We start from the raw sequence: 91,549 nt of genomic DNA on the forward strand, positions 1-91,549 counted from the left end.
GACCACGACCTCGCCGAGGAACATCGCACCACCGACCATGTCGCGCCCGAAGCTGACGACCGCCGCGCCGATGTCAACCAATACGCTGACGACGCCGAAATGGCCGGGATGCGCCGGCACCTCGTGATCCCTGACCGCCACCTCGGCGAGCAAAATCCCGTGTTCGGGCCGGTCGCTGACGATGTCGACGGCCGCGCCCTTGGCCTCCTGCTGCAGTTTCAGCCGGTTGAGGACATAGGCGCCCATCGTATCGAGCCGCGTCACGGCCGAGAGATCGAGCCGGGACGACGCGCCCTTGGCGATGCGTCCGTCGATCTCCGCGATCAGCGCCTCGACCCGCGGCGCGCGGTCGGCGCTCCACGAGCCCGCGAGCGCGACGGCAAGCGTGCCGGCATCGTCGCGGAAGACGGCTTGCGGTTCGGCGGTATCGAGGCTCGCCATGGCTTTAAGTCAAACCCTTCGCCGGAGCGGTCTCGCGACCTGCCCGCAGCGCCCGTCCGGTCGATCTTGTTGTGCCCCTGCTGCCTGTATCGCCGGGCGGATTGCGCTTTGCAAGCAGGAGCAGAACGAGACCGACAAGCGCCAGCGGAACCATGGCGAGAAACGCCAGCGAACCATGGCGCTGGTAGAGATAGCCCGACAGAATCGTCATCGCGGCGCTGACCAGTGCGCGCAGCGCCACGAGCCTGCCCTGGGCGGCAGCGCGCCGCCCCTCGGGCGCCAATGCGGAGAGGACCGCCAGCGCGCCGAGATGAGCGCAACCGAAGGTCAGGCCATGCAGCAATTGCAGCAGCAGCGTGACGCCGAGCCCGGGATCGAGCGCCATGACGCCGAAGCGGATGATGGCGGCGACAGCACCCGCCGCGATCCAGGCGAAGCCGGCCGCGCCCCGCGCGACGATGCCGCCGGCGAACAGGAACAACCCCACCTCCGCCACGACGCTCACGGCCCAGAGGCCGCCGATGACGGTGTCGCTGAAACCGAGGCTGCGCCAGTGCAGCGAGCCGAAGGCGTAGAGCGCGGCATGCGTCGCGTTCACGCAGGCGATGGCGACCAGCGCCAGATGGAAGGCCGCACTGAAGCCAACCGGAGCGGGGCTCGCCTCTTGTGCCGGCCTGGCGCGCGCCGGCGGCGCGGGGGCAGCCAGCGCGGCAAGCGCCGCCAGGCCCGTGCTCGCCGCCAAAGCGAGCGGAATGATGCCGGCTCCAAGGCGGGCGATCAGGTAGCCGCCGAGCAGGTTCGCCGCGAAAAAACTGACCGACCCCCATAGCCTGACGCGGCCATAGTCGATCGCGGCGCCCGCCCTGATCTGCGCCGTCGTCAGCACATCGGCCAAAGGCACGACGCCGGAGATCGCGGCGGCGTTAAGCGCCATGGTCAGGCCGATCAGCCAGATGCCATGCGCCGGCAGCAAGGCGAGATAGAGCAGCGCCGCCAGCCCGTTGAGCGCGGCCAGCAGCAGAACCGGCGGCAGGCGGCTGTCGGCGAGCCCGGTGACCCATGACGTAGCGACGACGCGCATCAGGATCGGAATCGTCAGGACGACGCTGATGGCGACGTCGCCGAGCCCTCTGGAGGCAAGCCAGATCGGAAAGAATGGCACGTAGATGCCGACGCCGAGGAAATTCAGCGCATGCATCAGCGACAGTCGCGGCCCGACCCCACCCTGCGGAAGCAGCGCCATTTTCAAGCCCGATCGCATGGCGCCGGCAGCACTTCCTTAAGCAATACGGGAGCACGGTTGGAGATGGTGCATTTCGACTGACGAATGGCGATTCGGCCAGTCCTTCACGAGCAGGTTGGTCATGGTTGAGGCGCGTTCGCTGACGCCGCTGAGCGAAACCGACTATGAAGCCATCGCCGCCGCCGTCATGGAGACGGCGCGCGGGCGCTGGTTCATGGCCGAATTCGCCAAACGCAACCGCCAGGCCGATACAGCCCAGCTGCTCACCGCCATCGGCCGGATCGAGCGCGTCGTCGGCGTCGGTGCCCAGCCCGCGCCGCCCGAGCCCAGCCTGCGTGAGGCTGCCGCGCTGATCACCGATCTCAGGCTCGACCTCGAACGGATCAGCGGGCGCAGCCAGGAGCCGTCATCTGGCCTGGCGGCGCGCATCGAGAGCGCCTCCGGCAGCATCGCCGCCGCGGTCGAAAGCGTGCAGGAGGCGGCCTGGGGCCTGCGCGAGGCCGGCGCCGACGAGGCCCTCTGCGACATGCTCGACCGGCGCGCCACCGAGATCAACGCAGCGACCGCCAGCATCGACGGCACGGCCCAGCAGATCGGCAAGATCGCCGATACGATCGCGATGCTCGACAGCAGCCTGCGGGCGTTCTGCGAGGGCGCGCAGGGCGAAGGCGACGCCGAGCCGGTCCAGCCGGCGCACGGGCTCAGCCTGCGCGAAGCGGCGCCGCTCAGCGCCTATGACGACATCGAGATCATCGAGATCGACGAGATTCCGACTTCGGTCGTGTCTGCGCCGCGCAAGGTCTCCGCGCGGCCGACGAGCGAGTTCAAGCACCAGGTGAGCCCGCTCGTTCACGACGATGTTGATTTCGAATATATCGACGTACCCGGCGAGGCGCCGCCTCCCGCTCCCGCCGCCCCGCCCGCCACCTCGGAAGCCGATCTGCGCGACATCGACGCGCTGCGCGCCGACAGGAAGCTCGCCTACTTCGCCTAAACCGCTCCCGCGGCGACATAGCTCGCCATCTTGCCGGGGTTGAGCAGGCCGAGCGGATCGACCTCGTGCTTGAAGCCGAGTTGGTCGGCATCGGCACGCTTGTGGCGGCTGCCGGCCTCGAGCGAGACCACATGCGGATTGGCGATCATCACGCCCGCCTTCTCATGCAGGGCAATGATCTCGTTCAGGCGTTCGGGCGTCGAATAGCGCAGGATCGGCAAGGCGCTCGCGGTCATCCGCCCGCCGAAGCGGATGAATTCGTGATGCGCCAGAACTTCGTCGGGGAAACGCGCGATCATCTCAGCCGCGCTCTCGAGCAGCCGGTCATGCGGGAACATGCATTGCAGATAGGTGATCGAGCGGTCGCCCTTCAGCCATTGCAGCGTGGTGTGGTTCCACGTGTATTCGTAAAGCGGGACCGTGCCCGGCCCCTCCTCCGAGGGCGCCTCATAGGTCACCTCACCGCGCTGGCCGATGATCGCCTTGAACGGCCCGAGCGAGGCTTCGGCGATCATGCAGATCAGGATGCTCTTACCCTGCGGGCAATGCTGCTTCAGCGCGCCGAATGTCGCCGGGATCGGCCATGAGATCGGCGTGACCAGCTTCTTGACCACGCCGTCGGCGAGCGCGACCGCGTAGCCTGCCTGGAAGGCTTCCATGTAGTCGTCGAAGGCGACGATGACGTCGATCCAGGGCCAGGCCGGAGCCAGCGGCATTTCCAGCGCGGTGATGATGCCGGTCGTGCCATAGGCGCGATTGACCTTCTGGGCCGCGTCGTCGCGCAATTCGAGGATGCGCGGCTCCTCCTCCATCGTGACGATGCGCGCCGCCAGGATGTTGCCGGGCTCGCGCAGGCCGCCATAGGTGACCGAGCCGACGCCGCCCGAACCGCCGGCGACGAAGCCGCCGATCGTGGCCGAGCGCTTGGTCGAGGGGTGCATGCGCAGTTCGAAACCCGCCTCGCGCGTCGCCATGTCGATGTCGAGCAGGCGCGAGCCGGCGGCGACCCTGACCACGCCCGGCTTCTGCCAGGCGATACCGCTCAGCGCCGTGATGTCGAGCAGCACGCCGCCTTCGAGCGGCACGGCCTGGCCGTAATTGCCGGTGCCCGCCGCGCGGACCGTCAGCGGGATGCGCCGCTTCACGCAAGCCGCGGCGACCCGCACCACCTCGTCTTCATCGCGCGGGCAGGCGATGATGTCGGCGGATTTGTCGGCCAGCTCCGTGTTCAGGATCGGCGAATACCAGAAGAAGTCGCGCGAGCGCTTGCGCACCACCTGCGGCTCGTCGATCAGCGGGATGCCGTCGAGATCGGCCTTCAGCCCGGCAATGTCGTAGCGCGAGGGCTGCGGCGGCTTGTGCTTTCTTTCGATGTCCAAGCTCATATCGTACCCGTTGCAGCTGCGGGGCTTCAATTTTCCCGTTTCAACGCGCTCTCATGCCAGCGCCGCAGCAGGAGATGCGAGATCCAGCTCGTCGCGAGGAAGATCGCTATCCCCGACAGCGAGATCATGATCAGGGCGGCAAAAACGCGCGGGATCTTGAGCTGATAGCCCGCCTCCAGGATGCGGTAGGCCAGGCCAGACGAGCTGCCGCCCGTGCCGGCGACGAATTCGGCGACGACCGCCCCGATCAGCGCGAGCCCCCCCGAAATCTTCAGCCCGGCGAGGAAATAGGGCAAGGCAGCCGGCAATTTGAGATGGCGCAGCGTCTGCCAGCGCGTCGCACCATAGAGCTGGAACAGGTTGATCAGGTTGTGATCGGCCGAATTCAGCCCGAGGATGGTGTTCGACAGGATCGGGAAGAAGGCGACGATCCAGGCGCAGATCAAGAGCGAGAGGTTGATGTCTCCGGCCCAGATGATGATCAGCGGCGCGATCGCCACGATCGGCGTCACCTGCAGGATCACCGCATAGGGCAGGAGCGACATCTCCAGCCATTTCGACTGGGTGAACAGCACGGCGAGTGCAACACCGACGATGACGGCCGCCGCCAGCGCCATGAAGGTGATGCGCAGCGTGATCCAAAGCGAGCCCGAGAGCGTGCCCCAGTCGGCGATCAGCGTCTGGCCGACCAAGAGCGGCCCGGGCAGGACATAGGGCGGAATCTCCTTCCAGCGGACCAGGAACTCCCACAGGCCGAGCGCCAGGACACCGATGACGAGCGGCGCCAGGATGCGCGGCCAGGCGCTGGCGGGCAGGCCGAGGATGCGGGGCTCCGTCGCGAAGACAGGACGGGCTTCAGCGTCGGTGCCGTCATGGGCGGGGGGCGGCAGGGCTGTCTCGAAGGATGGCGCGCTCATGAGCCGATCGCCTCCTTGAGCTTGCCGGAGACGACACGGCAGAGATGGGCGTATTCCGGCGAGGTGCGGAAGAGATCGTCGCGCGGATAGGGCGCATCGACATCGAGATCGGCCATCACGCGGCCGGGACGCGCCGCCATCACCACGATGCGCTTGGAGAGATAGACCGACTCGAAGACCGAATGCGTGACGAAGACGGCGGTGAACTTCTCCTTCCACCAGAGTTCGAGCAGATCGTCATTGAGGCGGTGGCGGGTGATCTCGTCGAGCGCCGCGAAAGGCTCGTCCATCAGCAGGATCTTTGGCCGCAGCACGAGCCCGCGCGCGATCGAGACGCGCATCCTCATGCCGCCGGAGAGTTCGCGCGGATAGGATTTCTCAAAACCCTTGAGCCCGACCAGCGCCAGCATCTCGGCGGCGCGCCCTTGCGCCTCGCTTTTGCGGACACCCTTCAGCGTCAACGGCATCATGACGTTGGCGAGCGCGGTCGCCCAGGGCATCAAGGTCGGGTCCTGGAAGACGAAACCGAGATCGCGCTCAGGCTCGCCTGAAGCGTCATGGCTGGTCGTCGGCCATTCGATCGTGCCGGTCGAGGGCGCGCCCAGCCCGGCGATCATGCGCAGCAGGGTCGATTTCCCGCAGCCGGAGGGGCCGAGCAGGCTGACGAACTCGCCGGCGCCCAGATGCAGGTTGACGTCGCGCACGGCGAGCGTGCCGTTGGCGAACTGTTTCGAGACATGGCGCACGCAGACGAGCGGCTTGGCGTCGCTGCTGCGGACTGCGTGGGGTGTGCTCAGATAGGCTGTGTCCAAAGCCTGATGATCCGTTGATTGGCGCCCCGCTTTGTCATTCCGGGGCAAGCCATCGGCTTGAACCCGGAACCCACGACTGGGCGAGTGCTGTTCATTGTGCCCGACCGGGGCCTCACCCGGTCGTGGGTTCCAGGTTCAAGCCAATGGCTTGCCCCGGAATGACAAGCTACTACGCCTTGCCCACGCCCTTGTTCACGAACTCCAGGCTGTAGGCCTTCTTGATATCGACGCCGGCCGGGAAGACGCCCGCCTCCGTCATCGTCTTGTAGAAGCTGCCCCAGCGCGCATCGGTCATGGCGCCGATGCCCAGCGTCAGCGCGTCGCCGGAGAGCACGATGCCCTTCTCGTTCATGACCTTGACGGCGTAGTCGATCTTCTCCTGATCCATGTCGGGATTGTCCTTCAGGATCTGGGCGTTGGCGGCGGCCGCGCTCGGCCCGGCCTTCATATACTCGGCCCAGCCCTCCAGCGAGGCGGTGACGAAGCGCTGGACCAGGTCCTTCTTCTCCGCGACCATCTTCTGCGAGATGTTGATCGTGGTGTTGTAGTTCTCGAAGCCGGCATCGGCGATGAGATGCACCACCGGGTTCACGCCGCCCTTCTGGATGGCGAAGGGCTCGGACGACAGAAAGCCCTGCTGCGAGATGGTCTTGTCGGCCAGGAAGGGCGCCATGTTGAAGGTGTAGGGCCTGATCTGCTCGTCGGTGTAGCCGAACTTCGCCTTCAGAAAGGGCCAGTAGCTGGTGCGCCCGGCAGCGCCGACCAGGATCGGCTTGCCCTTCAGCGCAGCCAGCGAGTCATTGCCCTGGCCGGGATGCGAGATCAGGACCTGCGGGTCCTTCTGGAAGATCGAGGCGATGCAGAGGAATGGGATGTTCTCCTGGGCGTAGCGGATCGCCTCGAAGGAGTTCGACATGATCATGTCGACGCGGCCGCCGAGCAGGAGCTGCGAAGGGTTTTGCTGCGGCCCGCCGGGGCGGATATCGGCGTCGATGCCGTATTTCTTGTAGATGCCGTTGGTGACCGCGAGATAGAAGCCGCCATGCTCGGCCTGGGCGCGCCAATTGGTCTGGTAGGAGACCTTGTCGAGCGTCTGGGCGCTGACCTTGCTGCCGGGCACCGGCACCAGGACGGAGGCGGCCGAGCCGCCGATGAGGCCCAACGCCGCGCGCCGGTTGATGCGATACTTCATCATCATGCTGGAGACCTCCTGGATAAGGCTTTTGCGCAATTGCGCCGTGATCGCGGGCCAGCAACATACATGCCATGCAGCACCGCTGGCAGGAAATGCGGCATGACGCTCTTGCGCACAGAGAACGTGCAATTGCCCAGGCCGCAAGCAGAAACACCGCGCGACCCATGGATGCAGGCAGCAGGCTTCCCCAGCGGGCGGTTCCGGCTAGGCTGGCACAATGCGCTCCGAACATGCCGTCTCCGATACGCTGCTCGCGGTGCTCCGGCGGGCGCCCCTCGAAAACGTCGTTCTTCTGAAATTTCTGCTCGCCTCCCCGGAGGCCGCGAGCGTGCATCAGATCGTCAGAGGCGATGATGCGGCGACACTGCTGCTGCTCGACCACCGCTTCAGCGATTTCGATCGCGAGACCTATCCGGCAGCCAGAGCTTCGGCCCTCATCGCCAGCAGCCGCCCTGAACTCACGGAGGAACTGCTGGCTTTCGTGCCACGGCGAGAGACCCTGGTCTTCAAGCTGGCGAACGAGGCCGATCGTTTGATCGTCGCGGAGGAATTTCCCCTGGAACGGCGCACCGCCTTCCTGTCCTACACCGCAACAATCATGACCCCGCTCGATGCGGGGGCAGACATCGAGACGACCACCGCCGAGACGCCGTTCGAGATATTGGCGGCGCAAGGCCACAGCGCGGAGTGGCTGGGCCCTCTCATCGAGAGCGGACGCGCCTTCATCAGCGTGCTCAGGGACGGCCCCAGGCCGCTATCGGCCTGTTTTGCCTTCCAGATCGACGGCCGGGTCTGGGAGGTCGGAGGCGTCTACACGCAGCCGCAAGAGCGCGGCAAAGGCCTGGCCTATCGCGTCGTCCACACGGCGCTGGCCGAATTGCAGCGTCGCGGCCATCTTGCCCGCTATCAGGTTGCCGAAGAGAACACGGCTTCCATCCGGCTGGCAGAGTCCCTAGGCATGAGGCGCTACCTCACCCTGACCCACTACCTCAGCGCGCCGGACATGCCATGATCAGCCCTGCCATGACCAGCCCTGCCCTTGCCGCGCTTCGCGCTGAACTCGCCGATCTGACCATTTATGACGACGCGCCGAGCTTGCGCATGCATAGCCGCGACTTCTTCTGGTTCTCGCCGGTGCTGAAGCCCGATCTCGAGGGCAAGCAGGCCGAGCTGATCATCCTGCCGCGCGACAAGGCGGAGGTCGCCCGCATCGCCTCGGCCTGTGCGCGCCATCGCGTGCCGTTGACGGTGCGCGGTGGCGGCACCGGCAATTACGGCCAGGCTGTGCCGCTGGAAGGCGGCGTGGTGATGAACCTGACCCGGCTCAACCGTGTCGTCTCGACCACGCTCGGCGCCGGCCGCTTCGAGGCCGGAGCCAATCTGCTCGACATCGACAAGGCACTCTGGCCGCTCGGACAGGAGTTGCGCATGCATCCCTCGACGCGGGCGCAGGCGACACTGGGCGGCTTCGTCGCGGGCGGCGCGGCCGGCGCCGGTTCCTGCACATGGGGCCAGATCGACAATCTCGGCGCGGTGATCGCGCTCGAAGTCATGACGGTCGAGCCGGAACCGCGCCTGATCGAGTTGCGCGGCAAGGAGATCCTCAAGGTGATGCACGCCTATGGCGTCAACGGCATCATCACCGAGGTCGAAGTGCCGCTCGCACCGGCCCATGCCTGGGCCGAGCGGATCGCGACCTTCGACAGCTTGAAAGCCGCCGCCGCCTTCGGCCAGGCCTTCACCGAATGCGACGGCATCGCCAAGAAGCTCGTCAGCATCCACGCCCCCGCCATCGCGCCCTATCTCAAGCGCCTCGGGCCTTATCTCGGCGAGAACAAGGCCTTCGCCATCCTGATGGTGTCGGAGCCGCAGGGCGACGAGCTCGACCGGCTGATCGCCGAGATGGGCGGCACCGTGACCTTTTCGCGCGGGGCGGAGGCTGCAAGGGCTGCCGCCTTCGGCGAGCATCGGGAGAAAGGCGCGCCTGGCCCGCTCTACGAATACACCTGGAACCACACCACGCTGCACGCGCTCAAGCTCGATCCGACGATCACCTATCTGCAGCTTCGCTTTCCGCCCGGCCGCAATCTCGAGCTATTGGATTGGGCGGAAGAGCAGTTCCGCGACGATGTGATCTTCCACATCGAGTTCCAGCGCCGGCAGGGCAAGGTCTATCATTCCAGCCTGCCGCTGGTGCGCTTCAGCACGGCGGAGCGCCTGCACGAGATCATGCGCCAGGCCGAGGAGGCCGGCATCCAGGCCTCGAACCCGCATACATGGGTTTTGAACAATGCCGGCTGGAAACGCACCGACGCGCCGCAGCCGGAATTCAAGCGCCTCGCCGACCCCTATGGCCTGATGAATCCGGGCAAGCTGCTGGGCTGGGAAGCCAAAGCCTCGGAAGCGGCCAAAGCCTCGGAAGCGGCAGAGTGACAGCGCGGCTCAGCCGCAGATCACCTTGCGCAAATCCGTGAAGATGCGCCTGGCATAGTCCGCCGGGGGCTCGGCGCCGGCATGATCGAGCCAGAGATCGCTCGCGACCCGCAGCGCCCCGATCGTCACCATGGCGACGAGCCGCGCCGGCAACGGATCGCTACCTTGGGCCGTGCGCTCTTGGGCCGAGCGTTCGGTCAGGGCCGCTGCCAGCACACGTTCCAGCTTCTCGTATTTGACCTGATCATAGGCGCGCAGCGCCGGCGTCTCCTTCACCAGCCGGGAGAGGGCGATCGCCTCCTCGCGCTCATAGCCGCTGATGCTGGCGATCAGCGCCCGCTCCGCCGCCAGCAGCAGCGGCTCGCTTTGAGGGCGCTGCGCCAGCGCAGCCACAAGCCCATCGCCGAATGCATCCTTCCAGGCGAAGACGACCTCCTCCTTGGATGCGAAATAGTGGAAGAAGCTGCGGCGCGACATCTCGGCCGCTGCGGCGATGTCGTCCAGCGTCGTCGCCTCGAAGCCCTTCTCCAGGAACAGCGCCATGGCTGCTGCCGTCAGCCTTTCGCGGGTCTGGAGCTTCTTGCGCTCGCGCAGTCCTGGCTTGGGCGCGCTGGGCAAGGCCGCGTCGCGCGATTGATCAGGCATCGGAAAACTCTTTAATTTCATCTCTTGCAATTTTGCACTTGATGCAAATATTTGCATCCAAGTTAGCATCCGCCAGCGCTCCCGCCATCCCACGCCTGGAAAGAGCCATGAAAGACAACTGGACCACTGCCGATATCCCTTCGCAAGCCGGCAAGCTCGCCATCGTCACCGGCACCGGTGGCCTCGGCTATGAAGACGCGCTCGAACTTGCCCGCACTGGGGCAGAGGTCGTCCTCGCCGGGCGCAACACCAGTAAGGGCAGCGAGGCGGTGGCGCGGATCAAGGCCGCCGTCCCGGGCGCGGCCATCTCCTTCAGCCTGCTCGATCTCGCCGAGCTGTCCTCGGTCCAGGCTTTCGCGGCTTCCTTCGCCAGCAAGCACGACCGGCTCGACATCCTGATCAACAATGCCGCGGTAATGGCGCTGCCGAAGCGGGCGACCACGGCCGACGGTTTCGAGATGCAGATCGGCACCAATTTCCTCGGGCATTTCGCGCTGACGGCGCATCTGCTGCCGCTGCTGCGCAAAAGCACCGCGCCGCGCGTGATCCAATTGAGTAGCCTTGCGCATCGCCGCGGCACGATCAATTTCGACGACCTCCAGGGCGAGCGGCCCTATAGTGCCTGGAAGGCCTACAGCCAGTCCAAGCTCGCCATGCTGATCTTCGCGCTGGAGCTGCAGCGTCGCAGCGACGCGCAGGGCTGGGGCCTGACCAGCCTTGCGAGCCATCCCGGCTGGGCGACGACAGACCTGATCGCGAACGGCCCCGCCCAAAGCGGGCCGGCGCTGCTCTGGCAGCTGACGCGCCTGTTCGCTCCCCTGTTCAGCCAGTCCCCTGCCGCCGGCGCCCTGCCGACGCTCTATGCGGCGACCGCTTCCGACGCGGCCAAGGGCGGCTATTACGGTCCCAACGGCTTCTATGAAATGAGGGGCGCACCGTCGCATTCGAAGATGGTCGGGCAAGCGAATGATCCCGCTGTCGCGACGCGACTCTGGGACGCCGCCGAGCGGCTCACCGGCGTGAGTTTCGTCGAGCCTCTCGACGCCGCGACGACCGTCTGAGACCGAATTCCATCGCTGAAGCTAAGGGTCGATCCATGAAAGTCCTGATTTTCGGCGCGACCGGCATGGTCGGGCAAGGCGTGCTGCGCGAATGCCTGCTCGATCCCGACGTGAGCGAGGTCGTCACCATCGGCCGCAGCGCGACCGGGCAGAGCCATGCCAGGCTGCGCGAGATCGTTCACGCCGATCTGACTGATTACACCGCGATCGAATCGCAGATCACGGGCTTCGACGCCTGCTTCTTCTGCCTCGGCATCGCCTCGGCGGGGATGAGCGAGGCCGACTACCGTCGCATCACCTATGACATCGCGCTCGCCGCCGCCCGGACGCTGGTGCGGCTCAATCCGGCGATGGTGTTCGTCTATGTCTCGGGCGCCAGCACCGACAGCAGCGAAAAAGGCCGCTGGATGTGGGCGCGGGTGAAGGGCGCGACCGAAAACGCCATCATGCGCCTGCCTTTCAAGGCCTCCTACATGTTCCGCCCGGGCGCGATCCAGCCGCTGCACGGCATCCGCTCGAAGACCAGGCTCTATCGCGTGATCTACGACCTGACCGCGCCGCTGCTGCCCTTGCTGCAGCGCTGGCTGCCTGATTCCATCACCACGACCGAACAGATCGGCAAGGCGATGCTCAAGGTGGCAAGGGAGGGAGCGCCCAAGCCCATCCTCGAGAATGCCGACATCAACCGGCTTTGACGGTCCCTACGCGATCCCATGCGTTGAACGGATCGCCCTAGGCTTTGATCTCGCGTCGGCTCGCCCCGAAAACCGGTTCCCACTTTTCGGGCCGATGGCCCAGTGATCTTGCATCGGCTTGCCCCGAAAACCGGTTCCCACTTTTCGGGCCGATGGCCTAGGGTTACGCCCTCGATTGGCTGCAAGGACGAGACCATGACCGCGCGCTTCTGGGGCGAGCTGAAGACCACCGAATTCGAGGGGCTGTCCGCCGACGACACCGTCGCGGTGCTGCCGCTGGCGGCGATCGAGCAGCATGGACCGCATCTGCCTGTTTCAGTCGACACCACGATCATGAACGCGATGCTGACTGAAGCGATGCCGCTCGTCCCGGCCGGGCTCGACGTGCTGGTGCTGCCGACCATGGCGATCTGCAAATCGAACGAGCACCTGCATTCGCCGGGCACGCTGACCTTGTCCTGGGAAACCGCGACCAGCGCCTGGATCGAGATCGGCGAGAGCGTCAGGCGCGCTGGCATACGCAAGCTCGTCATCGTCACCTCGCATGGCGGCAATGTCGACCCGATGAAGGTGGTTGCGCGCGAATTGCGCGTGCGCCTCGGCATGCTCACCGTGACCACGGCCTGGCGCGCCTTCGGCCTGCCGCAGGGCCTCTTTGCCGATCTCGACGCCAACCACGGCATCCATGCCGGCGATATCGAGACCTCGCTGATGCTGCATTTCCGGCCAGACCTCGTCGATATGAGCAAGGCCGGGCGCTTCGAGCCATTGACGATCGCGATGGCGACGGAGGGCTATAGCTGGCTGCGGCCGACCGGGCTGCATGCCTTTGCCTGGATGGCGCAGGACGTTCACGCCTCGGGCGCAGCCGGCGACGCCAGCCTCGCCACGGCAGAGAAAGGCAAGGCGACGGCGGCGTTCCAGGCGAAGGGTTTTGCCGAGCTTCTGGCCGATGTCGCACGGTTTCCGCTGGCGAAGCTGCACAAGGCACAATAGCCAGCGTCATGCTCGGGCTCGACCCGAGCATCTCTTTCAGGAGGTTCTCAGGTCGCGCCGCAATGCGGCGACCCAGAATGACGAGCCACTGCTCAATCCGGATCGAGCAGGCGCGGCCCCGCCCCTTGCTCGGCCAGCCTGTCCCAGGGATTGTGCAAGGGGCACCCCTTCACCGAGAGACAGCCGCAGCCGATGCAGTCGGTCAGGTGGTCGCGCAACCGCGTCAGCCGGTCGATGCGCCGCTCCAGCTCCTCCTTCCACAGCGAGGACAGCTTCGCCCAGTCGGCGACTGTCGGCGTGCGCTCGGCCGGCAGCGCCTTGAAGGCCTCGCGGATCGTCCTCAGCGGCATGCCGGTGCGCTGCGCCACCTTGATGATCGAAACCCGCCGCAAGACCTCGCGCGGATAGCGCCGCTGGTTGCCGGCGCTGCGATTGCTGCGGATCAGGCCCTTCGCCTCATAGAAATGGATCGCGGAGACGGCGAGCCCGGTGCGGCGTGCGACCTCGCCGACACTCAATTCGTCCAGGGGAGATGCATGTCCGTTTGCCATTTGCGCTCTTGACCTAAACTATAGTTGAGGTTTTATACAGCAGGCTCCCGACACGCAAACCGGAGCACATCCCCATGCATCGCAGGCTCGAACCCAGGATCAAGCTGGCGCTGATCTATGGCAGCACCCGCGAAGGCCGCCTCTGCGACAAGGTCGCCGGCTGGGCCGCAGCGCAGATCGAAGGCGACGGCCCCTTCGAACTCGACATCATCGACCCGGCCACGCTCGGCCTGCCAGAGCGGCATCAGCGCGGCGAGCACGACGCCGTGCGGGCGCTCAAGCAGCGCATCGGCAATGCCGACGGCTTCGTCATCGCGACGCCGGAATATAATCGCGGCTATACCGCCGCGCTGAAGTTCCTGATCGATCTGGTCGGCGAAGAGTGGCGCGGCAAGCCGGTCGGCTTCGTCTCCTATGGCGGCGTCTCGGGTGGCCTGCGCGCTGTCGAGCAATTGCGCCTCGTCTTCGCCGAGCTCCACGCCATGACGATCCGCGACGGCGTCTGCTTCGCCAATGTCTGGAGCCGCTTCGACGCGTCGGGCAGGCTCTTGGATGCCGACCAGCCGGAGAAGGCGATGGCACTGATGCTGGCACAATTGCACTGGTGGGCAACAGCCCTGCGCAACGCCCGAAACAGCGTGCCTTACGGGCAATTCGCAGCCTGAAACCAACGCCGTCACTTCACGGATCTGTGGCCATAGCCGCACAAATTCGAACTGGTTGCCGGCAGGCGATGACGGGACAATGCCGTCATCGCCACAGGAACCAGGATCGACAATGCAGCTTCAGCTTCTCCGCAACGCCGCGCTCAAGCTCAGCTATGCCGGCAGGACGATCCTCGTCGATCCTGATCTTGGAGCGCGCCACAGCCGGCGCTCCATCGCCGGCCGTTCGAACAATCCCATGGTCGATCTGCCGCTGCCGATCGAGGACATCCTCGCCGGGGTCGACCTCGTCATCGTCTCGCATCTGCATGCCGACCATTTCGACGAGGTCGCCAAGGAGCGCCTGCCCAAGGACCTGCCGCTGATCTGCCGTGCCGGCGACGAGGAGACCATCGCCAAGGCCGGCTTCCGCGCGATCACGCCGCTGGACTGCTATCTCCGGCTCGGCCCGATCATCCTCAAATCGCATCCCGCCCAGCACGGGACCGGTGCGGTCGTCGAGACGATGGGGCCCGTGATGGGCTTCGGCCTGGAGGCGCCGGGCGAGCCTGCCTTCTACTGGTGCGGCGACAGCGTGCTCTACCCGCCCTTGCTCGACGCCGTGAAGGCGACCGACCCCGATATCATCGTGACGCATTCCTGCGGCGCGCTCTGGGACGGCACGCTGATCGTGATGGATGCCGGGCAGACGCTCGACCTCTGCGAGGCGGCGCCGCGCGCGACCGTGATCGCGACCCATATGGAAGCGCTCGACCACGCCACGGTCAGCCGCGCCGCCCTGCGGCAGGCCGCGCAGGCGCGCGGCATCGGCAGCGAGCGCCTGCTGATCCCGCAGGATGGCGAGACGATCGAACTGCGGGCCAGCGTCGCGGCTTAAGGCATGGTTCCGAGCGGTCCCGATGCCGGGCGAGCGAGCGGGGGCTACTCCCCCGCCTTCATCTGCCTGGCGTAGATGTCCTTATAGGTCTCGCGCAGCAGGTTCTTCTGGACCTTGCCCATGGTGTTGCGCGGCAGGTCGTCGACGATGAAGACCTGCTTGGGCAATTTGAACTTGGCTAGGCGCTGCTCCAACGTCTTGGCGATCGAGGCGGCGGTGATCGTCGCGCCGGGCTTGACCACCACGACGGCGGTGACGCCCTCGCCGAAATCGGGATGCGGGCAACCGATGACGGCGCTTTCGACGACGCCTTGCATCTCGTCGATCTCGGTCTCGACCTCCTTGGGATAGACATTGTAGCCGCCGGTGATGATCAGGTCCTTGCCGCGCCCGACGATGTGGACATAGCCGGCGGGGTCGATCTTGCCGAGATCGCCGGTGATGAAGAAGCCGTCCGCGCGGAACTCGGCCGCCGTCTTCTCCGGGTTGCGCCAATAGCCCTTGAAGACGTTGGGACCCTTGACCTCGATCATGCCGATCTCGTCGGCGCCCAGCACCTTGGCCGTCTCGGGGTCGGTGACGCGGGCCGAGACGCCCGGCAGCGGGAAGCCAACCGTGCCCGCCACCCGCTCGCCCTCATAGGGGTTGGAGGTGTTCATATTGGTCTCGGTCATGCCGTAGCGCTCGAGAATGGCGTGGCCGGTGCGCTCGCGCCATTCGCGGTGGGTCTCGGCGAGCAAGGGAGCCGAGCCGGAGACGAAGAGGCGCATATGGGCGGTCGCCGCCTTGGTCAGGCGCGCATCCTGCAGCAGCCGAACATAGAAGGTCGGCACGCCCATCATGCAGCTCGCCTGGGGCAGGTATTTGAAGACCTGGTCCGGATCGAATTTCGGCAGCAGGATCATCGCGCTGCCCGAGAACAGCACGACATTGGTGGCGACGAAGAGCCCATGCGTGTGGAAGATCGGCAGCGCGTGCAGCAGCACGTCGTCCTTGGTGAAGCGCCAGTAGTCGACCAGCGCCAGCGCGTTCGAGGCCAGATTGTCATGGCTCAGCATCGCGCCCTTGGAGCGCCCGGTCGTGCCCGAGGTGTAGAGGATCGCGGCGAGATCATCGGGCCCACGCGCGACATCGGCGAACTCGGTCGCAGCCGCGAGCGCCTTGTCGGAGAGCGTGCCGGCGGAGACATCGGCTGAGCGCCAGACGCCGAGCGTCTCCAGCTTCGCACCGGCCTTGTCGGCATAAGGCCTCAGGGCCCCGGCCTTGGCGGGATCACAGACGAAGACCGCAGGCTCGGCATCGCCGAGGAAATACTCGATCTCGGCCGGGGTATAGGCGGTGTTCAGCGGCAGGAAGATCGCGCCCGCGCGCACCGTGCCGAGATAGAGCATCAAGGCCTCGATGCTCTTCTCGACCTGCACCGCGACGCGGTCGCCGGGCTTCACGCCAAGCCCGACCAGCGCATTGGCGAAGCGGGAGGAGACCGCGACCATGTCGGCATAGCTGTAGCTGCGGCCGTCATCGAGCGTCGCAAAAGGCGCAGCCTGCGCGGGGATACGCGACCTGACGAGGTCGAACAGGTGGTTGCCCATGATTTCGGGTCCTTTCAGGCGTTTCCGGTCAGTCGGAATTCAGTTTGCGGCCGGCCGCAGCAGCTTGCGCACGCCCGAGGAGGCGACGACCGTGTTGCGGGTGGCGAAGGCTTCGTGGTTGGTCTCGATATCGCCGAGCTCATAGCGATAATTGACCATCACGCCATGGGCTTCGCGCAAGCCGCGCGCCGAGAGGTTGCCGCCGACATTGATGCGCTCCAGCCTGGCGCCATTGCCGAGATGGAAGCGCGCCACGGGATCGATGACCCGTCCCGAGGCCGTGCGGGCCCGCAGCAGATATTGCGCCGCCATCTGGCCGAGCAGCTTGTCGCGCCTTGCCTTGGCCGGATCGTCGAGCAGGCCCGTCTCGCTGGCCGGGCGCGCGAGCTCCGAGCGCTCCTCATTGCTCAGGTGGAAATCTCCGGGATCGGCAATGATGCCGTCGAGCCAGCGCGCGAAACCCGGCACCGGCGAGAGCGTGACGAAGGTGTCGAGCCCCGGCAATTCGCGCTTCAGGTCCTCGGCCACCTGCTTGATCAGGAAATTGCCGAAGGAGATGCCGCGCAACCCCTCCTGGCAGTTCGAGATCGAATAGAACACGGCCGTCGTCGCCGCCTGGGCGGACAGCACCTCGCGCTCGCCGCTCAGGAGCTCACCGATGCTGTGCGGAATCGCGCCGGTCAGGGCGACTTCGACGAAGATCAACGGCTCGTCGACGAGCTGCGGATGGAAGAAAGCGAAGCAGCGGCGGTCGGCCGGCTCCAGCCTGCGGCGCAGATCGTCCCAGCCCTGGATCTCGTGCACCGCCTCGTAGCGGATGATCTTTTCCAGGACATTGGCGGGGGAGCGCCAGTCGATCCGGCGCAGGACCAGGAAGCCGCGGTTGAACCAGGAGCCGAAGAGGTGGCGGAAATCGCTGTCGACGGCCTTGAGCTCGGGCTCGGCCTCCATCGCCTCGAACAGCGCCTCGCGCATCCGCACCAGAACATGCGTGCCGTCGGGAGCGAGGTTGAGCCGGCGCAGCAATTCCTGCCGGCGCGGTTCGGAGGCGAAATGCAGGGCGGCGATCGCAGCCGTGCTGGGCTCCTTGCGATAGGCCTCGATCGCCTTGCCCAATCGCTCCTGATCCGGCCCGAAACGCTCCTGGAGCATCATGAAGAAGGCCTGCCGGCCCTCCCGGTCGAGCCCTTCCCAGGCGTTCAGGACCGCCTGCGCCAACGCCATGCCCGAGGCTTCGCCACGCCCCGACAGCAGATCCTCGCAGAGCCGGTCGATCGGCCGGTTGCGCCCGGCAAAGCGTTCGAAGCCGATCAGCGCCCGGCCGCGATCCGCCACGCTGGTCAGAAGGTCTCCGAGAAACGCCATGTCCATGCGGACCTCCAGTTGAACGCCAGGCATCCTATACGAGTTTCGCCGGACCGGAACCGCGTGCGAGGGGCGCGGTCATGGCGCCGCCGCAACGAAATCGGACCGAAAACCTCAATCCAGCAAGGCCCAGGCCTTGAGGAAGAAGTCGGGCGTGCCGAAATTGCCGGATTTCAACGCTATCACGAGATCGGGACCGGCAACGACGCGCGTCCAGGGCACGCCCGGATCGATCTCGGGGCCGATCTCCAGCGTCCCGATGCCGAGCCCCTGGACGACGGCTCCGGAGGTCTCGCCACCGGCGACGAGCAGCTTGGAGACGCCGCCATTGGCGAGGAGTCGCGCCGTCTCGGCGAAGGCGTGCTCGACCGTCTCGCCCGCCTTGTCGCGACCGAGCTTGTCCTGGATCGCGGCGACCTCGGCCGGATCATCACTGGAATAGAGCAGGAAAGGCTTGTCCTGCGGCTGCGCCAGCGCCCAGGCGGCAAGCAGCGCCGCCGTCTGCGCGCCGGCGGTGAGCGCCAGCGGGTCGACCTTCAAAGCGGGGTAGCCCGCCGCGACCGCCGCCTTGATCTGCCCGCGCGTCGCCGTCGAGCAGCTGCCGGAGATGATGCCAGCGCGGCCCTTCGGCGCGCTCAGGCTCACAGGCGCGGCGCGCTGCCGCAGCAGCCCGGCCTCGCGGAAATTCTGCGGCAGGCCCATCGCGATGCCGGAGCCGCCGGTCAGCAGGACATGACCGGCGACGGCCTTGCCCAGCACCATCAGGTCGTCATTGGTCAGCGCATCGGTCACGACATAACGCGCGCCCTCCCCCGCCAGCGCAGCGAAACGCGCCTTCACAGCCTCAGCACCCGCCAGCACCGTGGCATAGCCGACATGGCCGACCAGGGCCTTGGTCTGCGCGCCCATCAACCGCATCAGGTTCGAATCGCGCATCGGCGTCAGCGGATGGTCCTTCATCGAGCTTTCATGCAGCGGCACCGCGCCGACGAAGAGATAACCCTGGTAGATCGAGCGGCCATTGGCGGGGAAGGCCGGGCAGATGATCGCCATCTCCGCGCCGAGCCGCCGCATCAGCGCATCCGCGACCGGGCCGATATTGCCCTGCGCCGTCGAATCGAAGGTCGAGCAGTATTTGAACAGGATCTGCTTCGCGCCGGCCGCCAGCAGCGCCTCGCAGGCGGCAAGCGAATCCGCCACCGCCTCAGCGACCGGGTTGGTGCGCGATTTCAGCGCCACGACGACCGCATCGGCATCGGGAAGCGATGCGCCGGCGCCAGATGCCCCGGTGCTTGGCGCGCCGATGACCTGGACGGTGCGCATGCCGGCGCGGTTCAGCATCAGCGCGACATCGGTCGCGCCCGTCATGTCGTCGGCGATCACACCCAGCAGCATCGGCTTCGTTCCATTCCCAGATCACAACATGGTAAGTCACAACATGGTGCGCTTCGCGCCATCCTTGCCGCGTTGTTACCAGAGATCGCGGCTCAGGCGACAGATGCGGGCGCATGGCGTGTCCTCGACATGGCAGGTTCCTTGGCCGTCAACTTGCATGCAAGGACGCGCTGCAAAAGCATGCAGGATTGCGGCACGGGCAACAGGATAGCCATCGACGCCGCGACGAAATTGCGCCAGCCTAGTACCGAGTGGAACGAAATCAGGCGCCGCTACCGTTCACCACAGACGCGATGCAACAGGTCATCAGAACCCGGCTCGCGACAGAACGGAAGAGAGCGCCATGAGACCGAACAAGACATAGACCGAACGAGACGAGAGGGGACCACCGCATGAAGCTCCTGACCACCTTGGCCTCGGCCGGCCTGCTGGCGCTGGCGGCGCTCCCTGTCGCGGCCCAAACGCCTTCGACCCTGCGCGTCGGGTTGCAGGAAGACCCCGACATGCTCGACCCGCACAAGGCGCGCACCTTCGTCGGCCGCATCGTCTTCAAGGGGCTCTGCGACAAGCTGCTCGACATCACGCCCGAGCTGAAGCTGGTGCCGAGGCTCGCGACCGAGTGGAGCTTCTCGGCGGACGGGCTGACGCTGACGATGAAGCTCAGGACCGACGCGAAATTCCATGACGGCGACGTCTTCAACGCGGAGGCCGCCAAGGCCAATCTCGAACGCGCCCGGACCCTGCCCGACTCGCTGCGCAAATCCGAGCTCGCCTCGGTCGACAGCATCGAGACGCCCGACGCCTCGACCATCGTGATGAAGCTCAAGCGCCCTGACGCGACGCTCCTGGCCCAGCTCACCGACCGCGCCGGCATGATGCTGGCGCCCAAGAGCCTGAGCGGCGACGTCGCCACCAAGCCGGTCTGTTCCGGCCCCTATAAATTCGTCGAACGCGTCCAGAACGACCGCATCGTGCTGGAGAAGTTCAAGGAGCATTGGGAGGCGGCGAATTACCATTTCGACCGCATCATCTATCGCTCGATCCCCGACACCACGGTGCGGCTGGCGAATCTGCGCGCCGGCGAACTGGATATCCTGGAGCGACTCGCGCCGACCGATGTGAAATCGGCACAAGCCGACAAATCGATCAAGGTCATGAGCGTCGCCAATCTCGGCTACCAGGGCATCACCATCAACACCAATAATGGCGACGGCGCCAAGCAACCGATGGGCATGGACAAGCGTGTGCGCCAGGCGCTCTCGCTCTCGATCGATCGCAAGGTACTAAACGATGCGGTGTTCGACGGCCTTTACGAACCGATGGTCCAGCCCTTCAACCCCGGCAACCCCTATCTCAGCACCGAATTCCCGGTGCCGGCCCGCGACGTCGCCAAAGCCAAGGCACTGCTCAAGGCAGCCGGGCACGAGAAGGTCTCCGTCGAGCTCTTCGTCACCAACAACCCGGTTCAGGCGCAGGTCGGGCAGGTCATCCAGGCGATGGCGCAGGAGGCCGGCATCGACGTGCAGGTCCGCTCGACCGAATTCGCCAGCCAGCTGCGCGATCAGCAGCAGGGCAAGTTCCAGATGAGCCTGATCGGCTGGTCTGGCCGGATCGACCCGGACGGAAATCTGCACCAGTTCGTCACGACCAAGGGCAACCAGAACGACGGCAAATACTCCAACGCCGAGGTGGACAAGGCCCTGGACGAAGCCCGGACGATCTACGACGTTGCCGGACGCAAGAAGCACTACGACGCGGCTCAGAAATTCCTGCAGGACGAGTTGCCGATCATCTATCTCTATAACGATAAGCGCTATTTCGCGCTGCGCGCGAACCTCCAAGGCTTCGTGATCAACCCCGACGGGATGATCCGCCTGTCGGGGCTGAAGCGCTCGTGAGGGCTTCTCCTGATCCAACAACCGCTGCGTCATTCCGGACGCAGCACAGCCGTCGACCTGCGGCCGTCCGGAATGACGACGCGCCTTTGGGGCAGCCATGCTCGCGCTGATCGGCCGCCGCGTCCTGATCGCGCTGCCGACGCTGTTCCTGGTCTCGCTGTTCGTGTTCGCGCTGCAGCGGGCGCTGCCGGGCGACCCCTTCCTCGTCATCGCCGGCGAGGAACGGGACCCGGAGGTGATCGCGAGACTGCGCCATCTCTACCGGCTCGACGATCCGGTCGTGGTGCAGTTCTTCGCCTGGCTCGGCCAGGTCGTGCAGGGCGATTTCGGCCGCTCGCTGCGCACTGGCGAACCGGTCCTCGGGCTGATCTGGCAAAAGCTCGGCGTCACCGTGCAGCTCGCCGTCGCCTCGATGATCGTCGCGGTCGGGATCGGCCTGCCGGCGGGCATCATCGCGGCGCGGCGCAAGGACACGCTGGCCGATTATGCGGCGAGCGCGGTCGCGCTGTTTGGCCTGTCGGTCCCGCATTTCTGGCTCGGGATCATGCTGATCCTGGTGGTCTCGGTCGAATTGAAATGGCTGCCGGCCTCGGGCTTCGAATCGATCTTCGTCGATCCGAAAGCCTCGATCGAGCGCCTGATCATGCCGGCCTTCGTGCTCGGCGGCGGGCTGGCCGCCTTCATCATGCGCCATACCCGCTCGGCGATGCTCGAAGTCCTGCGCTCCGACTATGTCCGCACCGCCCGCGCCAAGGGCCTCGACGAGGATACGGTGGTGAACCGGCATGCGCTGCGCAATGCGCTGGTGCCGATCATCACGCTCTCGACGCTGCTCTTCGGCGAATTGCTCGCCGGCGCGGTCCTGACCGAGCAGGTCTTCACCATCCCGGGCTTCGGCAAGCTGATCATCGACGCCGTGTTCAACCGCGACTATGGCGTGGTCCAGGGCGTCGTGCTTTGCACCGCGATCGGCTTCATCCTGATGAACCTCCTGGCCGATGTGCTTTATGTCCTCGTCAACCCGCGCCTGAGGAGCGGCTGATGGCGGATGTGATCCTCGAGACGGCAGCGCCTGCCGGCGTCAATGAGCCCGCTCCGCGTCCGCGCCGCAGCGCGCTCGCCAAGCTCCTGCGCAACCGCTCGGCGCTGATCGGCGGCGCGATCGTGCTCGTCTTCGTGCTGATGGCGCTGCTCGCCCCGCTCCTGCCGCTCGCCGACCCGCTGAAGTCCAACTTCCTCGCCATCCGCAAGCCGCCCTCGGAGCTCCACTGGTTCGGCACGGACGAGCTTGGCCGCGACCAGGTCTCGCGCCTGTTCTACGGGGCGCAGACCTCGCTGCTTGCCGGCATCGTCTCCGTCCTGATCGCGCTTGCCATCGGCATCCCCTTCGGCCTGCTCTCGGGCTGGTATGGCGGCTGGATCGACATCGCGATCTCGCGCGTGACCGAGGCGATGCTCGCCTGCCCCTTCCTGATCCTGGCGATCGCCTTTGCCGCAATCCTTGGCCCCTCGCTGACCAATGCGATGATCGCGATCGGCCTCTCGGCCGTGCCGATCTTCATCCGGCTGGTGCGCGGACAGGTGATGAGCGTGAAGGCGGAGGATTTCGTCGAAGGGGCGCGGGCCGTGGGCGCGCGCGACCTGCGCCTCATGTTCGTGCATGTGCTGCCCAACACGATGTCGCCCATCGTGGTGCAGTCGACATTGTTCATGGCGCAGGCGATCATCCTGGAAGCCTCGCTTTCCTTCCTCGGCCTCGGCCAGCAGCCGCCCTCGCCGTCCTGGGGCCAGATGCTCAACGTCGCCAAGAACTTCATGGAGCAGGCGCCCTGGATGTCGGTCGCGCCCGGCATCGCCATCTTCCTGGCCGTGCTCGGCTTCAACCTGCTCGGCGACGGCCTGCGCGACGCGCTCGATCCTAAAGAAAACTGACCTCCAAGGACTAGCCTCATGTTCACCACCCGCCCAGAAATCCTCGGCACCTTCGGTGTCGTCACCTCGACGCACTGGCTCGCCACCGCCTCGGGCATGGCGATGCTGGAAAAGGGCGGCAACGCGTTCGACGCCTGCGCGGCGGCGGCTTTCGTGCTGCAGGTGGTGGAGCCGCACCTCGTCGGCCCCGCCGGCGACATGCCGGCCGTGTTCTACTCGGCCGAAAAGAAGAAGGTCGAGGTTCTCTGCGCACAGGGGCCTGCTCCCGAGGCCGCGACGATCGAGGCTTTCAAGGCGCTCGGGCTCGACCTCATCCCGGGCTCAGGCCTGCTCTCGACCGTGGTGCCCGGCGCCTTCGGCGGCTGGATGACGCTGCTGCGCGACCATGGCCGCCTGACGCTGCGCGAGGTGCTCGAACCCGCGATCGGCTATTTCGAGAACGGCCACCCGATGCTGCCGCGCGTCTCGCACTCGATCGCGGAACTGACCGAGCTCTTCACCGGGGAATGGCCGACATCGGGCGCAGTCTATCTGCCCGGCGGCAATGTGCCCAAGGCCAAGGAGCTCTTCCGCAACCAGGCCGCCGCCGACACCTATAAGCGCCTCCTGAGCGAGGCCGAAGCCGCCGGCTCCGACCGGCAGGAGCAGATCCAGGCGGCCTATGACGCCTGGTACAAAGGCTTCGTCGCCGAGGCGATGGACAAGTTCTGCCGCACGACGGAGGCGATGGATTCGTCGGGCCGCCGCCATAAGGGCCTGCTCACTGCCGACGACATGGCGCGCTGGCAGCCGAGCTACGAGACACCGGCGAGCGTGACCTATCATGGCTGGGAGGTCTTCAAGATCGGCCCCTGGGGCCAGGGGCCCGTCTTCCTGCAGACGCTGAAGATCCTGGAGGGCCTCGATATCGCCGGGATGGGGCCGACGAGCCCGGAATTCGTCCACCATGTCACGGAGGCGATGAAGCTCGGCTTCGCCGACCGCGAGGCTTATTACGGCGACCCGGATTTCGTGAAGGTGCCGCTCGCGACGCTGCTCTCCGAGGATTATGCGAGCGGCCGGCGCAAGCTGATCGGCGAGCAGGCCTCGCATGAATTGCGGCCCGGCACGGTCCCCGGATACGAGGACCAGGTCGGGCGCATGCTTGCCGGCATCCGCATCGCCGGCCAGTCGGGCAAGGGCGGCGCCAGCGTCGGCGAGCCGACCATGGCCTCGATGGTCGCAGCCGGGCGGCGCGGCGACACGGTCCATATCGACGTCATCGACAAATGGGGCAACATGATCGCCGCGACGCCTTCGGGCGGCTGGCTGCAATCCTCACCAGTGATCCCTTCGCTCGGCTTCCCGCTGAATTCGCGGGCGCAGGCGTTCTGGCTGGAAGAAGGGTTGCCCGCCTCGCTCGCCCCATTCAAGCGGCCGCGCACGACGCTGACGCCGACGCTCGCCTTCGAGAATGGCGAACCGCGCCTCGTCTTCGGCACGCCGGGCGGCGACCAGCAGGAGCAGTGGCAGCTCGGCATGTTCCTGCGCCGGGTGCATCACGGCCTCAACCTGCAGGAGGCGATCGACCTGCCGCTGTTCCACACCCAGCACTTCCCCTCCTCCTTCTATCCGCGCGAGGCGCGGCCGGGGCATCTGATGGTCGAGGAGAGCATCGGCGAGGCGACGCTCGCCGACCTCGTCCGGCGTGGCCACGCCTTGGAGCGCGCCCCGGCCTGGACGGTCGGGCGCCTGACCGCCGCCGAGAAGAGCCGCAACGGCCTCTTGCGCGCGGCGGCCACCCCGCGTCTGATGCAAGCCTACGCTGCCGGACGCTGAAGGGGCTGCACGCATGACATGGTCCATCGTCGCCCGTGACGCCGCCACCGGCTCCTATGGCGTCGCCGTCTCGACCTGCGCCTTCGCCGTGGGTTCACGCGTGCCTTATGGCGGCGGACGCATCGGGGCGATCGCGACGCAAGCCTTCGTCAACCCGCTCTACGGGGTCGACGGCCTCCGGCTGCTGCAGGAGGGCCGCTCCGCCGTCGAGATCATCGCGACGCTGACGGCCGCCGATGACGGCCGCGCGCATCGCCAGCTCCATCTGATCGACCGCGAGGGCAAGATCGCCGCCCATACCGGCTCGGCCTGCATCGACTGGTGCGGGGCGGTGCATGGGCCGCAGATCTCCGTTGCCGGCAACATGCTGGCCGGGCCGCAAGTGATCGAGGAGACGCTGAAGGCCTATATCGCGGCGTCGGCGCTCGATTTCGACGAACGCCTGCTGGTCGCGCTCGAGGCCGGCGAGAAGGCCGGCGGCGACAAGCGCGGGCGGCAATCCTGCGCCATCCGCATCTGGGCGGGCGAGCCGATGCCGAGCTTCGACATCCGCGTCGACGACCATGCCGATCCGCTCGCCGAGTTGCGCCGGCTCTGGCGCATCGCGCATCAGCGCTATGTGCCCTTCCAGCAGGCATCGCCCTCGCGTGCCCGCCCGGCCGGCGTCACCGACCGCGTCGAGCTCGACCGGCTCTGCACCGACTATGCGGCAGCCTGGAACGCGCGGCATCCGGAAGGCTGACGCCGGCCGTGCCGACGCTCGATCGCGCTTTTCGCGCAAGGCTCCGGGGGGTGGTTTTGGCCTGAACCACACCGTCATTGCGAGGAGCAAAGCGACGAAGCAATCCAGGAGCGGCAGAGCTCGACGTCCCCCTGGATTGCTTCGCTGTGCTCGCAATGACGGCGTGGAAGGTACTGAAACCTAGATCACGTCGCCGCTGCGCCTGACGCAGTCGATGAAGCGTTCCAGCGCACCGGACGGCTTTTCCTCGCGATAGGCCAGATGCAGCGGCGCGGTCAGCCGGGGCAGGTCATCGAGACGGGCATAGGCGATGCCGTTCGTCTCGAGACGCGCCATCGATGCGGGAATGACCGAGACGCCCAGGCCGGCGGCGACGAGGCTCAGCGTCGACACCATCTGCGGGGCTTCCTGACCGATCCGCGGGCTGAACCCGGCGGCGCGGCAGGCGGCGATGATGCTGTCATAGAGGCCCGGGCCCGAGGGACGCCGATAGAGGATGAAGGTCTCTTCAGCCAGTTCGGCCAGAGCGATACGCCCCTCCAGCATCCCCCCGCGCGCGCGCCTTGCGAGGCGTTCTGCGATCGCGTGCTGGTCGGGCAGCGCGACCAGCATGTCCTCGGCCAGCAGCGGCTCGACCACAAGCCCGACCGGGCGCTCGACCGGCGAGCGGACGAAGGCCGCATCGAGCCGTTCGGAACGCAATTCCCCGATCAGATCGCTGGTATTGCCCTCGCGGAGCGCCAAGGTGACGCCCGGCGCGGTCTGGCGCAGCAAGCGCACCACCGACGCCACCAGCGGATGAAACGCGGCCGAGCTGGTGAAGCCGATGACGAGCTGACCCTGCTCGCCCCGCGCCGTACGCCGCGCGGCATCGAGCGCCAGGTCGACATCGGAGAGGACGAGCCTCGCCTTCTCCAGCAGCGTGCGCCCGGCATCGGTGAGTTCGACGCCGCGCGGCAGGCGTCGGAACAATTGCGCGCCGACTTCCCTCTCCAGCGCGCGGATCTGCTGGCTGAGCGGTGGCTGCTGGATCCCCAGGCGCGCCGCGGCCCGCGTCACATGGCCTTCCTCGGCGACCGCCACGAAATAGCGGAAATGGCGCAGTTCGATCATAGCCATATCCTGTAAGTATGGATCATGCGTATTTCATATATTAGACGCACGGTCCTTGAAAGCATATGGATGCGCTGGCCCTCCCGGTCCTCTCCGATGGACGGCCTGGAACAGACGATGAGCACGCCAGCCAGCCTCGCAGATCCCGAAATCGCCCACACGAAACCGACCGTCACCGAGCTTTTCAGCGGCTTTCTCTTCCTCGGCCTGATCGGTTTCGGCGGGGTCCTGCCGCTGGCCCGGACCATGGTCGTCGAGCAGCGCCGCTGGATGAGCGGCAAGGAGTTCACCGACCTGCTCGGCCTCTGCCAGTTCCTGCCGGGCGGGAACATCATCAATATGTCAGTGGCGATCGGCCTGAAATTTCGCGGCCAGCTTGGGGCGCTCGCCGCGCTGCTGGGCCTGATCGCGGCGCCCACGGCGATCGTGATCGGGCTCGGCATCCTCTACGACCACTACCAGGACGATCCACATATCCGCCATCTCTTCGCCGGGCTGGCGGCGGCCGCTGCCGGCCTGCTCGTCGCCATGGCCGTGAAGATAGCCCTGCCCTTGCGCCGCAAACCCGTCGGCATCGCGATCGCCCTGCTCTGCTTCCTCGCCATCGCGATCCTGCGCTTGCCGCTGCTTGCGACGATGCTGGTCCTGGCGCCGATCAGCGTGCTCGCCAGCTGGAAGCTCGACAAAGGGGAGAACACCCCATGAGTTCGGTCCTGATCGCGCTGGCGCTGATCTTCACGCAGCTTTCGCTGCTCGCCTTCGGCGGCGGCAACACCATCCTGCCGGAGATGCAAAGGCAGGTTGTCGAGATCCATCACTGGATGACGGCGCAGCAATTCGGGGCGATGTTCGCCCTCGCCCAGGCGGCGCCTGGGCCCAACATGATGATCGTGCCGCTGGTCGGCTGGCATGTCGCGAGCTGGCCCGGCGTCCTCGTCACCACGCTGGCGAAATTCGGCCCCTCATCCCTGCTGACGGGTATCGCCATGCAGCTCTGGGAGCGCTTCAAGGACCGGCCCTGGCGCCGCATCGTGCAGGCCGGGCTGGTGCCGATGACAGTCGGCCTCGTCACGGCGAGCGCAGCGGTCATCACCCAGGCCTCGGCCCATCAATGGATCCTGGCTGCGATCGTCGCCGCCTGCGCCATCGCCGCATTGACGACGCGCCTGCACCCGCTGCTGCTGCTCGCCTTCGGCGCCCTGGTCGGGCTCAGCGGCGTCGGACAGATCTGACCGGCTCTGCACCGACGATGCGGCAGCCTGGAACGCGCGGCATCCGGAAGATTGACAAGCGACCGCCACTCTGGCGCGATTGAACCGGCGGTCTCGGCCGGCACACCCAAGGCGCCGGGCATCGCATGGGGAAGGAACAGAGCAATGGCACCTGGCGAAAGCGACATGCTCGCCCGCAGGATCGCGAGCCTCGAAGCCCAGCTGCAGGCACTGCGGCAGGTGATCGACGTCAGCCCGTCCGGCCTGAAGATCCGGACAGACGGCTCGCTCAGCATCACGGCGGGAGGCGCGGTGCAGGTCACCTCAGGCGGCGCGACCACGATCAGCGCCAGCTCCTCTCTTTCGCTCAAGACCTCAGCCGCCCTCGATGTCAGGGCAGCCGCGGCGATCACCATCGCAGGCTCTCACGCCATCTCGCTGGCAGGCTACACACTGAGCGCGTCGCTGATGAAGGATGCCGATGTCAGCATCGGAAAGAAGTTCTCCATCACCGCCGGCGACCAAGTGGCGCTGAAGGCCGGCGACGCCGAGATCGACATGAAGAAGGATGGCTCGATCAGGATCCAAGGTAGGGACATCGACATCAAGGGCAGCGGCAAGATCGACGTCAAGGGCAGCGGCGATGTCGTGATCAAAGGCGCGAAGGTCCTGCAGAACTGAGGTTCAACAGGACCAGATGCACAAACGCCGCGATCAAGTAAGCTTGCGCCGCGCTCAGGTGAGCTTGCCGCGCGCCGCCACCGGCATTTCACCGATGAGCTTGTCGCCGCGCACGGTGATCAAGCGGTCGACCATGTTCACCACCACGCAGACATGGTTGGGGATGATGCGCACGACCTCGCCGACATTGGGCCGCTCATTGCTGGCCGCTAGGTCGAGGAAGCCGTGTTCCTCGGCGAATTTCGCGATCCTCGCCGCCGGATATTCCAGGATGTAGCCATGGCCGTCGAGGCCGCCTGTGTCGCTGGTCAGCGTCTTCGAGCCGGAATCGAGGATGCCGCGCTCAGGCCCGGCCCGGCTCACCACCGTGGCGTAGACTGAAAGCGCGCAATCCTCCAGCGTCGCCACCCCGGCGGCGACCTGCATGCGGTCGTTGAAGATCGAGGTGCCGGAGCGGTGCTCGGTCGCGCCCTTGAGCTTGCCGATATTGGGGATGTTGGGCGAGCCGCCGGTCGAGACGATGCCGGCCTCCAGCCCCGCCTCACGCAGGCCGGCATTGGCCGTGTCGAGGAAGATCTGCGTGCGCTCCCAGCCATCCTCGGGCGGGTACATCAGGAAACCCGCAAAGGTCAGGCCCTTGGAGCCCGCGATCAGCTTGGCGAGCTCCACGGCCTCGCCCGGCGTCTCGACGCCGGCGCGCTTGCGACCGGTGTCGCATTCGACCACCACTTCGAGATTGCGGCCGGCGATCTCGGCCGCCTTCGGCAGGCCGGCGATGGTGACCGGATTATCGGCCGCGACGATCATGCGGACGCGCCGCTGCAACGCGCCCAGCCGGCCGAGCTTCTCCTCGCCGAGGATGTTGTAGCTGATCATGATGTCGTCGATGCCGCCATCGGCCATGATCTCGGCTTCGCCGAGCTTCTGGCAGGTGATGCCGCGCGCCCCGGCCTCGACCTGGAGGCGGGCGAGCTCGGGCGATTTATGCGTCTTGATATGGGGGCGGTTGGCGACGCCCTTCGCATCGCAGACGGCCTGGAGCCGGGCGATATTGGCCTCGACCTTGTCGAGGTCGATGACGACGGCCGGCGTGCCGTAGACGCGGGCGATTTCCTCGGCCAGCGCGGTCATGGCAGCACCTTGATGATCACTTCGATCTCGACCGTCATATTGTTCGGCAGCGAGCCCATGCCCACGGCCGAGCGGGCATGGCGGCCGCGCTCGCCGAGCACCGCCACGAACAGGTCCGAGCAGCCATTGATGACCTTGGGCTGATCAGCAAAATCCGGCGCGCCGTTGACCATGCCGAGCAGCTTGATGACCTCGACCTTGTCGAGCGAGCCAGTCGCCTTCTTCATCGCCGCGAGCAGGCCGAGGCCGGTCTGCTTGGCGTGCTCATAGGCTTCCTCGATCGTGACGTCCTTGCCGACCTTGCCGGTCGGATAGGTGCCGTCCGCCCGCTTCGGGCCCTGGCCGGAGAGGTAGACGATGTCGCCGACCTGCTTGAAGCTGACATAGGTGGCGACCGGCGTCGGCACGTCGGGCAGCGTCAGTCCCAACTCCTTCAGCTTGTCTTCGGCACTCATTCTGGTTTCCCCTCGTCGGTCGCAAGATCGCGGACCATGTAGCGGGCCGCATCGTCGTAGCTCGCGAGCTTGCGATCAAGCGATGCGTCATGCGTCTCGCGAAAGCCGTGACGCCGCCAGAAGCCGGCCGAGCCGTTGACGGCGGCCAGCGCCAGGCTGGCGAAGCCCGCTCCGCGCGCAAGCTGTACCAGCTGCGCGACGATTTCATTGGCCGCGCCGCTGCCGCGCAGCTGCGGCAGCAGAGCGAGATCGTGGATGTAATAGGTGTCGGCCGAATCGGGCAGCGCGCCGAGCAGGCTGTTGAGCGCCGGAACCTGGCCGAGCAGCCAGGGATGGCTCACAACATAGCCGCCGACGCGACCGCTCTCCTCCAGGCAGAGGCAGCCCTGCGCGGAAAGTCCGAGGCGCTCGGCGAAGACAGCTTCGTCCTCGGGATAGCCGGGATGAACCTGCGCTGCGACCGCCAGGACGGAAGGCAGGTCGGCGGCCGTCATCACCCGCCAGCGTCGTGGGAACGGCTGGGTCACCCGACACCGAAGACGGACTCAGACCGGCGCAAGAACGGCCCTCGCGCTGAAAACGCATGCAGTCCGGCCGAAGGGCGCCTTCTCCTCGCAGAGAGGCAAATCAACCTTCGCCATTCGACTCTTGTGTCTTCCGCTCGCGCTCGCAGGCTCGCAGCGTGTCGAAAACCAGATATTCTTTTGGATTTTGAGCTTTCACCTCGGTGCATGTGCGGGCGCTTGCACCGGAGGAGGTATTCGATTGCGCGGTCAGATCACAACGATACCCGGTCGATTTGAAACTGGTCAGCAACGGCCCCGCCACCTTGACGCATTTCTGGCGACCAGGATTTGCATGCCAGTTGAACGCAAATTTCCCTTGCAGAACATCAAGGTCGTCCGCCCCGGCCGGGGAGGACAACAGAAACAGGGTCACGACAGCAAGGCCACTTCGATTCCTTAGCATCAGAATCCTCCGTCGGCTCCGAGAGACGTTACACCCATAGATCACGTCGCATTCGGACGGAACTGTCCGAATGTGAAAGAGCGCAATGCTCTGGAGCCGTTTTCGATCCAATTGGATCGTTCAACAGCTCCTGCGCTTTGTTTTAACGCGTTTTCTCCGCGCAAACGCTCTCGATGTGCCGCGACGAGAGCCCGCGCTCAGGCCGCGACTTTCTTGAACTTGTTCGTGCGCTTGGGGTGCCACCAGGCGCCCTTCAGCACCACGCCCTCGGAGACGATCTTCTTGTCGCCGGTCATGTGCTCGCCGGTGACGTCGGCATAGTCGAACTTGCCTTCCTTGACGGTCAGGATCGTCGCGTCGCCGAGCGAGCCGACCTTGAGCGAACCGTATTCGGGCCGCTTCAGCGCCATGGCCGCATTCACGGTCGAGGCGGCGATGACGTTGTTCAGGCTCATGCCCATGAGCAGGAACTTCGACATGGTGGTGACCTGGTCATAGGCCGGGCCGTCGATGCAGAGCTTGTGCACGTCCGAGGAGATCACATCCGGCTCAAAACCGTTGGCCAGCATGGCGCGCGTCGTCTTGAACGAGAACGAACCCTTGCCATGGCCGATGTCGAAGATGACGCCGCGCTTGCGGGCGGCCAGCACCTCAGGCTTGACCGTGCCCTGCGCCGTGCAGGGCGCGTTCGGGAAGGGGCGGAAGGCGTGGGTGAGCACATCGCCCGGCCGCAGCATGTTCACCACCTCCTCATAGGACGGAGGCGGATGGTCGATATGGCACATCAATGGCATGCCGACTTCGTTGGCGACCTGCAGCGCGATGTTGAGCGGCACCGTGCCCTGATCGCCCGAGGCGTGCAGGCCGACGCGAACCTTGATGCCGACGATCAGGTCGCGATTGGCGTCGGCGACCGCGACGGCGTCGATCGGGTTCATCAGGCGCAGATCGCCACTCTCGCCGACCATGACGCGGTGGTCGAAGCCGTAGATGCCGGCATGCGAGACGTGGAGATAGGCCAGGATGCGGGCCTGGCTCCTCTCGATGACATGCTTGCGGAAGCCGGGCCAGTTGCCGGGGCCAGCCGAGCCGGTGTCGACCGAGGTGGTGACGCCGGAGGCCCGGCAGAATTCGTCGGCGTCGATGCCGAGCGAGGTGCCGCCCCAATAGACATGGGTATGCAGATCGATCAGGCCCGGCGTGACGATGTAGCCGGAGACGTCGCGGACCTCCTTGGCGCCCTTCAGATCCTTGCCGAAGCCGGAGACCTTGCCGTCGGTGAAGGCGACATCGAGCACGCCGTCATGCTTCTGCGAGGGGTCGATGACACGACCGCCCTTGAGGATGAGATCATGGGTCATTTCAGTTGCAGGCCTTCACGTTCGACACAAAGGAGATAGAGCGCCGTCATCCAGGCTGGAGCGAAGCGGAGCACCGGAATCCATCGTCGGGCGCTGAGCCGCATAACGAATCTCGGAACGACCTTTCGGTCGCTCAGGATGACACGTTGGAAATCGTGCAGCCATCACACTGGCCCCACAGCACCCTTGCGCTCGACGATGAGCCCATAGGCCTGCGGTTCGCGATGCCTGGCGAAGTTGAAGGTTGAATTCTTGTAGCTCTTGCCGAGATCCATGTCGCAGCGGGCGATCACGAGTTCGTCGCCCTCGGTCACGGCCTGCGCCACGACCTCGCCGGTCGGCGCGATGATGCAGGAGCCGCCGATCTGGTCGACACCTGCCTCCAGCCCCGCCTTGGCGACGCCGACGACCCAGCTCGCGTTCTGGTAGGCGCCGGCCTGCATCACGAGCTGGTTGTGGAAGTTGCCGAGCCGATCATGGTCGGGGGCCGGCGGGTTGTGCTTGGGCGTGTTGTAGCCGAGCACGATCAGCTCGACATCCTGCAGGCCCATCGATCGATAGCTCTCGGGCCAGCGCCGATCATTGCAGATCATCATGCCGAGATTGGCATCCAGCGCGCGCCAGACCGGCCAGCCGAGATTGCCGGTCTCGAAATAGCGCTTCTCCAGATTCTGGAACGGCGCGTCGGGACGATGCTCGGGATGGCCGGGCAGATGGATCTTGCGGTACTTGCCGACGATCGCGCCGGTCTTGTCGACCAGGATCGCGGTGTTGAAGCGGCGCTTGCGGCCCTCCTCGAAGGCAAGCTCGCAATAGCCTAGATGGAAGCCTATGCCGAGGCGCTGGGCTTCGGCGAAGAGCGGCGCGGTCTCGTTGCCGGGCATCGCGCTCTCGAAATAGCTGTCGATCTCGTCCTCGTCCTCGATCCACCAATGCGGAAAGAAGGCGGTCAGCGCGGCCTCGGGATAAACCACGAGATCGGCGCCATGGCCCTTGGCCTGGCGCATCAGCTCGATCATGCGGGCAACGGCTGAAGCGCGGCTCTCGCCACGCTGGATCGGCCCGAGCTGGGCTGCGGCGACAGTCAGGATACGGGTCATGGCAGCAGAGTTTTCCGTCGGTCCATTTTGGCGGGCCTCAGCGATCGGGACGCCGCGAGAACGCATATTGCGCCGCGCGTGACGTAACGGTAGCCTCCGTTTGCTGCCGACCCGCGCGGCTCCAAACCGCCGCCTGGCGCTCGCGCGGCGGGAGGACCAGAGCCATGACCACGTTCAACGTCGTCAGATTCCGCGTCAAGCCGGGCCAGGACGAGGGGTTTCTCGCAGCTCATCGCGACGGCAAGGCGCAGTGGCCCGGGCTCGTCAACGGGCACATCATCAAAACCGGCGACCGCTCCTATTGCCTGATCGGCGAATGGGCCGATGCCGCGGCGATCAAGGCCGCGCGCCCCGAGATGATCGCGACGCTCAACAGCTTTCGCGACACATTGGAGGATCTCGGCGGCGGCCTTGGCGTCACCGATGCGGTGTCCGGGGACGAGGTGGTCGACCTCAACGCCTGACCGCGACGCGCGCTGTACTCGGGCGCAGGCTGCGCGAGGGTCGCGCAGCCGCGTCGCCGCGCGCCCTCGCCATGCGGGAATGGCCGGCCACGCCATCGGCGCATGTGTCGCGACCGTCGCGCGGCGCTCGGTCACAGGCTCTCCCCGGTCACAGGCTTTTGGCCAGCCGCGGGTCGAGGGAGTCGCGCAAGCCGTCGCCGAGCAGGTTGACCGCGAGAACGGTGATCGAGAGGAACAGCGCCGGGAAGAAGATGATATGCGGCCTGACCTGCCAGAGCGCCCTGCCCTCGGCCATGATGTTGCCCCAGGACGGGGTGGAGGGCGGCACGCCCGCGCCGATGAAGGACAGGATCGCCTCGACGATCATGGCGCTGGCGCAGATATAGGTCGCCTGCACCATCATCGGAGCGATGGTGTTGGGCAGGATGTGGCGGAAGATGATGCGCGGCACGCGCGCGCCCTGCGAGATCGCCGCCTCGACATAGGGCTGCTCGCGCAAGGAGAGCACGACGCTGCGCACCAGGCGGGCGACGCGCGGGATCTCGGCGATGGTGATGGCGATGATGACGTTCTGCACCGAGCCCCGCGTCAGCGCCATCAGCGCGATGGCGAGCAGGATCGGCGGGATCGACATCATGCCGTCGATGATGCGCATGACGATGCCGTCGGCCCAGCGCACGAAGCCGGCGAAGAGACCGACCGCCAGCCCGATGACGGAGGCCAGGAACGCCACGCTGAAGCCGACCAGCAGCGAGACCCGCGCGCCATAGGTGACGCGCGAATAGATGTCGCGCCCGAGCATGTCGGTGCCGAACCAGTAGAGCTCGGAGGGCACGCGCGTCCGGCGCGAGGTCGAGATCGCGGTCGGATCGACGGTCCACAGCAAGGGCGCGAAGATCGCGATCAGGATCATCATCAGCAGCAGGATGCCGCCGACCGTGACGGCAGGGTGCTTGCGCAGATAGGAGCGCTTCTTGGGCGACAAGATAGACTCGGGCGGCGAAACAGGTTCGCTGCCGGCGGGAGCCGCAAGCGGTGCGGCGATGGTGTTGGATTGAGCTGTCAATACCGTATCCTCGGATCGACCAGAGTGTAGATGAGGTCCACGAGCAGGTTCACCAGGACGTAGACGAAGGAGAAGATCAGCACGACGCCCTGGATCACCGGGTAGTCGCGACGCAGGATCGCATCCAGCGTCAGCCGCCCCAGCCCCGGAATGGCGAAGACGCTCTCGGTGACGACGGCGCCGCCGATCAGGAGCGCCACGCCGATGCCGATGATCGTGATCACCGGAACCGCCGCATTCTTGAGCGCGTGCACGAAGAGCACGTTGCGCTGCTCGACGCCCTTGGCGCTGGCGGTGCGGACGTAATCCTGCTGCAGCACTTCGAGCATGGTCGCCCGGGTGATGCGCGCGATCAGCGCGATATAGACGAAGCCGAGCGTGATCGAGGGCAGGATCAGGTTCTTGAACCAGGGCCAGATGCCCTGCGAGATCGGCGTGTAGCCCTGCACCGGCACCCAATCGAGCTTCAGCGCGAAGACATAGGCGAGCATGTAGCCGACGACGAAGACCGGCACCGAGAAGCCGAACACGGCAAAGCCGACGACGCAGCGGTCGATCCAGGTGCCGGCCTTCCAGGCCGCGATCACGCCCATCGGCACGGCGACGACGACCGCGAAGACCAGCGTCAGCAGCATCAGCGAGACCGTCGGCTCGATGCGCTGGGCGATGAGCTGCGTCACCGGCAGCGATGTGAAGATCGAGGTGCCGAGATCGCCCTGGAGCACATGGTAGAACCATTCGCCGAAGCGAATGAGATAGGGTCGGTCGAGACCCAGACTAGCCCGGATCTTCTCGACATCGGCCGGCGAGGCCTGGTCGCCGGCGATCACCGCGGCGGGGTCGCCCGGCGCGATGTAAAGCAGCGAGAAGACGAACAGGGCGACGAAACCCATCACGGGTATGGTCGTGATGATCCGTCTGACGATGAAAGCGAGCATTCTGGCGCTTAGCCTTGGTTATGGTCGATCAGAACTGTTTCAACGCGAACCGCCATTCCGGCGGCTCATGTCCAGGGGAGTGCCGGGGTCCCTCGGGGAGCTCCGGCACTCTGCGATAGATCCCGGCGCAGCTTCGCCGCTCGTCCGGGGTGGACCGGGGCAGCCACGAAAGCTGCCCCCCGCCATCAGGCCTTCGACACGCCCCAGAAGAAGGGCAGCGGCCCGCTGGTGACGCCGGAGAGATTCGACCGCCAGGCCTGGTAGCCGAGATAGAAGCCGGTCGGGGCGTAGACGACCTCCTCCATCGCTGCCTTGTTGAGCTTGGCGATGGCGGCCTTCTCCTCGGCCACGTCCTTGGCGTCGAACCAGTTGGTCACCTCGGTCTCGACAGCCGGGATATTGGGCCAGCCGAACCAGGCCTTGTCGCCATTGGCGCGGATGGCGGTGTAGGCGGCGGGATTGATGCAGTCGGCGCCGGCATGCCAGGTGTGGAACATGCTCCAGCCGCCCTGGCCGGGAGGCGTCTTCTGGGCGCGGCGAGCGCCGACGGTGCCCCAGTCGGTGGCGACGAAATCGACCTTCATGCCGATGCTCTTGAGCAGTTCGGCGGTGACGTCGCCCATCGACTTTGTGGCGGCCATGTCCTGCGCGACGACGCAGACCACGGGCTCGCCATTATAGCCGGATTCGGCCAGCAGCTTCTTGGCCGCGGCGACGTTGCGCTGCTTCAGGATGTCGCCACCCTCCTCAGTGTAGAGCGGCGTGCCGGGGGTGAAATAGCTCGGCAAGTTCTTCCAGAGCTTGTCGTCGTCGCCGACGATCGAGCGCATGTAGTCTTCCTGATTCAGCGCGGTCATCACCGCGCGGCGCACCTTCACATTGTTGAAGGGCGGGAAGAGATGGTTCATGCGGAAGGCGCCGATATTGCCGAGCGGATCGCCGATATCGACCTTGACGTTCTTGTTGGCCTTGAGCACCGGCACGAGGTCCGACAGCGGGGTCTCCCACCAGTCGACCTCGCCGTTCTGCAGCGCAGCCGAGGCCGTCGCCGGATCGGGGATGATCACCCATTCGATCCTGTCGACCAGGATCTTCTTGCCGCCGGCGAGCCAGTCGGCCGGCTCCGAGCGCGGCACGTAATCGGTGAACTTCTCGAACACCGCCTTGGCGCCGGGCACCCATTCATTGCGCACGAACTTCATCGGACCCGAACCGATATATTCGGTGATCTGCTGGAACGGATCGGTCTTGGCGATGCGCTCGGGCATGATGAAGGTGCAGGGCGCGTTGTTCTTGCCCAGCGCCAGCAGCATCTTCGGGTACGGCTTGCTGAGCGTCCACTTCCAGCTCATGTCGTCGACCGGAGCGAGCTCGACCTCGATCGCCTTGATCATCAGGCCCATCGGGTCGCGGGCCTGCCAGCGCTTCAGGCTCTGGACGACGTCCTTGGAGGTAACCGGCGCGCCGTCATGGAATTTGAGACCCGGGCGCAGCTTGAAGGTCCAGACCAGCCCGTCGGCGGAGACGGTCTCCGACTCGACCATCTGGCGCTGCGGCTGAAACTTCGAATCGATGCCATAGACCGTGTCCCAGACCAGGGCGGCCGCGTTGCGCACGACATATTGCGTGCCCCAGATGGGATCGAAATTGGCGAGGTTGGCCTGCGGCACGAAGCGCAGGGTCTTGGCTGCCGCGCTTTGCGCCAGGGCCGGCATGGCCAATCCACCGGAGGCGGCCAGGGCGCCCGTCCCCGCGGCGGTCTTCAAAAATGTCCTGCGGTCCATCACTCACTCTCCCCTGAAACGGCAACCTCTGCGCGGGCGACCTTGGCGCGAGTTTGGGCAGAAAACTTCTGCGCTGACAACACGCTTGACCGGCCCTTCTTGGCCGGCGGGCAGCTTGCAGACTTCGTGCCAAACGGGACTGAACCGCCGGAAGCGCACGGAATTCGGCAATCTCTGCCCGCCCCGCAGCGTTGCGAGCAGAAAATTGCGAAATAAGCGATTAAACCGATTTGATCGGCGCATCGACCCGCGCGAAAGGCCTTGCAAATTCGAATGCAGCCGCCGCGCGCAAAACCAGCGCATCCCGCCCGAAAGCGCCAACGATCTGCAGGCCCGCCGGCAAACCGGCTTTCGTCAGGCCGCAAGGCAGCGAAATCGCCGGTGCCTGCGTGATGTTGAAGGGGTAGGTGAACGGGGTCCAGCGCGTCCAGTCCTCGCCATAGCCGCCATGGGCGGGGGTGTTCCGCCCGACCTCGAAGGCCGGCAGCGGCAGCGTCGGCGTCAGCAGCAGGTCGAAGCGTGCATGAAATTGCGCCATGCGGTGCGCAAGCGCATTGCGCTGGCTGAGCAGCGCATCGACATAGGCCGTGCCTGACACCTTTTCACCGGCTTCCGCCACCGCGACGAGACCGGGATCCATTCGTTTGCGGTCGTCCGGGCCGGCATTGCGCAAGGCGAGCGCTGCGCCAGCCCCCCACAGCGTCATCAAGGTCTCGATCGGGTCGGCAAAGCCCGGATCGACCTCCTCGACCGTCGCGCCGAGTTCCTTGAACGCCATTGCTGCCGCTTTCGTGAGCGCCGCGATCTCGGGATCGACCGCGACATCGCCGCCAAGCTTCGGCGACCAGGCGAGGCGCAACCCCTTCACGCCGCCGGAGAGGCCGGCGACATAATCCAGCGGCTCGTCGAGCACCGCCGTCATGTCGCGGGCATCGGCGCGGCCGATCGCGTTCATGGCGAGCGCCGTGTCGGTCACGGTGCGGGTCAATGGACCGAGATGAGCGAGGAAGCCCATGGTCGAGACCGGAAAGGCCGGCACGCGGCCATAGGTGGGCTTCAGGCCGACCACGCCGGTGAAGGCGGCGGGGATGCGCACCGAGCCCGCGCCATCCGTACCGATATGGATGCAACCAAGATTGAGTGCGGCGCAGACGGCAGCGCCGGACGACGAGCCGCCGGGGCCCGTCCCGGTGCCCCAGGGATTGCGCGTGATCCCCGATTGCGGGGAATCGCCGACGCCCTTCCAGCCATATTCCGGCATCGTCGTCTTGCCGAGGAAGACGGTGCCCGCCTCGCGCAACCGGGCGGTGGCCGGCGCATCCTCGGGCCAGGGTGCGTCCGAGCCGACGGCCGAGCCGCGCCGCATCGGCCAGCCGGCGACGCCGATATTGTCCTTGATGGTGACGGGCACGCCGTCGAGCGGGCCGAGCGGCTCTTTCTTGAGGTAGCGCGCCTCGGCCGCCGCCGCCATGGCGAGCGTGACCTTGTCGTCGCGCACGGTGAAGGCGTTGACCTCAGGCTCGAAGCGCTCGATGCGCTCAAGCGCGTCCCTGGCGACCGCAACGGGCGAGAGCGCGCCGCTGGCATAGAGGGGCTGGAGTTCGGCGGCGGACAAAGAGGAGATCGAGGTCATGAGGCGGCCTGTCCTTCAAGTCATGAGCATTGGAACCTCCTCGTCATCCCGGGCGCTAGGCCCGGGATCCATCGTAGAGCCCCGGAGCCCTCCGATGGATCCCGGATCGGCGCCGCTACGCGGCTTGTCCGGGATGACGGAGAGGCTGAGAGATTGTTGTCATGGTGCTACGCATTCGCCGCGCGCCAGGCGGCGCTGAGCAGGACATTGGCGCCGGCGACCATGTCGTCGTCGGTGCTGAATTCGGCCGGGTTGTGCGAGAGCCCGCCGATCGAGGGGATGAACACCATGGCCGTCGGGCACAGGCGCGACATCATCTGCGCGTCATGCCCGGCGCCCGAGATCATGCGGCGGATCGGCAGACCGAATTCGGCCGCGCTCTCCTCGACGCTGGCGATCAGCTCCTCCGCGAAGGGCGTCGCCGGAAAGCGGGCAAGGTCGCGGAAGCTGATCGCGATACCGTCGCGCTCGGCAAGCTCCGCGCAGAACTTGCGCAGGGCAGCCTCGGCCTCTGCCAGCGGTGCGTCGAGCGGATTGCGCAGATCGAGCGACATCACCACGGTTTCGGGCACGACATTGACGTTGCCGGGCTGGACGCGGATGACGCCGGAATTGGCGAGCTGCCCGGGGATCGTCTTGGTCAACTCATTGGCGAAGATGTTGATCCGCGCCGCCGCGAGGCCTGGATCCTTGCGATAGGCCATCGGCGTCGTGCCGGCATGGCTCGGCCGGCCCTTCAGCGTCAGTTCGAGCCAGCAGATCCCCTGGATGCCGGTGACCGCGCCAAGCCCGCCGCCTTCGCTCTCGAGGACAGGCCCCTGCTCGATATGCATTTCGAGATAGGCATGGGCCTGGAGGAAGCCCGGCTGTTCCGGCCCCTCATAGCCGATGCGCTTGAGCTCGGCGCCGAGGCCGGCGCCCTCGGAATCGGTTTCCGCATGGGCCGCGGCAACGCTCATGCCGCCGGCCCAGACATAGGAGCCGAGCATGTCGGGGTGGAAGCGCGCGCCCTCCTCATTGGTGAAGGCGATCACGGCCATGTCGCGCTTGGGGGTGAGCCCGGCGTCGCGCAACGCCGCCAGTACCTCGACGCCGGCGATGACGCCGAGCGCACCGTCGAAACGCCCGCCAGTGCCGACCGTGTCGATATGCGAGCCCATGATAACGGCCGGCCCCTCCTGCTGCCCCTTCAGGATGCCGACGATGTTGCCGATCGCGTCGATCTTCACCTCGAGCCCGAGCGCCTGCATCTGCCCGACCAGCCAATCGCGGCCCTGCTTGTCCTCATCGGTCAAGGCGAGGCGCCGGCAGCCGCCCTCAGGCGTCGCGCCGATCATCGAGAGCGCCGTCAGGCGCGACACCAGCCGCGCACCATCGATCCGCAGGTTGCTGCTCATTCGTCTCAAGTCTCCGTGAAGGCCATCGCGCCGCTGCTCGCGGCCCAGGCTAGAGCAGGATACGAAAAGTGGGAACCGGTTTTTCGCATCGCTCCTGCTCTAACTCTTTGTTTTAACGCGCTTTCTTAACGCGAACCGGTGTCCACTTCGCTTGAAAACGCTATCGATGCAAGCCGCTCACCCGTTGAGCAAGCCGGGCCGGCGCCTGTCGACCCAGCCGGTCGCGTTCTCATAGGCCTGCGCGACCTGAAGCAGCAGCAATTCGGACTGGTTCGGCCCCCAGAGCTGCATGCCCATCGGCAGGCCCGCCGCGTTGAAGCCGACGGGCACGCTGAGCGCCGGACAGCCCGACATCGTCACCGGGATCACCACCTGCATCCAGCGGTGATAGGTGTCCATGGCGCGGCCGGCGACCTCTCTGGGCCATGGCGTCTCGACCGCGAAGGGGAAGACCTGGGCGCTGGGCAGGACCAGGATGTCGTAGCGTCCGAAGAGCCCATGGAGATGCTGGTACCAGCGCGAGCGGAGATTGGAGGCCTGCATCACATCGAAGGCGGAGACCTTGAGCCCCTGCTCGACCTCCCAACGCGCCTCGGGCTTGAGCAGATCGCGCCGGGCCGGATCGGCATAGACGGGGGCAAGGCCCGAGCCCGCTTGCCAGGCACGCAGCGTGAGCCATGCCTGCCAGATCGATTCCGGATCGAAGCCGAGCGCGACGTCCTCGACGATCGCGCCCATGCTTTCGAACGCCGCCAGGCCCTGCCGGCACAGGGAGAGAACGCCCTCCTCCATCGGCAGATGGCCGCCGAGATCCCCGAGCCAGCCGATCTTCAAGCCCGCGACGTCGCGCTCCAGCGGCCCGAGAAAGACCGCCGGATCCTCCCGCAAGGACATTGGCACGCGCGGATCATAGCCGGACTGAACCGCGAGCAGCGCAGCGAGATCGCGGACTTTACGCGCCATCGGCCCGGCGACGCCCAGTTGCGGAATGAAGACCTCATCCGTGCCCGACAGCACGCGGCCATAGCTCGGGCGCAGGCCCAGCACATTGTTGAAGGCAGCGGGATTGCGCAGCGAACCGGCATGGTCGCTGCCATCGGCCACAGGCAGCATGCGCAGCGCCAGCGCGACCGCAGCGCCGCCGCTGGAGCCTCCCGAGGTCTTGCTCTGGTCATAGGCGTTGCGCGTCGCCCCGAAGACCGGGTTGAAGGTCTGCGAGCCGAGCCCGAATTCGGGCGTGTTGGTCTTGCCGATGATGATGGAGCCGGCAGCCTTCATCCGCTCGACGAAGATCGCATCGGTCTGCGCGATGATGTCCTTGAACAGCGGCGAGCCCTGCGTCGTCGCGAAGCCCTTGGCGGCGGAGAGATCCTTGATCGCCTGCGGGAAGCCATGCATCCAGCCGCGCGAATGGCCGGCCGCGAGCTCGGCATCGAGCACCGCCGCCTCCTTCAGCAGATCGCCGCGCTCGCGCTGCGCCACGATCGCGTTGACGCGCGGGTTCAGCCATTCGATCTGGTCGAGGAACGCCGCCATGACCTCCACGCAGGAGAGCTTGCGCGCATGGATCGCCTGCGAAAGCGCAACCGCATCCAGCGCCACGATGTCGCCCGTCGCCGCACTGCTGACTGAATCTGGCATGCCTGGCCTGTCTCCTGCCGGGAAGAATCGGGCCGATGATGGCCGCAGCCCGCCCAGCCCACCAGCGGCGTTTCCGGACGGAGCCTGTGCGGAGGGCGCATCACGCGGGGCGGCCCGGCGTGCAGGCGGCTGTCCCCCAACGCCCAAGGCGGCTACAGCATCAGCCCGAATATCGTATTCGGGCTGATGCTGTAGCGCTTCGATCATGCATCGGCATGCCCCGAAAACCGGTTCCCACTTTTCGGGCCGATGCTCTAAAAGCGACGCCCCATGTCAGACCTCGCCATCCCGCTCCGCCAGACGGCCCCTTGGCTTACCGAGGCCAGGGCCATGCTGGCGCTGAGCTGGCCGCTGGTGCTGACCAATGTCGCGCAAAACGCGATGACGGCGACGGATGTGATGATGATGGGCCATCTCGGCCCCGACGCATTGGCCGCCGGCGCGCTCGGCTCCAATCTCTACATGGCCGTGCTGATCTTCGGCATCGGCGTCATGGCGGCCGTGTCGCCGATGATCTCGATCGAGCTCGGCCGCAACCGCCACGCCGTGCGCGAATTGCGCCGCACGGTGCGGCAGGGCTTCTGGGCTGCCGTGACGCTGGTCGGGCCGATGTGGCTGTTTCTCTGGCAGGCCGAGGCGATCCTGCGCGCAATGGGCCAGGACGCGGCGCTGGCGAAGGCTGCAGCCTCCTATGTGCGGACACTGCAATGGGGTCTGCTGCCATTCTTTCTCTTTCTCGTGCTGCGCGGCTTCGTCGCCTCCCTGCAACGCCCCTTCGCGGCCTTCGTCGTCGTCCTGCTCGCCGTCGGTTTCAACGCGCTGGCGAATTGGTGCCTGATGTTCGGCCGGCTCGGCTTTCCCGCGCTCGGCCTGCCGGGTTCGGGGCTGGCGACGACCTTGTCCTCGGTATCGATGGTGTTGGGCCTGGGCCTGGTCGTCAGCGTCGACCGGCGCTTCCGCCGCTACCGCCTGTTCGGCCGCTTCTGGGTGGCGGACTGGCCGCGGTTTTGGGCCTTCTGGCGGATGGGCCTGCCGATCGGCACGACGCTCGCCTTCGAGGTGGTGATCTTCAACGGCGCGGCCTTCCTGATGGGGCTGATCGGCCCGGCCTCGCTCGCGGCCCATGCGATCGCGATCCAGATCGCCTCACTGGCCTTCATGGTGCCGATGGGCATCGGCCAGGCGGCCACGGTCAGGGTCGGCCGGGCTTTCGGCGCCGGCGACAGGAACGGCGTCTCGCGGGCCGGCGCGACGGCGCTCGTGCTCGGCATCGGCTTCATGGCCCTGACCGCGCTCGTCATGCTGTTTGCGCCGCAGTGGCTCGTCGTTCCCTTCCTCGATGTCGAGAAGCCCGGCGCGGCCGAGGTCGCGGCGCTGGCAGCCTCCTTCCTGCTCTATGCCGCGATCTTCCAGATCGCCGACGGGGCGCAGGTCGTCGGCTCCTGCCTCCTCAGGGGGCTCGGCGACACGCGGGTGCCGATGCTCTTCGCCGGGCTCGGTTATTGGGCGATCGGATTGCCGCTTTCAGTCGTGCTCGGCTTCTTCACGCCGCTCGCCGGCATCGGCATCTGGATCGGGCTTGCGATCGCGCTCGCCATCGTCGCGGTCTTGATGCTCGGCCGCTGGCGGGCACGCGACAGACTTGGCCTCGTCACCGCCCTCTGATTGTACTGGGCCTGTTCGTGCTCGATCACGTCGCCTTCGGACGGAACCGTCCGAAGGCGAGAAACGTGATCGATACTAAAAGCTTAGAGCATTGCTCCCGCGAAAAACCGGTACCCACTTTTTCGCGCAATGCTCTATCATTGCTGCGTCGCAGGTTTCGCCTTTGGGGGGAGGCAGATCATGTTCAAGGACGACGACGTTCAACGCATCCGGGACAGTTTCGCCCATCTCCACCGCCGCAAGGCCGAGACCGGCGCGATATTCTACAACCGGCTCTTCGAGATCGCGCCCGAGGTCAGGCCCTTGTTCAAAGGCGACATCAAGGCGCAGGGCATCAAGCTGATGGAGACGCTGACGGTCGCCATCGCCACGCTCAACGACCGGGAGGGGCTCGCCATCCTGCTGCGCAAGCTCGGCCGCCAGCACAAGGGCTACGGCGTCAAGGACAGCCACTACGACAGTGTCAGAGAGGCGTTGATCTGGACGCTCCGGACCTCATTGGGCGACGAATTCACGCCGCGCGTCGAGCAGGCCTGGACGCAGCTCTACACTGATATCGCCAGCGTCATGATCGCTGCGAGCCACGCGGACTGAACGAGGAGGCGTCGGCCGTCATCGCCGGTCTCGCTCAAAATTCCTCCCACCCCGCATCATTAGCGCGGCTGTTAGCGACTTTCTTCACTGGGGCGGATCTGGCTGGAGCTTCCGCCCTGGTCTGTCCGAAGGCGGCTTCGGCGAGTTTGCGCAGGCGCGCGGGCTCCGAGCCATGACTGGCCGGTGAGGCGGTCGCGCCCTCAGGCCCCGTCCTGAAGGCGGCGACGAGGTCGTTGAGCTGGACGATGCGGCCCGAGAGCGAACCGGCCGAGGCCGCGCTCTGTTCGGCGAGCGCCGCATTGGCCTGCGTCATCTCGTCGAGATGGGCGACAGCCTGGCTCATCTCGTCGATGCCGTTGGCCTGCTCGCCCGAGGCCGCCGAGATCTCGGCGATGGTGGCCGCGACCTTTTGCGAGGCGGCCAGGATCTGGGTCAGGGCGTCGCCGGCCTGGCGGACCAGCGTGACGCCCGCGCCGACCTCCATGTTGGAGGACGAGATCAGCCCGGAGATGTCCTTGGCGGCAGCACCCGAGCGCTGCGCCAGGGTGCGCACCTCCGAGGCCACCACGGCAAAGCCCTTGCCGGCATCGCCGGCGCGCGCCGCTTCCACCGCCGCGTTCAGCGCCAGCAGATTGGTCTGGAAGGCGATGTCGTCGATCACCCGGATGATGTCGGAGATCTTCTGCGAGGCGCTCTCGATGCGCGCCATCGCAGCCACGGCCTCGGTCGCGATGGTGCCGCCGGTCTGCGCCGCCTGCATCGCCTCGGTCGCGATCGCGGCGGCGTTCTTCGAGGCCTGGGCCGAGGCTTTCACCGAGGCTGCGAGCTCCTCGGTCGTGGCGGCGGTCTCCTCCAGCGAACTCGCCTGCTCCTCGGTGCGCTTCGACAGGTCGTCGGCGCCCATGGTGATCTCGCGGGCGGCCAAGCCCACATCCGCAGAGGTCGTCTGGATCGTGCGCACCGTCGAGGACAGGCGATCCACCGTCTCGTTGATCGCGCCCTTGAGCTCGGCGAACTTGCCGCGATAGGCGGTCTCGATCCGGGAGGTCAGGTCGCCGCCCGCCACCGCCTGCAAAGCGGCCGCGAATTCGGATGTGGCGCTGTCGACCACGGCATTGATCTCGTTGATGCCGGCGACGAGCTTCTGCATCTGCTCGTCGGCATGCTCGATCTGCAGCCGCGCCGAGAAATCCCCCGACGCCGCAGCTGCGACCACATCGCCGACATCGGAGACCACAGCCTCCATCGACTGCGCCCGCGCCAGGCGAGCGGCGGCAGCCGCACGCTCCTGCTCCTGAAGCACCGCAACCTGCTCGGTGCTCTCGCGCAGCACTGAAACCGCACGCGCCATCGCGCCGATCTCGTCCTGGCGCACAACATGAGGCACATCGAGCTTGGTATCGCCAGCGGTCATGCGCTGCATGACGCCGCCCAGATCAATCAGCGGCCGCGTGATCGAGCGTTGCGCGAACAGCAATGCCGCGGCCAGCGACGCCAGCAGCGCAGCCAGCAGCACGGTCGGCAAGATCCATTGCACCTGCTTCGTGAAGGCATCGGCCTCCTGTCCCAGCGCATTGCCGACTGTCTCATTCTGCGTGCCGAAGGCGGCGAGAACGTCGTTCAGCGCCTTGCGGTTGGCACGGTTGAGCTCGTTGTTGCCCTGGGCATTCGCCGCCGTCGTCGAGACCTCTCGGCCAAGGCGGACGGTCTCCAAACGGAAGGTGATGAACTCGCCGATCGCCTTTTCGATCTGCGCCACGCGCGCGTCTGCGGAGGCAAGCCGCCTCAGACCGGCGGTCAGCCTGCGCAACTGCTCGACGCGGCTCTCGATGCCCTTGGCGTAAGGCTCGGCCTCCGCCGCGGTCTTCGACATGTAGATGCCGCGCGCCTCCATCACCACGCCGGTGACGATGCCATTGAGCCGCTCGGTCAGCAGCGCGATGTCGCCCTGCATGTTCGAGCGCTGGTTGAGGTCGTTGGCCCGCGACAAGGCGTAGAGGCTGAGCCCGGCCGAGGCGATGGCGCCGGCTGCGACGATCGCCAGCATCGCGACGATCTTGATGCGAATGGACTTCAAGGGCCCGGCCTCCCCGGCCTGTTATCCCGGTGAATCAAGGCGCATCTCTGGCGCATCAGACCCGGCCGGCTTGTTGTGGAACGGTTAGGCATCGGCATGGTCGCTGCCGCAATGCGTCCAGGAGATCCGAGCCATGCGCGACCCGCCGCCTCTGTGGCGGAAGCCGGAGCACCGATCGTCGCCGTGACGTTGCGACATCCTTGGATTCGCGGTGAAATCGCTAAACAAACGCTTAAAATCAGAGCTTTTCAGCCTGTTCGAAACCCAATGAAACAATCTGCAGCCAATAATTTCGCGCACTGATTGTACGCTTCTACGCACTACCCGTATAGAGTTCGTAATTGTTGCCAATTCGTCACAGCTTGTGTCTGCCACAATTTCGCCACGCACTGTTCACCCCACGGCCATCTCGCACACCTTGAAAGAAGCATCGGGGCATGGCGTGGAATTTGCGCGTCGCTCCTGGATCACGTCGCATTCGAACGGTTCCGTCCGAACGCGAGAAAACGTGATCGATTCTAAAAGTTTAGAGCATTGCTCACGCGAAAAACCGGTACCCACTTTTTCACGCAATGCTCTAGGTTTTCGTCGCCGCCCGCCAGATTCACCCATCGAGCCCCATCCATGTCCTTCGTGCCCTCCGCCTTCGCCAGTCTCCCCCTCAAGCGCCTCGCGGCGCTGCTGATGCCCCTTCTGCTCGCGGCCTGCGTGAGCACGCGGCAGGAGCCCTTCGAGGCGGCGCGGGCACCCGGCGTCAGTGCCGAATATCTCGCCATGTATGGCGACCAGCCCGATGAGACCTATCCGCTGCCGGCGACCGACGTCTCGGAGGTCGATCCGAAGTTCCTGCGCCACGAGGTCTCCTACCCGACCCGCGAAGCGCCCGGCACCATCGTCGTCGATACCGACAACCGCTTCCTCTATCTCGTCCGCGAGAACGGCCGCGCCATCCGCTACGGCATCGGCGTCGGCAAGCAGGGCATGTCCTGGCGCGGCCGCGCCACCGTCGGCCGCAAAGCCAGCTGGCCGCGCTGGACCCCGACGCCTGCGATGATCGCGCGCGATCCGGCGAAGAACGGCCCCTGGGCCGGCGGCATGCAGGCCGGCCTCGACAACCCGCTCGGCGCACGCGCGCTCTATCTCTACCAGGGCGACCGCGACACGATGTACCGCATCCACGGCACTTCGGAGCCCTGGTCGATCGGCCAGTCGGTCTCCAGCGGCTGCATCCGGATGTTCAACCAGGACATCATCGACCTGCACAGCCGGGTGCCGACCGGGACGACCGTCGTCGTGCTGAACCGCGGCACCTTGCTGAAGCCGGCCCCGGGCGAGGAGTTCGACGAGTTCACCCCCGACCTGATGTAAGGTCAGGGCCATGTCCGATCCGGCTGGATCGGACATGGCCGCAAGATTCTGTCTTGACGCGTTTTCTTCACGCGAACCGGTATCCACTTCGCTCGAAAACGCTTCTGCCCTGACGCGTTTTCTTCACGCGAACCGGTATCCACTTCGCTCGAAAACGCTTCTGCCCTGACGCGTTTTCTTCACGCGAACCGGCATCCACTTCGCTCGAAAACGCTTCTGCCCTGACGCGTTTTCTTCACGCGAACCGGCATCCACTTCGCTCGAAAACGCTTCTGCCCTGACGCGTTTTCTGCACGCGAACCGGTGTCCACTTCGCTCAAAAATGCTCCCGCCTTGATACCGTCACACGCACCCACCACCTCTTGAGGCGGCGGCGCGACCGCGCCGCCCAAAACGAGAGGAGATGACGATGACGCCGCAAGAACGCGACGTGATCGCCGGGATTTTCGACCGCCTGAAACAGGCGGCCAACCAGCCCCGCGACCCCGAGGCTGAGCGCTTCATCTCAGACCGCCTGCGCGAGCAGCCCTATGCGCCCTACGCCATGGCGCAGGCCGTCTATGTGCAGGAACAAGCGCTGACCAACCTGCAGGCGCAGGTCGAGGATCTGCAGGCGCAGATGCGCGACCTGCAGAACCGGCAGGCAGAGGCTCCGCCGCAATCCGGCGGGTTCCTTTCCGGCATCTTCGGCAGCGGAACGAAGCCCCCGGACGCGTCGCAGCGCCCTGGCTCCGTTCCCGCCTTTCCGCAGCGCGGAGCCGGGCAGCCTTCACCGGCCTGGAACAGTCCGCAGCCCAACGCGATGCAGGCAGCTCCGATGCAGCCTGGAATGCAGCCGCAGCAGCCCGGTCCCTGGGCCGGCCAGGCGGCGCAGCAACCTCCCGCTGCGCGTGGCGGCGGCTTCATGGCGAGCGCGCTGACGACCGCGGCCGGCGTCGCCGGCGGCATGGTGCTGGGCAATGTCCTGACCAACGCCTTCGGCGGTCACGGCGCGGGCGCAGGAGCGGCCAAGGCGTCCGATCTGAACTCGATCTCGGACAGCGCCAAGCTCAACCCGCCGACGCCCGACGCCTCCAAGGGCAACGATGCCGCCAGCACGCAAAATGCCGGCGACAATGCCAGCTACAATGACGGCTCGTCCGACCCGGCGAACTACCAGAACGCCAGCAACGACACGCCTGCCGATGAGGGCTATGACGACGGCTCCAGCTTCGCCGGGGACGACGACGATAGCTGGACCTGATCGCAAGAGCGGGATGCGAAAAAGTGGGAACCGGTTTTTCGCATTGATCCCGCTCTAACTCTTAAGATGAGAGACGGATTCAGATTTCAGATGGCATCACTTCGTGATTCCGTCTGAAATCATCCGGCTCTAGCGCCGCTGAAGAGCCGCGCCGACAAACACGAAGCCCGCCCGGCTCACACCGGGCGGGCTTCCGCTTTTTCCTAACCCTCGAAGGCTGCGTGCCTCAGATCACCAGCACCTTCGCGCCGACGCGGACGCGCTCGTAGAGATCCGTGACATCGTCATTGGTCATGCGGATGCAGCCCGAAGAGACCGCCTGGCCGATCGTATGCGGCTCGTTGGTGCCGTGGATGCGGTAGAGTGTGGAGCCGAGATACATGGCGCGCGCGCCCAGCGGGTTCTCAGGGCCACCCTGCATGAAGCGCGGCAGGTCGGGGCGGCGCTTCAGCATCTCGGCCGGCGGCGTCCAGCTCGGCCATTCCGCCTTGCGGCTGACCGTCTTCATGCCCGCCCAGGAGAAGCCGGGGCGGCCGACGCCGATGCCGTAGCGCAAGGCGCGCCCGCCCGGCTGGACCAGGAAGAGGAAGCGCTGCGGCGTATCGATGATGATCGTGCCCGCCTTGTGCGGACCGTCATAGGCGACCTCCTGCTTGCGGAAGCGCGGATCGATGACGCGCTCGATCGGGCGCTCCATCTCGGCGGGCTCGCCGAGCGCGGCCATGCGGCGGCCGGCCGCGCGCGGCTGGGCCGCAGGCTCGAAGGGGTCTGCCGGATAGGCCGACGACTGGGTACTGCGGCCATAGGTGGCGTAGGCGCCCGGGCGATTATAGACCGCCCCGCCCCGGCCCATCGGCGTCGGATCGCGGCCGGTCATCAGCATCTCGATGAAACCGCCGCCGTAATTGGCCCGCCCCGAGGAGGCGGTCGCCATCGGATCGCCCGGCAGCGGCTGGGCATAGTTCTGGGCGAGGGCCGGCCCGCCCAGCACAAGGGCGGTAAGCGGCAGGAGAAGGACTGGACGCATGACGCAACTCTCTCGACATCAACCTGCCGGAGAGCCTGCCGAGCGGCAGGAGAAGGAATGGTGAATCGTTGACTCTGCGGCGCACGGCAGGCGGTTAATTCCGTTAAATCAACGAATTAACCTTAGCGATCAGGCAAGGGACAGGGTGAACGAAGCGTTGCTCACCAGGTCACGCGCAGACCGAGATTGCCCTGCACCGAGCGCCGGTCCTTGCCGCCCAGCGCGCTGGTGTAGCCGGCCGCCGCGTAAAGGCTCACCGCCGACGACAATTTGGCGACGACGCCGCCGCCGATCTCGAGCGAGGTGCCGTCGAATTTGGTCGAGATGACATCGGCGGCGTCGAAGGTGACTTTGTCGGTCCGCTCGAAATTGTGCCAGAGATTGAGGTTGAGATAAGGCTGCCACTGCACGGAGCCGGCCTGGAACGCGCCCTGCAGGCGCGCCCCGATCCGACCGGTGACAGCGTCGCTGGCACTGAGGGCCAGGGTGGCGAAGCGGTCCTGCACTGTGCCCAGCGAGAGATGCTGCCAGATCAATTGCGCCTGCGGCTCCAGCGTCCAGCCCGCTCCGAGCCCGATCGGATAGCCGCCTTCCAGCGACGCTGTCACGGCAGTGCCGTCGAGTTTCCCGATAACGCCGCGATTGGAGCGCCCGTCGCCATCGACCCAGCTATGCATCAAGACCGCGTCCAGATACCAGCCGGAGGGGCCCAGATGCGTCCAGTAAGCGCCCAGACTGTTGGCGTCGAGAACGAGCTTGCCGACCGGGTTGCGCAGCTGGCCGAGGGCAAATCCGCGCACATCGCCATCGGCACGCCCATAGCCGTAGAACAGGCCGAACCTGTCGCGATGGCCGCTCGGCCGATCGATGCCGTAGAGGTCGAGCCCGGCCTGCAAGCCCCAGATCCGGCCATCGAACTCCGGATCGACCGTGCCGGACCAGCGCTGGTTCGTGCGCTCGCCGAAGACGCGGCCCCAGCCCGCCGGCATGCCGCCCTCGCCCGAGAGCAGCCCCTGCTCGCCCTGGCGCTTGTGGAAGGTGCCCAAAGTCGCCAGCCCGAGCTGGCGCACCATGGCGGGCATGGCGGCATAGATCGGAACCTCGACACGGTAGAGCGGCACCGGCGCTGAGCCTGCCGGAGGAGCCGGCGGAAGCGGCGGAGACCCCGATGCGGCAACTGGCGGCGGCTCGCCAGCGGCGGCTGCGACGACGGCATTTCGCAGATACCAGTTATTGGCGGTGCCAGGCGTCGTGCCGCCGTGGAACAGGACATATTCATAGGCGCCTGCCGCCACCGGCCTCGCCAGCGAGAAGGCACTGGTGCTCGTCGTGCCGCCATTGACCGCATCGACGACCAGGATGCCGCTGCCCGCCGTCAGGGCGCCGGGCCCGCCGACATTGCTGACCTGCAAAGCGGAGCTGCCGCTCGCGGTTCCGCCGTTGATCACGAGCTTGTCCGAGGGCGAGCCGTCACTGCCGAGGAAGGTGTTGAGGCCGAGCTGGCCGTTCTGGCCGACATAGTTGGAAACGACCAGCCTGTTCCCGATGCCGGTTCCACCGACCTGCGCGAGCCCCGCATTGGTCAAGGTGCCGGCGATGGTGAAATCGCCCTTCGCAGCGCCGGCGAAAGCGGCCACCGCATCCGCGACCGCGATCGTGCCGTTGTTCGTGACCGCGCCCGTGACCGTGCCATAGCCGCCCAGCGTCGCTCCCCCCGCCACCGTGACCGGACCACCGCCGGAGAGCGCTGCCAGCGGGCTGGCGGCATTGCCGACAGCCAGCGTGCCTGCGCTGACCGTGGTTCCACCGGTATAGCCGTTGTTTGCCGTCAGCACGGTCGTGCCCGTACCGAGCTGGGTGAGCGAGCCGGTGCCGGAGACGGTTCCGGGGAAGGTCACGATGTCCGAGCGATTGAAGGCCAATGTGCCGTTATTGACGACATCGCCGAGGATGCTGCCCGTGGTGCCGCCGATACCGAGCTGCAGCGTGCCCTGGGTGATGGTGGTGCCGCCGGTATAGCTGTTCGTATTGCTCAGGCTCAGCGTGCCGGCCTCGGTTTTCTCGAGCGCGCCCGTCCCCGAGATGATGCCCGCATAGGTTCCCGCATCCGGCTGAGTGAAGCGCACCAGGCCGTTATTGGTCACGGTCGGCGTCATGCTCTGGGCCCGGCCTTCGAGCGTGCCGGAAGGGTCGATGATCATCTGGCCGGCATAGGCCGAATTGTCGCCGGTGAGCCGCAAGGTGCCCTGCTGCACGGTCGCGACCTGAATGTCGGTGAGCGACCCGCTCAGGATCCAGGTCCCCGGATCGGTCTTGGTCAGGAACTCGAAGCCGGTGACGAGGCTGGCATTGAGCGAGGACAGGCCGGCCCCGCCAAGCGTGATCGTGTCGATGCCGTCGCCGCCCATGATGCGCTGCGTGGCCGGCAGATTCAGGTCGCGCAATGTCGCGCTGTCATTGCCCGGCCCCATATCGACGAAGCCGCCGATCGTGCCGCCCCCGGCCCAGGTGAAGGCATCGTCGCCGGTGCTCATCAGGATATTGCCGCTGATCGCGCCGCCCGTGATCGTGACGATATCGGTTCCGCCGCTGACGCTGATATTGCCGCCGATGGTCCCGCTGGAAATCGTGATGGTGTCATTGCCGAAGCCGGTCACCAGGTTGCCGATGATCGTGCCGCCCGACATGTCGAAGATGTTGTTGTCGAGCTTCATGTCGACGCGCCCGATGCTGCCGCCCGTCATGGTGGCGACGTCGCCATCCTCGAAGGCGCCGACGATCGTCCCACCGGACATGACGAAGATATCGCGCCCGTCGCCCTGCTGCAGCGATTGGACCTGCCCGCCGGTCATGATGAAGGTATCGATGCCGGAGCCTTGCTGGACCGCGCCGTTGACCGTGCCCGCATTGATCTCGAACCGGTCGGCACCCGGTCCCGTCGTCACGCCTCCGGAGATCAGTACGGTGCTGCCCGGTGAGAGGGTGATGTTGGAGATGCCGGCCGGGTCGGTGTTGGTGTAGCTCGCGATGGTGCCGCCAAGCAGCGTCACCGTCTTGGTTCCCGCGCCGCCGGTGATACCGCCGCTGAGGGTGCCGGCGTTGACGGTCAGGCTGTCGTCACCGGCCTGGAGATTGAGCGGCGCGACCGTCGGGTCGGGCGGCGTCGCGTCGCAGACGACGACATCATTGCCGGCGGAGGTCGGGCCGCAAGCGGCCCAGACGGTGTCGGTTGCCATGAAAAGGACGAGAGCGGAAGTTGTCGACAGAATCCGATCGTAGTGACGCCAGCCCATGGATCAGCCATCTCCCTAGCAATTATTCCGTCGTCCTCCGATCGTTCCATGGTCTCGCTCGCCCTGTTGCGGGTGCGCGGATCGAGCCCCCGGCACCTCGACGTGCCGTCATCAGATGTCGGGACCACGGGATGAAGGTCGACAGCTTATTGTTTCTCAATGTTACTGAGATTAGGGCCGCCGTCTAGTTTGATTCCAAAATTCGGCAAATGCCGCAAGGTTTCCTTGGAAATCAAGCCATTAGATTCGCCATCCCAAAGCGAAATCATCCTGATTTTTATCGCTCTGAATATAGCTTCGAAAAACAAATGCCTATTGTGACGAATGAATTACATAAAATTCACGCGATAATCGAAGAAGCCATTGAAATTAATCGCAATCTTCTCCGGATTACCGGCGCACAACGTCACGTTGCGCTGCGCGCTTCGCTCTCGCTTCAAGCGTCTAAGGGGCCTCTCAGCTGCGCCCGATTCGCCGGGCCGCCCACCAGAGCCGCGCCGTCGTGCGGCAGCGCGCGACGTCACAGGCAAGGATGAGCGCGCCATAGACCGCAACGCCAATGGAGATCTGCAAAGCTAGCTCGACCGGGGCGGAGAATTGCCGTCGCAGCGGCCAGATCACGGCCGCCATCACAGCTGCCGCCAGAACGACCAGGGCGCAATCGCGTAGCGGCGGTAGAACCGGCAGCACGCGCAGGGCCGCAGTCGCCATTACCACGAGCACGACGAGGAAGGCCGCCGTCTGGCCGAAGGCATAGGCGGCCGGCCCGAGCGTCGACGCCAGGCCGAGCCCGAGCGCGAGATTGACGCCAAGCCCGAGCAGCGCGGCGAGCGTCGCGATGCCGGTGCGCTTGCCGATCAGGAAGACCGGATAGAAGGCGGCCTGGAAGATCGTGATCGCGGCGAAGCCCGGGATCAGGATCGCCATATAGTTGGCGAAACGACCCTGGAAGCTCGGCGGCACGATCAGCCGGTCGAAGGCCGGCAGCACCATCCATAGCCCGACCGCGACCGGCAAGGCGACCATCAGCACGAGCAGGACGTTCCTCGCGATGCGCTTTTGCGCGGCGATCCGGCCACGCGTCTCGTCGAGGCGGATGATCTCGCGCAGCAGCACGATCTCGAGCGTCGCCCCCAGCGTCCCGAACAGGCGCAAGCCCATATCGGAAGCGAGCGAGAAATAGCCGGCCTCGGCATAGCCCTGCGCATCAGCGAGCAGCGAACGGTTGAGCAGCGGGATCAAGGAATAGATCGCATTGCCGGCGACGAGCGGCAGCGCGTAGACGAAGAAGCTCCAGGCGACATCCTTGCGCGCGGCGGCGAGCGACAGCGGCGCATCGGCAAGCGCGCGGCGTACCGCCAGGAGCGAGACCGCGGCGCTGAGCAGGCCGCCGAGCAGCACTACGGTCGGATCCTGCGTCAGCCAGGCTCCGCCGACCATCAGGATCAGCGCCATGATGTTCTTGACGATGATCAGCCGGGCATAGGCGGCATCGAGGAAGCGCGCCCGGGCGATCGCCCCGTGATAATCAAACAGCCCGGCGCCGATCCCGGCCAGCACAGCGGCTGCGAGCAGCATCGCGGGCAATTTGAAGTCGATGCCAACCGCAACGGCGACGACGAGCAGGCCGCAGAGCGAGACGCTGATGCCCGCGACCAGGAGGTCGAGCGTCGCGCGGATCTCGGGCTGGGTCTCGCGCGTCGTCAGCGAATAGAAACGCAGGGCCGATATCTTCAGCCAGTCGAGCAGCGCCGTATTGACCAGCACGATGATGGCCGCGCCTATGGCGTAACGGCCGAACTCGGCCGGGCCGAGGAAGAGGGCGATGAGCAGACCGAGGACGAAGTTCAGCCCGGCATTGATGACGAAGGGCAGCAGGACGGTCATGTCGTCTCGGTCTCGGCGCCAATGCGGCAGGGATCCTTCGACTCAGGCAAGCGCCGGAATCGTGCCGTCTCTTTGGCCTAGCGGGCCGGATGCGGTTTTCCAAGCGGAAGCAGCGCAGCGAGACCTCGAGTCCATCTGATGCCGAGCGAACCGCTGTTTTATCTCGTCGGCTGGGCGACGACGCTCGTCATCGCCATCGGCAAGAGCGCCTTCGGCGGCGGGCTCGCCATTCTCGGCATTCCGCTGCTGGCGATCGTCACCGAGCCGCTCGACGCGGCGATCATGGTCGCCATGCTGGTCTCGCTGATGGACATGATGGCGCTGCGCAGCTTCGGCGCCTCGACCTGGTCGAAGCCCGACCTCGTCTGGCTCCTGCCCGGCCTCGTCGTCGGGATCGGCATCGGCTATCTCGTCTTCGTCCGGATCGATCCGCGCATCGTCACGCTTCTGATCGGGCTGACGACGCTCGCCTTCACCGCGCAATGGTTCCTGAAGGGCCGGCTTGCGGCTCCGGGCTCGCGCCCGGTCTCGGGCAAGCTTGCCTTGCTGGCCGGTACAGCCTCGGGCTTCACCACCTTCGTCGCGCATGCGGGCGGACCGCCGGTCGCGATGTATCTGCTCGGGCGCGGCCTGCCCAAGAGCACGCTGGTGGGCACGACCATCGCGCTCTTCACGCTCGGCAACTGGCTGAAGCTGCCGCCCTATTTCGCGCTCGGGCTGAAGCATACCGAGGCCCTGTGGGGAGCTCTCGCGCTCGCGCCGGCCGTGCCGATCGGCATCTGGCTCGGGCATGTCGTGCATCGCAAGCTCGACCAGAAGACGCTGTTCATCTGGTGCTACGGCCTGCTCGCCGTCGCCGCCGCGAAGCTTTCGGTCGATGCGGCGCTCGCGCTGTTGCGCTGAGGGAATGCGGACTTGCGGAACCACACCCTATTCGTGCGGCCGCATAAGCCGTAAGCGATCGCCATGACCGCCCTGCTCCCGCCCATCCGCGACGCTCGCGATTCCGATTCCGAGCCGCTCGCCACCCTCATCGCCGCGAGCTTCGCGGAGTATCCGAACTGCTTTTTCGAATGGTCTGAATTCCCCGAACTGCGCGCGCCCGCCAGCCACTTCGCAGGGAAAGGCGGCCGGCTCTGGATCGCCGAGGCGCCCGGCGGCGGCATCGCCGGCTCGCTCGGCGTCACGCCCGTGCCCGAGCAGAACGCGGCGGAGATCACCAAGGTCTATGCCGACCCGGCCTTTCGCGGCTCCGGCCTGGCGCAGGCGTTGTTCGCTGAGGCGCTGCGCTTCGCCGAGGCCGGCAGCTATGGCGAGATGATGCTGTGGTCCGATACGCGCTTCGCGCGCGGCCACCGCTTCTATGAGAAGCTCGGCTTCGTGCGCTGGCCGGCGGCGCGCTATCTCGCCGACGTCTCCGAGACCTGGGAGTATCATTTCCGCAAGCGCCTGACCGGTGTCTCGACATGACGCTCCCGACGGCGCTCCGTGCCGTCCTCGGCATCGCGCTGCTCACCGCCATGGATGCGGTGGTCAAGGGGCAGATGCGCGCGCACCCCTTCTTCCCTGCATTGTTCATGCGCTTCGCCATGGGCAGCCTGTTCGCGCTCATCTTCGTCGCGATCGCCCGGCCGTCGCGCCCGACGCGGGCAAGCCTGATCGGCAATACGATCCGCGTTCCGGTCGTCGTGCTCACCGCCAGCAGCTTCTTCTATTCGCTCTCGCTCCTGCCGATGGCGGAGGCGCTGACACTCTCCTTCCTGGCCCCCGTCTTCGTCGCACTGCTGGGCGCCCTCCTGCTCAAGGAAAAGCTCAGCGGACGCGTCTTCCAGGCGCTCGGCTTCGGTCTCGCCGGGATGCTCATCATGGTCTGGCCGCGCCTGCAGGGCCATGTCAGCAACGCCGAGCTCGGTGTTGCGGCCGCCCTGTTCTCGGCCGTGGCCTATGCCTTCAATCTGGTCCTGCTCCGGCGCATCGCGCAGAAGGAGCATCCGGCGATCATCGTGCTGTTCCAGAATGGCGGACCGGCCTTGTGCCTCGCCATCCCCGCCGCGCTCGCCTTCGTGCCGATGAATTGGGCCGACATCGGGACCTATGCCCTGGCCGGCGCACTTGGCGTCGGCGGGCATCTGATGCTGGTTTCAGCCTATGCCTGCGCCGAGGCGTCACGTCTCGCGCCGCTCGAATACACCGCGCTGATCTGGGCGAGCCTGCTCGGCTACCTGATGTTCGCAGAGGTGCCGCTGTTCACGACCTTCGCCGGCGCCTTGCTGATCGTCGCCGGCGCGATCGCGGTCAGCCGGCGCTGACACCGACGGCCTCGACCTCAGGCAGCGGCGCAATAGGCCTCGATGCGATAGCCGTCCGGGTCGACCACGAAAGCCGCGTAGTAGTTGGGGCCATAGGACTCCCGCAGGCCGGGCCGGCCATTGTCCGCCCCGCCCTGCGCGATCGCCGCGGCATGGAACGCATCCACGCTCTGCCGCGTCGGTGCGACGAAGCAGAAATGCAGGTTCGAGCCCGGGTCGGGCGGCACCGGCGTCGCGACCGCGCCGAGCCAGAAGGCGACGGCGTCCCGGCCATAGCCCAATGAGGCCTCGTCCTCGCTGAGACAGCGATAGCCGAGCGCGCCGAGCGCGGCATCGTAGAAGCGCTTCGAGCGGGCGATCTCGTCAACGCCGATGGAAACATGATCGAGCATAGTCATCTCCTTTTTAGGGCGGATCAGGGAAGCGTACGGCGTGCCTGGACATCGGCTTGCAGCCTCCAGCTCACACCGTCATCGGGTGAAGATTCGCCAAGCCAGCGAAAGGAATCGCGCGCGATCTCGGTAAAGCGCCAGCGTATCGCGACGCCGTCCCCGGCCTTGCCGAGCTGGACGATGTCACTGCCTTCGGCGCGGCCGATCTGGCGTGCGTAGTATTGCTTCAGCGGGTCGCTCCAAAGGATGTGCCAAGCATCGAGCTCAGGGTCATAGACCCGCAGCGTCGTGCCATGGAAGAAACCGGGCAGGATCCAGACATCCTGGATCGCGCGTCCCTCCAGAACCCAGCCGAAGCCGATACTTCCCTTGGCTTCATGCCGGGCGCCATCATCGGCATGAATGATCGCGTCCATCGTCCAGGCACCGATGAGCCAGCCATAGAGCGCCAACCCGCCGACCCTGTCAGGCGCAGGCGCATCCGCGTGAAGCATGTCGAGGAAGGACGCTGACGCTGCTGCCATGTTCGGGCTCCCGCTGGGGGCATATCCCTCGATCTAGAGCCCCCGCCCCTCCCGGCGCTTGGGGAAAATTGCTAAACTGCGGCGATGACTGCGACCTCGCATCTTCTGGCCTCGGGCCCCGGTTGGCGCGTGCGGGACATCACCTGCACGGCCGGGCCTGCCGACCGCACCTTCGAGGAACAGCACGCGCATTGCTGCATCGCGGCGGTGATGAGCGGCAGCTTCAGCTACCGCTCCGCCCAGGGCGCCGCGCTGCTCGCGCCGGGCGCGCTCCTGCTCGGCAATCAGGGGGCCTGCTTCGAGTGCGGCCACGACCATGCGGCCGGCGACCGCTGCCTCGCCTTCCAGTTCGACCCGGCCTATCTGGAAGACATCCTTGCCGGCGTCCCGGGCGTGCGGCGGCTCGCTTTCTCGCGCGCCCATCTGCCGCCCTCGCCGGCGTTTGCGGGCCTGATAGCCGAGATGGCGACCAGCGACGGCGGCGCTGCCGCCTATGAGGAGCTCGCCGTCCGGCTGGCCGGTGCCGTGGCGGCAAGGCTCGCGGACGAGCCGCCCGCAACCGCCGCGCCGACAGCGCGTGACGCGCGCCGCATCACCCGGGTCCTGCGGTGCATCGAGGCGCGCTCCCAGGAGACGCTGAGCTTGACCCAGCTCGCCCGGGAGGCGGCGATGAGCCCGTATCACTTCCTGCGGACATTCAAGGCACTGATCGGCATGACGCCGCATCAGTTCCTGCTCAGGACGCGCCTGCACCGGTCCGCGCTCCTGCTGCGCGGCGCGGAGCATGGGGTCGCGCAGATCGCCTTCGATTGCGGCTTCGGCGATCTCTCGACCTTCAACCGCCACTTCCGCCTGGCGATGGGCAAAAGCCCCAGCGCCTATCGCGCGAGCCGGAACCGCGCCGCCTAGAGGCTGTCAGGGACTATGCGTCCTTTTCCAGGCCGCCCGCTCACAGCTTTCCGTCGACCAGCTCGCTCCTGGCGACGGCGACAACCTCGCGGGTCAGCTCCGCCAGATGATCGGCGGACAGGCGATTGACCTGCCAGAACAGCGGAATGTCGATCGGCGTATCGGGGATCAGCTCGATCAGGCGGCCCGAGCGCAAATGCTCGTCGACGAGCTGGATCGGATTCATGCCCCAGCCTATGCCCATCACGGCGCCATCGACGAAGCTTTGCGTCGCTGGCAGCCAATGGGTGGGATGCGCCAGCTTCCGCCCTGCGACCTGCTGGAGCCACTGGCTTTGCAGACGGTCCTTCTGGTTGAAGGTCAAGGCCGGCGCCAGGGCGAGCGTGTCTGGCGTGACGCCCTTTGGAAAATACCGCGCCATGAAATCGGGACTGGCCGTCGCGCGATAGCGCAGCGCGCCCAGGGCAACGCGCCGACAGCCCTGGACCGGCTTGCCCAGGCTCGTCACCGCGGCCACCACATGTCCGCGCTGCAGCCACTCGGCCGTATGGTCCTGGTCGTCCACGGCGAGGTTCAGCAGATGCTCGGAGCGCCGGGTGAAGTGCGAGACGGCCTTGAGGAACCAGGTCCCGAGGCTATCGGCATTGGTCGCGACATGCAGCGTGACCTTGTGGCGGGCAGCGCCGCTCCCGGCGGCTGGCAAATGCCTGAGCAATTCGCCTTCGAGCATCCCGACCTGTTCCATATGCCGGCATAGCCATGCGCCCTTCTCGGTCGCGACGCAGGGCGCACCGCGGACGATGAGCACCAGGCCGAGGCGCTCCTCGAGCTGCTTGACGCGCTGCGATACAGCCGATGGCGTGACGTTGAGGCTGTGAGCGGCCCGCTCGAAGCTGCCGGCCTGGACCACCGCGGCAACGGCGCGCAATGCGGAGTAATCGAGCATGGAATTAGCACTGCTTAATCTGCCTTAGCAGCATTAACTAGCCTAATCCCATGGCGGCAGCTAGCTCCGATGCCACCCCGGCAGCCGGAGAGAGCCACAGCATGAACGTGACGGTCTATCTGACGGGCCTCGGCGTGAGCCTGAGCCTGATCCTCGCGATCGGTGCGCAGAACGCCTTCGTGCTCCGCCAGGGCTTGCGCAACGAGCATGTGTTCGCCGTCTGCCTCGCCTGCGCGCTGTCGGACGGCGTGCTGATCGCACTCGGCGTCAGCAGCTTTCGGCAGATCTCCGCCTTCTCGCCCTGGATCGATCCGATGATGCGCTATGCCGGGGCGGCCTTCCTGTTCTGGTATGGCGCAAAGAGCCTGCATGCGGCGCTGCGCTCCAATGAGGCGCTCGTCACCGGCTATGGCAGGGCGGCGGGCCTGCGGCAGACCCTGATAACCTGTCTCGCGCTGACCTGGCTCAACCCGCATGTCTATCTCGACACCGTCGTGCTGGTCGGCACGATCTCGACGCAGTTTCCCGGGTTCGAACCCGTCTTTGGCGCGGGCGCGGTCACCGCCTCCTTCCTGTTCTTCTTCGCGCTCGGCTATGGCGCGCGCTGGCTGCGCCCGTTCTTCGCCAGGCCGTCGGCATGGCGGGCCCTGGAAGCCGCCATTGCCGCCACGATGTGGATGATTGCGGCCAGGCTGGCGCTGAGCGCCTGATCTCAGCCGCGCAGCACCATGCAGGTCTCGGAGCCATGCGCGAGCAGCTTGCCGCGCGCATCGGTCAACCGGCCCTCGCTGGTGATGACGCTGCCGCCGCGATGGATCAGCTTGCCCTCGCAGCGCACCGTGCCGCTATCGGGCATGACCGGGCGGACATAGTTGAGCTTCATCTCCAGCGTCGTGTAGCCCTCGCCCACCTTCAGCGTGGTGTGCGCAGCGCAGGCCATGGCGGAATCGAGGATCGTCGCCGTCCAGCCGCCATGGATCGTGCCAAGCGGGTTGAAGAAGCGCGCTGAGGGCTTGCCGACGAAGACGACGCGCCCCTCCTCGACCTCGACGAGATCAAGATCCATCGCATCGGCGAAGGGCGCGCCGGGATGGCGGCCCTCGGCCAGGCCGCGCAGGAAGCTGAGCCCATCCTCGGCCAGCAGGACCTCACGGGAAACGACTCCGACCTCGCGCGCCATCACTGCTTCTCACTTATTGTGTAGATACACGTTAAGTGACAAAAGGACCGCCGGTCAAGCCGCGTCTCAGTCCGCAAGGCGTGCGACGCGGCGCAGCGCTTTCAGGCCCTCGCGGGTTTCGCTCCAGCGCTCCTTGCCGAGCCCGCCCTCGATCCGCTCCTGCGCTGCCTGCCAATAAGGGATGGCGGCCTCGATCGCCGCCCTGCCCTTCTCGGTGACCGCATAGACCGAGGCGCGGCCCTTGCACTCGACGGGAACGATCAGCGCCTCGGCTGCCAGCAATTGCAGATTGCGGGTCAGCGAGGTGCGCTCCAGGGCGAAGCGCTCGGCCAATTCGGTGACGGAGCGCCAGGCGCCGGTGCTCAGGGCCGAGAGCAGCACGAACTGCGTGATCTTCAACCCGCTCGGGCGCATCGCCTCGTCATAGGCCCGCGTCACCGCCCGCGCCGTCATGCGCACATGCAGCGCCACGCAGGAACGGGCGATATCGTCGAGCCGGGGATCGGGCACAGGTGTCGTCATTTCGCCATGCTAGCGTGTTCAACCAGCTTTGGCAGCAAGCCCCCGGCGCCCCCTCCGCATTCACTTTATGGCCGGATGATTTCTTGACTCTCCGAGGCGACGCGCCTATCTCCCCGCCATCGGTTAGCACTCGATACCTGAGACTGCTAACAGGTGCCCATCGTGGGTTCGCCATTGAGCGCCCGCATCGAATTAGATCCAAGAGGAAGACAGAACCATGAAGTTCCGTCCGCTGCATGACCGCGTTGTGGTCCGTCGCCTTGATGGCGAAGAGAAGACCAAGGGTGGCATCATCATCCCCGATACCGCCAAGGAAAAGCCCCAAGAGGGCGAAGTCATCGCCGTCGGCCCGGGCGGCCGCGACGAAGCCGGCAAACTGACCCCGCTGGACGTCAAGAAGGGCGATCGCGTCCTGTTCGGCAAGTGGTCGGGCACCGAGGTCAAGATCGATGGCCAGGATCTCCTGATCATGAAGGAATCCGACGTCATGGGCGTCATCGGCTGAACGCCAAGCGACCGCCCATCCCCGTTTTCATGTAAGGAGTAGCTCTTATGGCTGCCAAAGACGTCAAGTTCTCCACCGACGCACGCGACCGCATGCTGCGCGGCGTCGAAATCCTCAACAACGCCGTCAAGGTCACGCTCGGCCCCAAGGGCCGTAACGTCGTGATCGACAAGTCGTTCGGCGCCCCGCGCATCACCAAGGACGGCGTTACCGTCGCCAAGGAGATCGAGCTCGCCGACAAGTTCGAGAACATGGGCGCCCAGATGGTGCGCGAAGTGGCCTCGAAGCAGAACGACGCTGCCGGCGACGGCACCACGACCGCCACCGTTCTGGCCGCCGCCATCATGCGCGAAGGCCTGAAGTCGGTTGCCGCCGGCATGAACCCGATGGATCTGAAGCGCGGCATCGATCTGGCTGTCGAAGCCATCGTCGCCGACCTCAAGAAGAACTCCAAGAAGGTCACGTCCAACGCGGAAGTCGCGCAGGTCGGCACCATCTCGGCCAACGGCGACGAGTCGGTCGGCAAGATGATCGCGACCGCCATGCAGAAGGTCGGCAACGAGGGTGTCATCACCGTCGAGGAAGCCAAGACCGCCGAGACCGAGCTCGACGTCGTCGAGGGCATGCAGTTCGACCGTGGCTATCTCTCGCCCTACTTCATCACCAACGCCGAGAAGATGGTCGCTGAGCTCGAGGATCCCTACATCCTCATCTTCGAGAAGAAGCTGTCTTCGCTTCAGGCGATGCTGCCGATCCTCGAGGCCGTCGTTCAGACCGGCAAGCCGCTGCTGATCATCGCCGAGGACGTCGAAGGCGAGGCTCTGGCCACGCTCGTCGTCAACAAGCTCCGTGGCGGCCTGAAGGTCGCGGCCGTCAAGGCTCCGGGCTTCGGCGATCGCCGCAAGGCGATGCTTGAGGATCTCTCGATCCTGACCGCCGGTCAGATGATCTCGGAAGACCTCGGCATCAAGCTCGAGACCGTGACGCTCGCCATGCTCGGACGTGCCAAGAAGGTGCGCATCGAGAAGGAGAACACCACGATCATCGACGGCGCCGGCAAGAAGAAAGACATCGAGGGCCGCGTCGCGCAGATCAAGGCGCAGATCGAGGAGACCACCTCGGACTACGACCGTGAGAAGCTCCAGGAGCGTCTGGCCAAGCTCGCTGGCGGCGTCGCGGTGATCCGCGTCGGCGGCGCGACCGAAGTCGAAGTCAAGGAGAAGAAGGACCGCGTCGACGATGCCCTGAACGCGACCCGCGCTGCGGTCGAAGAAGGCATCCTGCCGGGCGGCGGCGTCGCCCTCCTGCGCGCCCTCTCGACCGTCAAGGCGATCAAGACCGCCAATGACGACCAGAAGACCGGCGTCGAGATCGTCCGCAAGGCGATCATGGCCCCGGCCAAGCAGATCGTCGACAACGCTGGCGATGACGGCGCGGTCGTGGTCGGCAAGCTGCTCGAGTCCAAGGACTACGCCTTCGGCTACAACGCCCAGACCGGCGTCTACGGCGATCTGGTCAAGGCCGGCATCATCGACCCGACCAAGGTCGTGCGCACGGCGATCCAGGACGCGGCTTCGATCGCTGGCCTGCTGATCACCACCGAGGCGATGATCGCCGAGCTGCCGAAGAAGGACTCCCCGATGCCCCCGATGGGCGGCGGCGGCATGGGCGGCATGGATTTCTGAGGAAATCCAAACGCCCATCTTCCAAGGGTTCTGGAACCGGGCATGCCCGGTTCCAGTGGCGGCATGGACTTCTGAGGAAGTCCAGTCGCCCAAGACGACAAAGTGCCGAAACCGGGCAAGCCCGGTTTCGGTGGCGGCATGGATTTCTGATCCAAACCTCCATCCAACTGTTAATGGGAAAGGCCCGGCGCAAGCCGGGCCTTTTTCATGTCCGGCCGATGACAATTTGCTGATCTTCCGGTGCCGCCATTGAATGGCCGCATCCTCTGCGACATGGTCAGAATCGCGATGGCACCTCGTCATCCCCCGCCATTTCCGCAGGATCCCCGCCCATGCGCCCATTGAGCATCGCCGTCGCCGTGCTTGCCGTGATTGCCCTCATCCTGGGCCAGCAGAGCGGCAGCGCCGGAGCCATCGGGATGGGCGTCATCGGCCTGCTGCTTGCCGCGGCGACATGGCGGGCCGTCGCGATCGCGACCTTCCTCAGGATCTTCTCGATCATCTTCGGCGTGGAGTATGTGCTCACCGGCGCGGCCTTCCTGGTCGCCCAATCCGGCGCCTGGCCCCAGGCCTGGCAGGCGCTCGTGCCGCCGGCCAGCCTGACGATCACGATCGCGGTCTTCGGCCTGATCGTCTACGCCATCTCCTTCGTCCCCGGCATCGCCCGCATCGCCAGGCTGGCCTCGCCCTATTTCGAGGCTCCGGAGCTGACCACCGGACATCTATGGCCCTTGAAGTCCTTTCGGATCGGCGCCGGCCGCCTCGGCACGCTCCTGCTGGTTTTCCTGGTCGTCCTCAACCAATTGCAGGTCGCGATCTCGCTCAGGCTGTCCTTCTTCAACCGCGATTTCTACAACGCGATCCAGGAGAAGGATGCGGCGAGCTTCTGGTACCAGCTGATCTATGTGTTCAGCGTCTGGGCGGCGATCTCGGTCGTCTCCAACCTGATCGAAATCGTCGCCAACTACACGCTGCTGATCCGCTGGCGGCGCTGGATGGCCGAGAAGTTCAGCAGCGCCTGGCTCGGCAATTCCAATCACTACAGGGTCTCGCTCGCCGGAAATGCCGACAACCCCGACCAGCGTATCGCCGAGGACACGCGCGCCTTCGTCAACCAGACCTATAATTTCGCGCTGCCCCTGCTCACGCAGGTCTCCACGCTCGTCTCCTTCTCGATCATCCTGTGGTCGATACCGGTCGCGAGTGTCCTGCCCGGTACGGACATCACCATCCCCGGCTTCATCTTCTGGATGGCGCTGATCTATTCCATCGCCGCGACCTGGATCGCCCATCGGATCGGAAAGCCGCTGATCGGGCTCGAATTCGAACAGGAGAAGCGCGAGGCGAATTTCCGCTTCTCGCTGGCACGGCTGCGCGAATATTCCGAACAGATCGCGCTCATGCGCGGCGAGAATGCCGAGCAGAAGCATCTCAGCGAGCGCTTCGGCGACATCGTCACCAATTTCTACAGGCTCGTCTGGGCGCGCGTTCGATTGACCACCTTCACGCTCTCCTTCGGCCAGGCCAATGTCGTCGTGCCCTATATCCTGCTCGCGCCGCATTATTTCTCGGGCAAGATCACGCTCGGCATCATGACGCAGGTCGCCTCGGCCTTCGACCGGGTCCAGACCGCGATGTCCTTCTTCATCGACCGCTATCAGTCGATCGCGTCCTATGTCGCCTCGATCAACCGCCTCACCACCTTCGAGGCCGCGATCGCGCAGGCGGCCAGCGCCAGCGACAAGGGCATCCATGAGGTACCCGCCAAGGGCGATGCAGTGCATGTCGACGAGGCCACGCTGAGCCTGCCCAACGGCCAGCCGATCGTGCGGGTGCGCGATCTCGACCTCGGCACGGCCCGGCGGACGCTGGTCATCGGCCCCTCGGGCTCGGGCAAGTCGACGCTGTTTCGCGCCATTGCAGGCATCTGGCCCTTCGGCCAAGGCAAGGTCGGCATCCCGGCCGGAGCCGAGATCATGCTCCTGCCGCAGCGCCCCTACCTGCCGCAAGGCAGCCTGCGTGCAGCGCTTGCCTATCCCGCACCGCTTGATGCCTATGGCGAGGCCGAGATCAAGGCGGCGATGCAGCTGACCAAGCTCGGCCATCTCTCCGAGCGGCTGGACGAGGTCGATCTCTGGGGCCAGCGCCTTTCCGGCGGCGAGCAGCAGCGCCTGGCCGTGGCGCGCGCCCTCTTGGCCAAGCCCGACTGGCTCTTCCTGGACGAGGCGACGGCCTCGCTCGACGAGAAGCTGGAGGGCGAGATCTATGCCGCGATGGAGCAGGCGCTGCCGCAGACCAAGATCGTCTCGATCGGCCACCGCTCGACGCTGCGGGCGATGCACGATTCGATCGTGACCATGCAGCCGAACGAGGACGGCACCTTCAGCCCCAAGGCGGAAAGCCGGGAGATGGTCGGTTAGAACTGGTTGTTTGTGCCCGGAAACGCGCGGTCATTCCGGGGCGCGGGGCCCCCCTCTCCTGCATCGAAGTCGGGCCCACCCGACTTCGACACTCTGAGTACTGAACCCGGGTATACCCGGGTTCAGTGAGAGGGGCAGAGGTGAGGTGTAGGCCCCTGGACCAGTGGCGTCGAAACCTCACAGCGAAGCAGCGGTGAGGCCGCGGTCAAAGCGTCAAACGGCCGACCCCTCACCCTGCCCTCTCCCACCAATCTCGGGCTTGCCCGAGATTGGCATTGATAGTGTTCCAAGTCGGAAACATCCGACTTGGATTGGAGAGGGTTCTATGCCGAGGTTCCAGGTTCGATCCTGCCCCCGAAATGACAATGGCAGCCCGCGCTCAGAGACCGCGGTCGAAGCGCAGTTCGCCGGCCGCGCCCTGGACGACCAGCTTGCCGTCGACGAGGTCCCACTTGCGGGCGGCGCGCAGTGCGGTGAGATAGGCGCGCTCGAAATCGAGCAGCCCCTTGTCGCAGGCTCGCTTGGTCAGCGCGATCGGCCCGACCACAAGGCCCTGCTGGCGCAGCGGATAGGCGGCGGCCGAGAAGGTGTTGCAGCCGCCAAAGCCCGTGCCGCGCAGATTGGCGTCGATCAGGAAGGTGGCGCGGCGGTCGGAGATCGGCTTGCCGTTGAGCGAACTCGCGGCCCAGGAGGCGCCGGTCGGGAAGGACTTCTCCTGCTCGGCTGGCGGAATCTGCTGCTGTTGCTCTTGGGGCGCCTGCCGGCCGCGCCGGCTTTGGGCCTCGGCGGAGCCAGCCATGAGCGAAGCCATCGGCACGAGCACGGCGAGAAGGGCGGTATAGCCAAGGCGTCGGTTCGTCATTTTATCACCCGCAGTCATGCCCGTGACGCTAGAGCAGGATGCCAAAAAGTGGAAACCGGTTTTTTGCATTGATCCTGCTCTAACTCTTTGATGAGAGACGGATTCAGATTTCAGCTGGGATCACTTCGTGATTCCAGCTGAAATCATCCGGCTCTCGCACGGGTTCTCCCTGTTGAAAGCGCGTAACGGCGTATTGTTCCGGGATCAATCAGGAAGGTGAGCCATGGACCCGAATTGCGGGATTTATGGGGCCTGAGAGACTGTTTGATAATTCGAGCCCTCATCCTGAGGAGCCGCGAAGCGGCGTCTCGAAGGATGCTCCAGATGGTTCGGGAGCCTCCTGGAGCATCCTTCGAGACGCCATTCCTGCCGGAACGGCTCCTCAGGATGAGGGCTCAGGGTGTTTCCGAACAGTCTCTGCGCTCGTCGACATCAGCAATCTCCGCCGCCCCGTTTCCGGCGCGGCGGCTAAAGCGTTTTCGCGCGAAGTGGATACCGGTTCGCGTGGAAAAAACGCGTCAAAACAAAGGTCTAGAGCAATTGAACGATCCAGCTGGATCGTTCAATTGCTCTAGATGCGCGCCAGCAGCCGCTCGATCAGCGGATTGGCCTTGCGGAAGACGTAATCGGGCGCGCTCACCGTGATTTCGTCCGCGCCCGAGCGCGCGAGATGCTCGACCAGCGCGAAGACCGACTTCTCCGGGCAGTGCAGCACCTGCACGCCGCCCTGCCCGGCCAGGCCGAAAGGCAGCCTTGCGCCGAACTGGGCGGTGATCGCCTCGAGCGCTTCCGGCGTCGCGCCGATATCGCGGGCGCGGATCTCGCGCACGGTGCGCGCCTCTTCCTCGGCGGCGATTCGCGACAGGATGGCGGTCGCGGCAGCGCGCGCCCGTGCGCCCCAGGGCGCCCGCACGGAGGCGACGAGATTGGCTTCCGACGCCAGCATCACGCCATCGTCGAGCACCTTCAGGGCGTTGGCCGCCAAGGTGCTGCCGGTCGTGGTGATGTCGACCACGATCTCGGCCGTGCCGGCGGCCGGTGCTCCCTCGGTCGCGCCCAGGCTCTCGACGATGCGGTAATCGGCAAGGCCGTGCTGCGCGAAGAAGCGGCGGGTCAGGTTCACATATTTCGTGGCGACGCGCAGTTTGCGGCCCTGGCGGATGCGCATGGTCGAAGCGACGTCGTCGAGATCGGCCATGGTGCGCACGTCGATCCAGGCCTGGGGCACCGCGACGACGACATTGGCGTGGCCGAAACCGAGCGGGGTCAGCATCTCGACGGCGGCATCCGCATCGGGAACCTGCTCGCGCACCAGATCCTCGCCGGTGACGCCGAGATGGGCCGCGCCCGAAGCCAGTTGGGCGACGATCTCGGAGGCCGAGAGGAAAGCGACCTCGGCTCCCTCCAGCCCGGCGATGGTGCCGCGATAATCGCGCGCGCCGCGCGACTGCACGAATTTCAGCCCGGCGCGGCCGAAGAAGGCGGTGGCGTTCTCCTGCAGCCGGCCCTTGGAGGGAACGGCGAGGACGAGGGCCGGATCGCTCATGACTTGTCTCCAGCCAACCGGTCGAGCCAGAGCGAAGCGCCCACGGCCGGAATGGAACCGGGCGCCCCGAGCCGCCCCAGCACATGGTCGTAGCGCCCGCCGCCGGCGACCGGCTTGCCGTCAGCGCGGGCGGCATCGTGCAATTCGAAGATGAAGCCGGTGTAGTAGTCGAGATTGCGGGCGAAACCGGCGGCGAAGGCGATCTGCGTCACATCGACCCCGCGCACGGCAAGGAAGCCGGTGCGCTCATCGAAAGCGTCGAGCTGGCGGCCGAGATCGAGCGAGGCGCGCTCGGCCAGCGCGCGCAGGGAGGCCGACGCCGTGTCGGGATCGCCGGAGATGGCGAGCACCTGGCCAAGCAGCGCCTTGACGTCGGCATTGACCGGGTTCTCACGCTCGGCCGCCCGCGCCAGGAAGCGCTCGGCGATGTCACCGGCCGTGCGGCCACCCACCGTCGAGATGCCGGCGATCGACAAGACATCCTCGACGAAGGCTTTCGCCGCCTTGGGATCCTGGCCTTCCAGCGCCTTGAGCAGGCCGGCATGGGCGGCATCACCCTCAGGCTGCGGGGCGTCGAGCGCGGCGACGGCGTCTGCGCCCTTGCCCTGCACGGCCGCGCGCATGAAGCGGCGGCGGGCGCCCTGGGGCACGGCGAGCCCGTCGAGCAAGGCGTTGAGCAAGGCGACATCGCCCATCACGATCTTCGGCTGGGCGAGCCCGAGCGCGGCGGCGGCCTCTATCGTCAGCGCCATGATCTCGGCATCGGCAGCGGCAAAATCCGTGCGGCCGAAGGATTCAAGCCCGGCCTGCGAGAACTCGCCGGGTTCGCCCGAGCGCATGCGGAAGACCGGGCCGGCATAGGCATAGGCGGCAGGCTCGGTCGAGCGCGAGGCGATGTGATCGAGCGCGACGGGAATGGTGTATTCGGGCCGCAGGCACCAGTCGCGCCCCTCGGCATCCTGCGTCATGAAGATGCGGCGGCGGATATCCTCGCCGGAGAGGTCGAGAAAGACGTCGGCGGGCTGCAGGATCGCCGGCTCGGCGCGGCCATAGCCCTCACGCGCGAAAAGCGCGATCACGGTCTCGATGCTGGCACGGATGGCGGGCACGGCGGTTGATCCTGTTGCGGCCGCTGTCCTAGCAGCGGCGTGCGGTATTTTCGACGGTTTTTAGGGAATTGGGTGAACGGGAGTTGTGAGGCGTCGTTCTCGGGCGGAGCGCCTCGTCGTCATGGTCGGGCTCGTCCCGACCATCCACGTCGTCCGCCGTCGCGCGCTACGACCAAGACGTGGATACTCGCCACAAGGGCGAGCATGACAGCTGGAGCCCCGGGTCAAGCTCGAGCATGACGGGCAAGCACCCGCCTCACCCCTTCGACCAGCTCCGCCACCGGCACGGCGAACTGCGCCTGCGCCTGCCGCTCCTTGTGCTCGGCGGAATCCTTGACCTCGCGCCCGGCGGCGGCGAGTTCGGCCCCCAGGATCAGATCCTTGATGATCACCGTGCCGGCATCCCGCTCGGACGAGCCCTGGATGACGGCGCAGACCGCGCCGCGCTTGTCGGCATATTTCATCTGGGCGTTGAAGCCCGAGGAGCCGAGATAGAGATCGGCCCGCAGCAAGGGCTTGCCCGCCTCATCTTTGGCCTGGCGCAGCTGCGAGACGAAGGCCTGATAGCCCGGCATGTGCTCGGGCGACTTGTTGTCCATCGCGGTGACGACGACGAGCGGGAGTTCCGCCTTGGCGTCGACGATGGGCGATTTCACCGCCTTCAGCGCCGAATAAAGCCTGGACACGCCGATCGAGAAACCCGTCGCCGGCACCGGCTCAGGCCGGAAGCGGCCGACAAGCCCGTCATAGCGCCCGCCGCCGGCGACCGAGCCGAAGCGCACCACCTGGCCGTCATCATTGGTGACCGGGAAGGTCAGTTCGACCTCATAGACCGGGCCGGTGTAGTATTCGAGGCCGCGGACGACTGAGGGGTCAACCACGATACGTTGCGAACCGTACCCCGCAGCTTCGCAGAGACGGGCTATCGCTAACAGATCCCTAGCACCTTCTGCGCTCGTCTCACTCTCGGCACGGTCCAACAACGATTGAGCGGCGCGAATATTATCGACAAATTTCGAGCCACTCGAGTCTATGACCATGTCGTTCAAGTTACGATCTGGATGATCAGCAGTGTCTGAAATGCGCTCAAAACTGACGGTGCAGTTCATCATACGGGTCTGCTCAGCAGTAGTAAGTCCCGCGCCCTTCGTGAAATCCCCGCTCTCATCCTTGCGGCCCTCACCGAGCAACAGGCGCACGCCCTCCGGCCCGAACTTGTCGAGCTTGTCGATCGCGCGCAGCACGGTCAGCCGGCGGCCGGCATTGTCGTCGCCGCCCAGTCCGATCGCCTCCATCACGCCGTCGAGCACCTTGCGGTTGTTGACCTTCACGACATAGTCGCCGCGCTTGATCCCGAGCGCTTCCATCGTGTCCGCCGCGAGCATGCAGATCTCGGCATCGGCCGCGACGCTGCCTGCGCCGACGATATCGGCGTCGAACTGCATGAACTGGCGGAAGCGCCCCGGACCCGGCTTCTCGTTGCGGAAGACATAGCCGGCGCGATAGCTGCGATAAGGCTTCGGCAGCGCGTCGTAATTCTCCGCGACATAGCGGGCGAGCGGCGCGGTCAGGTCGTAGCGCAGCGAAAGCCACTGCTCGTCATCGTCCTGGAAGGAGAAGACGCCTTCATTGGGCCGGTCCTGATCGGGCAGGAATTTGCCGAGCGCGTCGGAGAACTCGACGAAGGGCGTCTCGACGGGATCGAAGCCATAACGCGAAAAGCTTTCGCGGATGACCCCGAGCATGCGCTCGGTCGCCGCGACGTCAGCGGGGCCGCGATCGACGAAACCGCGCGGCTGGCGGGCTTTGAGCTTGTCGGGCTTCGACATGGGATCTACTTCTCGGTCATGCGCGGCAGCGGCCGGCGCCGCTGGGTTCTTCCGCGCCGGGTTAGCCCGCTGGCGCGCCAGGGGCAAGCGCAGCGGCCGTCATCGCGCTGGTTTGGCAATGACAGCGCCGCGGCATCGCGCGGCGCAGCATGGGGGAAGACATGATCACCCGCCGGCTCCTGGGCGTCTTCGCCTGCCTCTTCGCGGCCTGCCTGCTGAGCGCCTGCAGCCCCAGCGAGGCCGACCAGCGCAAGGCCTTCATCACCTTCCTCAAGGATGACGTGCTCTCCAAGACGGGCTTACGCCTGCCGCAACCCGACGCCGAGAAGCAGAAATCCTTCGGCGCCTATGCCGAGCACTATGCCGTAATCGCCCGCTTCCATGAGCGCATGAACGCCTCCGTCGCCAAACCCATGCAGGAGACGCTGGCCAAGAGCATGCCACGCTCGATCGAGGATATCGTCGCGCGCAAGGCCGATCTCATGACCGTGCGCAGCGGCTTCGTCGGCATGCGCGACGCGCTTGACCAGGCACTCACGGCGGCTGGCAGCGAGAAGGCGGCGCTGAAGCAGCCCGAGGATCTCGCTGGTGTCTATGCCGCGGTCTACGACAAAGCCGTCACCGCGCCCGCCACCGCGTTCCGCCAGATTTTCCCGACCGCCGACGACGCCTTCGCAGCGATCATCGCGCTTGCCGATCTGATCGAGAGCAACCGGAAGGCGATCAAGCTCAACGGCTCGCAGATGGAGATTTCCAACCCCGCGCTGCGCACCAAAGTCCAGGCCGCGCTCGAAGCGATGAACGCCAAACAGCGCGGCATGGCCGAGGCGCAGCAGACGCTGCGCCGGGCGGTTTTCGGGAATTAGGGCGCGCCCTCCCTTCCCCCTGGCGGGGGAAGGTGGATCGGCGAAGCCGAGACGGATGAGGGGGCGCTGTGAGCTTTCCGCTTGGCCGAACACGACGCCAACCGGACACGGCAGCGCGCCCCCCTCATCCGGCGCTGCGCGCCACCTTCTCCCGCCAGGGGAGAAGGGAAGAGTTTGTCGCGGCTCCCGCGTCGGCCGGTTTCAGTCAGCCGCCCCTACGAAGGAACGAACCTCGCTACTCCGCAGCAATCAGCCGCGCCGGCTCCCTGACCGGCACATCGGCAATCCCCGCGGCGGCCAGCTTGTCGGGCAAGGGGCCGCCCGTCGCCCAGTCGAGCAATTCGGCCGTGTGCACCACAGGCGTCTTCGCGCCCTTGTCGGCGAAACCCTTGGCGAGCTGGGTCATGCAGCCGATATTGCCGGTCGCGACCAGCACCGGCCGGGTCTTCTCGATATTGCCGATCTTGCGCTCGCGCAGCTGTCCGGCGATCTCGGGCTGGAGGATGTTGTAGACGCCGGCCGAGCCGCAGCAGATGTGGCCCTCCGGCACCTCCTTGACCTTGAAGCCGGCGGCCGAGAGCAGGCGCTTTGGACCGTCCTTGAGCTGCTGGCCATGTTGCATCGAGCAGGCGGAGTGATAGGCGATCGGGATCGCGAGATCGCGCGCATGCCGCAGATCGATCGTCTCGAGGAACTCGGTCACATCCTTGGCGAGGCTTGAGACCGTCGCCGCCGTCTTGGCGTAGGCCGGCTCGTTGCGGAACATGAAGCCGTAATCCTTGATCGTGGTGCCGCAGCCCGAGGCCGTGATCAGGATCGCATCCAGCCCCTCGCCGGTGACCTCGGCCATCCAGGCGTCGATGTTGCGGCGGGCGAAGGCAAGCGCGTCATGCTCGCGGCCCATATGGTGGACGAGTGCGCCGCAGCAGCCCTCACCCTTGGGCAGCACGACCTCGACGCCATGACGCGTCAGCAGGCGGATCGTCGCCTCGTTGATCGCGGGATCGAGCACCGGCTGGGCACAGCCCGACAGGAGCGCGACGCGCTTGCGGCGCACGCCGGTGACGGGGAAGCTTTGCGGCCCCTCCATCGTCGAACGCGACGGCAGGCGGGCGGGCGCCAGCGCCAGCATCGCCTTCAGGCGCGCTCCGACGCCAGGCAGGCTGCCGAGCACGCCCGCGAAGGGCTTTGCCAGCATCGCGCCCAACATGGCGAGCCGGAAGCGGCCGGGATGCGGCAGGATCACTGAGAGCAGGCGGCGCAGCGCCTTGTCGGCAAAGCCGCGCTCATAGGTCTCCTCGATATGGGCCCGGGCATGGTCGACGAGGTGCATGTAGTTCACCCCCGAGGGGCAGGTCGTCATGCAGGAGAGACAGGAGAGGCAGCGGTCGACATGCTTCACCACCTCTTCGGTGGCGGGCTTGCCGTTCTCCAGCATGTCCTTGATCAGGTAGATGCGCCCGCGCGGGCTATCGAGCTCGTCGCCGAGCAAGAGATAGGTCGGGCAGGTCGCGGTGCAGAAGCCGCAATGCACGCAGGTGCGCAAGATTTTTTCCGACGCCGGCAAGCGCGGATCGGAAGCAAGATGGGCGGGGGAGAAGTTGGTCTGCATGGTTACGCTCTGATCGTCCTGTCACCCGCAACGGCTCTTCCTTCTCCCGGATGGGAGAAGGTGGCGCGGAGCGCCGGATGAGGGTGTGCCGTGGCGGCAAAAAGGTGCAACTGCTCCGTTGTTCCCCTTGCAATCCACGGCGGTCCCTCACCCCTGCCCCTCTCCCGTCCAGGAGAGGGGTTCTTCCAGCGCCGCTCTAAATCCCCGCATACATCCGGCCCGGCTCGAAAATCCCGGCCGGGTCGAAACTCGTCTTGATGCCCGCCGTGACCCGCAGCAGCGGTTCGGGCATCGGCTCGAACACCGGCACGCTGGCGCGGATCGCGTCCGGCGCGCGCACCAGCGTGGCGTGGCCGCCGAGCGGCCTGATCGCGGCGCGGATCGCGGCTGCGCCGGCATCATCAGCATCGGGCACCGCGAGCCAGACCAGCCCGCCGCCCCAATCATAGAACCAGCGCGCGTGAGGCAGCGCATTCGCGATGGCTGCCGTCGCCCTGGGGCCGTTCGTCGGTGCCAGCGACAAGCGCCAGACCGCCTCTTGGGTGTCGGCGAAGAAGCCTGCGTCGCGCACATCCTGCCACAGCGCCTCGGAGCCCGCCCCCTCCAGCATCTCCGGCGCGCCATGGACGGTAAGGAGCGTGGCGAGCTCGGCGGCGCGATAGTCGATCGAGGCGGAGAAATTCTCCAGCCGCAACAGCGTGCGGGCCTCGCTTGAGCCGTTTCCGATCCAATTGGATCGTTCAACAGCTCCAGCTCTTTGTTTTGACGCGTTTTCTTCACGCGAACCGGTGTCCACTTCGCTCGAAAACGCTCTAGCGCCGATGCCGGCCGGCAGATGCGCCGCCGCGAAAGGCTCGAAGGGCGAGCCGAGCGCAGTCGAGAGCAGCCCGACCGCCGCCTCGTCCGGCAAACCGCGCCAGACCAGCGTGACGACGCGCTCCGGCTTCGGCAGCACGCGGAAGACGACCTCGGTGAGGAAGCCCAGCGTCCCGAAGCTGCCGGCGACGAGCTTCACGAGATCAAGCCCGGTGACGTTCTTCATCACCCGCCCGCCGGATTTGATCGCCTCGCCCCGGCCATTGATCAGCCTGATGCCGATGAGCGAATCGCGCGCCGCGCCGGCATTGATGCGGCGCGGGCCGGAAATATTGCCCGCCGCAACCGCCCCGATCGTCGGCGCTCCTTCCGTGCCCAGCAGCGCGCGATGGTCCATCGGCTCGAAGGGCAACATCTGGCCGCGTTCGGCCAGCGTCTCCTGCACAAGCGAAAGCGGGGTGCCGGCGCGCGCGCCGATCACCATCTCGGCCGGCTCATAGAGCGTGATGCCGGTGAGGCCGGCGCTGGAGAGCGTGCTGGCCGCCTGCGACGGCCGCCCGAGACCGCTGCGCGTGCCGCCACCGCGAATGGCGAGCGGTATGCCGCTGGCGACCACGGATTTGACGACGAAGCAGGCCTGCGCCTCGGTGGTGGGGGTGTGGATGATCACGCACCACCCCCTGTCTTTCCGGGGCTTCGCGCAGCGAAGTAGCGTGTCCGACTCCCAGAACCAATGCGTCTAGGAAATGGGCGCTGCAGGCCGGAGAGCCCTACCTGGGCCAGGCATCGGCTCTGGGTTCCGGGCTCGCGGCTTTGCCGCGCCCCGGAATGACGGCGGAGGTTTACCGCGCCAGAAGCGGATAGAGATCCATCCAAAGCGGATTGTGCTCCTCGATGAGGCGGACCTTCCAGTCCCGACGCCATTTCTTGATGTCCTTCTCGCGATCGATCGCGTCTTGCGCTGTCGGATACTCCTCGTACCAGACCAGCCGATCGACTTCGTATTTGCGTGAGAAGCCCGGCAGCACCTTGGACTTGTGCTCGTGGACACGACGAGCCAGATCCCGCGTCATGCCGAGATAGAGCGTGCCATGCTGACCGCTCGCCAAAAGATAGACGTGAAACGGCAAGCACACCCTCCCCCGTCATTCCGGGGCGCTGCGAAGCAGCGAGCCTGGAACCCAGAACCGATACCGTCTCAGAATGAAGCGGATCGATCTGGCTTCGAAAGCGATTTCTCACATCGGTTCTGGGTTCCGGGCTCGGCCCTTCGGGCCGCCCCGGAATGACGGGGAGGTTCGTCACGCTGCCACCCTGCCCTCGAGCGGAAACACCTTCGCCGGGTTCATCAACCACGCGCCATCGAACACCGCCCTCACCCGCATCTGCTGCTGCAGATCCTCGGGATTGAACTGCACCGTCATCAGGTCGCGCTTCTCGATGCCGACACCGTGCTCGCCGGTCAGGCAGCCGCCGACCTCGACGCAGAGCTTGAGGATATCCATGCCGGCATCTTCGGCCTTCTGCGCCTCGACCGGGTCGTTGCAGTTGTAGAGGATCAGCGGGTGGAGGTTGCCGTCGCCGGCATGGAAGACATTGGCGACGCGAAGCCCATAGCCCTTCACGATCTCAGCCATGCGCCGCAGCACATGCGGCAATTGCCCGGTCGGGATCGTGCCGTCCATGCAGATATAGTCGGCGATGCGACCGGTCGCGCCGAAGGCGGATTTGCGGCCCTTCCAGATCGCCGCCGTCTCCATCGCCGACTTGCTCTCCTTGACCGTCTTGACGCCATGCTCGCGGGCAATAGTGACGATGCGGGCGAGCTGGGCGTCCATCTCGGCATCCGAGCCCTCGACCTCGATGATCAGGAGCGCCTCGACATCCATCGGGTAGCCGGCATGGGCGAAAGCCTCGCAGATCTCGATCGCCGGCTTGTCCATGAATTCCATCGCGACGGGAATGATACCGGCGCCGATGATTGCAGCGACCGCCTCGCCCGCCTGCTCGCTGGTGGGGAAGCCGAACAGCACCGGACGCGCCCCTTCGGCCGAGCGCAGGATGCGCACGGTCGCTTCCGTGACGATGCCGAGCTGGCCTTCCGAACCGACGATCAGGCCGAGGATGTCGAGGCCGCCGGAATCGAGATGAGCTCCGCCGATGTCAACGACGCTGCCGTCGAGCATCACCAGCGTGACGCCGAGCACATTATTGGTGGTGACGCCATATTTCAGGCAATGCGCACCGCCCGAGTTCATGCCGATATTGCCGCCGATCGAACAGGCGAGCTGCGAGGACGGGTCGGGCGCGTAGAAGAAGCCTTCCGCCATGACCTCGCCGGTCACGGCGAGGTTGGTGACGCCGGCCTGCACTTTCGCCGTGCGGTTGGCGTAGTCGATCTCGAGGATGCGGTTCATCTTGGAGACGCCGATGACGACCGCGTCCTCCTGCGGGATCGCGCCGCCGGCGAGCGAAGTACCCGCCCCGCGCGGCACGACCGGCACGCCCTGGGCGCTGCAGAATTTCAGCACCGCCGCGACCTCCTGCGTGGTCGAGGGCAGCACCACGGCCAGCGGCAGGCGGCGATAGGCGGTCAGCGCATCGGTCTCGTAAGGGCGGCGCTCATCGGCCGAGGTGATCAGCGCCTCGGGCGCGACCAGCTTGGCGAGGCCAGCGATGATCTCGTCGCGGCGAGCGAGGATGCTCTCGTCGGGCACGGGAAAGGCGATGGCTGACATGACCGGCTCCTCATCAACGCGCATATCTCCCTCAGCCTTCATCTGGAGGCGCGGGCTGAGAGATTCACCGCGAGACCCTAGACCAATTCCAACTGGCTTGCAGTGCAACCAACGTCCATGATTATTTCCAATTCGGAAAAGATGAGGGCGCTATGGACCGGTTCGGCGATCTCGACGTCTTCGCCCATGTCGTCACGGCCAAGAGCATGTCGGCGGCGGGCCGCCAGCTCAACCTCTCGCCGGCCGTCATCTCCAAGCGCATCCGGCGCCTGGAGGAGCGGCTCGGCGTGCGCCTGCTGCAGCGCACGACGCGGCAGCTCTCGCTGACCGAGGCCGGCCAGGGCTTCTATGAGCGCGTGGTCTCCGTGCTGTCCTCGATCGAGGATGCCGAGGCCTGGGTCGCCAGCGGCGCAGGCCAGGCGCGCGGCACATTGCGCGTCTCGGCGCCGACCTCCTTCGGGCGGCTGCATATCGCGCCGCATCTCAAGCCCTTCCTCGATGCGCATCCGCAGGTGACGGTCGACCTGATCCTGGGCGACGCCTTCGTCGACATCGTCGGCGAAGGCTTCGACCTGGCGGTGCGCATCGCCGACCTCCAGGATTCGAGCCTCGTCGCCAAGCGGCTCGCGCCGAATCACCGCGTGCTTTGCGCCACGCCGGGCTATCTCGCCACGGCCGGCACGCCCGGCAGCATCGAGGATCTGGCGCGCCATACGCTGATCGCGCACAACGCCGACCATTGGCGATTGGACGGGCCGGGCGGGCCAGTCAGCGTGCGCGTCAACGGACCCCTGCGGACCAATTCGAGCGAGGTGGTGCGCGAGGCGCTGCTGGCCGGCCTCGGCATCGCGCTGCGCTCGACCTGGGATGTCGGGCCGGAGCTGAAATCGGGCGCCTTGCAACGCGTCCTGCCGGAGTATTCCGTCGGCAAGCGCGTCGCGGTCTACGCGGTCTATCCGAGCCGCCGGCATATGGAGCAGAAGGTGCGCGCCTTCGTCGACTATCTCGGCGAGCTCTATGGCGCGACACCGTATTGGGATGAGGGGTTGGGGTTGTGAGGCACGTGGTTGGCGAAGCCGCCGATCTGTGCTCCCGATAGCCCGACAACAATACAGCCCAGGGATTGGAAATCATGTTCGGCGTTCTCGAAGGCACCGGCGTCGAGGTTCTCGACCCGCGCTTCCATCGCATCGTCCCCGGCTCCGCCCGCGTCGAGCGGCTCTGGACCGGCGCGCGCTGGTCGGAAGGGCCGGCCTGGTTTCCCGCCCACCACACGCTGGTCTGGTCCGACATCCCCAATGACCGGATGCTGCGCTACGACGCGCTGACCGGCCAGGTCGGCGTCTTCCGCCAGCCGGCCCGGAACTCCAACGGCAACACGGTCGATCGCGCGGGCAGGCTCGTGACCTGCGAACATGGTGGGCGGCAGGTGACGCGCACCGAGCATGACGGCTCCGTCACCGTGCTGGCGAGCCATTTCGACGGCAAGCGGCTGAACTCGCCCAATGACGTCGTGGTCAAGTCGGACGGCTCGATCTGGTTCACCGACCCCGATTACGGCATTCTCACCGATTATGAGGGCAATAAATCCGACAGCGAGATCGGGCGTTGCAACGTCTATAGAATAGACCCGCAGTCAGGCGCCGTGACCATCGTCACCGATGATTTCGTCAAGCCCAACGGCCTCGCCTTCTCCCTCGACGAAAGCATCCTCTACATCGCCGACACCGGCGCGAGCCATGATCCCGTCAACGGCCCGCGCCATATCCGCGCCTGCCGGGTTGGCGCGGATGGCGCGACGCTCGGGCGCTCCGAGATCTTCGCGACCTGCACGGCCGGCCTGTTCGACGGCTTCCGGCTGGATGCGACCGGCCGGATCTGGACCAGCGCGGCCGATGGCGTGCACATCTACCATCCCGACGGCACGCTGATCGGCAAGGTCGCGATCCCCGAGATCGTCGCCAACGTCGCCTGGGGCGGCCCCAAGCTCAACCGCCTGTTCATCTGCGGCACGACCTCGCTCTACGCGGTGATGACGCACACCAACGGGGCGCGCTGAGCGAGCGACCGAGCCACGGGCCGCCTCGCGGCTCGTGGCATAGGCCTTGCTGAATTGCATGCAGCTTCCCGCATAGAGGTGCATGCATGTTCAAACGCTTGGCAATCACAGCCGCGCTTGCCTTTTCCTTGGCCAGCGCGGCGCAGGCGGAATCGGTCGTCCGCTACGGCATCTCGCTCGCCGACATCCCGCTGACCTCCGGCCAGCCCGATCGCGGCGCCGGAGCCTATAAATTTACCGGCTACACGCTCTACGACCCGCTGGTCGCCTGGGAGATGGACATCGCCGACAGGCCGGGCAAGCTCGTGCCCGGGCTCGCGACCGAGTGGAAGGTCGACGCCAACGACCAGAAGAAATGGCTCTTCACCCTGCGCGAAGGCGTGAAATTCCATGACGGCAGCGCCTTCGACGCCGCCGCCGTGGTCTGGAACCTCGACAAGGTGCTGGACGAGAAGGCCCCGCATTACGACCGCCGCCAGGCCGCGCAGGTCAAGCCGCGCCTGCCGTCGATCGCGAGCTACCGGGTGGTCGATGCGAAGACCGTCGAGATCACCACCAAGGCAATCGACTCGTTCTTCCCCTACCAGATGCTCTGGTTCCTGGTTTCGAGCCCGGCGCAATATGAGAAGCTCGGCAAGGACTGGGACAAGTTCGCGCTGACGCCCTCGGGCACCGGCCCGTTCAAGCTCGACAAATTCGTAGCCCGCGAGCGCGCCGAGCTCGTCCGGAACCCGGATTACTGGAACAAGAACCGCCTCGCCAAAGTCGACCGTCTGATCCTGCTGCCGATCCCGGAGGTGCTGGCGCGCACCAATGCGCTGATCACCGGCCAGGTCGACCTGATCGAGACGCCGGCTCCCGACACCGTGCCGCGCCTCAAGCAGGCCGGCATGAAGATCGTCGAGAACGTCACGCCCCATGTCTGGAACTACCATCTCAGCGTGGCGCCGGGCTCGCCCTGGACGGATCTGCGCCTGCGCAAGGCGATGAACCTCGCCATCGATCGCAACGGCATCGTCGAATTGCTCAACGGCCTCGCCAAGCCGGCTGTCGGCCAGGTCGATCCGGCGAGCCCCTGGTTCGGCAAGCCGAACTTCCAGATCAAATATGATCCCGATGCCGCCAGGAAGCTCCTGGCCGAGGCCGGCTATTCCAAGGAGAAGCCGCTGAAGGCGACCTTCGTCATCGCCCAGGGCGGCACCGGGCAGATGCAGTCGCTGCCGATGAACGAGTTCATCCAGCAGAACCTCAGGGATGTCGGCATCGAGCTCGACTTCAAGGTCGTCGAGCTCGAGGTGCTCTATACGCGCTGGCGCAAGGGCGCGAAGGACGAGATGAACGCCGATGTGACCTCGAACAACATCGCCTATGTCACCTCCGACCCGCTCTACGCGATCATCCGCTTCTTCCACTCCAACCAGGTCGCGCCGGTCGGCGTGAACTGGGGTACCTATGCGAGCCCGGTGGTCGACGGCTATCTCGACGAGGCGATGAAGACCTTCGACGTCGCCAAGCAGGACGAGTTGCTCGCCAAGGCCCATGCCCAGATCGTCGACGACGCCGTGCTGGTCTGGGTCGTGCACGACACCAACCCGCATGTGCTCTCGCCGAAGATCAAGAAGTTCGTGCTGGCCCAGCACTGGTTCCAGGACCTGACCACGATCGGGGTGGATTGACGAAAAAACCGCGCCGCCGGGTTCAGCGGCCCGGCGGCGCGTCCTTGATGCGGGCGACGATGAACGGCATCGCCAAGCCGATCAGCAGGAAGCGCGTGAGATGGTGGGAGCCGACATAGAGCGTGTCGAGCCCCATGGCGAAGGCGAGCATCGCCATCGCCTCGAGCCCGCCCGGCGCAAAAGCGGTCATCGCGCTGGCATAGGGCACCCCTGCCAGTTGGGCTGCCGGCCAGGCGAAGGCGAAGGCAACCGCGATCGAAACGAAGAAGCCGCCGACGGCAAGCGGGAACAATCCCAGAAGCTCCGGCCGCGGGATATGCGCGATACGCCCGCCCATCGTGGAGCCCAGCAACACCAGCACGGCCGTCTGGATCTCAGGCGGCAATGTGCCGTGGACGAGACCCGAACCGTGCAGGACGGCACTGGCGAAGGTCGCACCGAACATCATCGGCGCTGCCATGCGCAGCCGCTCGAAGACGAGCCCGACCGCCAGGCCGCAGAGCAGCACGAACAGCATCGTATCGGCCCCGACGATATCGGCGCGCGGTACCGGCGCCGCCGAATGGGCCCCGCTCAGCTGCATCGCGCCCGGGAGCAGCGCCACCAGGACAAGCAGGCGAAAGAGCTGAACCACCGAGATCCGGCCAATATTGGCGCCCTTCGCCTGCGCCACGGCCAGCACCGTCGCGAGCGCGCCCGGCGCCGAGGCGAGCAGGGCATCGATCCAGGACCAGCGCGCAACATAGCGCAGATACGCCCCGGTCAGGATCATGATCGCCGCCATGCCGATCAGAAGCACAGCGAGCGAGGCCGGGTAGCGGGCGGCGGCGGCAAGCGCCTCGGGCGTCGCCGCCGAGCCGATGATCGTACCCGACAGGAGCACCGTCGAATCGAACCACGACCGGCGCAGAACAGGCAGCGGGCGCAGGAAGGCAACCGTCGCGCTCAGCATCATCGAGCCTGACAGCCAGGCGGCGGGCGCGCCGAACAAGGCGAAGGCGGCGCCGCCAAGCCAGGCGATGCCGATGGTCACGGCCTCGCGACCCAGAACAGCCGGTCGCGTCGAGGGATAACCGAAAAGCGCCATCGCATCCACGACCGCGCCAGAAGCGGGCGGCTCCGGCGCACTCATGAACGCGGGGCGCGGCGAGGTCAATTTCGCCGCTGCGCCGGCAGCGCAACGATACCCTGCAGCGAAAGCGCGCCGGCGCTAGAGCAGGATGCGAAAAAGTGGGAACCGGTTTTTCGCTTTGATCCTGCTCTAACTCCTTGATGAGAGACGGATTCAGATTTCAAACGGAGTCACTTTGTGACTCCGTTTGAAATCATCCGGCTCTAGCGCGCGGCGAGCGCCTTCTGGAGCCGCGCCACGACCTCGACGAGGTCGGACGCCTTGCGCGCAAAGCAGAGCCGCAAGCCGGTCTCGCCACCCGGGCCGAAGGCGGTTCCCGGCGCGAGGCCGACATTGGCCTTGTCGACCAACTCGATCGCCAGCGCCCGCGAGTCGCTGCGGCCGTCGACGCTGAAGAACTGATAGAAGGCGCCATCGGGCGCCGCGAGCGAGACCCGGTTGGTCGCCAGCAAGCCCTCGGAGATGATCTTGCGGCCTTCGGCGGCGCGGGCGATCTGCTGCGCGACGAAGGGCTCGCCCTCCTCGAGCGCGGCAATGGCGGCGCGCTGGACGAAAACGGGCGAGCCCGAGGTCGAATACTGAATCAGGTTCTCGATGACCTGGCCGAGCGCGGGCGGCGCCTCGATCCAGCCGACGCGCCAGCCGGTCATGGCCCAGTTCTTCGAGAAGGTCTGGACGAAGAGGACACGGTCCTCCGGCTCCATCACGTCATGGAACGAAGCGGCACGCGGGGAGCCGTCATAGACGAAGCGGGCATAGATCTCGTCGGCGATGATCCAGATGCCGTGCTTGCGAGCGAGCGCAAGCAGTGCGCCCATCTCCGCCTTCGTCGCGGTCCAGCCGGTGGGGTTGGCCGGCGAGTTGATCACCAAAGCGCGGGTCCTGGGCGTGATCGCGGCGGCAAGCTTGTCGAGATCAAGCTTGAAGCGGCCATGCTCCAGATCCATCGGCACGCAGACGGGCTTGGCGCCGGCGATGCCGATCGCGGCGGCGAAGTTCGGCCAGGCCGGGGTCGGGATCACCAGTTCATCGCCGGGGCCGGCGATCAGGCGGACCGCGATCTGGACCGACTGCATGCCCGAGCCGGTGACGAAGAAGCGGTCGGAGGAGAAGGGCTGGCCGTAGAGCGCGGTGTGGTAGCGGGCGAGCGCCTCGCGCAATTCGGGGATGCCGCGCTGCCAGGTGTAGAAGGTCTCGCCATCGGCCAGCGACTTGTTGGCGGCGCGCGCGATGAAATCGGGCGTCGGGAGATCGCCCTCGCCGACCCAGAGCGGGATCAAGCCCTGCTTGAGGCGGCCGTGATTGACCACCTCGACGATGCCGCTCTCGGGCGCGTTGCGGGCTTCGGGCCTCAGATCGGCGATCAGGCTGGCGCCCGGCAGCGTCGTGGTGGTCATGAACTGAACCTCGCGAAAGTGACCCGCTTTCCTTTAGCCGATAGCGGCGCGGGCAAGCATGAAATCGCGAGATCGGGTCGATCGGTCGCGGTGATGAATCGCCGCGACCGGTCGAAGCGTTGTCAGGCCGACTGCTTCTTCAGAAGGTCGCGGATTTCGGCGAGCAGGACGATATCCTCGGCCGGAGGAGCGGGCGGCGGCGGGGCCTCGGCCTTCGTGCGCTGCAGCCTGTTGATGCCCCGCACCACCAGGAACAGCACGAAGGCGATGATCAGGAAGTTGATCGCCACGGTCACGAACGAACCATAGGCGAAGACCGCGCCCTGCTTCTTGGCCTCGACGAGGATGGGAGAAGTCACCGCCTTGTTGAGGCCGATGAAGTAGTTCGAGAAATCGACGCCGCCAAGCGCTCCGATGAAAGGCATGATCACGTCGCTGACCAGCGAATCGACGATCTTGCCGAAGGCTGCGCCAATGATCACGCCGATGGCGAGATCGACGACATTGCCCTTCAATGCGAATTTCTTGAATTCCTCAAGCATGCTCTGCCCCCTTCTCGTGGCTGTCTTGCTCGCGGCGCGCGTTAGCTCCGAGCCGAAGCTGAAACGCTAACGGAGTCGCGCGGGCGTTAGAAGACCCCGCTCGCCGCAAAGTTGCAGCCTGCACAGATACCTACCTCGCCCTGACCGCGCCGAAAGCGCTATGGCGAGGGGCGCGCTGCGAGGTTAGGTTGCGCAACGCCGAATTGCGGCGCTGGAGGCGCAATGATCCCCGCATGGTCCGTGGTCCTGGTGGCGCTGGCCTATCTGTGCGGCCTGTTCGCGGTCGCCCATATCGCCGACACGTCCGGGCACAGGCTGATCACCGGCCGGGCGCGCGCGACGATCTACGCGCTGGCGCTCGGCGTCTACTGCACCTCCTGGACCTTCTACGGCTCCGTCGGCTTCGCCAACCGGGCCGGCTTCGATTTCCTGGGCATCTATGTCGGGCCGATCCTGGTGATCGGCTTCGGCCACCGCTTCGTCGGGCGCATCGTCGAGATCGCCAAATCGCAGAACATCACCTCGATCGCCGATTTCGTCGGCGCGCGCTACGGCAAGAGCGAGCGCGTCGCGGCGCTGGTCTGCATCGTCGCGGTCATCGGCGCGCTGCCCTATATCGCGCTCCAGCTCAAGGCGGTGGCGAACTCGCTCTCGGTCTTCCTGATCGCCACCGGCGGCCATGCCCTGACGCCCGACGTTCCGGTCCTGAGCGACCTCGCCTTCCTGGTGGCGATGGTGCTGGCGGGCTTCGCCTGCGCCTTCGGCACGCGCCATATCGATGCCACCGAGCACCAGGACGGCCTCGTCCTTGCGATCGCGGTCGAGTCGCTGATCAAGCTCGTCGCCTTCCTCGTGCTCGGCGTCTTCATCGTCTACGGCCTGTTCGACGGCGCCGGCGATCTCCTCGCCAAGGCGGCGCGGCTGCCCAACGGCGCGCCGCCGCTCTGGGAGCGGACCTCGAGCTGGCCGACCTTCCTGACCCTGACCCTGCTCTCCTCCTGCGCCGCGCTGCTGCTGGCGCGGCAGTTCCACATGACGATCGTCGAGAATCGCGACGCCCGCGACGTCCGCCGCGCGGCCTGGATGTTTCCGCTCTACCTCATCCTGATCAATCTCTTCGTGCTGCCCTTGGCGATGGCCGGCGAATTGCTGATGCCGGGCGCCGATATCGACCGCGACATGACCGTGCTGCTGCTGCCGCTGCAGAGCGAGGCCAGTCTGCTCGCGCTGATCGTCTTTGTCGGCGGGCTCTCGGCCGCGACCGCGATGGTGATCGTCGCCTCCGTCGCGCTCGCCATCATGATCTCGAACCACCTCGTCATGCCGCTGCTGCTGCGCGGGCGCGGCGGCCTGAGCGACCCCGCGAGATCCATGGCGATGCTGACCGCGCAGCGCGGCGGCAGCAGCAATAGCAACGGCACGACGGGCGGCGATCTCGGCTCGCAGGTCGTGATCATTCGCCGCGCCGCGATCCTGCTCGTGATCCTGCTCGGCTACGCCTATTACCGCGCCGCCGGCGAGGCCGCCCTGGTTTCGATCGGCCTGCTCTCCTTCGCTGCGACGGCGCAGATCGCGCCGGCCTTCTTCGGCGGGCTGGTCTGGCGGCGCGGCACGGCGCTCGGCGCCGCAGCGGGCCTGACCATGGGCATCCTGGTCTGGGCCTATACGCTCTTGCTGCCGAGCCTCGTCCATGCCGACAGCCTCTGGGAGGCGGTGGTCACTAAGGGGCCCTACGGCATCGCGGCGCTGCGGCCGGAAGCGCTGCTGGGGCTCGACCTGCCGGCTTTGCCGCATGGCGTGGTCTGGAGCCTGGGCCTCAACATCCTCGCCTATATCGGCTTCTCGCTGCTGCGGCCCGCCAATGCGATGGAGCGGCTGCAGGCCAATGCCTTCGTCGAATCCGACAAGGCGACGATGGCGCAATCCTTCTCGCTCTGGCGCTCCAGCGTCACGGAAGCCGAATTGCAATCGACCATCGGCCGCTATCTCGGCCAGGAGCGGACGCAGCGCGCCTTCGAGGGCTTCGCCAGCGGGCGTGGCGATGAGCCCAACGCCAATCGCGAAGCCGATATCCACATGCTGCGTTTCGGCGAGCACCTGCTCTCCTCGGCGATCGGCGCAGCCTCCTCGCGCCTCGTGCTGTCGCTCCTGCTGCGGCGGCGCAACCTCTCGACGGAAGCCGCCTTCAAGCTGCTCGACGATGCTTCGGCGGCGCTGCAATACAACCGCGACATCCTCCAGCACGGACTCGACCATGCCGGCCAGGGCATCACCGTGCTCGACCGGAACCTGCGCCTGCTCGCCTGGAACCAGGCCTTCATCCAGCTCTACGATCTGCCGCCCTCGCTGGTGCGCTTCGGCACCGGACTCGACGAGGTCGTGCGCTATAATGCAGCGCGCGGCGCCTATGGCGACGGCCAGCAGGACGAGCTGATGGCGGCGCGGCTGGAGAGCTTCGTCAGGGATCGCGAGCCGGTGCGGCTCAAACTCTACCCGTCCAAGAAGGTCATCGAGATCCGCTCCAACCCGCTGCCCGATGGCGGCCTCGTCACCACCTATACCGACATCACCCAGGCGGTGGAGGCGCATGAGGAACTCGAGCGCACCAACGAGACCCTGGAGCGCCGCGTCGCCGAGCGCACCGAGGAGATCCTGCGGGTCAACACCGAATTGCAGCGCGCCAAGGCCGAGGCCGACGAGGCCAACGCCTCGAAGACCCGCTTCCTCGCCGCAGCGAGCCACGACATCCTGCAGCCATTGAATGCGGCGAGACTCTACGCCACCTCGCTGGTCGAGCGCGACCGCACGGCCGGCAGTCCGGATCTGGCCGAGAACATCGACGCCTCGCTCGACGCGGTCGAGGAGATCCTGACCGCGCTGCTCGAGATCTCGCGGCTCGACGGCGGCGCATTGAAGCCCGAGATCACCGCCTTCCGCGTCGACGAATTGATGCGCCAGCTCCAGCGCGAATTCGAGCCGAGCGCGCAGGAGAAGGGCTTGAAGCTCGTCTTCATGCCGACAGGGATGGCGTTGCGCTCGGACCGGCGCTTGCTGCGCCGCCTGCTGCAGAACCTGGTCTCGAACGCGATCAAATACACACCCAGCGGCAAGATCGTGGTCGGCTGCCGGCGGCGCGGCGCGCAGGTTTCGGTCGAGGTGCTCGATACCGGGCTCGGCATCCCGCAAAGCAAGCAGAAGACGGTGTTCCGCGAGTTTCAGCGGCTCGACCAGGGGGCGAAGGTGGCGCGTGGCCTGGGGCTCGGCCTCTCCATCGTGCAGCGCATCGCGCGCACACTCGACCACAAGCTGACCCTGGTCTCGACGCCGGGGCGCGGCACGCGCTTCTCGGTTCTGGTGCCGCGCGCCTCGCCGCTGCCGGCGATGTCGACCAGCGCGGCGCCGCGCCATGCGCCGGCGGGCCAGCTCGCCGGGCTGAAGCTGCTGGTGCTCGACAATGAGCCGGCGATCCTCGACGGAATGAAGCAATTGCTCGGCGGCTGGGGCTGCGCGGTCACGATCGCGGCCAGCGTCGAGGAGGCCCAGCTGTCGCTGCGCACGCATGGCGACCCCGACGTGCTGATCGCCGACTACCACCTCGATCATGGCAACGGGCTGACCGCGATCAGCACGCTGCGCCAGCGTACCAGTACGGCCTTGCCCGCGATCCTGCTGACGGCCGACCGCACACCGCAGGTGCGCGAGGCGGCCGCCGCGCTCGACGTCCACCTGCTGAACAAGCCGCTGAAGCCCGCCGCCCTGCGCGCGCTCCTGGCGCAGTGGCGGGCGACACGGCTGGCGGCGGAGTAGCCGGAAACCTCGGCTGGCCCCAGAACTCAGCGCCCCGGGGAACCCGCCTGCCGCATCGCCTCTTCCGAGGCCAGGAAGGCCGCGACCTCAGGGCTCGGCTCCGGGCTCGTCGCCCCGACGCCGATCTCCGCCATCAGCGTCGCGACGGGCACATAGCTCTTGCCTGCGCGGTCGTAGAGCGCGGCGCGGACGAGCGCGACGGCTGCGACGATCTCGCTGCCGTCACGCGCCCGGCTCAGCACGCGATGCTGCATCACCAGCCAGCTATCGCTCCAGCACAGGATCACGGTCTCGAGCTGGAAGGGCCTGAACAAGCGCAACTCCCGGCGGAAGCGGATGGTGCTGGCATTCACCACCGGCACCCAGCGATGGCGCAGCACCGCGCGCCACAGCCCGGTGCGCAGCATCAAATCGGTGCGGCCGAGATCCATCAGCGTCCAGTACCGGCCATTATTCATATGCAGGCTGGTGTCGAGATCATGCGGCCAGACCCGGAAGGCCAGTTGCGAAGGCGCCTCCAGCGGCTTGAGCCTTGGGCGGAACGCCGTGGTCGCGAGAAGCCAGAGCAGGCGGAACCAGAGATTCATGGCAGCTTCCCGATTGACGATAGTTCACCTGTAAACATTTGCACATATGCGACCAGATCCCGCTTGGCTACACCGTCGACATCGGCTCATGCTGCGAGCAGACAGGATGCTTGCGCATTCGCGGGCGCGCGGCCCGCCCCTAGAGCAGGATGCGAAAAAGTGGGAACCGGTTTTTCGCATCCGGCTCTTGCGACCAACGGGATTTTCGGCATGCCGACCTTGCACGTCTCCTCGCTGTCGCGGCTCCACGAGACCGTGGCGGCCGTGCGCGCCAGCCATGTGGTGACGTTGATCAACATCAACACAGTGGTCGAGCGGCCCGCCGGCATCGCGCCGGAGCGCCATCTCTTCCTCGGCATGTCGGACATCGTCGCGCCCATGGACGGGCACATCGTGCCGGCCGAGGCCCATGTCGAGCGCTTCCTGCGCTTCGTCGGCGAATGGGACCGCGCCGCGCCGCTGGTGATCCATTGCTGGGCCGGCATCAGCCGCTCGACGGCCGCCGCCTTTATCGCTGCCTGCGCGCTCGGGCCGAGGCGCAATGAGGAGGAGATCGCCACCGCCCTGCGTGACGCCTCGCCCTCGGCGACGCCCAATGCACGGCTCGTCGCCATCGCCGACGGGATGCTCGGCCGGCACGGCCGGATGAGCGCCGCGATCGAGCGGATCGGCCGGGGCGAGGATGCTTTCGAGGGCACGCCGTTTCAGCTCGCCTTGGCCTGAAAGGCGGGCAGAATCCGGTTCTCAAGAGCAGGATGCGAAAAAGTGGGAACCGGTTTTTCGCATTGATCCTGCTCTCACTTTTAGATGAGAGACGGATTCAGATTTCAGATGAGATCACTTTGTGATCCCATCTGAAATCATCCGGCTCTAGCCCGGCAGCATCGTGCGGGCTGCGGCGTAGCTCGCGTCGAACACGGCGCGATTTTTCCGTTCCGACGCAGAATATTGCTTGCGCCCGCCGGATTTTGCGACAATGCATCCGGCAAGAGGGGTTTTGCCAGCGCCATGACGATCGAACTCGATTCACGCGACCGCTCCATCCTGCGCATCCTGCAGATGGACGGGCGGATCACCAATTCCGACCTCGCCGAGAAGGTGCATCTGTCGCCCTCGGCCTGCCTGCGCCGGGTCCGCCAGCTCGAGGAGAGCGGGCTGATCCGCGGCTATGCGATGCTGCTCGACGACAAGATCGCGGGCTTTCCCGGCACCGCCTTCGTCTTCGTCACGCTCGACCAGCAGGGCCGCGCCTCGCTCGAAGGTTTCGAGCAGGCCGTGCAGAACCTGCCCGAGATCCTGGAATGCCATCTGCTCGCCGGCGCGCATGATTATCTGATGCGCGTGATCTACCGCGACAGCGCCGATTTCGAGCGCATCCACACCGACATCATCACGCAATTGCCGGGCGTCACCCGCGTGCAATCGACGCTGACGCTGCGCACCATCAAGAAGAGTTCGGCGCTGCCGGTGTAACGCGCGGGGTTGCGGCGTGCGCCCTGGAGACCGATAAGCTCTGGTCAAACGGGAATCGCGCCAGTGACCGAAGCCAAGCAGAACTCAGACATCGCCGCCCTGCCCTTCGAGGCGGCGCTCAAGGAACTCGAGGCGATCGTCGCCAAGCTCGAGCGCGGCGACGTGCCGCTCGAGGAATCGATCGACATCTACACGCGCGGCGAGGCCCTGAAGGCGCGCTGCGACGCGCTGCTGAAGCAGGCCGAAGCGCGTATCGAGAAGATCACGCTGGGCGCCGACGGCAAGCCGACCGGGACCGCGCCGCTCGACGTCGGGCAATAATCTCCCGCCAGAGCGTTTTCACTTCACTCGAAAAT

82 protein-coding genes (1 of these 82 only partly in view) are annotated in these 91,549 nt (G+C 66.2%); 37 read left to right on the forward strand and 45 right to left on the reverse strand.

Features of this window, described 5'->3' with window-relative positions; all coding sequences use genetic code 11:
• On the reverse strand, positions 1 to 441 hold the 5' end (the start) of the coding sequence (locus ACSQ3P_RS28070; protein ID WP_436168738.1) for an ABC transporter permease. Its footprint begins 705 nt before the window's first position; 441 of the gene's 1,146 nt are visible here — the first part of the coding sequence; the start codon lies at positions 439 to 441; its stop codon lies off the left edge, out of view.
• A gap of 4 nt (positions 442 to 445) precedes the next feature.
• Positions 446 to 1,684 (reverse strand): MFS transporter, encoded by a 1,239-nt coding sequence (locus tag ACSQ3P_RS28075; RefSeq protein WP_436168739.1) that lies wholly within the window; start codon positions 1,682 to 1,684, stop codon positions 446 to 448.
• A gap of 121 nt (positions 1,685 to 1,805) precedes the next feature.
• On the opposite strand from ACSQ3P_RS28075, the gene ACSQ3P_RS28080 reads away from it, so the two are divergent.
• Entirely contained in the window at positions 1,806 to 2,678 is an 873-nt protein-coding gene (locus tag ACSQ3P_RS28080) for a hypothetical protein (protein ID WP_436168740.1), read from the forward strand.
• Here the strand turns inward: ACSQ3P_RS28080 and ACSQ3P_RS28085 are convergent.
• From ACSQ3P_RS28085 to ACSQ3P_RS28100, 4 genes are all read right to left on the reverse strand, one after another.
• On the reverse strand, positions 2,675 to 4,057 hold the full coding sequence (locus ACSQ3P_RS28085; RefSeq protein ID WP_436168741.1) for an FAD-binding oxidoreductase: 1,383 nt from the start codon (positions 4,055 to 4,057) through the stop codon (positions 2,675 to 2,677). The genes ACSQ3P_RS28080 and ACSQ3P_RS28085 overlap by 4 nt on opposite strands.
• 32 nt (positions 4,058 to 4,089) lie before the next feature.
• Positions 4,090 to 4,980: an ABC transporter permease gene (locus ACSQ3P_RS28090; RefSeq protein ID WP_436168742.1), complete on the reverse strand. Its 891-nt coding sequence runs from the start codon at positions 4,978 to 4,980 to the stop codon at positions 4,090 to 4,092.
• Complete coding sequence (locus ACSQ3P_RS28095) at positions 4,977 to 5,792, reverse strand: ABC transporter ATP-binding protein (protein WP_069690364.1); 816 nt, start codon at positions 5,790 to 5,792, stop codon at positions 4,977 to 4,979. The genes ACSQ3P_RS28090 and ACSQ3P_RS28095 overlap by 4 nt, the downstream gene beginning before the upstream one ends.
• A 169-nt stretch (positions 5,793 to 5,961) precedes the next feature.
• The gene (locus tag ACSQ3P_RS28100; protein WP_436168743.1) at positions 5,962 to 6,990 is read right to left on the reverse strand and encodes an ABC transporter substrate-binding protein; all 1,029 of its coding nucleotides are present in this window, start codon (positions 6,988 to 6,990) and stop codon (positions 5,962 to 5,964) included.
• A 253-nt stretch (positions 6,991 to 7,243) separates the two neighbouring features.
• Between ACSQ3P_RS28100 and ACSQ3P_RS28105 the strand changes: the two genes are divergently transcribed.
• Both ACSQ3P_RS28105 and ACSQ3P_RS28110 read left to right on the forward strand, forming a co-directional pair.
• Positions 7,244 to 7,999 (forward strand): GNAT family N-acetyltransferase, encoded by a 756-nt coding sequence (locus tag ACSQ3P_RS28105; protein ID WP_436168744.1) that lies wholly within the window; start codon positions 7,244 to 7,246, stop codon positions 7,997 to 7,999.
• Positions 8,000 to 8,010: 11 nt separating this feature from the next.
• The gene (locus tag ACSQ3P_RS28110) at positions 8,011 to 9,420 is read left to right on the forward strand and encodes an FAD-binding oxidoreductase (protein ID WP_436168745.1); all 1,410 of its coding nucleotides are present in this window, start codon (positions 8,011 to 8,013) and stop codon (positions 9,418 to 9,420) included.
• 9 nt (positions 9,421 to 9,429) lie between these two features.
• Here ACSQ3P_RS28110 and ACSQ3P_RS28115 read toward each other — a convergent pair whose 3' ends face one another.
• Positions 9,430 to 10,065, reverse strand: coding sequence for a TetR/AcrR family transcriptional regulator (locus tag ACSQ3P_RS28115; protein WP_436168746.1), 636 nt, complete (start codon positions 10,063 to 10,065; stop codon positions 9,430 to 9,432).
• Between the two features lie 107 nt (positions 10,066 to 10,172).
• Between ACSQ3P_RS28115 and ACSQ3P_RS28120 the strand changes: the two genes are divergently transcribed.
• The 3 genes from ACSQ3P_RS28120 (at position 10,173) to ACSQ3P_RS28130 (ending at position 12,817) form a co-directional block, all read left to right on the forward strand.
• On the forward strand, positions 10,173 to 11,126 hold the full coding sequence (locus ACSQ3P_RS28120; RefSeq protein ID WP_436168747.1) for an oxidoreductase: 954 nt from the start codon (positions 10,173 to 10,175) through the stop codon (positions 11,124 to 11,126).
• Positions 11,127 to 11,161: 35 nt separating this feature from the next.
• Positions 11,162 to 11,821 (forward strand): NAD-dependent epimerase/dehydratase family protein, encoded by a 660-nt coding sequence (locus tag ACSQ3P_RS28125; protein WP_436168748.1) that lies wholly within the window; start codon positions 11,162 to 11,164, stop codon positions 11,819 to 11,821.
• A 195-nt stretch (positions 11,822 to 12,016) separates the two neighbouring features.
• A complete protein-coding gene (locus ACSQ3P_RS28130; RefSeq protein WP_436168749.1) occupies positions 12,017 to 12,817 on the forward strand; it encodes a creatininase family protein in 801 nt (266 codons plus the stop codon).
• Positions 12,818 to 12,909: 92 nt separating this feature from the next.
• On the opposite strand, the gene soxR is transcribed toward ACSQ3P_RS28130, so the two are convergent.
• Positions 12,910 to 13,368 (reverse strand): redox-sensitive transcriptional activator SoxR, encoded by a 459-nt coding sequence (soxR, locus tag ACSQ3P_RS28135; protein WP_436168750.1) that lies wholly within the window; start codon positions 13,366 to 13,368, stop codon positions 12,910 to 12,912.
• A gap of 74 nt (positions 13,369 to 13,442) precedes the next feature.
• On the opposite strand from soxR, the gene ACSQ3P_RS28140 reads away from it, so the two are divergent.
• Together ACSQ3P_RS28140 and ACSQ3P_RS28145 are read left to right on the forward strand one after the other, a co-directional pair.
• A complete protein-coding gene (locus ACSQ3P_RS28140; RefSeq protein WP_436168751.1) occupies positions 13,443 to 14,033 on the forward strand; it encodes an NADPH-dependent FMN reductase in 591 nt (196 codons plus the stop codon).
• Positions 14,034 to 14,145: 112 nt separating this feature from the next.
• Entirely contained in the window at positions 14,146 to 14,910 is a 765-nt protein-coding gene (locus tag ACSQ3P_RS28145) for an MBL fold metallo-hydrolase (RefSeq protein WP_436168752.1), read from the forward strand.
• 44 nt (positions 14,911 to 14,954) lie between these two features.
• Here ACSQ3P_RS28145 and ACSQ3P_RS28150 read toward each other — a convergent pair whose 3' ends face one another.
• From ACSQ3P_RS28150 to otnK, 3 genes are all read right to left on the reverse strand, one after another.
• Positions 14,955 to 16,502, reverse strand: a complete 1,548-nt coding sequence (locus tag ACSQ3P_RS28150) for a malonate--CoA ligase (protein ID WP_436168753.1) — start codon at positions 16,500 to 16,502, stop codon at positions 14,955 to 14,957.
• Between the two features lie 39 nt (positions 16,503 to 16,541).
• Positions 16,542 to 17,873 carry a malonyl-CoA decarboxylase gene (locus tag ACSQ3P_RS28155; protein WP_436168754.1) on the reverse strand — a complete coding sequence of 444 codons (1,332 nt, stop codon included), beginning with the start codon at positions 17,871 to 17,873 and terminating at the stop codon, positions 16,542 to 16,544.
• Positions 17,874 to 17,981: 108 nt separating this feature from the next.
• Positions 17,982 to 19,262 carry a 3-oxo-tetronate kinase gene (otnK, locus tag ACSQ3P_RS28160; protein WP_436168755.1) on the reverse strand — a complete coding sequence of 427 codons (1,281 nt, stop codon included), beginning with the start codon at positions 19,260 to 19,262 and terminating at the stop codon, positions 17,982 to 17,984.
• A gap of 392 nt (positions 19,263 to 19,654) precedes the next feature.
• Between otnK and ACSQ3P_RS28165 the strand changes: the two genes are divergently transcribed.
• The 5 genes from ACSQ3P_RS28165 (at position 19,655) to ACSQ3P_RS28185 (ending at position 25,652) form a co-directional block, all read left to right on the forward strand.
• Positions 19,655 to 21,160 carry an ABC transporter substrate-binding protein gene (locus ACSQ3P_RS28165; RefSeq protein ID WP_436168756.1) on the forward strand — a complete coding sequence of 502 codons (1,506 nt, stop codon included), beginning with the start codon at positions 19,655 to 19,657 and terminating at the stop codon, positions 21,158 to 21,160.
• Positions 21,161 to 21,257: 97 nt separating this feature from the next.
• On the forward strand, positions 21,258 to 22,202 hold the full coding sequence (locus ACSQ3P_RS28170) for an ABC transporter permease (protein WP_436168757.1): 945 nt from the start codon (positions 21,258 to 21,260) through the stop codon (positions 22,200 to 22,202).
• Positions 22,202 to 23,092, forward strand: a complete 891-nt coding sequence (locus ACSQ3P_RS28175) for an ABC transporter permease (RefSeq protein ID WP_436168758.1) — start codon at positions 22,202 to 22,204, stop codon at positions 23,090 to 23,092. Before ACSQ3P_RS28170 ends, ACSQ3P_RS28175 begins: the two co-directional genes overlap by 1 nt.
• An 18-nt stretch (positions 23,093 to 23,110) precedes the next feature.
• A complete protein-coding gene (locus ACSQ3P_RS28180) occupies positions 23,111 to 24,910 on the forward strand; it encodes a gamma-glutamyltransferase family protein (protein WP_436168759.1) in 1,800 nt (599 codons plus the stop codon).
• A gap of 13 nt (positions 24,911 to 24,923) precedes the next feature.
• On the forward strand, positions 24,924 to 25,652 hold the full coding sequence (locus ACSQ3P_RS28185; protein WP_436168760.1) for a DUF1028 domain-containing protein: 729 nt from the start codon (positions 24,924 to 24,926) through the stop codon (positions 25,650 to 25,652).
• A gap of 180 nt (positions 25,653 to 25,832) precedes the next feature.
• Here the strand turns inward: ACSQ3P_RS28185 and ACSQ3P_RS28190 are convergent, their stop codons facing one another.
• The gene (locus tag ACSQ3P_RS28190) at positions 25,833 to 26,765 is read right to left on the reverse strand and encodes a LysR family transcriptional regulator (RefSeq protein WP_436168761.1); all 933 of its coding nucleotides are present in this window, start codon (positions 26,763 to 26,765) and stop codon (positions 25,833 to 25,835) included.
• A 117-nt stretch (positions 26,766 to 26,882) separates the two neighbouring features.
• Here ACSQ3P_RS28190 and ACSQ3P_RS28195 point away from each other — a divergent pair, with 117 nt between their 5' ends.
• The 3 genes from ACSQ3P_RS28195 to ACSQ3P_RS28205 all read left to right on the forward strand — a co-directional run bounded on the left by ACSQ3P_RS28195 (position 26,883) and on the right by ACSQ3P_RS28205 (position 28,657).
• A complete protein-coding gene (locus tag ACSQ3P_RS28195; protein ID WP_436168762.1) occupies positions 26,883 to 27,470 on the forward strand; it encodes a chromate transporter in 588 nt (195 codons plus the stop codon).
• Complete coding sequence (locus tag ACSQ3P_RS28200) at positions 27,467 to 27,997, forward strand: chromate transporter (protein ID WP_436168763.1); 531 nt, start codon at positions 27,467 to 27,469, stop codon at positions 27,995 to 27,997. The genes ACSQ3P_RS28195 and ACSQ3P_RS28200 overlap by 4 nt, the downstream gene beginning before the upstream one ends.
• Before the next feature lie 144 nt (positions 27,998 to 28,141).
• A complete protein-coding gene (locus tag ACSQ3P_RS28205) occupies positions 28,142 to 28,657 on the forward strand; it encodes a DUF2345 domain-containing protein (protein WP_436168764.1) in 516 nt (171 codons plus the stop codon).
• A gap of 54 nt (positions 28,658 to 28,711) precedes the next feature.
• Here ACSQ3P_RS28205 and ACSQ3P_RS28210 read toward each other — a convergent pair whose 3' ends face one another.
• The 6 genes from ACSQ3P_RS28210 to ACSQ3P_RS28235 all read right to left on the reverse strand — a co-directional run bounded on the left by ACSQ3P_RS28210 (position 28,712) and on the right by ACSQ3P_RS28235 (position 33,673).
• On the reverse strand, positions 28,712 to 29,788 hold the full coding sequence (locus tag ACSQ3P_RS28210; protein WP_436168765.1) for a D-TA family PLP-dependent enzyme: 1,077 nt from the start codon (positions 29,786 to 29,788) through the stop codon (positions 28,712 to 28,714).
• Positions 29,785 to 30,243, reverse strand: coding sequence for a RidA family protein (locus tag ACSQ3P_RS28215; RefSeq protein WP_436168766.1), 459 nt, complete (start codon positions 30,241 to 30,243; stop codon positions 29,785 to 29,787). Before ACSQ3P_RS28215 ends, ACSQ3P_RS28210 begins: the two co-directional genes overlap by 4 nt.
• Entirely contained in the window at positions 30,240 to 30,737 is a 498-nt protein-coding gene (locus ACSQ3P_RS28220) for a GNAT family N-acetyltransferase (protein ID WP_436168767.1), read from the reverse strand. Before ACSQ3P_RS28220 ends, ACSQ3P_RS28215 begins: the two co-directional genes overlap by 4 nt.
• Before the next feature lie 133 nt (positions 30,738 to 30,870).
• Positions 30,871 to 31,182 carry a hypothetical protein gene (locus ACSQ3P_RS28225; protein ID WP_436168768.1) on the reverse strand — a complete coding sequence of 104 codons (312 nt, stop codon included), beginning with the start codon at positions 31,180 to 31,182 and terminating at the stop codon, positions 30,871 to 30,873.
• A 227-nt stretch (positions 31,183 to 31,409) separates the two neighbouring features.
• Positions 31,410 to 32,573, reverse strand: coding sequence for an amidohydrolase/deacetylase family metallohydrolase (locus ACSQ3P_RS28230; RefSeq protein ID WP_436168769.1), 1,164 nt, complete (start codon positions 32,571 to 32,573; stop codon positions 31,410 to 31,412).
• A 164-nt stretch (positions 32,574 to 32,737) separates the two neighbouring features.
• Positions 32,738 to 33,673 (reverse strand): N-carbamoyl-D-amino-acid hydrolase, encoded by a 936-nt coding sequence (locus ACSQ3P_RS28235; RefSeq protein ID WP_436168770.1) that lies wholly within the window; start codon positions 33,671 to 33,673, stop codon positions 32,738 to 32,740.
• A 164-nt stretch (positions 33,674 to 33,837) separates the two neighbouring features.
• Between ACSQ3P_RS28235 and ACSQ3P_RS28240 the strand changes: the two genes are divergently transcribed.
• Positions 33,838 to 34,137 (forward strand): DUF718 domain-containing protein, encoded by a 300-nt coding sequence (locus ACSQ3P_RS28240; protein WP_436168771.1) that lies wholly within the window; start codon positions 33,838 to 33,840, stop codon positions 34,135 to 34,137.
• Positions 34,138 to 34,285: 148 nt separating this feature from the next.
• Here ACSQ3P_RS28240 and ACSQ3P_RS28245 read toward each other — a convergent pair whose 3' ends face one another.
• From ACSQ3P_RS28245 to ACSQ3P_RS28270, 6 genes are all read right to left on the reverse strand, one after another.
• Positions 34,286 to 35,125 carry an ABC transporter permease gene (locus ACSQ3P_RS28245; protein WP_436168813.1) on the reverse strand — a complete coding sequence of 280 codons (840 nt, stop codon included), beginning with the start codon at positions 35,123 to 35,125 and terminating at the stop codon, positions 34,286 to 34,288.
• A 74-nt stretch (positions 35,126 to 35,199) separates the two neighbouring features.
• Entirely contained in the window at positions 35,200 to 36,141 is a 942-nt protein-coding gene (locus ACSQ3P_RS28250; protein WP_069690337.1) for an ABC transporter permease, read from the reverse strand.
• A gap of 185 nt (positions 36,142 to 36,326) precedes the next feature.
• On the reverse strand, positions 36,327 to 37,925 hold the full coding sequence (locus tag ACSQ3P_RS28255; protein WP_436168772.1) for an ABC transporter substrate-binding protein: 1,599 nt from the start codon (positions 37,923 to 37,925) through the stop codon (positions 36,327 to 36,329).
• 220 nt (positions 37,926 to 38,145) lie between these two features.
• Positions 38,146 to 39,558 (reverse strand): amidase, encoded by a 1,413-nt coding sequence (locus tag ACSQ3P_RS28260; RefSeq protein WP_436168773.1) that lies wholly within the window; start codon positions 39,556 to 39,558, stop codon positions 38,146 to 38,148.
• 167 nt (positions 39,559 to 39,725) lie between these two features.
• The gene (locus ACSQ3P_RS28265; protein WP_436168774.1) at positions 39,726 to 40,955 is read right to left on the reverse strand and encodes a M20 family metallo-hydrolase; all 1,230 of its coding nucleotides are present in this window, start codon (positions 40,953 to 40,955) and stop codon (positions 39,726 to 39,728) included.
• A 177-nt stretch (positions 40,956 to 41,132) separates the two neighbouring features.
• A complete protein-coding gene (locus tag ACSQ3P_RS28270) occupies positions 41,133 to 42,596 on the reverse strand; it encodes an amidase (protein ID WP_436168775.1) in 1,464 nt (487 codons plus the stop codon).
• 270 nt (positions 42,597 to 42,866) lie between these two features.
• Between ACSQ3P_RS28270 and ACSQ3P_RS28275 the strand changes: the two genes are divergently transcribed.
• Positions 42,867 to 44,261 (forward strand): MATE family efflux transporter, encoded by a 1,395-nt coding sequence (locus ACSQ3P_RS28275; protein WP_436168776.1) that lies wholly within the window; start codon positions 42,867 to 42,869, stop codon positions 44,259 to 44,261.
• A gap of 180 nt (positions 44,262 to 44,441) precedes the next feature.
• Positions 44,442 to 44,855, forward strand: a complete 414-nt coding sequence (locus tag ACSQ3P_RS28280) for a globin family protein (protein ID WP_436168777.1) — start codon at positions 44,442 to 44,444, stop codon at positions 44,853 to 44,855.
• A gap of 34 nt (positions 44,856 to 44,889) precedes the next feature.
• Here the strand turns inward: ACSQ3P_RS28280 and ACSQ3P_RS28285 are convergent, their stop codons facing one another.
• Positions 44,890 to 46,932 (reverse strand): methyl-accepting chemotaxis protein, encoded by a 2,043-nt coding sequence (locus ACSQ3P_RS28285; RefSeq protein WP_436168778.1) that lies wholly within the window; start codon positions 46,930 to 46,932, stop codon positions 44,890 to 44,892.
• A 624-nt stretch (positions 46,933 to 47,556) separates the two neighbouring features.
• On the opposite strand from ACSQ3P_RS28285, the gene ACSQ3P_RS28290 reads away from it, so the two are divergent.
• The gene (locus ACSQ3P_RS28290) at positions 47,557 to 48,300 is read left to right on the forward strand and encodes a L,D-transpeptidase (protein ID WP_436168779.1); all 744 of its coding nucleotides are present in this window, start codon (positions 47,557 to 47,559) and stop codon (positions 48,298 to 48,300) included.
• A gap of 409 nt (positions 48,301 to 48,709) precedes the next feature.
• Positions 48,710 to 49,543 carry a DUF2076 domain-containing protein gene (locus tag ACSQ3P_RS28295; protein ID WP_436168780.1) on the forward strand — a complete coding sequence of 278 codons (834 nt, stop codon included), beginning with the start codon at positions 48,710 to 48,712 and terminating at the stop codon, positions 49,541 to 49,543.
• Between the two features lie 226 nt (positions 49,544 to 49,769).
• Here ACSQ3P_RS28295 and ACSQ3P_RS28300 read toward each other — a convergent pair whose 3' ends face one another.
• The 3 genes from ACSQ3P_RS28300 to ACSQ3P_RS28310 all read right to left on the reverse strand — a co-directional run bounded on the left by ACSQ3P_RS28300 (position 49,770) and on the right by ACSQ3P_RS28310 (position 55,750).
• Positions 49,770 to 50,570, reverse strand: a complete 801-nt coding sequence (locus ACSQ3P_RS28300; protein ID WP_436168781.1) for a L,D-transpeptidase — start codon at positions 50,568 to 50,570, stop codon at positions 49,770 to 49,772.
• Between the two features lie 161 nt (positions 50,571 to 50,731).
• A complete protein-coding gene (locus ACSQ3P_RS28305) occupies positions 50,732 to 53,806 on the reverse strand; it encodes an autotransporter outer membrane beta-barrel domain-containing protein (RefSeq protein ID WP_436168782.1) in 3,075 nt (1,024 codons plus the stop codon).
• Between the two features lie 513 nt (positions 53,807 to 54,319).
• Entirely contained in the window at positions 54,320 to 55,750 is a 1,431-nt protein-coding gene (locus tag ACSQ3P_RS28310; RefSeq protein WP_436168783.1) for a lipopolysaccharide biosynthesis protein, read from the reverse strand.
• A 138-nt stretch (positions 55,751 to 55,888) separates the two neighbouring features.
• On the opposite strand from ACSQ3P_RS28310, the gene ACSQ3P_RS28315 reads away from it, so the two are divergent.
• The 3 genes from ACSQ3P_RS28315 to ACSQ3P_RS28325 all read left to right on the forward strand — a co-directional run bounded on the left by ACSQ3P_RS28315 (position 55,889) and on the right by ACSQ3P_RS28325 (position 58,059).
• A complete protein-coding gene (locus tag ACSQ3P_RS28315) occupies positions 55,889 to 56,653 on the forward strand; it encodes a sulfite exporter TauE/SafE family protein (RefSeq protein ID WP_311910523.1) in 765 nt (254 codons plus the stop codon).
• A 63-nt stretch (positions 56,654 to 56,716) separates the two neighbouring features.
• Positions 56,717 to 57,220 carry a GNAT family N-acetyltransferase gene (locus tag ACSQ3P_RS28320; protein ID WP_436168784.1) on the forward strand — a complete coding sequence of 168 codons (504 nt, stop codon included), beginning with the start codon at positions 56,717 to 56,719 and terminating at the stop codon, positions 57,218 to 57,220.
• Positions 57,217 to 58,059: a DMT family transporter gene (locus ACSQ3P_RS28325; RefSeq protein WP_436168785.1), complete on the forward strand. Its 843-nt coding sequence runs from the start codon at positions 57,217 to 57,219 to the stop codon at positions 58,057 to 58,059. Before ACSQ3P_RS28320 ends, ACSQ3P_RS28325 begins: the two co-directional genes overlap by 4 nt.
• A 17-nt stretch (positions 58,060 to 58,076) precedes the next feature.
• Here ACSQ3P_RS28325 and ACSQ3P_RS28330 read toward each other — a convergent pair whose 3' ends face one another.
• On the reverse strand, positions 58,077 to 58,451 hold the full coding sequence (locus tag ACSQ3P_RS28330) for a VOC family protein (protein ID WP_436168786.1): 375 nt from the start codon (positions 58,449 to 58,451) through the stop codon (positions 58,077 to 58,079).
• Positions 58,452 to 58,474: 23 nt separating this feature from the next.
• Positions 58,475 to 58,975, reverse strand: a complete 501-nt coding sequence (locus tag ACSQ3P_RS28335) for a hypothetical protein (RefSeq protein WP_436168787.1) — start codon at positions 58,973 to 58,975, stop codon at positions 58,475 to 58,477.
• 84 nt (positions 58,976 to 59,059) lie between these two features.
• Here ACSQ3P_RS28335 and ACSQ3P_RS28340 point away from each other — a divergent pair, with 84 nt between their 5' ends.
• Complete coding sequence (locus ACSQ3P_RS28340; RefSeq protein WP_436168788.1) at positions 59,060 to 59,884, forward strand: helix-turn-helix domain-containing protein; 825 nt, start codon at positions 59,060 to 59,062, stop codon at positions 59,882 to 59,884.
• A 40-nt stretch (positions 59,885 to 59,924) separates the two neighbouring features.
• Here the strand turns inward: ACSQ3P_RS28340 and ACSQ3P_RS28345 are convergent, their stop codons facing one another.
• Positions 59,925 to 60,830 carry a LysR family transcriptional regulator ArgP gene (locus ACSQ3P_RS28345; RefSeq protein WP_436168789.1) on the reverse strand — a complete coding sequence of 302 codons (906 nt, stop codon included), beginning with the start codon at positions 60,828 to 60,830 and terminating at the stop codon, positions 59,925 to 59,927.
• A 101-nt stretch (positions 60,831 to 60,931) separates the two neighbouring features.
• Here ACSQ3P_RS28345 and ACSQ3P_RS28350 point away from each other — a divergent pair, with 101 nt between their 5' ends.
• Complete coding sequence (locus ACSQ3P_RS28350) at positions 60,932 to 61,540, forward strand: LysE/ArgO family amino acid transporter (protein WP_436168790.1); 609 nt, start codon at positions 60,932 to 60,934, stop codon at positions 61,538 to 61,540.
• Positions 61,541 to 61,542: 2 nt separating this feature from the next.
• Here ACSQ3P_RS28350 and ACSQ3P_RS28355 read toward each other — a convergent pair whose 3' ends face one another.
• A complete protein-coding gene (locus ACSQ3P_RS28355) occupies positions 61,543 to 62,010 on the reverse strand; it encodes a PaaI family thioesterase (RefSeq protein WP_436168791.1) in 468 nt (155 codons plus the stop codon).
• 66 nt (positions 62,011 to 62,076) lie between these two features.
• The gene (locus ACSQ3P_RS28360) at positions 62,077 to 62,532 is read right to left on the reverse strand and encodes a MarR family winged helix-turn-helix transcriptional regulator (protein WP_436168792.1); all 456 of its coding nucleotides are present in this window, start codon (positions 62,530 to 62,532) and stop codon (positions 62,077 to 62,079) included.
• A 217-nt stretch (positions 62,533 to 62,749) separates the two neighbouring features.
• Here ACSQ3P_RS28360 and groES point away from each other — a divergent pair, with 217 nt between their 5' ends.
• From groES to ACSQ3P_RS28375, 3 genes are all read left to right on the forward strand, one after another.
• The gene (gene groES / locus ACSQ3P_RS28365; protein WP_069690314.1) at positions 62,750 to 63,037 is read left to right on the forward strand and encodes a co-chaperone GroES; all 288 of its coding nucleotides are present in this window, start codon (positions 62,750 to 62,752) and stop codon (positions 63,035 to 63,037) included.
• 47 nt (positions 63,038 to 63,084) lie between these two features.
• The gene (gene groL / locus ACSQ3P_RS28370; RefSeq protein WP_436168793.1) at positions 63,085 to 64,722 is read left to right on the forward strand and encodes a chaperonin GroEL; all 1,638 of its coding nucleotides are present in this window, start codon (positions 63,085 to 63,087) and stop codon (positions 64,720 to 64,722) included.
• Positions 64,723 to 65,054: 332 nt separating this feature from the next.
• On the forward strand, positions 65,055 to 67,142 hold the full coding sequence (locus tag ACSQ3P_RS28375) for an ABC transporter ATP-binding protein/permease (RefSeq protein WP_436168794.1): 2,088 nt from the start codon (positions 65,055 to 65,057) through the stop codon (positions 67,140 to 67,142).
• 379 nt (positions 67,143 to 67,521) lie between these two features.
• On the opposite strand, the gene ACSQ3P_RS28380 is transcribed toward ACSQ3P_RS28375, so the two are convergent.
• From ACSQ3P_RS28380 to hisS, 4 genes are all read right to left on the reverse strand, one after another.
• Positions 67,522 to 68,004 carry an META domain-containing protein gene (locus ACSQ3P_RS28380; protein WP_436168795.1) on the reverse strand — a complete coding sequence of 161 codons (483 nt, stop codon included), beginning with the start codon at positions 68,002 to 68,004 and terminating at the stop codon, positions 67,522 to 67,524.
• Between the two features lie 571 nt (positions 68,005 to 68,575).
• On the reverse strand, positions 68,576 to 69,550 hold the full coding sequence (hisG, locus tag ACSQ3P_RS28385; RefSeq protein ID WP_436168796.1) for an ATP phosphoribosyltransferase: 975 nt from the start codon (positions 69,548 to 69,550) through the stop codon (positions 68,576 to 68,578).
• The gene (locus ACSQ3P_RS28390) at positions 69,547 to 70,659 is read right to left on the reverse strand and encodes an ATP phosphoribosyltransferase regulatory subunit (protein WP_436168797.1); all 1,113 of its coding nucleotides are present in this window, start codon (positions 70,657 to 70,659) and stop codon (positions 69,547 to 69,549) included. Before ACSQ3P_RS28390 ends, hisG begins: the two co-directional genes overlap by 4 nt.
• A gap of 224 nt (positions 70,660 to 70,883) precedes the next feature.
• Positions 70,884 to 72,488, reverse strand: coding sequence for a histidine--tRNA ligase (gene hisS / locus ACSQ3P_RS28395; RefSeq protein ID WP_436168798.1), 1,605 nt, complete (start codon positions 72,486 to 72,488; stop codon positions 70,884 to 70,886).
• A gap of 161 nt (positions 72,489 to 72,649) precedes the next feature.
• On the opposite strand from hisS, the gene ACSQ3P_RS28400 reads away from it, so the two are divergent.
• The gene (locus ACSQ3P_RS28400; RefSeq protein ID WP_436168799.1) at positions 72,650 to 73,354 is read left to right on the forward strand and encodes a DUF3053 family protein; all 705 of its coding nucleotides are present in this window, start codon (positions 72,650 to 72,652) and stop codon (positions 73,352 to 73,354) included.
• Between the two features lie 235 nt (positions 73,355 to 73,589).
• Here ACSQ3P_RS28400 and glcF read toward each other — a convergent pair whose 3' ends face one another.
• From glcF to ACSQ3P_RS28420, 4 genes are all read right to left on the reverse strand, one after another.
• Positions 73,590 to 74,966, reverse strand: coding sequence for a glycolate oxidase subunit GlcF (gene glcF / locus ACSQ3P_RS28405; protein ID WP_436168800.1), 1,377 nt, complete (start codon positions 74,964 to 74,966; stop codon positions 73,590 to 73,592).
• Positions 74,967 to 75,162: 196 nt separating this feature from the next.
• Positions 75,163 to 76,398, reverse strand: a complete 1,236-nt coding sequence (locus ACSQ3P_RS28410) for an FAD-binding protein (RefSeq protein WP_436168814.1) — start codon at positions 76,396 to 76,398, stop codon at positions 75,163 to 75,165.
• Between the two features lie 226 nt (positions 76,399 to 76,624).
• Entirely contained in the window at positions 76,625 to 76,912 is a 288-nt protein-coding gene (locus ACSQ3P_RS28415) for a GIY-YIG nuclease family protein (protein WP_436168801.1), read from the reverse strand.
• 171 nt (positions 76,913 to 77,083) lie between these two features.
• On the reverse strand, positions 77,084 to 78,520 hold the full coding sequence (locus tag ACSQ3P_RS28420; protein WP_436168802.1) for an FAD-linked oxidase C-terminal domain-containing protein: 1,437 nt from the start codon (positions 78,518 to 78,520) through the stop codon (positions 77,084 to 77,086).
• Between the two features lie 152 nt (positions 78,521 to 78,672).
• Here ACSQ3P_RS28420 and ACSQ3P_RS28425 point away from each other — a divergent pair, with 152 nt between their 5' ends.
• The 3 genes from ACSQ3P_RS28425 to ACSQ3P_RS28435 all read left to right on the forward strand — a co-directional run bounded on the left by ACSQ3P_RS28425 (position 78,673) and on the right by ACSQ3P_RS28435 (position 82,255).
• Positions 78,673 to 79,578, forward strand: a complete 906-nt coding sequence (locus tag ACSQ3P_RS28425; protein ID WP_311910552.1) for a LysR family transcriptional regulator — start codon at positions 78,673 to 78,675, stop codon at positions 79,576 to 79,578.
• Between the two features lie 74 nt (positions 79,579 to 79,652).
• On the forward strand, positions 79,653 to 80,579 hold the full coding sequence (locus ACSQ3P_RS28430) for an SMP-30/gluconolactonase/LRE family protein (protein WP_436168803.1): 927 nt from the start codon (positions 79,653 to 79,655) through the stop codon (positions 80,577 to 80,579).
• Between the two features lie 86 nt (positions 80,580 to 80,665).
• Entirely contained in the window at positions 80,666 to 82,255 is a 1,590-nt protein-coding gene (locus tag ACSQ3P_RS28435) for an ABC transporter substrate-binding protein (protein WP_436168804.1), read from the forward strand.
• Positions 82,256 to 82,277: 22 nt separating this feature from the next.
• Here the strand turns inward: ACSQ3P_RS28435 and ACSQ3P_RS28440 are convergent, their stop codons facing one another.
• From ACSQ3P_RS28440 to mscL, 3 genes are all read right to left on the reverse strand, one after another.
• The gene (locus ACSQ3P_RS28440) at positions 82,278 to 83,342 is read right to left on the reverse strand and encodes an AbrB family transcriptional regulator (protein ID WP_436168805.1); all 1,065 of its coding nucleotides are present in this window, start codon (positions 83,340 to 83,342) and stop codon (positions 82,278 to 82,280) included.
• 248 nt (positions 83,343 to 83,590) lie between these two features.
• Positions 83,591 to 84,784: a pyridoxal phosphate-dependent aminotransferase gene (locus tag ACSQ3P_RS28445; RefSeq protein ID WP_436168806.1), complete on the reverse strand. Its 1,194-nt coding sequence runs from the start codon at positions 84,782 to 84,784 to the stop codon at positions 83,591 to 83,593.
• Positions 84,785 to 84,906: 122 nt separating this feature from the next.
• The gene (gene mscL, locus ACSQ3P_RS28450) at positions 84,907 to 85,326 is read right to left on the reverse strand and encodes a large conductance mechanosensitive channel protein MscL (RefSeq protein ID WP_092169136.1); all 420 of its coding nucleotides are present in this window, start codon (positions 85,324 to 85,326) and stop codon (positions 84,907 to 84,909) included.
• A 222-nt stretch (positions 85,327 to 85,548) separates the two neighbouring features.
• Here mscL and ACSQ3P_RS28455 point away from each other — a divergent pair, with 222 nt between their 5' ends.
• On the forward strand, positions 85,549 to 89,133 hold the full coding sequence (locus ACSQ3P_RS28455; RefSeq protein WP_436168807.1) for a hybrid sensor histidine kinase/response regulator: 3,585 nt from the start codon (positions 85,549 to 85,551) through the stop codon (positions 89,131 to 89,133).
• A gap of 26 nt (positions 89,134 to 89,159) precedes the next feature.
• On the opposite strand, the gene ACSQ3P_RS28460 is transcribed toward ACSQ3P_RS28455, so the two are convergent.
• On the reverse strand, positions 89,160 to 89,720 hold the full coding sequence (locus ACSQ3P_RS28460) for a thioesterase family protein (protein WP_436168808.1): 561 nt from the start codon (positions 89,718 to 89,720) through the stop codon (positions 89,160 to 89,162).
• A gap of 210 nt (positions 89,721 to 89,930) precedes the next feature.
• Here ACSQ3P_RS28460 and ACSQ3P_RS28465 point away from each other — a divergent pair, with 210 nt between their 5' ends.
• From ACSQ3P_RS28465 to ACSQ3P_RS28475, 3 genes are all read left to right on the forward strand, one after another.
• Positions 89,931 to 90,443: a tyrosine phosphatase family protein gene (locus ACSQ3P_RS28465; RefSeq protein ID WP_436168809.1), complete on the forward strand. Its 513-nt coding sequence runs from the start codon at positions 89,931 to 89,933 to the stop codon at positions 90,441 to 90,443.
• A 285-nt stretch (positions 90,444 to 90,728) separates the two neighbouring features.
• Complete coding sequence (locus ACSQ3P_RS28470; RefSeq protein WP_069690296.1) at positions 90,729 to 91,193, forward strand: Lrp/AsnC family transcriptional regulator; 465 nt, start codon at positions 90,729 to 90,731, stop codon at positions 91,191 to 91,193.
• Between the two features lie 63 nt (positions 91,194 to 91,256).
• On the forward strand, positions 91,257 to 91,514 hold the full coding sequence (locus ACSQ3P_RS28475; protein WP_436168810.1) for an exodeoxyribonuclease VII small subunit: 258 nt from the start codon (positions 91,257 to 91,259) through the stop codon (positions 91,512 to 91,514).
• Positions 91,515 to 91,549: the final 35 nt, after the last annotated feature.

Source organism: Allobosea sp. LjRoot9, assembly GCF_964252745.1.
Taxonomy (GTDB): Bacteria; Pseudomonadota; Alphaproteobacteria; order Rhizobiales; family Beijerinckiaceae; genus Allobosea.

Coding starts and splice junctions, on each gene's coding strand:
- ACSQ3P_RS28075 (WP_436168739.1), bottom strand. CDS start 1,684: ATGGCGCTGCTTCCGCAGGGTGGGGTCGGGCCGCGACTGTCGCTGATG.
- ACSQ3P_RS28080 (WP_436168740.1), top strand. CDS start 1,806: ATGGTTGAGGCGCGTTCGCTGACGCCGCTGAGCGAAACCGACTATGAA.
- ACSQ3P_RS28090 (WP_436168742.1), bottom strand. CDS start 4,980: ATGAGCGCGCCATCCTTCGAGACAGCCCTGCCGCCCCCCGCCCATGAC.
- ACSQ3P_RS28100 (WP_436168743.1), bottom strand. CDS start 6,990: ATGATGATGAAGTATCGCATCAACCGGCGCGCGGCGTTGGGCCTCATC.
- ACSQ3P_RS28110 (WP_436168745.1), top strand. CDS start 8,011: ATGACCAGCCCTGCCCTTGCCGCGCTTCGCGCTGAACTCGCCGATCTG.
- ACSQ3P_RS28115 (WP_436168746.1), bottom strand. CDS start 10,065: ATGCCTGATCAATCGCGCGACGCGGCCTTGCCCAGCGCGCCCAAGCCA.
- ACSQ3P_RS28120 (WP_436168747.1), top strand. CDS start 10,173: ATGAAAGACAACTGGACCACTGCCGATATCCCTTCGCAAGCCGGCAAG.
- ACSQ3P_RS28125 (WP_436168748.1), top strand. CDS start 11,162: ATGAAAGTCCTGATTTTCGGCGCGACCGGCATGGTCGGGCAAGGCGTG.
- ACSQ3P_RS28130 (WP_436168749.1), top strand. CDS start 12,017: ATGACCGCGCGCTTCTGGGGCGAGCTGAAGACCACCGAATTCGAGGGG.
- soxR (WP_436168750.1), bottom strand. CDS start 13,368: ATGGCAAACGGACATGCATCTCCCCTGGACGAATTGAGTGTCGGCGAG.
- ACSQ3P_RS28140 (WP_436168751.1), top strand. CDS start 13,443: ATGCATCGCAGGCTCGAACCCAGGATCAAGCTGGCGCTGATCTATGGC.
- ACSQ3P_RS28145 (WP_436168752.1), top strand. CDS start 14,146: ATGCAGCTTCAGCTTCTCCGCAACGCCGCGCTCAAGCTCAGCTATGCC.
- ACSQ3P_RS28150 (WP_436168753.1), bottom strand. CDS start 16,502: ATGGGCAACCACCTGTTCGACCTCGTCAGGTCGCGTATCCCCGCGCAG.
- ACSQ3P_RS28155 (WP_436168754.1), bottom strand. CDS start 17,873: ATGGACATGGCGTTTCTCGGAGACCTTCTGACCAGCGTGGCGGATCGC.
- otnK (WP_436168755.1), bottom strand. CDS start 19,262: ATGCTGCTGGGTGTGATCGCCGACGACATGACGGGCGCGACCGATGTC.
- ACSQ3P_RS28165 (WP_436168756.1), top strand. CDS start 19,655: ATGAAGCTCCTGACCACCTTGGCCTCGGCCGGCCTGCTGGCGCTGGCG.
- ACSQ3P_RS28170 (WP_436168757.1), top strand. CDS start 21,258: ATGCTCGCGCTGATCGGCCGCCGCGTCCTGATCGCGCTGCCGACGCTG.
- ACSQ3P_RS28175 (WP_436168758.1), top strand. CDS start 22,202: ATGGCGGATGTGATCCTCGAGACGGCAGCGCCTGCCGGCGTCAATGAG.
- ACSQ3P_RS28180 (WP_436168759.1), top strand. CDS start 23,111: ATGTTCACCACCCGCCCAGAAATCCTCGGCACCTTCGGTGTCGTCACC.
- ACSQ3P_RS28185 (WP_436168760.1), top strand. CDS start 24,924: ATGACATGGTCCATCGTCGCCCGTGACGCCGCCACCGGCTCCTATGGC.
- ACSQ3P_RS28190 (WP_436168761.1), bottom strand. CDS start 26,765: ATGATCGAACTGCGCCATTTCCGCTATTTCGTGGCGGTCGCCGAGGAA.
- ACSQ3P_RS28195 (WP_436168762.1), top strand. CDS start 26,883: ATGAGCACGCCAGCCAGCCTCGCAGATCCCGAAATCGCCCACACGAAA.
- ACSQ3P_RS28200 (WP_436168763.1), top strand. CDS start 27,467: ATGAGTTCGGTCCTGATCGCGCTGGCGCTGATCTTCACGCAGCTTTCG.
- ACSQ3P_RS28205 (WP_436168764.1), top strand. CDS start 28,142: ATGGCACCTGGCGAAAGCGACATGCTCGCCCGCAGGATCGCGAGCCTC.
- ACSQ3P_RS28210 (WP_436168765.1), bottom strand. CDS start 29,788: ATGACCGCGCTGGCCGAGGAAATCGCCCGCGTCTACGGCACGCCGGCC.
- ACSQ3P_RS28215 (WP_436168766.1), bottom strand. CDS start 30,243: ATGAGTGCCGAAGACAAGCTGAAGGAGTTGGGACTGACGCTGCCCGAC.
- ACSQ3P_RS28220 (WP_436168767.1), bottom strand. CDS start 30,737: ATGACGGCCGCCGACCTGCCTTCCGTCCTGGCGGTCGCAGCGCAGGTT.
- ACSQ3P_RS28230 (WP_436168769.1), bottom strand. CDS start 32,573: ATGACCCATGATCTCATCCTCAAGGGCGGTCGTGTCATCGACCCCTCG.
- ACSQ3P_RS28235 (WP_436168770.1), bottom strand. CDS start 33,673: ATGACCCGTATCCTGACTGTCGCCGCAGCCCAGCTCGGGCCGATCCAG.
- ACSQ3P_RS28240 (WP_436168771.1), top strand. CDS start 33,838: ATGACCACGTTCAACGTCGTCAGATTCCGCGTCAAGCCGGGCCAGGAC.
- ACSQ3P_RS28250 (WP_069690337.1), bottom strand. CDS start 36,141: ATGCTCGCTTTCATCGTCAGACGGATCATCACGACCATACCCGTGATG.
- ACSQ3P_RS28255 (WP_436168772.1), bottom strand. CDS start 37,925: ATGGACCGCAGGACATTTTTGAAGACCGCCGCGGGGACGGGCGCCCTG.
- ACSQ3P_RS28260 (WP_436168773.1), bottom strand. CDS start 39,558: ATGACCTCGATCTCCTCTTTGTCCGCCGCCGAACTCCAGCCCCTCTAT.
- ACSQ3P_RS28265 (WP_436168774.1), bottom strand. CDS start 40,955: ATGAGCAGCAACCTGCGGATCGATGGTGCGCGGCTGGTGTCGCGCCTG.
- ACSQ3P_RS28270 (WP_436168775.1), bottom strand. CDS start 42,596: ATGCCAGATTCAGTCAGCAGTGCGGCGACGGGCGACATCGTGGCGCTG.
- ACSQ3P_RS28275 (WP_436168776.1), top strand. CDS start 42,867: ATGTCAGACCTCGCCATCCCGCTCCGCCAGACGGCCCCTTGGCTTACC.
- ACSQ3P_RS28280 (WP_436168777.1), top strand. CDS start 44,442: ATGTTCAAGGACGACGACGTTCAACGCATCCGGGACAGTTTCGCCCAT.
- ACSQ3P_RS28290 (WP_436168779.1), top strand. CDS start 47,557: ATGTCCTTCGTGCCCTCCGCCTTCGCCAGTCTCCCCCTCAAGCGCCTC.
- ACSQ3P_RS28295 (WP_436168780.1), top strand. CDS start 48,710: ATGACGCCGCAAGAACGCGACGTGATCGCCGGGATTTTCGACCGCCTG.
- ACSQ3P_RS28300 (WP_436168781.1), bottom strand. CDS start 50,570: ATGCGTCCAGTCCTTCTCCTGCCGCTTACCGCCCTTGTGCTGGGCGGG.
- ACSQ3P_RS28305 (WP_436168782.1), bottom strand. CDS start 53,806: ATGGCAACCGACACCGTCTGGGCCGCTTGCGGCCCGACCTCCGCCGGC.
- ACSQ3P_RS28310 (WP_436168783.1), bottom strand. CDS start 55,750: ATGACCGTCCTGCTGCCCTTCGTCATCAATGCCGGGCTGAACTTCGTC.
- ACSQ3P_RS28315 (WP_311910523.1), top strand. CDS start 55,889: ATGCCGAGCGAACCGCTGTTTTATCTCGTCGGCTGGGCGACGACGCTC.
- ACSQ3P_RS28320 (WP_436168784.1), top strand. CDS start 56,717: ATGACCGCCCTGCTCCCGCCCATCCGCGACGCTCGCGATTCCGATTCC.
- ACSQ3P_RS28325 (WP_436168785.1), top strand. CDS start 57,217: ATGACGCTCCCGACGGCGCTCCGTGCCGTCCTCGGCATCGCGCTGCTC.
- ACSQ3P_RS28330 (WP_436168786.1), bottom strand. CDS start 58,451: ATGCTCGATCATGTTTCCATCGGCGTTGACGAGATCGCCCGCTCGAAG.
- ACSQ3P_RS28335 (WP_436168787.1), bottom strand. CDS start 58,975: ATGGCAGCAGCGTCAGCGTCCTTCCTCGACATGCTTCACGCGGATGCG.
- ACSQ3P_RS28340 (WP_436168788.1), top strand. CDS start 59,060: ATGACTGCGACCTCGCATCTTCTGGCCTCGGGCCCCGGTTGGCGCGTG.
- ACSQ3P_RS28345 (WP_436168789.1), bottom strand. CDS start 60,830: ATGCTCGATTACTCCGCATTGCGCGCCGTTGCCGCGGTGGTCCAGGCC.
- ACSQ3P_RS28350 (WP_436168790.1), top strand. CDS start 60,932: ATGAACGTGACGGTCTATCTGACGGGCCTCGGCGTGAGCCTGAGCCTG.
- ACSQ3P_RS28355 (WP_436168791.1), bottom strand. CDS start 62,010: ATGGCGCGCGAGGTCGGAGTCGTTTCCCGTGAGGTCCTGCTGGCCGAG.
- ACSQ3P_RS28360 (WP_436168792.1), bottom strand. CDS start 62,532: ATGACGACACCTGTGCCCGATCCCCGGCTCGACGATATCGCCCGTTCC.
- groES (WP_069690314.1), top strand. CDS start 62,750: ATGAAGTTCCGTCCGCTGCATGACCGCGTTGTGGTCCGTCGCCTTGAT.
- groL (WP_436168793.1), top strand. CDS start 63,085: ATGGCTGCCAAAGACGTCAAGTTCTCCACCGACGCACGCGACCGCATG.
- ACSQ3P_RS28375 (WP_436168794.1), top strand. CDS start 65,055: ATGCGCCCATTGAGCATCGCCGTCGCCGTGCTTGCCGTGATTGCCCTC.
- ACSQ3P_RS28380 (WP_436168795.1), bottom strand. CDS start 68,004: ATGACGAACCGACGCCTTGGCTATACCGCCCTTCTCGCCGTGCTCGTG.
- hisG (WP_436168796.1), bottom strand. CDS start 69,550: ATGAGCGATCCGGCCCTCGTCCTCGCCGTTCCCTCCAAGGGCCGGCTG.
- hisS (WP_436168798.1), bottom strand. CDS start 72,488: ATGTCGAAGCCCGACAAGCTCAAAGCCCGCCAGCCGCGCGGTTTCGTC.
- ACSQ3P_RS28400 (WP_436168799.1), top strand. CDS start 72,650: ATGATCACCCGCCGGCTCCTGGGCGTCTTCGCCTGCCTCTTCGCGGCC.
- glcF (WP_436168800.1), bottom strand. CDS start 74,966: ATGCAGACCAACTTCTCCCCCGCCCATCTTGCTTCCGATCCGCGCTTG.
- ACSQ3P_RS28420 (WP_436168802.1), bottom strand. CDS start 78,520: ATGTCAGCCATCGCCTTTCCCGTGCCCGACGAGAGCATCCTCGCTCGC.
- ACSQ3P_RS28425 (WP_311910552.1), top strand. CDS start 78,673: ATGGACCGGTTCGGCGATCTCGACGTCTTCGCCCATGTCGTCACGGCC.
- ACSQ3P_RS28430 (WP_436168803.1), top strand. CDS start 79,653: ATGTTCGGCGTTCTCGAAGGCACCGGCGTCGAGGTTCTCGACCCGCGC.
- ACSQ3P_RS28435 (WP_436168804.1), top strand. CDS start 80,666: ATGTTCAAACGCTTGGCAATCACAGCCGCGCTTGCCTTTTCCTTGGCC.
- ACSQ3P_RS28440 (WP_436168805.1), bottom strand. CDS start 83,342: ATGGCGCTTTTCGGTTATCCCTCGACGCGACCGGCTGTTCTGGGTCGC.
- ACSQ3P_RS28445 (WP_436168806.1), bottom strand. CDS start 84,784: ATGACCACCACGACGCTGCCGGGCGCCAGCCTGATCGCCGATCTGAGG.
- mscL (WP_092169136.1), bottom strand. CDS start 85,326: ATGCTTGAGGAATTCAAGAAATTCGCATTGAAGGGCAATGTCGTCGAT.
- ACSQ3P_RS28455 (WP_436168807.1), top strand. CDS start 85,549: ATGATCCCCGCATGGTCCGTGGTCCTGGTGGCGCTGGCCTATCTGTGC.
- ACSQ3P_RS28460 (WP_436168808.1), bottom strand. CDS start 89,720: ATGAATCTCTGGTTCCGCCTGCTCTGGCTTCTCGCGACCACGGCGTTC.
- ACSQ3P_RS28465 (WP_436168809.1), top strand. CDS start 89,931: ATGCCGACCTTGCACGTCTCCTCGCTGTCGCGGCTCCACGAGACCGTG.
- ACSQ3P_RS28470 (WP_069690296.1), top strand. CDS start 90,729: ATGACGATCGAACTCGATTCACGCGACCGCTCCATCCTGCGCATCCTG.